The 114,659-nt window shown below is 55.7% G+C and carries 106 protein-coding genes (1 of these 106 running past the window's edge); 45 read left to right on the top strand and 61 right to left on the bottom strand.

Annotated features, from left to right (window positions below):
* From egtD to EAW52_RS13095, 3 genes are all read right to left on the bottom strand, one after another.
* Positions 1-162, bottom strand: the 5' portion of a protein-coding gene (gene egtD / locus EAW52_RS13105; protein WP_122042728.1) for an L-histidine N(alpha)-methyltransferase. 798 nt of this gene lie to the left of the window's left edge; the window shows 162 of its 960 coding nt (coding positions 1-162); the start codon lies at positions 160-162; the stop codon falls past the left edge of the window.
* A 2-nt stretch (positions 163-164) separates the two neighbouring features.
* Positions 165-1,448: an ergothioneine biosynthesis protein EgtB gene (gene egtB / locus EAW52_RS13100; protein ID WP_372238920.1), complete on the bottom strand. Its 1,284-nt coding sequence runs from the start codon at positions 1,446-1,448 to the stop codon at positions 165-167.
* A 198-nt stretch (positions 1,449-1,646) separates the two neighbouring features.
* Positions 1,647-2,864, bottom strand: coding sequence for a carbohydrate porin (locus EAW52_RS13095; protein WP_026003839.1), 1,218 nt, complete (start codon positions 2,862-2,864; stop codon positions 1,647-1,649).
* Positions 2,865-3,065: 201 nt separating this feature from the next.
* On the opposite strand from EAW52_RS13095, the gene EAW52_RS13090 reads away from it, so the two are divergent.
* The 3 genes from EAW52_RS13090 (at position 3,066) to EAW52_RS13080 (ending at position 10,692) form a co-directional block, all read left to right on the top strand.
* Entirely contained in the window at positions 3,066-4,559 is a 1,494-nt protein-coding gene (locus EAW52_RS13090) for an MFS transporter (RefSeq protein ID WP_232235371.1), read from the top strand.
* Positions 4,560-4,675: 116 nt separating this feature from the next.
* Entirely contained in the window at positions 4,676-9,046 is a 4,371-nt protein-coding gene (locus EAW52_RS13085) for a DNA glycosylase AlkZ-like family protein (protein ID WP_122042726.1), read from the top strand.
* A gap of 137 nt (positions 9,047-9,183) precedes the next feature.
* Positions 9,184-10,692: a methyl-accepting chemotaxis protein gene (locus EAW52_RS13080; RefSeq protein ID WP_122042725.1), complete on the top strand. Its 1,509-nt coding sequence runs from the start codon at positions 9,184-9,186 to the stop codon at positions 10,690-10,692.
* Between the two features lie 37 nt (positions 10,693-10,729).
* Here EAW52_RS13080 and EAW52_RS13075 read toward each other — a convergent pair whose 3' ends face one another.
* Together EAW52_RS13075 and EAW52_RS13070 are read right to left on the bottom strand one after the other, a co-directional pair.
* Entirely contained in the window at positions 10,730-11,458 is a 729-nt protein-coding gene (locus EAW52_RS13075) for a TorF family putative porin (RefSeq protein ID WP_074825426.1), read from the bottom strand.
* Positions 11,459-11,787: 329 nt separating this feature from the next.
* Entirely contained in the window at positions 11,788-12,711 is a 924-nt protein-coding gene (locus EAW52_RS13070; protein WP_122042724.1) for a DUF6279 family lipoprotein, read from the bottom strand.
* A gap of 210 nt (positions 12,712-12,921) precedes the next feature.
* On the opposite strand from EAW52_RS13070, the gene EAW52_RS25960 reads away from it, so the two are divergent.
* Together EAW52_RS25960 and EAW52_RS13065 are read left to right on the top strand one after the other, a co-directional pair.
* Entirely contained in the window at positions 12,922-13,068 is a 147-nt protein-coding gene (locus EAW52_RS25960) for a PA1414 family protein (RefSeq protein WP_010798068.1), read from the top strand.
* A 310-nt stretch (positions 13,069-13,378) separates the two neighbouring features.
* On the top strand, positions 13,379-14,518 hold the full coding sequence (locus tag EAW52_RS13065; protein ID WP_122042723.1) for a PQQ-dependent sugar dehydrogenase: 1,140 nt from the start codon (positions 13,379-13,381) through the stop codon (positions 14,516-14,518).
* Positions 14,519-14,542: 24 nt separating this feature from the next.
* Here EAW52_RS13065 and EAW52_RS25955 read toward each other — a convergent pair whose 3' ends face one another.
* The 3 genes from EAW52_RS25955 to EAW52_RS13055 all read right to left on the bottom strand — a co-directional run bounded on the left by EAW52_RS25955 (position 14,543) and on the right by EAW52_RS13055 (position 15,674).
* Complete coding sequence (locus EAW52_RS25955) at positions 14,543-14,692, bottom strand: hypothetical protein (protein ID WP_010798070.1); 150 nt, start codon at positions 14,690-14,692, stop codon at positions 14,543-14,545.
* Positions 14,693-14,777: 85 nt separating this feature from the next.
* Positions 14,778-15,386, bottom strand: coding sequence for a hypothetical protein (locus tag EAW52_RS13060; RefSeq protein ID WP_122042722.1), 609 nt, complete (start codon positions 15,384-15,386; stop codon positions 14,778-14,780).
* A gap of 78 nt (positions 15,387-15,464) precedes the next feature.
* The gene (locus EAW52_RS13055; protein ID WP_010798072.1) at positions 15,465-15,674 is read right to left on the bottom strand and encodes a cold-shock protein; all 210 of its coding nucleotides are present in this window, start codon (positions 15,672-15,674) and stop codon (positions 15,465-15,467) included.
* 243 nt (positions 15,675-15,917) lie between these two features.
* Between EAW52_RS13055 and EAW52_RS13050 the strand changes: the two genes are divergently transcribed.
* Positions 15,918-16,766, top strand: coding sequence for a S1 RNA-binding domain-containing protein (locus EAW52_RS13050; protein ID WP_074825433.1), 849 nt, complete (start codon positions 15,918-15,920; stop codon positions 16,764-16,766).
* 34 nt (positions 16,767-16,800) lie between these two features.
* Positions 16,801-17,340 (top strand): peptide deformylase, encoded by a 540-nt coding sequence (gene def / locus EAW52_RS13045; protein WP_122042721.1) that lies wholly within the window; start codon positions 16,801-16,803, stop codon positions 17,338-17,340.
* A 5-nt stretch (positions 17,341-17,345) separates the two neighbouring features.
* On the opposite strand, the gene EAW52_RS13040 is transcribed toward def, so the two are convergent.
* Positions 17,346-17,975 (bottom strand): DsbA family protein, encoded by a 630-nt coding sequence (locus EAW52_RS13040; RefSeq protein ID WP_122042720.1) that lies wholly within the window; start codon positions 17,973-17,975, stop codon positions 17,346-17,348.
* A 46-nt stretch (positions 17,976-18,021) separates the two neighbouring features.
* Positions 18,022-18,456, bottom strand: coding sequence for an NUDIX domain-containing protein (locus tag EAW52_RS13035; protein ID WP_122042719.1), 435 nt, complete (start codon positions 18,454-18,456; stop codon positions 18,022-18,024).
* Between the two features lie 366 nt (positions 18,457-18,822).
* On the opposite strand from EAW52_RS13035, the gene EAW52_RS13030 reads away from it, so the two are divergent.
* From EAW52_RS13030 to EAW52_RS13015, 4 genes are all read left to right on the top strand, one after another.
* The gene (locus tag EAW52_RS13030) at positions 18,823-19,689 is read left to right on the top strand and encodes a hypothetical protein (protein ID WP_122042718.1); all 867 of its coding nucleotides are present in this window, start codon (positions 18,823-18,825) and stop codon (positions 19,687-19,689) included.
* Between the two features lie 2 nt (positions 19,690-19,691).
* Positions 19,692-20,129 carry a phage holin family protein gene (locus tag EAW52_RS13025; RefSeq protein ID WP_010798078.1) on the top strand — a complete coding sequence of 146 codons (438 nt, stop codon included), beginning with the start codon at positions 19,692-19,694 and terminating at the stop codon, positions 20,127-20,129.
* Positions 20,126-21,004: a DUF3618 domain-containing protein gene (locus tag EAW52_RS13020; RefSeq protein ID WP_122042717.1), complete on the top strand. Its 879-nt coding sequence runs from the start codon at positions 20,126-20,128 to the stop codon at positions 21,002-21,004. Before EAW52_RS13025 ends, EAW52_RS13020 begins: the two co-directional genes overlap by 4 nt.
* A 358-nt stretch (positions 21,005-21,362) precedes the next feature.
* Positions 21,363-21,698 carry a hypothetical protein gene (locus EAW52_RS13015; protein WP_122042716.1) on the top strand — a complete coding sequence of 112 codons (336 nt, stop codon included), beginning with the start codon at positions 21,363-21,365 and terminating at the stop codon, positions 21,696-21,698.
* Here the strand turns inward: EAW52_RS13015 and EAW52_RS13010 are convergent.
* A complete protein-coding gene (locus EAW52_RS13010) occupies positions 21,692-22,213 on the bottom strand; it encodes a hypothetical protein (protein ID WP_100217730.1) in 522 nt (173 codons plus the stop codon). The genes EAW52_RS13015 and EAW52_RS13010 overlap by 7 nt on opposite strands.
* A 275-nt stretch (positions 22,214-22,488) precedes the next feature.
* Between EAW52_RS13010 and galU the strand changes: the two genes are divergently transcribed.
* Positions 22,489-23,319 (top strand): UTP--glucose-1-phosphate uridylyltransferase GalU, encoded by an 831-nt coding sequence (gene galU / locus EAW52_RS13005; RefSeq protein ID WP_010798082.1) that lies wholly within the window; start codon positions 22,489-22,491, stop codon positions 23,317-23,319.
* A 130-nt stretch (positions 23,320-23,449) separates the two neighbouring features.
* The gene (gene gorA / locus EAW52_RS13000) at positions 23,450-24,811 is read left to right on the top strand and encodes a glutathione-disulfide reductase (protein ID WP_010798083.1); all 1,362 of its coding nucleotides are present in this window, start codon (positions 23,450-23,452) and stop codon (positions 24,809-24,811) included.
* Positions 24,812-24,874: 63 nt separating this feature from the next.
* Here the strand turns inward: gorA and EAW52_RS12995 are convergent, their stop codons facing one another.
* Positions 24,875-25,888 carry a bile acid:sodium symporter family protein gene (locus tag EAW52_RS12995; RefSeq protein WP_122042714.1) on the bottom strand — a complete coding sequence of 338 codons (1,014 nt, stop codon included), beginning with the start codon at positions 25,886-25,888 and terminating at the stop codon, positions 24,875-24,877.
* Between the two features lie 83 nt (positions 25,889-25,971).
* On the opposite strand from EAW52_RS12995, the gene EAW52_RS12990 reads away from it, so the two are divergent.
* Positions 25,972-26,763: a helix-turn-helix transcriptional regulator gene (locus tag EAW52_RS12990; RefSeq protein WP_019365026.1), complete on the top strand. Its 792-nt coding sequence runs from the start codon at positions 25,972-25,974 to the stop codon at positions 26,761-26,763.
* 11 nt (positions 26,764-26,774) lie between these two features.
* Positions 26,775-27,401, top strand: a complete 627-nt coding sequence (locus EAW52_RS12985; protein ID WP_122042713.1) for a trimeric intracellular cation channel family protein — start codon at positions 26,775-26,777, stop codon at positions 27,399-27,401.
* A 3-nt stretch (positions 27,402-27,404) separates the two neighbouring features.
* Here EAW52_RS12985 and EAW52_RS12980 read toward each other — a convergent pair whose 3' ends face one another.
* The 3 genes from EAW52_RS12980 to EAW52_RS12970 form a co-directional block, all read right to left on the bottom strand.
* Complete coding sequence (locus EAW52_RS12980; RefSeq protein ID WP_218567929.1) at positions 27,405-28,145, bottom strand: PIG-L deacetylase family protein; 741 nt, start codon at positions 28,143-28,145, stop codon at positions 27,405-27,407.
* A gap of 91 nt (positions 28,146-28,236) precedes the next feature.
* Positions 28,237-30,804 carry a DNA ligase D gene (gene ligD / locus EAW52_RS12975; protein ID WP_122042712.1) on the bottom strand — a complete coding sequence of 856 codons (2,568 nt, stop codon included), beginning with the start codon at positions 30,802-30,804 and terminating at the stop codon, positions 28,237-28,239.
* A gap of 11 nt (positions 30,805-30,815) precedes the next feature.
* Positions 30,816-31,721, bottom strand: coding sequence for a Ku protein (locus EAW52_RS12970; RefSeq protein WP_122042711.1), 906 nt, complete (start codon positions 31,719-31,721; stop codon positions 30,816-30,818).
* A 185-nt stretch (positions 31,722-31,906) separates the two neighbouring features.
* Here EAW52_RS12970 and EAW52_RS12965 point away from each other — a divergent pair, with 185 nt between their 5' ends.
* The 4 genes from EAW52_RS12965 (at position 31,907) to nadE (ending at position 34,986) form a co-directional block, all read left to right on the top strand.
* A complete protein-coding gene (locus EAW52_RS12965) occupies positions 31,907-32,896 on the top strand; it encodes an XdhC family protein (protein WP_122042710.1) in 990 nt (329 codons plus the stop codon).
* Between the two features lies 1 nt (position 32,897).
* Complete coding sequence (locus EAW52_RS26195; RefSeq protein ID WP_177411909.1) at positions 32,898-33,560, top strand: NTP transferase domain-containing protein; 663 nt, start codon at positions 32,898-32,900, stop codon at positions 33,558-33,560.
* An 84-nt stretch (positions 33,561-33,644) separates the two neighbouring features.
* Positions 33,645-34,148: a CinA family protein gene (locus EAW52_RS26190; protein WP_033352115.1), complete on the top strand. Its 504-nt coding sequence runs from the start codon at positions 33,645-33,647 to the stop codon at positions 34,146-34,148.
* Positions 34,149-34,152: 4 nt separating this feature from the next.
* The gene (gene nadE / locus EAW52_RS12955; protein WP_122042709.1) at positions 34,153-34,986 is read left to right on the top strand and encodes an ammonia-dependent NAD(+) synthetase; all 834 of its coding nucleotides are present in this window, start codon (positions 34,153-34,155) and stop codon (positions 34,984-34,986) included.
* A 52-nt stretch (positions 34,987-35,038) separates the two neighbouring features.
* Here the strand turns inward: nadE and EAW52_RS12950 are convergent, their stop codons facing one another.
* Both EAW52_RS12950 and EAW52_RS12945 read right to left on the bottom strand, forming a co-directional pair.
* Entirely contained in the window at positions 35,039-35,776 is a 738-nt protein-coding gene (locus EAW52_RS12950; RefSeq protein WP_122042708.1) for a ferritin-like domain-containing protein, read from the bottom strand.
* 9 nt (positions 35,777-35,785) lie between these two features.
* The gene (locus tag EAW52_RS12945) at positions 35,786-36,952 is read right to left on the bottom strand and encodes a hypothetical protein (RefSeq protein WP_122042707.1); all 1,167 of its coding nucleotides are present in this window, start codon (positions 36,950-36,952) and stop codon (positions 35,786-35,788) included.
* A 557-nt stretch (positions 36,953-37,509) separates the two neighbouring features.
* On the opposite strand from EAW52_RS12945, the gene EAW52_RS12940 reads away from it, so the two are divergent.
* Positions 37,510-38,016, top strand: coding sequence for a ferritin-like domain-containing protein (locus tag EAW52_RS12940; protein WP_010798096.1), 507 nt, complete (start codon positions 37,510-37,512; stop codon positions 38,014-38,016).
* A 53-nt stretch (positions 38,017-38,069) separates the two neighbouring features.
* Here EAW52_RS12940 and EAW52_RS12935 read toward each other — a convergent pair whose 3' ends face one another.
* From EAW52_RS12935 to EAW52_RS12925, 3 genes are all read right to left on the bottom strand, one after another.
* Entirely contained in the window at positions 38,070-39,053 is a 984-nt protein-coding gene (locus EAW52_RS12935) for an NAD(P)/FAD-dependent oxidoreductase (RefSeq protein ID WP_256680799.1), read from the bottom strand.
* A gap of 127 nt (positions 39,054-39,180) precedes the next feature.
* Positions 39,181-39,915, bottom strand: a complete 735-nt coding sequence (locus tag EAW52_RS12930) for a DUF421 domain-containing protein (protein ID WP_122042706.1) — start codon at positions 39,913-39,915, stop codon at positions 39,181-39,183.
* Positions 39,916-40,614 (bottom strand): DUF421 domain-containing protein, encoded by a 699-nt coding sequence (locus EAW52_RS12925; RefSeq protein ID WP_010798099.1) that lies wholly within the window; start codon positions 40,612-40,614, stop codon positions 39,916-39,918.
* Between the two features lie 165 nt (positions 40,615-40,779).
* Here EAW52_RS12925 and EAW52_RS12920 point away from each other — a divergent pair, with 165 nt between their 5' ends.
* On the top strand, positions 40,780-42,633 hold the full coding sequence (locus tag EAW52_RS12920) for a PAS domain S-box protein (RefSeq protein ID WP_162997637.1): 1,854 nt from the start codon (positions 40,780-40,782) through the stop codon (positions 42,631-42,633).
* A complete protein-coding gene (locus tag EAW52_RS12915) occupies positions 42,630-42,986 on the top strand; it encodes a response regulator (protein WP_122042703.1) in 357 nt (118 codons plus the stop codon). Before EAW52_RS12920 ends, EAW52_RS12915 begins: the two co-directional genes overlap by 4 nt.
* A gap of 31 nt (positions 42,987-43,017) precedes the next feature.
* Here the strand turns inward: EAW52_RS12915 and EAW52_RS12910 are convergent, their stop codons facing one another.
* The 4 genes from EAW52_RS12910 to EAW52_RS12895 form a co-directional block, all read right to left on the bottom strand.
* Positions 43,018-43,692, bottom strand: coding sequence for a sulfite oxidase-like oxidoreductase (locus EAW52_RS12910; RefSeq protein WP_122042702.1), 675 nt, complete (start codon positions 43,690-43,692; stop codon positions 43,018-43,020).
* Positions 43,693-43,705: 13 nt separating this feature from the next.
* Positions 43,706-44,875 carry a zinc-dependent alcohol dehydrogenase gene (locus EAW52_RS12905; protein WP_010798103.1) on the bottom strand — a complete coding sequence of 390 codons (1,170 nt, stop codon included), beginning with the start codon at positions 44,873-44,875 and terminating at the stop codon, positions 43,706-43,708.
* Positions 44,875-45,735, bottom strand: a complete 861-nt coding sequence (locus EAW52_RS12900; RefSeq protein ID WP_122042701.1) for an SRPBCC family protein — start codon at positions 45,733-45,735, stop codon at positions 44,875-44,877. Before EAW52_RS12900 ends, EAW52_RS12905 begins: the two co-directional genes overlap by 1 nt.
* A 135-nt stretch (positions 45,736-45,870) precedes the next feature.
* Positions 45,871-47,220 (bottom strand): MFS transporter, encoded by a 1,350-nt coding sequence (locus tag EAW52_RS12895; RefSeq protein ID WP_122042700.1) that lies wholly within the window; start codon positions 47,218-47,220, stop codon positions 45,871-45,873.
* Positions 47,221-47,570: 350 nt separating this feature from the next.
* Here EAW52_RS12895 and EAW52_RS12890 point away from each other — a divergent pair, with 350 nt between their 5' ends.
* Complete coding sequence (locus tag EAW52_RS12890) at positions 47,571-49,742, top strand: ATP-binding protein (protein WP_122042699.1); 2,172 nt, start codon at positions 47,571-47,573, stop codon at positions 49,740-49,742.
* Positions 49,743-49,904: 162 nt separating this feature from the next.
* On the opposite strand, the gene EAW52_RS12885 is transcribed toward EAW52_RS12890, so the two are convergent.
* From EAW52_RS12885 to EAW52_RS12860, 6 genes are all read right to left on the bottom strand, one after another.
* Positions 49,905-50,318 carry a response regulator gene (locus EAW52_RS12885; protein ID WP_122042698.1) on the bottom strand — a complete coding sequence of 138 codons (414 nt, stop codon included), beginning with the start codon at positions 50,316-50,318 and terminating at the stop codon, positions 49,905-49,907.
* 273 nt (positions 50,319-50,591) lie between these two features.
* Positions 50,592-52,412 carry an IucA/IucC family siderophore biosynthesis protein gene (locus EAW52_RS12880; protein WP_122042697.1) on the bottom strand — a complete coding sequence of 607 codons (1,821 nt, stop codon included), beginning with the start codon at positions 52,410-52,412 and terminating at the stop codon, positions 50,592-50,594.
* Positions 52,409-53,014 carry a GNAT family N-acetyltransferase gene (locus EAW52_RS12875; RefSeq protein ID WP_122042696.1) on the bottom strand — a complete coding sequence of 202 codons (606 nt, stop codon included), beginning with the start codon at positions 53,012-53,014 and terminating at the stop codon, positions 52,409-52,411. The genes EAW52_RS12880 and EAW52_RS12875 overlap by 4 nt, the downstream gene beginning before the upstream one ends.
* A gap of 1 nt (position 53,015) precedes the next feature.
* Entirely contained in the window at positions 53,016-54,179 is a 1,164-nt protein-coding gene (locus EAW52_RS12870) for an MFS transporter (protein WP_122042695.1), read from the bottom strand.
* Positions 54,176-55,501: a lysine N(6)-hydroxylase/L-ornithine N(5)-oxygenase family protein gene (locus EAW52_RS12865; protein WP_122042694.1), complete on the bottom strand. Its 1,326-nt coding sequence runs from the start codon at positions 55,499-55,501 to the stop codon at positions 54,176-54,178. The genes EAW52_RS12870 and EAW52_RS12865 overlap by 4 nt, the downstream gene beginning before the upstream one ends.
* A 14-nt stretch (positions 55,502-55,515) precedes the next feature.
* Entirely contained in the window at positions 55,516-57,072 is a 1,557-nt protein-coding gene (locus EAW52_RS12860; protein ID WP_122042693.1) for an aspartate aminotransferase family protein, read from the bottom strand.
* Between the two features lie 638 nt (positions 57,073-57,710).
* Between EAW52_RS12860 and EAW52_RS12855 the strand changes: the two genes are divergently transcribed.
* Positions 57,711-57,893: a hypothetical protein gene (locus tag EAW52_RS12855; protein WP_122042692.1), complete on the top strand. Its 183-nt coding sequence runs from the start codon at positions 57,711-57,713 to the stop codon at positions 57,891-57,893.
* Positions 57,894-57,979: 86 nt separating this feature from the next.
* On the opposite strand, the gene EAW52_RS12850 is transcribed toward EAW52_RS12855, so the two are convergent.
* The 8 genes from EAW52_RS12850 to EAW52_RS12815 form a co-directional block, all read right to left on the bottom strand.
* Positions 57,980-59,575 carry a gamma-glutamyltransferase family protein gene (locus EAW52_RS12850; protein ID WP_122042691.1) on the bottom strand — a complete coding sequence of 532 codons (1,596 nt, stop codon included), beginning with the start codon at positions 59,573-59,575 and terminating at the stop codon, positions 57,980-57,982.
* A gap of 26 nt (positions 59,576-59,601) precedes the next feature.
* On the bottom strand, positions 59,602-60,474 hold the full coding sequence (locus EAW52_RS12845; protein ID WP_122042690.1) for an ABC transporter permease: 873 nt from the start codon (positions 60,472-60,474) through the stop codon (positions 59,602-59,604).
* Complete coding sequence (locus EAW52_RS12840) at positions 60,471-61,418, bottom strand: ABC transporter permease (RefSeq protein ID WP_019367205.1); 948 nt, start codon at positions 61,416-61,418, stop codon at positions 60,471-60,473. The genes EAW52_RS12845 and EAW52_RS12840 overlap by 4 nt, the downstream gene beginning before the upstream one ends.
* A gap of 55 nt (positions 61,419-61,473) precedes the next feature.
* A complete protein-coding gene (locus EAW52_RS12835; RefSeq protein ID WP_122042689.1) occupies positions 61,474-62,976 on the bottom strand; it encodes an ABC transporter substrate-binding protein in 1,503 nt (500 codons plus the stop codon).
* Complete coding sequence (locus EAW52_RS12830) at positions 62,973-64,064, bottom strand: ABC transporter ATP-binding protein (protein WP_122042688.1); 1,092 nt, start codon at positions 64,062-64,064, stop codon at positions 62,973-62,975. Before EAW52_RS12830 ends, EAW52_RS12835 begins: the two co-directional genes overlap by 4 nt.
* The gene (locus tag EAW52_RS12825; protein WP_122042687.1) at positions 64,061-65,056 is read right to left on the bottom strand and encodes an ABC transporter ATP-binding protein; all 996 of its coding nucleotides are present in this window, start codon (positions 65,054-65,056) and stop codon (positions 64,061-64,063) included. The genes EAW52_RS12830 and EAW52_RS12825 overlap by 4 nt, the downstream gene beginning before the upstream one ends.
* A complete protein-coding gene (locus tag EAW52_RS12820) occupies positions 65,053-65,790 on the bottom strand; it encodes a FadR/GntR family transcriptional regulator (RefSeq protein ID WP_037030203.1) in 738 nt (245 codons plus the stop codon). The genes EAW52_RS12825 and EAW52_RS12820 overlap by 4 nt, the downstream gene beginning before the upstream one ends.
* 352 nt (positions 65,791-66,142) lie before the next feature.
* Positions 66,143-67,183, bottom strand: coding sequence for a purine nucleoside permease (locus tag EAW52_RS12815; protein WP_019367200.1), 1,041 nt, complete (start codon positions 67,181-67,183; stop codon positions 66,143-66,145).
* Between the two features lie 300 nt (positions 67,184-67,483).
* Here EAW52_RS12815 and EAW52_RS12810 point away from each other — a divergent pair, with 300 nt between their 5' ends.
* The gene (locus tag EAW52_RS12810; RefSeq protein ID WP_122042686.1) at positions 67,484-69,901 is read left to right on the top strand and encodes an ELM1/GtrOC1 family putative glycosyltransferase; all 2,418 of its coding nucleotides are present in this window, start codon (positions 67,484-67,486) and stop codon (positions 69,899-69,901) included.
* 56 nt (positions 69,902-69,957) lie between these two features.
* Positions 69,958-70,725 (top strand): aspartyl/asparaginyl beta-hydroxylase domain-containing protein, encoded by a 768-nt coding sequence (locus tag EAW52_RS12805; protein ID WP_122042685.1) that lies wholly within the window; start codon positions 69,958-69,960, stop codon positions 70,723-70,725.
* A gap of 53 nt (positions 70,726-70,778) precedes the next feature.
* On the opposite strand, the gene EAW52_RS12800 is transcribed toward EAW52_RS12805, so the two are convergent.
* The 6 genes from EAW52_RS12800 to lptF all read right to left on the bottom strand — a co-directional run bounded on the left by EAW52_RS12800 (position 70,779) and on the right by lptF (position 76,991).
* Positions 70,779-71,549 carry an aspartyl/asparaginyl beta-hydroxylase domain-containing protein gene (locus tag EAW52_RS12800; protein ID WP_010798123.1) on the bottom strand — a complete coding sequence of 257 codons (771 nt, stop codon included), beginning with the start codon at positions 71,547-71,549 and terminating at the stop codon, positions 70,779-70,781.
* Between the two features lie 67 nt (positions 71,550-71,616).
* Positions 71,617-72,585 (bottom strand): hypothetical protein, encoded by a 969-nt coding sequence (locus EAW52_RS12795; protein WP_122042684.1) that lies wholly within the window; start codon positions 72,583-72,585, stop codon positions 71,617-71,619.
* An 8-nt stretch (positions 72,586-72,593) separates the two neighbouring features.
* On the bottom strand, positions 72,594-73,520 hold the full coding sequence (locus tag EAW52_RS12790; protein WP_256680797.1) for a diacylglycerol kinase family protein: 927 nt from the start codon (positions 73,518-73,520) through the stop codon (positions 72,594-72,596).
* A gap of 37 nt (positions 73,521-73,557) precedes the next feature.
* Positions 73,558-74,742 (bottom strand): CDP-alcohol phosphatidyltransferase family protein, encoded by a 1,185-nt coding sequence (locus tag EAW52_RS12785; RefSeq protein WP_122042682.1) that lies wholly within the window; start codon positions 74,740-74,742, stop codon positions 73,558-73,560.
* A 105-nt stretch (positions 74,743-74,847) separates the two neighbouring features.
* On the bottom strand, positions 74,848-75,921 hold the full coding sequence (gene lptG / locus EAW52_RS12780) for an LPS export ABC transporter permease LptG (RefSeq protein ID WP_122042681.1): 1,074 nt from the start codon (positions 75,919-75,921) through the stop codon (positions 74,848-74,850).
* A complete protein-coding gene (lptF, locus tag EAW52_RS12775) occupies positions 75,918-76,991 on the bottom strand; it encodes an LPS export ABC transporter permease LptF (RefSeq protein ID WP_122042680.1) in 1,074 nt (357 codons plus the stop codon). Before lptF ends, lptG begins: the two co-directional genes overlap by 4 nt.
* Before the next feature lie 148 nt (positions 76,992-77,139).
* On the opposite strand from lptF, the gene EAW52_RS12770 reads away from it, so the two are divergent.
* Entirely contained in the window at positions 77,140-77,922 is a 783-nt protein-coding gene (locus tag EAW52_RS12770; protein WP_256680796.1) for an NTP transferase domain-containing protein, read from the top strand.
* Here the strand turns inward: EAW52_RS12770 and EAW52_RS12765 are convergent.
* Entirely contained in the window at positions 77,913-78,743 is an 831-nt protein-coding gene (locus EAW52_RS12765; RefSeq protein ID WP_122042679.1) for a nucleotidyltransferase family protein, read from the bottom strand. The two genes, EAW52_RS12770 and EAW52_RS12765, sit on opposite strands and share 10 nt — an antisense overlap.
* Positions 78,727-79,881, bottom strand: coding sequence for an N-acetyltransferase (locus EAW52_RS12760; RefSeq protein ID WP_256680795.1), 1,155 nt, complete (start codon positions 79,879-79,881; stop codon positions 78,727-78,729). The genes EAW52_RS12765 and EAW52_RS12760 overlap by 17 nt, the downstream gene beginning before the upstream one ends.
* A 226-nt stretch (positions 79,882-80,107) precedes the next feature.
* Between EAW52_RS12760 and EAW52_RS12755 the strand changes: the two genes are divergently transcribed.
* The 6 genes from EAW52_RS12755 to EAW52_RS12730 all read left to right on the top strand — a co-directional run bounded on the left by EAW52_RS12755 (position 80,108) and on the right by EAW52_RS12730 (position 86,632).
* Positions 80,108-80,557, top strand: a complete 450-nt coding sequence (locus tag EAW52_RS12755) for an HIT family protein (protein ID WP_122042678.1) — start codon at positions 80,108-80,110, stop codon at positions 80,555-80,557.
* A gap of 42 nt (positions 80,558-80,599) precedes the next feature.
* Positions 80,600-82,348, top strand: coding sequence for a fatty acyl-AMP ligase (locus EAW52_RS12750; protein ID WP_122042677.1), 1,749 nt, complete (start codon positions 80,600-80,602; stop codon positions 82,346-82,348).
* Positions 82,349-82,352: 4 nt separating this feature from the next.
* Complete coding sequence (locus EAW52_RS12745; protein WP_122044800.1) at positions 82,353-83,267, top strand: NAD(P)-dependent oxidoreductase; 915 nt, start codon at positions 82,353-82,355, stop codon at positions 83,265-83,267.
* A 37-nt stretch (positions 83,268-83,304) separates the two neighbouring features.
* Complete coding sequence (locus tag EAW52_RS12740; RefSeq protein ID WP_010798135.1) at positions 83,305-83,568, top strand: acyl carrier protein; 264 nt, start codon at positions 83,305-83,307, stop codon at positions 83,566-83,568.
* Positions 83,552-84,754, top strand: a complete 1,203-nt coding sequence (locus EAW52_RS12735) for an aminotransferase class I/II-fold pyridoxal phosphate-dependent enzyme (RefSeq protein ID WP_177411908.1) — start codon at positions 83,552-83,554, stop codon at positions 84,752-84,754. The genes EAW52_RS12740 and EAW52_RS12735 overlap by 17 nt, the downstream gene beginning before the upstream one ends.
* A gap of 168 nt (positions 84,755-84,922) precedes the next feature.
* Positions 84,923-86,632: an ABC transporter ATP-binding protein gene (locus tag EAW52_RS12730; protein ID WP_122042676.1), complete on the top strand. Its 1,710-nt coding sequence runs from the start codon at positions 84,923-84,925 to the stop codon at positions 86,630-86,632.
* A 44-nt stretch (positions 86,633-86,676) separates the two neighbouring features.
* Here the strand turns inward: EAW52_RS12730 and EAW52_RS12725 are convergent, their stop codons facing one another.
* Together EAW52_RS12725 and EAW52_RS12720 are read right to left on the bottom strand one after the other, a co-directional pair.
* Positions 86,677-87,228, bottom strand: coding sequence for a GNAT family N-acetyltransferase (locus EAW52_RS12725; protein ID WP_162997636.1), 552 nt, complete (start codon positions 87,226-87,228; stop codon positions 86,677-86,679).
* Positions 87,229-87,296: 68 nt separating this feature from the next.
* Complete coding sequence (locus tag EAW52_RS12720; RefSeq protein ID WP_122042674.1) at positions 87,297-88,082, bottom strand: exodeoxyribonuclease III; 786 nt, start codon at positions 88,080-88,082, stop codon at positions 87,297-87,299.
* A gap of 210 nt (positions 88,083-88,292) precedes the next feature.
* Here EAW52_RS12720 and EAW52_RS12715 point away from each other — a divergent pair, with 210 nt between their 5' ends.
* Complete coding sequence (locus EAW52_RS12715) at positions 88,293-88,988, top strand: TerC family protein (protein ID WP_218567928.1); 696 nt, start codon at positions 88,293-88,295, stop codon at positions 88,986-88,988.
* Positions 88,989-89,389: 401 nt separating this feature from the next.
* Here the strand turns inward: EAW52_RS12715 and EAW52_RS12710 are convergent, their stop codons facing one another.
* From EAW52_RS12710 to EAW52_RS12700, 3 genes are all read right to left on the bottom strand, one after another.
* A complete protein-coding gene (locus EAW52_RS12710) occupies positions 89,390-89,710 on the bottom strand; it encodes an Arc family DNA-binding protein (RefSeq protein ID WP_010798142.1) in 321 nt (106 codons plus the stop codon).
* Positions 89,711-89,890: 180 nt separating this feature from the next.
* Positions 89,891-90,472, bottom strand: a complete 582-nt coding sequence (locus tag EAW52_RS12705; protein ID WP_122042672.1) for an acyl-homoserine-lactone synthase — start codon at positions 90,470-90,472, stop codon at positions 89,891-89,893.
* Between the two features lie 80 nt (positions 90,473-90,552).
* Positions 90,553-90,969 carry a DUF4902 domain-containing protein gene (locus EAW52_RS12700; protein ID WP_083397884.1) on the bottom strand — a complete coding sequence of 139 codons (417 nt, stop codon included), beginning with the start codon at positions 90,967-90,969 and terminating at the stop codon, positions 90,553-90,555.
* A gap of 120 nt (positions 90,970-91,089) precedes the next feature.
* On the opposite strand from EAW52_RS12700, the gene EAW52_RS12695 reads away from it, so the two are divergent.
* The gene (locus EAW52_RS12695; protein ID WP_074825515.1) at positions 91,090-91,803 is read left to right on the top strand and encodes a LuxR family transcriptional regulator; all 714 of its coding nucleotides are present in this window, start codon (positions 91,090-91,092) and stop codon (positions 91,801-91,803) included.
* Between the two features lie 66 nt (positions 91,804-91,869).
* Here the strand turns inward: EAW52_RS12695 and EAW52_RS12690 are convergent, their stop codons facing one another.
* Positions 91,870-92,535, bottom strand: a complete 666-nt coding sequence (locus EAW52_RS12690) for a nucleoside/nucleotide kinase family protein (RefSeq protein WP_122042671.1) — start codon at positions 92,533-92,535, stop codon at positions 91,870-91,872.
* A gap of 231 nt (positions 92,536-92,766) precedes the next feature.
* Here EAW52_RS12690 and EAW52_RS12685 point away from each other — a divergent pair, with 231 nt between their 5' ends.
* Together EAW52_RS12685 and EAW52_RS12680 are read left to right on the top strand one after the other, a co-directional pair.
* Entirely contained in the window at positions 92,767-93,741 is a 975-nt protein-coding gene (locus tag EAW52_RS12685; RefSeq protein WP_122042670.1) for a Gfo/Idh/MocA family protein, read from the top strand.
* Between the two features lie 136 nt (positions 93,742-93,877).
* Complete coding sequence (locus tag EAW52_RS12680) at positions 93,878-95,839, top strand: glycoside hydrolase family 3 protein (protein ID WP_122042669.1); 1,962 nt, start codon at positions 93,878-93,880, stop codon at positions 95,837-95,839.
* Positions 95,840-95,972: 133 nt separating this feature from the next.
* Here the strand turns inward: EAW52_RS12680 and pip are convergent, their stop codons facing one another.
* The 8 genes from pip to EAW52_RS12640 all read right to left on the bottom strand — a co-directional run bounded on the left by pip (position 95,973) and on the right by EAW52_RS12640 (position 105,449).
* Entirely contained in the window at positions 95,973-96,959 is a 987-nt protein-coding gene (gene pip / locus EAW52_RS12675; protein ID WP_122042668.1) for a prolyl aminopeptidase, read from the bottom strand.
* A 245-nt stretch (positions 96,960-97,204) separates the two neighbouring features.
* The gene (locus tag EAW52_RS12670; RefSeq protein WP_122042667.1) at positions 97,205-99,169 is read right to left on the bottom strand and encodes a PAS domain-containing sensor histidine kinase; all 1,965 of its coding nucleotides are present in this window, start codon (positions 99,167-99,169) and stop codon (positions 97,205-97,207) included.
* 220 nt (positions 99,170-99,389) lie between these two features.
* The gene (locus tag EAW52_RS12665) at positions 99,390-100,673 is read right to left on the bottom strand and encodes a TRAP transporter large permease (protein ID WP_010798151.1); all 1,284 of its coding nucleotides are present in this window, start codon (positions 100,671-100,673) and stop codon (positions 99,390-99,392) included.
* 1 nt (position 100,674) lies between these two features.
* On the bottom strand, positions 100,675-101,205 hold the full coding sequence (locus tag EAW52_RS12660; RefSeq protein WP_074825528.1) for a TRAP transporter small permease: 531 nt from the start codon (positions 101,203-101,205) through the stop codon (positions 100,675-100,677).
* A gap of 89 nt (positions 101,206-101,294) precedes the next feature.
* On the bottom strand, positions 101,295-102,278 hold the full coding sequence (locus EAW52_RS12655) for a TRAP transporter substrate-binding protein (protein WP_122042666.1): 984 nt from the start codon (positions 102,276-102,278) through the stop codon (positions 101,295-101,297).
* A 65-nt stretch (positions 102,279-102,343) separates the two neighbouring features.
* Complete coding sequence (locus EAW52_RS12650) at positions 102,344-103,246, bottom strand: SMP-30/gluconolactonase/LRE family protein (RefSeq protein WP_122044798.1); 903 nt, start codon at positions 103,244-103,246, stop codon at positions 102,344-102,346.
* 58 nt (positions 103,247-103,304) lie between these two features.
* Positions 103,305-104,126 (bottom strand): NAD(P)-dependent oxidoreductase, encoded by an 822-nt coding sequence (locus EAW52_RS12645; RefSeq protein ID WP_010798155.1) that lies wholly within the window; start codon positions 104,124-104,126, stop codon positions 103,305-103,307.
* A 399-nt stretch (positions 104,127-104,525) separates the two neighbouring features.
* Positions 104,526-105,449, bottom strand: coding sequence for an AraC family transcriptional regulator (locus EAW52_RS12640; RefSeq protein WP_122042665.1), 924 nt, complete (start codon positions 105,447-105,449; stop codon positions 104,526-104,528).
* A gap of 363 nt (positions 105,450-105,812) precedes the next feature.
* Between EAW52_RS12640 and EAW52_RS12635 the strand changes: the two genes are divergently transcribed.
* Both EAW52_RS12635 and EAW52_RS12630 read left to right on the top strand, forming a co-directional pair.
* On the top strand, positions 105,813-106,550 hold the full coding sequence (locus tag EAW52_RS12635; protein ID WP_122042664.1) for an SDR family oxidoreductase: 738 nt from the start codon (positions 105,813-105,815) through the stop codon (positions 106,548-106,550).
* Positions 106,551-106,596: 46 nt separating this feature from the next.
* Entirely contained in the window at positions 106,597-106,959 is a 363-nt protein-coding gene (locus EAW52_RS12630) for a putative quinol monooxygenase (RefSeq protein WP_162997635.1), read from the top strand.
* A gap of 45 nt (positions 106,960-107,004) precedes the next feature.
* Here the strand turns inward: EAW52_RS12630 and EAW52_RS12625 are convergent, their stop codons facing one another.
* Positions 107,005-108,312 (bottom strand): alpha/beta fold hydrolase, encoded by a 1,308-nt coding sequence (locus EAW52_RS12625; protein WP_122042662.1) that lies wholly within the window; start codon positions 108,310-108,312, stop codon positions 107,005-107,007.
* 710 nt (positions 108,313-109,022) lie between these two features.
* On the opposite strand from EAW52_RS12625, the gene EAW52_RS12620 reads away from it, so the two are divergent.
* From EAW52_RS12620 to sctV, 6 genes are all read left to right on the top strand, one after another.
* Positions 109,023-109,991, top strand: a complete 969-nt coding sequence (locus EAW52_RS12620) for a DNA replication terminus site-binding protein (protein ID WP_122042661.1) — start codon at positions 109,023-109,025, stop codon at positions 109,989-109,991.
* Positions 109,992-110,572: 581 nt separating this feature from the next.
* Complete coding sequence (locus EAW52_RS25950; RefSeq protein WP_010798161.1) at positions 110,573-110,734, top strand: hypothetical protein; 162 nt, start codon at positions 110,573-110,575, stop codon at positions 110,732-110,734.
* A 111-nt stretch (positions 110,735-110,845) separates the two neighbouring features.
* Positions 110,846-111,760: an FHA domain-containing protein gene (locus tag EAW52_RS12615; RefSeq protein ID WP_162997634.1), complete on the top strand. Its 915-nt coding sequence runs from the start codon at positions 110,846-110,848 to the stop codon at positions 111,758-111,760.
* Positions 111,761-111,803: 43 nt separating this feature from the next.
* Complete coding sequence (locus EAW52_RS12610) at positions 111,804-112,178, top strand: hypothetical protein (RefSeq protein WP_010798163.1); 375 nt, start codon at positions 111,804-111,806, stop codon at positions 112,176-112,178.
* Positions 112,175-112,522, top strand: a complete 348-nt coding sequence (locus EAW52_RS12605) for a lipopolysaccharide assembly protein LapB (RefSeq protein WP_122042659.1) — start codon at positions 112,175-112,177, stop codon at positions 112,520-112,522. The genes EAW52_RS12610 and EAW52_RS12605 overlap by 4 nt, the downstream gene beginning before the upstream one ends.
* Positions 112,523-112,536: 14 nt before the next feature.
* The gene (gene sctV, locus EAW52_RS12600; protein ID WP_122044797.1) at positions 112,537-114,636 is read left to right on the top strand and encodes a type III secretion system export apparatus subunit SctV; all 2,100 of its coding nucleotides are present in this window, start codon (positions 112,537-112,539) and stop codon (positions 114,634-114,636) included.
* The last annotated feature ends 23 nt before the right edge of the window (positions 114,637-114,659 follow it).

The raw sequence follows: 114,659 nt of genomic DNA, 5'->3' as shown, positions 1-114,659 counted from the left end.
TGTACCGGTAATGGCTTCGAACAGTTCGGAGCCGCGCTGATCATAGAAGTACTTGGGCGGAATGGCCTTGGGTTCGGCTGCCAAACCATTCAGGACATCTTCACGTAGGGAGTCGCTGGCGACGTCCGGTTGTTGATCGTAGAAGCGAACCGCTAGAGCCATGATCAGATCTCCTTGGCAAGGCGAAGGCCGGCGAATTGCCAACGCATGGCTGGGTAGAAGAAGTTACGGTAGGTCGCGCGAATATGATCGGTAGGGGTAGCGCAACAGCCGCCCCGCAAGACCATCTGCCCGGACATGAATTTGCCGTTGTACTCGCCCAGACTGCCATCCAGCGGCTTGAAGCCGGGGTAGGGGCGATAGGCACTGCCGGTCCATTCCCAAACGTCCCCAAATAGCTGGCAGGGTTGATCGGGTGTGTGAGTCCTACAGGCCACAGGCGAGAGATGGTCCTGCTCGACAAAGTTGCCTGTACGCGAAAGACCGGCGGCGGCCACTTCCCATTCGGCTTCGGTTGGCAGGCGGGCGCCGGCCCAACTGGCGTATGCATCCGCCTCGTAAAAGCTCAGGTGACAGACGGGTGCCTGTTCATCGATAGGTTGTAGGCCGCCCAAGCCTATGGCGTACCAGCGGCCGTCTACGTTCTCCCAGTAGAGGGGTGCTTGCCAGCCAGCCTGCCGCACCTGGCTGAAGCCATCGGACAGCCAGAGATCACTGCAGCTATAGCCCTGATCTTCGATAAAGGCCATGTACTCACCATTGGTGACCAGGCGACTCGCCAGCTGAAACTCATCGACAAAGACGCGGTGGCGTGGTGTCTCGCAATCAAAGGCAAAACCGTCGCCGCTATGGCCTATGTGGCGTACGCCAGCCGGGTATGAATGCCATGTCAGCGGAGTGGGATCAGCGTGTGTGGCTGGCTTGAGGTCGTGCCGATACACCGGATGGAGAGGGTTCTGGGCCAGGATATGCTTGATGTCCATGAGCAGCAGCTCCTGATGTTGCTGCTCATGGTGGAGCCCGAGTTCTGTGCGACGGGCGATTTCTTCAGCATGCTGTTCCGGCAAGTGGTTCAGCAGTTCGAGCATGGCCTGATCGACCCATTGGCGAAAGCCATAGATCTCTGCAACGGTTGGACGGGAGATCAGTCCGCGCTTGGCTCGTGGGAATGGAGTGCCATGGGTTTCGTAATAGGAGTTGAACAGGTAGTCGTAGGCGGGATCCAGTGTCTTGTAGCCCGGCAGGAAGGGCTTGAGAATGAACGCTTCGAAAAACCAGGTCACGTGGGCCAGATGCCATTTGGGCGGACTGACGTCTGGCATGCTTTGTATCAGGTAGTCTTCGGTCTGAAGGGGAGCACAAAGCTTTTCAGTAGCGGATCGAACCCGTTTAAAGCGTTCGATGAGGCAGCCAGGGGTGTCGAGAGCGAAGGCATCCACAGTGTTCATCTCGCGGGCGAGATGGCTCATGGCATTATCTCCAGGTCGTTCCGACAGATGCCGGAGGTGGGCTTCGTAGAACGGACCCGGAGAGAAACTTAAAGTTCTTTCTAGAATATGGGCGGCTAAGATCGATTGTTTCTGGATGGTAGAAGGCTTATAGCCGTATCGGGGCTAATGCCAGGATACGGCTATAACGCTACCGCTTTACCACCAGGTTTCCAGCTGCACGCCGAAGTTTGAGCCGTGACGCTGAGAGCCGAATGCCCCTGAATCAGACAGCGCGGTGTCTTGCGCTGCGCTTAGCTGAGCGGCGCGGTTCCACTGCGCATAAGTCCAATAGAATCGGATTTCGGGACGATCCATCAGGCCCATCCCGCCTAACGCAAGGGTGGGAGCCACGGTGAACTTGGTCAATTTGCGTGTGCCGCCTTCTTCAGGGTCGATCTGATCATGGCCTGCTTCTACCAACAGCTTGAAATGCTCGCTGAATGCATAGGACGGACGGACACCAAAGGAATACCAGGTCTGGCCAGCGTTGTTAGGCGCGCGGTCACGCTGTACCAATGCCAGCAGCATTCCGCCAAAACGCGGGGTAATCTGCCAGCGGGGCGATTCAAGGACCCTTATGCTCTTTACATCCTTGTCGGCTTGTACGTTACCGGTCTGGCCAAGCCCGATGCCGGGACCTTCGCCATATTGAACCGTAAACCGGTTTTCGCCGCCAAAGAAATTCACCTGCTTATGTTCGGCCGAGATGGACCAACCGCTGTGCGAGTCTTCAACATGTCCGGCTTTCTGAATGTAGCTCAGGCCAATTTCAATCTCGGCGTCCTTGTTGGCCTTGATGCCGCCCAGGTTGATGTCGTGTCGGTTGGCCTTGTGCTTCTGTTCGATATTGTCTTCTCGGGAGAAGGCATAGCTCAGGCGTAGTCCTGTGTCACCCAGGCCATAGTCCTCGATACCCGCGCCTGTGCCGCTTGGGTTCCAGTAATAGAAGTCATTGATGTGAATATCGTGACGCTTGTAGTAGCGGCGACCGAACCAGAGGCCACCGCCGTTCAGTTCGGGCAACGCCAGACTGGTCCAGATTTGCGGCAAGCGGACATTGCCATTGTCGCCGCTAAACGTGGGCGACTGGTCATAGACATTGTAAAGGCTTGCCATGCCGTGCAGTTTCCAGAGCGTCCCGTCAGCGCCCTTGTACAGTTCCTGGTGACCCTCTAGCTCCCAATAGGTCTCGCACTCGTTACCCAAGCGGTATTTGGCAGGTGCCCCCGGAAGCTGAAAGCAGGACTGCTTACCGCCTGCATCAGCACCCCCTATACCAACACGTCCGTACCCATCAAATTCGAATGCCTGCCCTGTGAGCGGAAAGATGCAGGCTAAAAAAGCCGCAGAGGTGCCGCGAATCATTGTTTTCATTAGTTATTTTCTCTATCCCGATAGCGCAATAGTTCTTTTTTTAAAAAAGCTTTTCTCGGACTCGCTGTTTCTCGACGAGTTGCGTAGCGCCTCGCTGAACTACTTTTGTATGACCTAGCTCTCAATTTGTAGACGAGCTGTACAAAAGTGCCAGTCGCATCGCTGTGCGGCCCCTTTATAAAAATAGTGAGGACAAGAAATATGGCGGCCTCAGATGTTTCCGCTGTCCAAGAGACGGATTCCCCTTCTGGCAAAAAACTGCACGAGCACATTTACGAAACCAATCTTCCGGCCCGGCTCGACCGGCTGCCCTGGGGGCGCTTTCATACCTTGTTGGTCATGGCCTTGGGTATTACCTGGATTCTCGATGGTCTTGAAGTAACATTGGCGGGTTCGGTAGCGGGCGCCTTGAAGGCGAGTCCCGCGCTTCAGTTGACCAATGCTGATGTTGGATTGGCAGGTGGCGTTTACATCGCCGGTGCAGTTTTGGGTGCGTTATTTTTTGGCTGGCTGACGGACCGGCTAGGGCGTCGCAAGCTCTTTTTCATCACACTGTTTCTCTATGTAGGTGCAACGTTTCTGACGGCGTTTTCCTGGAACCTGTGGAGCTTTCTGCTGTTCCGCTTCCTGACAGGCGCAGGCATTGGAGGCGAGTACACGGCCATCAATTCCACCATTCAGGAATTTACGCCAGCGCGTTATCGCGGCTGGGTTGACCTGACGATCAATGGCTCGTTCTGGGTGGGTGCAGCCCTGGGTGCCATGGGCTCCATTGTATTTCTAGACCCCGAACTGCTTCCAGGCGACCTGGGGTGGAGAATGTGCTTTGGCATTGGGGCGGCGCTCGGGTTGATCATTCTATTCATGCGCATGTGGATACCCGAAAGCCCGCGCTGGCTCATGATTCATAATGAGCCGGAAGAGGCCAAGCGCATTGTCGATAACATCGAAAAACGCTTCGAAGCCGAAGGCTACAAGCTTGAGCCGGTCGATCCCAAATTCCATTTGCGCATGCGCGGTCGGGACCATACGCCACTCAAGGAGGTCTTCCAGAGCTTGTTTGTCGTGCATCGCCAACGCGCATTGGTAGGCATGACCCTACTGACAGCTCAGGCCTTTTTCTACAACGCAATCTTCTTTACCTATGCGTTGGTACTGACAGATTTCTACGATGTACCCTCAGAGAATGTCGGCTGGTATGTACTGCCATTTGCGCTCGGTAATTTCTGTGGTCCACTGCTCCTGGGGCGACTGTTCGACGTGGTTGGCCGCCGGATTATGATCAGCTCTACCTACGCTATTTCGGGTGTCCTGCTCATCATCACGGGCTATATGTTCCAGCAGGGTATGCTGGATGCAACGACTCAGACAATTGCCTGGATGGTAATCTTCTTCTTTGCCTCAGCCGCAGCCAGCTCGGCTTATCTGACCGTTGCCGAAACGTTCCCGCTGGAAATCCGCGCCTTGGCGATTGCAGTGTTCTACGCCTTTGGTACAGGGCTGGGTGGAATTATTGGCCCAACCCTGTTTGGTCAGCTGATTGAGAGTGGTAGCCGAGTCAACGTCTTCTATGGCTACGCCATTGGCGCCAGCCTCATGATTGCGGCAGGGATAGTGCAGTCGATCTGGGGCGCGGCAGCTGAACGCAAGTCACTCGAGTCAGTCGCGCGACCACTGTCGATGGTAGACAGTTGAGTTAGTAAGCGTGATGCAATCGTCTGCCACGAAGCCGGGCGAGGTGGAGAAATCCACTCGTCCGGCTTCGTTTATACCGTCTTGTCTGTCATCGAAGTCGCTCCCATAGTGGAGTCATGACTTATCCTTTACGTCCCGCTTCCACCCAAGAGGCTCTGGCAGGTTTTCATCCTGCCGTGCAGTCCTGGTTCTCACGTACCTTCGCTTATCCAACCGAAGTCCAGCAGCATGCCTGGCCTGCCATTAGGGCAGGACAGTCGACGCTGGTCGCAGCCCCTACCGGCTCTGGCAAGACCCTGACAGCCTTCATGGCGGCAATCGATGAACTGGTACGCCTGGGTGTTGAATACAACGGTGCCTTGCCGGATGAGACCTGGGTTGTTTACGTTTCACCGCTCAAGGCGTTATCGAACGATATTCGAATCAATCTGGAAAAGCCGCTCGCAGATATCACGGCTGAGCTTGAACGGTGTGGTTTGCCGCCTGTAGCGATCCGAACAGCCGTCAGAACAGGCGATACACCGCAGCGCGAGCGTAATGCCATGCGTAAACGGCCGCCACACATCCTAGTGACGACGCCAGAGTCGCTTTATGTACTGCTGGGCTCAGATTCTGGACGCGTACTGCTACGGACGGTGCGCAGCGTCATTGTGGATGAGATCCATGCCATCGCCGACGGAAAGCGGGGTAGTCATTTGAGTCTTTCTCTCGCGCGCCTGGAGGCCTTATGCGAGCGGCCATTGGTGCGTATTGGATTGTCTGCTACACAAAAGCCCATCGGCGCCGTCGCGCGCTTTCTGGTGGGGTGCGATAGAGTAGGGCAGGAAAGACCTTGTGCGGTCGTTGATATCGGCCATGATCGTGTTCGGGATCTTGCTCTTGAAGTACCGCCCGCTCCGCTGCAGCCTGTGATGTCCAATGAAGCGTGGGAAGGGCTTTATGATCGTCTGGCTGAGCAGGCTGAGGCCCATCGAACGACGCTGATTTTCGTCAATACGCGCCGTATGGCCGAGCGCATGGCTAGGCATCTGACGGACCGGCTCGGCAGTCGGGCAGTGGCCGCCCACCATGGCAGTCTGGCCAAGGAGCAGCGCCTCGACGCCGAACAGCGCCTCAAGCGTGGCGAACTCAAGGTGCTTGTAGCCACCGCATCGCTGGAATTGGGCATCGATATTGGTGAGGTTGATCTGGTCTGCCAGATCGGGTCACCTCGCTCCATTGCCGCTTTTCTTCAGCGTGTAGGCCGCTCGGGTCACCATGTCGAAGGGATTCCGAAAGGGCGACTGTTCCCAACGTCTCGGGATGATCTGATCGAATGTGCAGCGCTGCTTGATTGCATCCGACGTGGCGAAATGGATACGTTGGTTATTCCTAGGCAGCCGCTGGATGTGCTGGCACAACAGGTCGTAGCGGAAACCGCATGCCATGAATGGGACGAGGACGCCTTGTTTACGCTGGTCCGATGTGCCGAGCCCTATGCGGCACTGTCACGAACTGACTTCAATGCGGTAGTGACGATGCTGTGTGAAGGCTATAGCCATCGGCGAGGTGTTCGGACCGCCTATGTGCACCGCGACGCCGTGAACGGGCTCTTGCGCGGTCGTCGTGGTGGCAAGATGACTGCGGTCATGAGCGGTGGAACCATTCCTGAAACCGGCGATTATTCTGTCGTGCTGGAGCCGCAGGGGCATGGGATCGGGACGGTCAATGAGGACTTCGCGGTCGAGAGCCTGGTTGGCGATATCTTTCAGCTGGGCAATACGTCCTATCGAATTCTCAAGATCGAAAGTGGACGTGTCCGCGTTGAGGACGCACAGGGTCAGCCGCCCAATATTCCATTTTGGCACGGCGAAGCACCTGGGAGAACAGATGAGCTCTCACACGGTGTTTCGCGCTTGCGTCATGAGCTGGAGCTACGCTTATCCGATACGGCGTCGGTCATCGAATGGCTGAAAGTGGAAAAAGAGCTTCCAGCGGCGGCGGCTGAGCAGATCGTCGACTATCTGGGACGTGCTCGACAGATGCTGGGTGCGTTACCGACCCGGCAGACGTTGGTAATGGAACGGTTTTTCGATGAGGCAGGCGGCATGCAGCTTGTCATCCATTCGATTTATGGAAGCCGTGTGAACCGAGCCTGGGGACTGGCGCTGCGCAAGCGATTCTGCCGCCGTTTCAATGTGGAGCTGCAAGCGGCGGTGACAGAGGATGCTCTCATCCTTTCGCTCTCTACGAGCCATAGTTTTCCGCTGGAAGAGGTGTGGCGGTACCTGCACTCAGCAAGTGCGGAGCACATTCTTATACAGGCGCTGCTTGAGGCACCGCTTTTTGGCATTCGCTGGCGCTGGAATGCCACCACCGCATTGGCCTTGCCGCGGTTCACGGCAGGTCAGAAGGTCGCGACTCAGGTCCAGCGGATGCGCAGCGATGATCTGCTGGCAACCGTCTTTCCCGATCAGGTGGCTTGTCTGGAAAACATTGTTGGCGAGCGTGAGGTTCCCGAGCATCCGCTGGTCAAGCAGACCCTGCATGACTGCCTACAGATATCCATGGATAGCCGCGCCTGGCTGGAGCTGCTCGGGAATATCGAAGCGGGTACGGTCGCGACAAAGGTCTGCGATCTGCCTGCACCGTCACCCCTTGCAGCGGAAATTCTTACCGCACGTCCCTATGCCTTTCTGGACGATGCTCCTTTAGAGGAGCGCAGAACGCTGGCTGTGATGAATCGGCGTTGGTTGGATTCCGCGACTGGCGATGACCTGGGTGCGCTCGATGCCGAGGCGATTGACTCAGTACGGGAGCAGGCCTGGCCGCAGGCACGTGATGCCGATGAGCTGCACGAAGCGCTCACAGGACTGGGGTGCATGACTGAAAAAGAGATGTCTGCGCAAAACAGCTGGAAACCGTTTCTGGCCAAGTTACTCAAGGCAGGTCGGGTATGCCGTGTCGTTACCCCACATCAGGTCTTTTGGGCCCCGGTTGAGCGTGTACGCCTTTTGGAACTGGTTTATCCGGGAATGATACGTGATCCTGATGGCTCACTGCCTGTCGAACTTGATGAGATATGCACTCGGGAAGAGGCGCTGGTAGAGCTCATACGTGCCCGGCTGACAGGCTTTGGTCCGCTGACGTTAACAACGCTGAGCCAGCACATGGGACTTTCAGCCTCAGAGCTCATGGTGGCACTCGCTGCACTGGAGCGGGAAGGTTATGTCTTGCGGGGGCGTTTCACGCCTGTCGCTGCTGAAGAGGAATGGTGTGAGCGTCATCTGCTGGCTCGCATTCACCGCTATACCGTCAACCGGTTACGTCGTGAGATCGAGCCGGTGAGTTGTACGGATTTCATGCAGTTCCTGTTTGACTGGCAGCACGTCACACCTGAGACCCAGGCCAGAGGGATCGAAGCCTTGTTAGCGGTACTGACCCAGCTGGAAGGGTATCAAGTGGCTGCTGCAGGCTGGGAAAGTGAGATATTACCTGCGCGCCTGCCGGATTATGGCTTTCATTGGCTGGATGATCTGTGTCGTAGCGGGCGTATGGTGTGGATGCGTCTGGATCTCGTGAGCAAGGCTGCTGGCGGACCTGTACGGGCTTCTCCTGTTGTGCTACTGCCCAGACGCGACTTGGCTGTCTGGAATGCGCTGTCTGCTCATTCGGCCGAGCCGGAGCTTTCACCTAAGGCACAAAAGGTCATGGATGTCCTGTCCCGTCGCGGCGCGCTGTTTTTTGACGAACTGATGAGCGAAGCCCGTTTGTTGCGGACAGAGCTGGAAAATGCCTTGGGCGAGTTGGTCAATACAGGGATGGTCAATGCAGACAGCTTTGCCGGACTAAGGGCGTTATTACTGCCAGCCGCCAAGCGAGGCAGCCGTACCACGAGTCGTCGGGGCAGGGTGCCTCTGTATGGCGGGATGGACGATGCAGGCCGCTGGGCATTGATTCGGCGGCCTACAGCAGAAGCCGTGCAGCAGGTATCCAAACCCCCACGCTGGAGTGATGACGTCATGGAGCACATTGCCTGGGTGTTGCTGAGGCGATATGGCGTCATCAGCTGGCACCTGCTGGCACGGGAGACAGACGCCTTGCCGCCCTGGCGCGAACTGCTGCGCATCTATCACCGTCTCGAAGCGCGTGGAGATATACGCGGTGGGCGTTTCATAGCGGGTCTTTCCGGTGAGCAGTTCGCCTTGCCGGAAGCTGTTGCGCTACTACGCGCCGTGCGAACACGTGCCGCAACTGAACGCTATGTGCGTATTGCCGCCGTGGACCCGCTCAATCTTGCCGGTACACTGCTACCTGGAGCCAAGGTTCCTGCGGTTATGGGGAATCGGCTGCTGTTCAGAAATGGCGTACCGATTGCGGCCTGGGTGGCCGGTAAGTTCAAGGCGTTGATCGCCTTAGGGCCAGAGGAAGAACAAAAGGCCCGGCTACTGCTGATTCGAGGTGACGCCTACCTGGCACAGACAGGCGTAAGCAGCGTTTATGAATAGTGTGCTCATTACTTTGCCATTTGTCGTGATTAGATAAGTTTAATCAGGCGCTTACTCAATAAATTCAGGCAGCAGGTCGATACCTCCTACGACACGACTCTGTCGACCTATTAAACAATTATTTCTTGGTAGAGGGCATGCCTGTGTCCGAATCCGTTTATTCCCTAACTACCTACTACCGCAAGGCCGATAAGTTGATGTTGGCTGTGGTTTGGGTCATGTTCGTCTATTCGCTCTGCCTGACCTACTGGGAAGGAAGTCTTACGCAGGCCCTGCTTGTCGGTGGAGCATTGGCTGCTTTGCCTACAGTGCTTTATAGCGTTGCACCCGGCTCACGCCTGATGCGTTGTACCATAGCCGTTGTATTCATGGGTTTTGCTGCCTTGCAGATCCATCTCTTGCAAGGCATGGAAGAAATGCACTTCGGCGTCTTTGTACTGTTGGCGTTTCTGGTGTATTACCGTGACTGGTTACCTATTCTCATAGCGGCAGGCGTTATCGCTGTTCATCATGTTGGATTTTATGCAATCCAAGCGTCAGGATGGGATCTGCATGTCATCCATCGTAGCGAAACATGGGGCGTTATTTTCCTGCATGCGTTTTATGTAGTGTTGGAAAGCGCCATTCTTATCTATCTGTCGCTTCATACTCGTAAGCAGGCGGTTGTCAGTGAATCCTTGTTATTGGCAGTAAACTATCTGACACGCCATGGCCAGGCGGTCGATCTGAGCTATCGCATTTCACTGAAAAATGAACTGACAGACCGGTTCAATGGATTTCTTGACTCGCTCGACCACACTGTTGGAAGTGTCGTTTCTAACAGCCAAGGGCTCTCTGTTGCAGGTGAGGGTATGGCTAAAGCCACTTCTCACATGCGTGAGGGCTCACGCATACAGTATGAGCAAATTACTAAGGTTTCATCTGCTATTGATCAGATGGGCGCTACAATTAGTGAGGCTGCCGATCAGGCGCAACAGGCTGCTCAAGTAGCCGGTCAGGCGACTAAGCGTGCCTATAAAGGCAGTATCGATCTGAATGCTATGCAAAAGGAGTTCAGCCTTCTGGCTGAGCATCTTGAGGGAACTGATGAGGAAATGCGCGCTTTGGCCGCTCACTCTCAACAGATCGGAAAAGTGCTGGAAGTCATCAAAGCGATTGCCGAGCAAACTAACCTTCTGGCGCTTAACGCAGCCATCGAGGCGGCCCGGGCTGGAGATCAGGGTCGAGGGTTTGCGGTGGTGGCAGATGAGGTGAGGGCATTGGCGCAGAAGACAGCGGCCTCGACCTCAGAGATCGAAAACATCATTGGCTCATTGCAGATGGGAAGCAAAAGTGCAGTAGAAGCCATGCAGGAAAGCCGAGCGCGCGCAGTTCGCTGCGCTAGCGATGTGCACAAGAGCGCTCAGTCCTTGCAATTGATCTCCGATGACATCCGTGCCATTAACGATATCAATGCGCAAGTAGCAGCTACCTCCTGTCATCAGGTTGAAGTCACTGGCGAGGTAAGTAAGCACCTCTACTCTGTACGGACAGTTACCGAAAAGAATGCTTTAGAAGCGGAAGGGCTTGAGCGTGAAAGCCAGCGTTTGAAAAGCCTCTCAGAGCAGTTCCATCAATTGAGTAGTGTTTTCAAAACCAGTCTTTAACCTATTGCATCCAGCGGTCCTATGACCGCTGGATGACTTAAAACAGAGGGTGCGACGCCTTCAGCAATAAAGCGGTATCGCAGTAGGCGTTGTGTCCTGAATAGGATGAGCAATCCTGTCCCTGAAGACTGGTTCCGGTATAAGAGAAGTTGAACTGGGTGTCAGCCCATTTGCGGGTCAGATTTACCGACCAATCATTATACGAGCGAACCATGTCGCCACTTGCCAGCGTCACCGGCGAGTTCAACATGTAATTTCCATAACGCATGGAAAGGCCCATTCCGAGAATCGGAGTAGTACCCAGGTCCGCGTAAAGAGATGTGTTGCTACGGTCGGGATCATTGGCGAACGCCGCGCCAAAGCGGCTGCCGAAGATGCTAATACCGGAGTAGATTTCCCGGCTGGGTTCTACGTCCTGCGTGACGTGATCGTAATTGATCAGGCCGAATTCATAACCGTATCCGCTGCTGGCAAAGCGATGCTTGTAGCCCGCATAAGTATCCATTTCAATGGACAGGTTATCCGCGGAGGATCCGCTGTTCGCCGTCCACTGGCCAAAATACAAGCCAGTGTCATGGGTGAAATCCAGACCGCCATTTACTGCGCCGTTAGAAGGCTTGACGAGCCCCTGGGCCATAGTGCGCGTCTGGGTCGTTCCCAGGGTCATATCGAAGCCGCCCAGGTCACGCTGCAAGAGCGTCTGGGCTGTAGCAGTACCGGAGGCAAGAGCCGCCACAATAAAAACAAGCCATGAAGGGTTTGGCATGGGTTTCACTCCCCTAGGTTTAACAGGAGCGGCGATTGCTCAGCAGCCTGCACTAGCAGGCAAACAGCCAGAGGCCAAAGCAATGCCTGACGTCAACATTCATCCGTGGTTGAGCAGGTAGTTAATATTCAAAAAAGTCCGCCACGTGGAACACGCTACGTTCTTGTTATGACAGGAGGAGCCAGGCACTCAGGCACGTAAAACAGGCTCAGGGGAATAATATCGATCTAGCCGAATTGGAAAAGGTCATTCGTCGGTTAAATTTTGACCAATATTACAAACTTAGGAATAAGACCTCAGGTAATTACTCAACAGTTCCGCTGATCGTGCTAATTTTTCGTTCTATCGCACCGTTGAGGTTCAAGGTCTTTCTGTATATCCGTTAATCGACTGACGATCTGATTACGCTGTGTTTCATCCGTGGTTTTGTACACGTCGTCAATAAGCGAAATCGCTGCCTCTTGGGTTTTCGAAAAGCTTTCCCGGTAAGCAGGCGTCCACAGGCTTTCCCGATCCTGCAGCAGCTGTTTGACGCGCTGTGGGAAATCTGACTCGCCGCGATGCTGCAAGGCCTCGAGCAGTTCTCGCTGCCACTGAATCCGATTGCCGACCCAGGCCTGATTTTGATCACCAAGTTGCACCGACCATTGCATGATTCGGTCTTTCTGAGCCGGATTGAGCGAGCCTGTCCAGAAGCTGATGCGTTCCTCCATACGAGCGGCCCGATCTCGAATCTGTTCGCCGCGAGAAGGGGCGAGGTACTTTTTACGACGGTCCTTGATGTCACGGTCCAGCTCTTCCTTCAGCTCTGCGACCTGCTGATCGGTCAGCTGTTTTAACAGATCGGTACTGGTCGGTGTGATTTCAACCGCCAGGGTATCGACGGCCTGTCTGAGTTCATCCATGCGGGCCCTGATCGTTACTGGGGATACCTGCTGGTTACGCACCATAGTCTTGATGCCATCCATCCACTCTAGATAGCGAGGCAGCTCGTGGCTACAGTGCCAACGCAGATGGTTCGCCAACCGTTCGTCAAACCAACGACGCTGCTCGGAGTTCATGTCGAGGTAATCGTTCATCGACCACGGTATAAGCGTATTGAGGTGCTTATAGGCAAATCCGACACGGGTACAGGCCCCGACGCTTAGGGCAATGGCAAAGATGACCAGCCAGGGTGAAAGCGGAACACGCATGAATACTGCCTCTTCCAGAGCACTACTGTTTAGTCCTTCAAAAACTGGTTCTGGTTGCATACTTGTCTGTTTGCAACGTAGCGCACAGGCCGTTTGGGTTGAGCGAAATATAGTGTTACGGCTGGGGCAATAGTTCTGGAATTGAATAAGGCAAAATTGACTCAATATTAAGGTGAGCCTGCCGATAATCCATTGAAAGCGTTGCTCAGGCAATTTTCCGGCAGACATGCAGTCTCTGTATTACAGGTAGTAGATCTCAGGAGATCGGTGATGAAAGAACGTATTCAAGAACTGGCGTCCAAATTGATTGAGGCGCTGGGCCTGGCTGATCAGCCGCGTCTTCAGCCTATTCCTGTGCGCAGCCGCGAGCGGGAGCGTTTGGCAGAAGAGCAGCGTCGTCGCGCACGTCGTCGCTAACCCCTACTTAAATTCTATGCATTGAACGCTTGTCTTTGCCGTAGCCCGTATAGTCAAGTCGGTAACGGCAACGTCCAATGCAGGAGTCGATGCTGATTACGGCTCCTCTTCCCTGATTAACTCCTGCACCTGAATCGCTAACACTGCTTTCACAGCACTGATCTGCTATAAGGTAATACCACCCCTGTTCAAAGGTGCCGAAACGGACTACGTCTGTAAGCGCTCGCTTATTGTAACTGTCTATGTGAGTGGGCCTTTTTAGCCGAAGTAAAGCGCTACAGTCAGTTCTCCGGTTAAAAGGGGGAACACTATGTTTAAGTGGGCGTTGGCAGCGGGCGTGTTACTGATAAGTAATGTAGTCATTGCTCAGGGACAGGTCGCTACCTATCCCAGTGAGAAAGGCAAGGTTAGCGTTACGGTCATTAAGAAAGGCTTGGACCATCCGTGGGGGCTGGCTTTTTTGCCTGATCAAAAGGGAATGCTGGTAACCGAGCGGCCCGGGCGCCTACGTGTACTCAAGAGCGACGGCTCTGTATCTAACCCTATTGCAGGCTTGCCGGATGTCTACAATCGCAGCCAGGGCGGCTTGATGGACGTGGCTTTGTCTCCTTCTTTTGCTGAGGATCGTCTTATTTATCTCAGTTACTCCGAAGGGGGAGGCGAGGATGATAAGGCTGGTACGGCGGTTGGGCGAGGCACGCTCTCTGCTGACATGACCCGTGTGGAAGGCTTTACCGTGATTTTCAGGCAAGAGCCCAAACTTTCTACCGGTGCGCATTTTGGCTCGCGGCTGGTGTTTGATCAGCAGGGCTATCTATTCATTGCGCTGGGTGAGAATAACCAGCGTATCACGGCGCAGGCGCTCGATAAGCTCCAGGGCAAGCTTGTTCGCATCAAGGCCGATGGCACCGTTCCGAACAATAACCCGTTTGTAGGCCAATCAGATGCTCGCCCGGAGATCTGGTCCTATGGGCATCGCAACCAGCAGGGCGCGGCCCTGAATCCCTGGACCGGACAGGTCTGGACCAACGAGCATGGACCTCGTGGAGGAGATGAAGTCAACATTCCGCTGGCAGGCAAAAACTATGGTTGGCCTGTGGCTACCCACGGGATCAACTATTCCTATACACCCATTCCGGAAGCAAAGGGCAAGGACGTACCAGGGACAGAGCAGCCATTGTATGTATGGGAGAAGTCGCCGGGCGTCAGCGGCATGGCCTTTTACTCAGCCGATCAGTTTCCCGCCTGGAAAAACAGCCTCTTCATTGGCGCTCTTGCTCAAGAGAGTCTGATCCGGCTGCAGCTGGAGGGCGACAAGGTTGTTCATGAGGAGCGGTTGCTGGAAGAAAAAGGGGCACGTATCCGGGACGTTCGCCAGGGGCCTGATGGTTATCTGTATGTATTAACGGATTCGTCAGAAGGGGAAGTGCTGAAAATAGGGCTTGAATGAAGAAGGGCGCATACGCGCCCTTTCTCAGTTATAACCCGTGCCGTCTTTCATGCGATCAGGGCTGTTGGGAGAGGGCGGGTTACGCTCCGAATCCACCTGGGCATGTTCTGTGCGGCGTGGCTTTTCTGCTTGATCTCTTTTTTCGTTTTCGGCATTTCGCGTTTGTTCAGTCATGGCTCACCTCGCATTGCGTGGTTATGAATGGCTCATAAGGTGTGACTGAACTTATACAGACCCGTTCAATGTTTTCGGCCAACGGTCATTGCAGTGTCTGAAACGTCAGCTGCTCGGCTATCAATGTCTTTAGCAGCTCGTTGACCTGCCGGGTAAAGGTATCGGTAATCGCTTCGCCGGTTGTATGTCCCATGAAGGGAAGAAACCAGATACCCATCCAGGTCTTGATGGAATCATCGTTACGGTGCCGGGCAACTGGGTGCAGACTAGGGTCGAATAATTCGCCTGTCAGGGTAAAGTTGTCCTTGGCCACGCCGGGGACAATAAATAGCGTTGCGCCGGTAAGCATGCCGCTGGCAACAGAAGCTGCCATGGCGCTGTGGTTGTATAGCTTCAACTTGAGCACGTAATCACCAGGCTCGGCACGATCAGGCGCCAGGCTGTAATGACTGAAGAGCTCCGAGGCCTGCAATGCCTGGATGAGGGCCGGTTCCAGGCCTTCACGCGCTACTGGAATGGATCGGGCATCCCCATCGCCGGGTTCGCCACGGTAGAAATTGAATTCCACGTGTAGTCCAGGACGGGCGAAAGACGGCGAAGCGATGGGCGCTGGTGTAGGGGCGACCTGATCGCCTGGAAATACCGCACACCCTGATAGGGTCAGAAGCAGAACGAGTCCCAGTTTACGAAGCATATATCATCCTGTTGTCTGTCGTGCAGGCATAAAAAAAGCCCAGCTTTGCAGCGGGGCTTTTTCGAGAAGTCGGAGTAGTTAAACTACCTGAACCTCATCAGCCTGCAGGCCCTTCTGGCCTTGCACGACCAGGAAGGAAACGGCTTGACCTTCCTTCAGGCTCTTGAAGCCAGTGCTCTGAATGGCACGGTAGTGTACGAAAACGTCCGGGCCGCTCTGCGGAGTGATGAAGCCGAAGCCTTTTTCATCGTTGAACCACTTGACGGTACCGGTTTGGCGAGTAGACATGGATTGCTCCCTGAACAAAGATTTTTGACAGCGCTGGAACTGCCCAGGCTGCGACTGAGTGCAAAGAGTCACCACTGCTAAGCGTGGCCATGGCCTCGCCGATAAACGGTACACGTGCAACACAGTGCAGGCACTGTAACGCTTTCGAAGATTTTGTCTAGCCCTTTTGCCAGGGCATTTCATGGTTTATCGGTTGAGCAGAATATGTCAGGTATGATAGTGGCTTCTCAATGAGGTACTAGCATGGCTTTAATCGGGCGTTTTAATAGTCTGCAAATTATCAAGCGGACGGACTTTGGCTTATATCTGGATGCCGAGCAGGACGGTGAAATCCTGTTGCCGAACCGCTATATCCCGAAGGATCAGCCCACCGAGGCGGGTGATTGGATCAATGTATTCGTTTATCTCGACAGTGAAGACCGGATCATTGCGACGACTCAAAAGCCCAAGGTTCAGGTAGGGCAGTTCGCCAGTCTAAAAGTGGTCGAGGTCAACCGTATCGGAATTTTTCTGGATTGGGGCCTACCCAAGGACCTGTTGCTCCCGCACTCCGAAGAAAAGCGCCCGTTGCAGGTTGGGGATTACTGCGTGGTCTATGTCTATATTGATCAGCGCACCCACCGAATTACCGCAACGGCGCGCCTGGATCGATACCTGGATACCGTACCGGCGTCTTACACAAGCGGTCAGGCAGTCGATCTGCTGGTGGCCGAACAAACGCCCATGGGCTTCAAGGCCATCATCGAAGGGAAGCATTGGGGGCTCATTCATCAAAATGAGGTCTTCAAGTTTCTGCGCAGCGGTATGCAGGAAAAGGGCTTTATCAAGGAAGTGCGCCCCGATGGAAAGATCAGTCTTTCCCTGCAACCGTTGGGACGTCAGGCTGTCGATGCGCTGGGTCAGCAGATACTTGGGCTGGCAAAAGCCCGCAATGGCGTTCTCGAAGTCAGCGACAAAAGCTCGCCAGAACTGATCAGCAAGCTGTTCGGCGTCAGCAAGGGGACGTTCAAGAAGGCCATTGGCGGTTTGTACAAGCAGGGGCTGATCGTTATATACGACGACAGGATCGAATTACCTGAGACGGACGATTGATAGCCGCCTCACCTGAACATTGACGGAGGCAGAAATGATTCGTGAACTGGTGAGAATGGGTGATGAGCGCTTGTTGCGCATCGCCAAGCCTGTGCCGGCATCCATGATTGGCAGCCAGGAGTTGGATGCGCTGGTGGCGGATATGTTTGAGACTATGGAACAAGCTGGTGGTGTGGGTTTGGCTGCTCCGCAGATTGGCGTGGATCTGCAGTTGTTCGTAATGGGCTTCGACAGCAGCGAACGCTACCCGGATGCACCGGCAGTGCCCCAAACCGTTGTTATCAATCCTGTGATAACGCCGTTGTCACAAGAGATGGAGGAGGGGTGGGAAGGCTGCCTTTCCATCCCCGGCCTGCGCGGTGTCGTTGATCGGTATGCCCGTATCCGTTACGAGGCAGTGGACGCGAGAGGCGAAACGATTGATCGGATCGCTGAAGGTTTTCATGCGCGCGTGGTTCAGCACGAGTACGATCATTTGATCGGGCGGCTCTACCCGTCGCGAATTACTGACTTTTCCCGGTTCGGATTCACGGATGTCCTCTTTCCGGAAACCTCACCGGCAGCTCAACGCTAGCAGGCTCAGCGTTGAGTCGTGAGCGTCTCGATTGCCCGTGTGAGACGCTCATAGTCCACCGCGCCGCTAAGCTGGGTTGCCTCTTCGTAGGCTTGGCCTTCCAGACGGATTAGTAAGGTGGGTACCGCTGTAATACCCAGTGTCTGGGCCAGCGCTTCATCGTCGAGCACGCTCTGGGTATGGCGATTTTCTTCAAGCGCCACACCTAATTCGAATGTATCGATGCCCTGCAGGTTCGCAATATCCAGCAGAATGTCGTCACGACCGATGTCGCGGCCTTGTTCAAAAAAGGCCTTGAATATCCCTCGATGCATGGCATCGAACTGTCCAGATTGCCGGGCATGTTCAGCCACTTCCAGTGCTCGTCGGCTACGGGGTTGCACGGGAGGCAGGCGCAATGTCAATCCCCGTTCTTCCGCCATGGGATATACCGCTCGCGCCCATGTGCTGCGTAAGTAATGGCTATCCGGGATAAGGGTTGGGATGGGGTCTGGTCTCAATTCGAAGGCATGCCATGTAACAGTCAGCCTGTCGCCATAATGCGCCTTCAGTTGATCGAGCAGCGGCAATTCCAGATAACAGAATGGGCAAACGTAATCGCTCCAGACGTCGATGTGGATAGGCAGTGTGCTCATAGGACTCTCCTTTGCAGGAACGACAGGCGTAGACTCTTGACTCTCGTTATGCCTGTCGGTTCGTAGGAGAAAAACCCGTATTCCGCTGCAATAGCGGTAGAACGTGTTCAGACAGCAGAGGCGCCAGAGCAACCTCATAAGGTGGTGTCAGCGGTATCCAGGCCAGCGCCTCAAGCTCCGCCGCTACAGCCAGCGAGGGTGTATCTACATAAGCCATGAAAAGCTCTGCCTCAATCATGGTGTCTGGCTCGTTGGCAGCGGGCGCCTGAAAGAGGCCGAGCGGCTGGCAGGTCTCGGTATCCAGCAGCAGATTCAATTCTTCCTGAATCTCTCGTGCAAGTGCTTCGAGACCGCTTTCGCCTGCTTCCAGTTTGCCGCCAGGCAACATGAAGAATCGGGTATGTCGTTTACGTACCACGAGTAATTCGTTTGCCGGGTTGAGCAGGCAAGCGGCGGCAATTTTTAGGCGAGTAATAGGCATAGCACATCCTTGTCTTGGAATAAGGCCACTATTGTCCGCACCTTGGTCAGTATTGACCAGCCCTATGCGCAGCTGGGGTATGACGCATTGATGCGAAAACCATAGGTAATCGGTTTTTCCAACATTTCACAGAAAACCTTTAAAGGCGGCGTATACCGATGCCGGTTATCGTGAATAGCGCTACTTGACAAAATCGAAACGAACTCCTCCGTGCCGCTGAAGTCACCTTATTAACGCGCAGTTTTATGTCTTTTGAGTCACCGCTGCGCTTACCAGCCGCTATTGTGCGGAAAAACGTAAAAATGGTGGGACCAAGCTATGACATCACCCTACGAGAGTAATACTCGAGAAAGCCAGCAGCAGAGTATGCCGTCTGCCCAAGAACAGGCCGAAGCCATGAAAGATAAGGCCCGGAGTGTGGCGGACAATGCAATGGTGCAAGGTAAAGGTCAGATTGATCGTTACAGCGACAAAGCCGCCAATGAAATCGAAACCGTCGCTAACAGTTTCAAAGCGGCAGCGTCGGAGCTGAGCGACCAGGATCGTGCCGGTCTTTCAGGCTATGTCTCCGATATCGCCCAAAGCATGGCCGGGTTAGCTGATACGCTACGTGGCAAAAGCGCTGACGAGTTGATTCAGGAAGCAGGCCGACTGGCCCGTGAAAACCCGGCACTCTTTTTGACCAGCAGCATCGCTATTGGCTTTGGACTGTCTCGCTTCGCCAAGGCCAGCAGCCGCAAAGCCAATACCTCCGGCACGGAGATGTCGTCTTCGAACACCAGCGGCTCCGGACTAGGTTCCGATTTATCCTCCGGCTCGTCCTACACCGCTCGGGCAGGTGCAACGGGTGAAACCACGACCACGCCGCCAACGCTGGGCGAGAGCGACAAGGAAACATCCTGTCGTGTGATGGGCTCCAGTGCGGCCATGGGAACCACGTCTTCGGTTAACCATGCCGGTATGGGGGGCTTTGAGCATTCAGATGGCACGCGGACTATAGATCCGGCATCCCAGACCAGCACACCTGTTATCGCCGAACAGGAAAGCACCTATCAAAACAGTACCTCCCAGTCGCCTAAAGGCGATACCACGGCCACTACCTCAATTGTCCGTCCAGTGCCTACATCCGACTTGGGCGATACCCCACCTTATGGTTCCCCCGCGCTTGATCCTGATCGTGCATCAACCACAGCGCTAGGCAATACCAAGAAGGACACTAACGGAGGTCTGTAATCATGAAAGAACAACCGAACCTACGTGATGCTACCTATCAAGAAGAGACTGGCATCGATTCAAATTCAACCTCTATTGCAGGTCTGGTGCGTCAGCTGACACGCGAAGTGCCTTCTCTGTTTACCAAGGAATTAGCACTAGCCAAGGCTGAGATTACCGAAGCCTTGAATACTACCAAGGCTGCCACAATCAGCATGGCATCAGGCGGTATTGTTTTGATGGCCGGTTTTATCATGCTGCTGCTTTCAGCCGTTCTTGGGCTGAGCCAGGTCATGGCGCCCTGGTTGGCCGCCCTGATCGTGGGCGGTGTGGTGTGCATAGTGGGTCTGGTAATGGTATCTGCGGGCAAGAAGAAACTTGACCCTGCGGCGTTCAAGCCAGAGCGAACCATTAATAGCATGCAGAAAGATAAAGAAGCCGTGAAGGGGAAAGTAGCATGAGCACCGATACCCATAGCCGACTAGACGCTGAATCGCAAAAAGATCCTGCGACTCTTGAGCGTGAAATCGATCAGCAGCGTGACAGTATCAACGATATCGTGAATGCGCTGGAAAGCCGCCTTTCTCCCGGCGAGTTGCTTGACAAGGCAATGACCTATGCCAAGGGCAATGGAGGCGAATTTATCAATAATCTGGGCTCGACCATCAAGGCGAACCCGGTGCCGACACTGCTTACCTCGGTTGGGCTCATGTGGATGATGATGGGTCAGAATCGCAGTCAGCCCTATACCAATGCGGGCATGTCCTCTACAGGCACGTCCTCCACTGGTATCGTCGATTCGCTAAGGGACAAAGCTTCAGGCCTGAGCGACACATTACACGACAAGGCCAACAGTATGTCCGGCGCGGTACATGACAAGACAGACAGTATGAGAACGCAAACTCAGGGCTTTAAGGACAAGGCTGCGGACATGCGCAGCAGCACGTCTGACTCCATGAGTTCAGCCCGTCAGACTGTAAGCGAAAAAGCTCAGACTGCATCCGAGACCATGCGTAACCAGACGGCCAAGGCAAAAAGTGGTTTCCAGTATATGCTGGAAGAGCAGCCGTTGGCGCTGGGTGCCATTGGGATTGCGGTAGGTGCGCTACTTGGAGCGACCTTACCTGCAACCGAGCGTGAAAATCGCTTGATGGGCAAGACCAGTGATCGGATCACTGACAAAGTGAAGATGAAAGCCGAGCAGGGTTATGCCAAGGCAGCTGAAGTAGGGCAGGATCTGGCTGATCAGGCGACAAATCGTGTTAAGGAAGAAGCCGATCACATGTCTTCCAAGCATCAGGAACAAGAGCCACAGCGCGCATCACGCTCCATGTGATATGTGCTTTCCCACTAGCGGCCTGCGCTCGGTAGGCCGCTAGAATTTCTCTACCTTTTGATTGGATACTCCTGAATCGTATCGGCTATAGTGGCGTCTAACGAAGGCACGAACGTGCAATCGATATCTCACGATCCACTCCTTCCCGTATCCCTTTCTTTTTTCGTCTGTAGAAAGCCTTTGTTGGGACTTTATTGAGTCCTGCCAGAATACTCTGCCTACGAACGCCGTCCTAAATTCTTTACAGGTCCTACCTGACATCGCCGAAAACTAAAAAGGTATGCGGTGGTGGGACCAATGGTTTGGAAACAGGCCCTTTCGTAGAGGTCTTAATGTGAAGGAAGAGCGGGAGATCGAAATGAGCGTATTTAAAATAGCAACGTGTGGGCTTGGACTGGCATTGGTGTTGGCCGCCAATACAGGTATTGCAGACGAGTTTGATAGACGTGCGATACCCCGAACCTATATAAGCCCCGGAGCGTCCGGGAGCATCGAGACGCAGCAGCGTAGCCAGCACTATAATCTATACGGTGGCCAGGCTGTCCCGCGTGGAACGGTTCGGGAGTACCGCTCTCATTCCAGCGGACAGTATGAACAGCGAGGCTCCATTCGCCAGAGCACGGAATACCCTGGCGGAATCGAAATTGAACGGACGCCGGGCTCTACAACCAACCGGCTTGAACGTGGTCAGTGAGTCATGGCCGCTGTTTCGGAAGGCTTGTCACTGCTCAGACGCTCCACCAATACCAATGCCTTCTCGAAAGAAGGATAGCCGCTCTTGGCAACGTCAAGATCGCTGTAGCTGTCCTTGTAGGTTTCCGCTCGAATAGGGTCTGCTTCAGTTACCAGGTAAGGCTTGGAATAGACCTGATAGAGCATTGCATAGGCCAGCGGATACTCTTTCTTGGCTGAGGTTTCCAGCAGGGACAGCACGTCATCTGCTTGCGGGCCTTGCTTGATCATTACCAGCGCCTTGTAGAACTCGATCTCACCGGTGCCTTCTTCAGCTTTGTCGGTTTGCATCGAGGCGCGGTTGAGCAAGGCGTCAGCCAGTTTGAGTTCATCTTCCCCTCCGGATACTACAAGCATCTTTGCCTGGAGGAGGTCATTCTGGGTGAGCAGATGCAGTTCTTCCTGAGTAAGTTGAGGGGATTTACTGGCGCAGCCTACCAGCAATGCGGTAGCGAAAAGAGGAATCCATTTTTTCATAATAGATCGTTTGATCCCTTGTCTAGCCATCTGAAGCAGCTTGTCTTCGACGGTGGTGGTGCCAACGAGTTCACTACTCATCATATCTCGTCTGCGGAAAAGCGCTTTATAATCGAACCGCTGGGCGCTTTCGTGGTCGGATCTCCCAACGCTCGGGTCGAGCGCTTTTAGACGTCCATTTAATCGGTCACTGAGAGCCTCATGCTGAGCATTGTAACCCGATGAACGGCTGTTTAGACTGCCATAGTATTGCTCCCACAGATCAAAGGACGCCCATGATCACCAAATGTCTGTTCCCGGCCGCCGGCTACGGCACTCGCTTTCTTCCAGCAACCAAAGCGATGCCGAAGGAAATGCTGCCCATCGTGAACAAGCCCCTGGTCCAGTACGCCGTTGAAGAGGCACTCGACGCTGGGCTCAAGCAAATTGCTATGGTCACCGGGCGTGGCAAGCGCTCTCTGGAAGACCATTTCGATATCAGCTACGAGCTGGAAAGCCAGATCAAGAACACCGCGAAGGAAAAGTACCTGACCGGGATTCGCCGCCTGATCGACGAATGCTCCTTCTCTTATACCCGTCAGATCGAAATGAAAGGTCTGGGTCATGCCATCTTGACTGGCCGTCCTCTAATCGGTGACGAGCCGTTCGCCGTTGTGCTGGCGGACGACCTGTGCCTGAACCTCGAAGGCGATGGCGTTCTGAAGCAGATGGTCAAGCTGTACAACCAGTTCCGCTGCTCCATCGTGGCTATCCAGGAAGTACCTGCGAACGAAACACACAAGTACGGTGTGATCTCGGGCGAAATGATCCGTGATGATATCTACCGTGTGAACAACATGGTTGAGAAGCCTAAGCCGGAAGATGCACCTTCCAACCTGGCGATCATTGGCCGTTATATCCTGACGCCTGATATTTTTGACCTGATCGAGCAGACCGAGCCGGGCAAGGGCGGTGAAATTCAGATTACTGATGCCCTGATGAAGCAGGCTCAGGACGGTTGTGTTCTGGCTTACAAGTTCAAGGGTCAGCGTTTCGACTGCGGTAGTGCGGAAGGCTTCGTTGAAGCAACCAACTTCTGCTTCGAGAACGTCTACAAGGAGCTCTGATCTCCTTGTTAGCCTGTGTTTGACAGAAGCCACCTTAGGGTGGCTTCTGTCGTTTAAGGCAACAGTATTTTCGTCAGCAGCGATGCAGGTGCGTTAAGCTGGTGAGCAGTTAAGCCGATCAGGATTCGTCATGACATACGATTTTGACCTTTTTATCATCGGTGCGGGGTCGGGCGGTGTTCGTGCAGCGCGTTTTTCCGCCGATTTTGGTGCTCGCGTGGCCGTAGCGGAAAGCCGCTACCTGGGCGGCACCTGCGTAAACGTCGGCTGTATGCCGAAAAAGTATTTCGTCTACGGGGCTTCGTTCCATGACGAGTTCAGGCAGTCGCGCAGTTATGGCTGGAAGGTCGAGGAGCAGGGGTTCGATTGGCAGAATCTGCTAGCCAACAAAGACCATGAGATTCGTCGACTGAACGGCATCTATCGTGCACTGCTCATCAACAGCGGGGTGACACTGCTGGAAGACCATGCGCGAATCATTGATGCGCATACTGTCGAAGTGACGGGCAAGCGCTACACCACCGAGCGAATCCTCATCGCTACAGGCGGTTGGCCCTCAGTGCCCGAGTTGCCTGGTCGTGAACACATCATTACGTCCAATGAAGCCTTTTATCTGGATAAGCTGCCGGAGCGAATGATCATCGTGGGTGGCGGTTATATCGCGATCGAATTTGCATCGATCTTTCACGGCTTGGGCGTGAAGGCGACTCTCATGTACCGCAAGGAGTTATTCCTGCGCGGGTTTGATGACTGCGTACGGGTGCATCTGCGGGATGAGTTGCTCAAGCGAGGCCACGATCTGCAATTCAATGCGGAAATTGCCCGTATCGACAAGCAGAGCGATGGCAGTTTGAAGGTTACGCTCAAGGATGGCCGTGTTCAGGAAACTGACTGCGTGTTCTATGCGACAGGCCGTCGCCCCATGCTGGATAACCTGGGCCTGGAAAACGTTGGCGTCGAGCTCGATGAACGTGGCTTTGTGAAGGTGGATGAAACCTTCCAGACCACGGAGCCCTCAGTGTATGCGATTGGGGATATCATTGGCCGTGTGCAGCTGACGCCTGTTGCCCTGGCAGAGGCCATGACGCTGGCTCGCAGCCTGTACAAGCCTGAAAGTTACAAACCACTTGATTACAACCTCATCGCTAGCGCGGTTTACAGCCTGCCTAACGTCGGAACGGTAGGACTGAGTGAAGAGCAAGCCCGTGAAAAGGGCTACAAGCTTAGGATTTTCCAGACGACCTTCAAGCCTACCAAGCTCAGCCTAACCAATGAGACGGAGCGTACGCTCATGAAGCTGGTCGTGGACGCCGAGACTGATAAGGTGCTGGGTTGCCATATGGTCGGGCCCGATGCTCCCGAGCAGATCCAGTGTCTGGCAGTGGCTCTCAAGGCCGGTGCAACCAAAAGCTGCTTTGATGACACCATCGGTATTCACCCGACAGCAGCGGAAGAATGGGTGACCATGCGTTCCCCAGTGAGGGAAGACTGATTTACGTAATACATAAAAAAGGCCGGCAGTGACCGGCCTTTTTTATAGGTGAAGCAAAAGAATTCAGTGCGCCTTGGCTACCTTGGTTTCACTGGCGGTTGTCTCTTCACGCCGCCCGTAGCGCTGTGCCAATACCGCACACACCATCAGCTGGATCTGATGGAACAGCATAATGGGTAGCAGAATGGCACCCATGCTACTGCCAGCGAACAACACCTTGGCCATCGGCACGCCAGTCGCCAGACTCTTCTTGGAGCCGCAGAATACCACTGCGATCTCGTCTTCTTTGTTAAAGCCCAACAGGCGCGACGTATAGCGGGTAATCAGCAGCGCCAGGGTGAGGATTACCGAGCAGACTGCAGCAAGACCCAGCAAAGCGGTCAGTGGAATGGATGACCAGAGGCCTTCAAGAATGGCAGCGCTGAACGCAGTATAGACAACAAGCAGAATGGAGCCCTGATCGACAAACTTGAGGCTGGACTTGTGTTTGTCGACCCATCCGCCAATCCAGCGGCGCAGGATTTGACCCGCGATAAAGGGAACCAGAAGCTGAAGGAAAATCTTGGTAATGGCATCTAGGGTTGACATGCCATTGGTGTCTCCACTGCTTTGCGTGTCCAGCAGCAGGCTTACCAGTAGCGGCGTCAGGAACACACCAATCAGGCTGGACGCCGAGGCACTGCACACGGCGGCAGGCACGTTGCCACGGCCCATTGAAACAAAGGCGATGGAAGACTGTACGGTTGCCGGTAGGGCACACATATACAGTACGCCCATGTAAAGCTCAGGCGTGACGAGGGGCGAAAGCAGCGGCTTGAGCGCCCAGCCCAGCAGCGGGAATAACAGGAAGGTGCAGCAGAAGATCAGGAGATGAAGGCGCCAGTGGGTAACGCCCGCTACAATGGCCTCGCGTGACAGCTTGGCGCCATGCAGGAAAAACAACAGGCCAATGGCGATGTTGGTGATCACATTGAGTACCCCGGCAGCGGTTCCGCTACAGGGAAAGATGCTAGCCAACGTGACGGTTGCTATCAGGTACAACGTAAAGTTGTCGGGTAAAAAGCGTGGACGAGCCATTCACATCTCTCGAACAGTTGTTGAGTCTGACTTCGCAGTCTACTGTGGTGTGATTATTCCGACTAACGTCAAAAAGGCTTTCAATGTCGCCTAACGGACAATCCGCTGAATTACGCCGGCAGATTCCTTCTCTCAAAGCGCTGCCTCGCCCGGTTTATGCTCGGGCCGAGTCGCTGGCACGTGGCTCCTGGACGCCTTGGCATAGTCATCCGTGGGCGCAGCTCTCCTACGCCATCAAGGGGGTGCTTTCGGTGCACACTCGCGCGGGTAGTTTTGTCGCACCTCCTCAGCGGGCCGTGTGGATTCCGGCGGGGCTGGAGCATGAGGTGCGCTCTTCAGCCGAGGCTGAAATGCGCAGCCTCTACCTAGGACCGCAGCTATTGCCGAACCGGGGGGCCGAGTGTCGGGTACTGAGCGTCAGTTTGCTGTTGCGCGAACTGATACGAACGTTCACAACCTTTCCCGTCGAGTACGATGAAGAGGGTAGTGAAGGACGCCTGGTCGAGGTGCTGATCGATCAACTGGCAATCGCGCCTCATATGGCGTTATCGCTGCCATTACCAGCAGATGCTCGACTGCGCCGATTGTGTGAACACTTGCAGCAAGCGCCGGATGATCAGCGTACCCTGGCGGAGTGGGCATTACTGCTAGGGGCTTCCGAAAAAACCCTGAGTAGACATTTTCAGCGGGAAACCGGTCTTACCTTCAGAGCCTGGCGGCAGAAGCTGCGTCTGCTAAGCGCACTGACCCTGCTTGAGCGGGGCGACAGTGTCACGGCGGTAGCCTTGAGTTGCGGCTATGATTCGCCGTCAGCTTTTATCGCTGCGTTTCGAGCGCAGTTCGGAACAACGCCGGGTGACTTCTTTACTCTCTGATGGAGCCCTCGATGGTTTCGCTGTTTTATCTGTGCGATCTATTTGGCGTTGCCGTTTTCGCTATTACCGGCGCCCTGATGGCCGGGCGCAAAGCAATGGATCTGTTTGGTGTCCTGGTAGTGGCCCTGGTAACCGCACTGGGTGGCGGAACCCTACGGGACGTGATTCTGGGGTTGCATCCGGTAAGCTGGATACGGGACGACACCTACATTGCAGTGGTTGTCTTTGCTACTTTAGGTACGGTGCTGTGGGTACGTCTAACGCGACCGATACCGGAAAAAGCGCTTCTGATCGCCGATGCATTTGGTCTGGCAGTGTTTACCGTGATCGGAACGGAAGTTGCCCTGCGTCAGCAGGTGCCTTTGAGCACAGCCGTCATCATGGGCGTCATGACCGGCGTGGCCGGGGGTGTCATCCGAGACATTATCTGCAATGACATTCCACTGATCTTTCATAAGGAGATCTACGCCACACCCTGTATTCTCGGCTCGCTGGTATACATCGGGCTGAGCCGCCTGGCGCTGCCGGCAGAGCTGGTCACAGGCGTTGCGATGCTGGTAGTGCTTCTCATCCGGCTTGCCGCGATCCGTTGGCATTTCGCCTTGCCTCGCATGCAGTTGCTTGACCGTAACCGGTAGTGCTCAAACCAGAAAGATCTCCCAGGGCCGAAACAGGCGCGACAATACATGGGATGGCAGGATAGGCTCCGGCGCCGGGCCGTTGGCTGTGTTGAACGCCTCGACAGCATAGCGCTTCGCGGCAAGACTGGACTCATCCAACGGCAGCCGTCGGGCTCGCTCCCAGGGAAAGCGGTCATCACCCGGACGGAGCCATTGCCATGCCCAAAGCGGGACTTCAATACAGCGAGCCCCTGTGACTACACAGGCAAAGCTGGCGGCACGGCCTGTCGCTTCGTGATCGGCATGACCATCCTCTCGCCAGGCGGTGAACACTGTATCGGTCGACTTGATGAGTGCCGCCAGTTGTTCGCTAAGCCGTTGTTCTTCATTGCTGGCGATGCCGTCGGAAAAGTCCAGCCGGCAGATGTCGACGGACTCCAGGCACAGCCGTCGGCTGGCTTCACGACTTTCCGGCAGGGTAGGTACATGGAAAACCGGTTGGCTGCCCATCCCTTGCTTGTATTCACCCCGCGTTACGCTGACTAAAAGAACTTTGCGCCCCAGCTCGGCAAGCTGGGCCAACAAGCCGCCACAGCCCAGAATTTCGTCGTCCGAATGGGGCGCGATAATTACGGCCCGTCGACCTGGCGGGACCAAATGATTGGCATCGACTTCCGGAATTCCGGCAAATCGGGGCCAGGCGGCCCACTCCTGCGCAGAGGCGCTTTTTTCCTCCAGGGTGCGGGTATTGAGCGTCGTCATATCGCTGTTCCTCGTGCGAGGCCACTACCTCGCATAATGCCGAACTGATATTGGGCGCTTTTAAGGCACATCAACAGTACAGGCGAATCATTTACTCCATACCTAACGTTTTTCGCTGCGCAGCGGTAATCCTCTGGCGCACGGTTGCGTAATCTGCCCAAGGATCATCTTGCCGATGATCCAAATGGTCGAACAGCGTTTCCAGTGTCCACTGGTCGCCTCGTTCAAGTGTTTTCAGCTCCTCACGGCCTATAGGGACCGATACGCCCAGACCCGGGCGTGCCCGTAGCGAATAGGCCGATACCGTGGTGGCACCTTCGCGATTGCGCAGGTAATCGATAAAGATCTTGCCGACTCTGTTCTGCGCGCCCATCTTGGCGGAGAAGCGCTCTGGAATAACCGCCGCCATATGCTGAGTAATGGCCTGTGCAAAGTCTTTCACGCTATCCCAGTCATCTCTGCGTTCCAGAGGAACAACAATGTGCAGGCCCTTGCCGCCACTGGTCTTGATAAAGGCTTTGAAGCCCAGCTCATCCAGTAGGGTCAGCAACAGCTCCGTTGCCTCCAGCATCTGTTTCCAGGGCAGTTTGGGATCAGGATCAAGATCGAAGATCATGCGATCCGGTTTACCGATCTGGTCAGCCCTGGCGTTCCACGTGTGCAGTTCTACCGTGCCCATTTGCGCAGCGCCCAGCAGTGCCTCAAGGCTATCAATCACCATAAGCGGTGCATGGCCTGGATCCAGAGCCGGGTCCAATTCGCGGATATGCGGGATTGCCAGGGTTTGCTTGTGCTTCTGGAATATCTGTTCGCCTTTGATGCCTTCAGGAGTCCGTACCAAGGCAACCGGCCGGTTTTTTAGGTGCGGCAACATCCATGGCGCAATACGCTCATAGTACTCTGCGACGCCTAGCTTGGTGGTTTTTGAAGACGGATCGATAACGCGCTCTGGGTGGCTGATGCGCACGCCTGCGACTTCAGCACCCTCTTTTTTCGTTGAGGCTAACGCTTTCTTTGGCGCAAGGGACGAAGCCTTACGCGGGACGACCTGCGCCTGTTCAAGCCCAATATCCTGAGCCGGCTTGTCTTGCCGCAACCCATGGAAAACACCCTGGCGTACAATTCCGTCGTTGGTGATGGCGGCAAACGCTACTTCACACAGTAATTCCGGCTTGAGCCACGTAACGCCGCGGGCTTGAGCACCCCGAGGCGGGTTCTTAAAGGGGGAGGTGTCAGTTGTGTAGGGCTGCATATGCTCATGGAGTGCAGCCAGGCTTTCCCGGGTAAATCCCGTTCCGATCTTTCCTGCAAAGCGTAGTGAGCCGTCCTTGTCATGCAGGCCGATCAGCAGCGCGCCAAAATGACTTCTTGCTCCCTGGGGTTGGGTATAGCCGCCAATGACGAACTCCTGCCGGCGCTTGCACTTAAGCTTGATCCAGTCGTTGCTGCGCCTGGAGGTATACAGGCTGCCGGCACGTTTTCCAATGACACCTTCCAGGCCAATGGCGCAGGCACTTTCCAGTTTCTTGTCGGCGGGTACGTCGAAGGCTTCCGAATAACGTATGACATTCGAATGGGTGTTATCTAGTACGGCTTTGAGAGCACGACGACGTTCTTCGAGTGGATAACTGCGCAGGTCCGTACCGTTACAGAACGGCATATCGAACAGGTAGTAGAGGATGGTGGTGTTTCGGCCGGTATCGAAAGCGTTTTGCAGGGCCTGGAAGTCAGAGACGCCATTGTCGTCGAGTACGATAATTTCGCCATCAAGCCAACCATTATCCAGGCCAAGTGCTGAGAGAGCCTTTGCCTGTTCTGGCAGACGATGGGTCCAGTCTTTGCCGTTGCGTGTGATAAAGCTGACCTTGCCATCATCAATACGGGTCAACAGGCGATACCCGTCAAACTTGATCTCATAGAGCCAATCGCCTGCCGGGGGAGCGTCGACCAGCGTGGCCAGTTGGGCTTCGACCATTTCAGGCAGTGCTGAAGGCGCAGCGGAAGATGTTGCCTTTGCCGCCGTAGTACGGGCCCGCCTGGGTTTTGCTGGCTCTGCTGCCTTGGCAACAGGTGCCGCTGTTTTACCCAGTCGCGGTAAAGTCTTCTCGCTCAGTACGCTGTCAGGTAGAGCCTCGGTTACGTCATATTCGCTATGAGGTTTAGCGTCATCGTCTTTTTCCTTGATCAGCAGCCACTGCTCTTTTTTGCCGTTGCCATGCAGGCGCGTACGCACCAGCGTCCAGTTGCCCTTGAGCTTTTCGCCTTGCAGCTCGAACTTGAGCTTGCCCGCCGCATAATCGGTAGCTGCATCGCCATGGGGTATCCAAATGCCACGATCCCAGACGATGACGTCTCCGCCACCGTACTCGCCTTCTGGAATGTTGCCCTCAAAGGTGCCGTATTCGATCGGATGATCCTCAACGTGAACAGCCAGGCGCTTTTCCTTAGGGTCATAGCTGGGACCTTTGGGAATGGCCCAACTCTTCAAGGTGCCGTCCAGCTCCAAACGAAAGTCATAATGCAGCCGGCGTGCATCATGTTTCTGAATCACGAACTGTAGCGCTTCGGGCGAGGTGCGCGCGTGGGCCGCATTGCCTTCAGGCTCTGCAGTCACCTTGAAGTTTCGCTTACGGGAGTACTCGCTCAGCGGGTTCGCCATGGCCGGGTTCCTTATTTGGCTGCTTTACGGCCTTTGGGTGAGGCGGTACCTGACGAACGTCGGGTGGTGCTGGTGCGCTTTGGCTTTGCCTTGGAGGGTTGGGCTTTTTCGTCGTCGTTCTCGGGCGGCGTGCGTGTGCCTCTCAGGCTACGTTTGAGCAGCTCGGTAAGGTCAATGACATCGGCCGTACGTTTGGGTACTTCCTGTTCAGGCGCTTCAAGCGTTTCGAGCTTGCCCTCACGTACCTTGCGCTCAACCAGCTTCATGACGTTGTCTTCGAAGGTGTCATGGTATTGCTCTGGATCCCACGACTCGGTCATGTCTTCAACCAGGCGCTCGGCCATGTCGATCTCGCGTTTGGACACCTTGGCGTCCAGGTCTTCAAGACCCACGTCCTCGGCTGAGCGAACCTCGTTGGCCCAGCGCAAGGTGTTGAGCACGAGCGTATCGCCCAAGGGCATAATCACAGCAAGGTGCTGCTTGGTGTGCATTACGACGTTGGCTACGCCAACCTTGCCGGTGCGTTTGAGCGTCTCTCGCAAAAGGATGTATACCTTCTCGCTGTGTTTCTCAGGAGATAGAAAATAGGGCTTTTCGAAGTGCAGGATGGAAATCTCGCTGGCCTCGACAAATGCCAGAATATCGATCGTCTGGGTGGCTTCCGGCAGGGCGTTGTGAATCTCCTCGTCGCTAAGCACGACATACTCGCCTTGTTCGTGCTCGATACCTTTGACGATGTTTTCCCGGGAGACCTCTTTGCCCGTATTCTTGTTGACGCGCTTGTAGCCCACCGGGTCCATGCTGCGCTTGTCCAGCCAGTCGAAATCGATTCCATGGCTGGAGGTGGCGGATACCAGGGAAACCGGAATATTGACCAGTCCAAAACTGACGGCGCCTTTCCAAATCGAACGTGGCATACCGGTTACCTCCAGGTGTGTGCTTTCCACTTTTGAGTTGGCCGCTGCGTCCGAGGTTCCAAAGCGCCATGACGGACGGGGAACCAGATACGTTTCAAAGGCTCTACCCGTGACTGTCGAGGCAAAGCGCGCCTGCTATACACTGGCAGCGCATGGCCTCCTGGCTTACCGATTGAGTGAATTGAATGGATAGTGTGGATTCGAGCGTGTTGCGCAGCGCCTTGGCGTGGCGTCGGGAAGGGCATCGCGTTGTGTTGTTTACGGTGGTTCAGACCTGGGGAAGCGCCCCGCGTCCACCGGGTGCCATGTTGGCTCTGCGGGACGATGGTCGTGCTGCCGGCTCGGTTTCTGGCGGCTGCATCGAAGATGATCTAATTGAACGCATGCATGATGGCCGGATTCCCGAAACTGGAATAGAACTCATCACCTACGGTGTGACGCAGGAGGAGGCCGCTCGGTTCGGGCTTCCCTGTGGCGGAACGCTGCGTTTGGTGCAGGAGCCTTTAGGTGATCCGCAGTGGATTGCCGATCTACTGAGCCGCTGTGACAATCACGAGCTGGTGGCCCGGCAGCTTGAACTTGGCACCGGAGCCGTTCAGTTATTTCCGGCGCAGGCGGACGACGCCTTGCATTTGGATGGACAGACCTTGCGTGTCGTTTATGGCCCGCGTTGGCGATTGCTGTTGATTGGCGCAGGTCAGCTGTCCCGCTACGTTTCCGAAATGGCTCACATGCTGGATTTCGACGTGTTGATCTGCGATCCGCGGCAGGAATTCAACCACGGCTGGGAGACTTCAAAGGCGCGTTTCGTCCCAGGTATGCCAGACGATGCGGTGCTTTCCATTGTTCCTGATGAGCGGACGGCGATCGTGGCGCTGACTCACGATCCGCGTCTGGATGATATGGCGCTTCTGACTGCGCTCAAGTCCTCTGCCTTCTATGTCGGCGCGCTGGGCTCGTTGGGTAACAGCCGCAAGCGGCGGGAACGCTTGGCCTTGTTTGATTTGAGCGAGGAAGAAATCGATCGCTTGCATGGCCCTATCGGCCTGCATATCGGTAGCCATACACCGGCCGAGATTGCTGTTTCACTGCTGGCCGAAGTGGTCGCTGTAAAAAATGGTGTTGCGCTGACGCAAAAGAAACAGCCCAAGGCTGTTGTCGACCAAGTGGCCTGACGTGGCTGATTCGCTATGCGTGATCGTGATGGCGGCCGGGCAGGGCAGTCGCTTTCGCGCCCAGGGCGGGACTGACAAGCTGCTGGCCAGGTATGAAACTGGGGTAGGCGAGTCGACCCGCGTGCTTCAGCAAACCTTGCGCAATCTCAAGGGTATCGGGCAGCGGCGGGTGGTCGTGACCCGACCGGATAATGGAGAGGTGGCGGCACTCGCCAGACGCGAAGGTTTTGACATACTGGCCGTACAAACCCAGGGGATGGGCGAAACACTGGCGCAGGCGATTGCGGCCGAGCCAAATCATCGGGGCTGGTTGATCGCCTTGGGCGACATGCCGTTTGTACAGCCGGAGACGTTCCGCCAGATAGCCAAGGCGGTGTCAGAGGACGTGATTGCCGTGCCGTTCTGCCCTCTAAAGAACAGCGTTTCACAAGCATCCAGTAATTCTCCAGACGGCACTCCTGTGGCTGGTAACCTGGTGGCCGGCACTCCGGTGGCCGGCAATCCGGTGGCGTTTGGCCGTCGTTACTTCAAGGCGTTGTGTGCGCTCACGGGCGACCGTGGCGGGCGAGGGCTGTTTGGGCAAGGTGAGCTACGCTGGGTAGAGTGCAGTGATCCCGGCATCTATCGTGACGTGGATGTGCCTGACGATTTGAAGCGCACCTGACGGTACGTAAGCTTCTTCCAATCGAACTTGCGCGGCGGCTGCCTTTCATAACGGAAATGCGCACTTCGTTTCGTGGGAGCATCCATGAGGTCAGATATCCAACCGGTTCTCGATTATTTGAAAGAGTACGACATGCTGCTGGTGACAGCCGAGTCCTGCACGGCAGGGCGGGTCATTCACCTGCTGTCTGAAATTCCAGGCAGTGGATCCTGTCTTGATGCCGGTTATGTCGTTTATTCTCCTGCTGCCAAGCAGCGTTTGCTGGGCGTTCACCCGTACACGATCGATACGTTCAACCTGACGAGTGAAGAGGTGGCGCGGGAAATGGCCATCGGTGCCCTGCATGACAGTGATGCAGCGGTCGCCATCTCTAACACGGGGCTTGCAGGCCCGGATGGAGTAGATGGAATACCCCCTGGCACCGTATGCTTTGGCTGGGGCTTTCGTTATCAGGGCGAGCTGGCTGTCTTCTCCCGAACCGAACGGTTCTTTGGTGGCCGAGAGGACGTGCAATTGGCAGCAGCCGTCTACAGTTTGACGAATATTCCATTATTCCATGCACGACTATTACGCGGAGAGAGAGGCTAAACGCATGTCAGACGATTACGAATCCATTCAGCGTGACATTATCAAGGCACTCGAAATACCCACCGAATTCGATGCCCAGCGTGAGGCCGAGCTGCGTATCAAGTTTCTCAAGGATTACCTGATCAAGACGGGCATGGAGGCCTATGTGCTGGGCATTAGCGGAGGGGTAGACTCCTCGACTGCTGGCCGTCTCGCCCAGTTGGCCGTCGAGCAGGCTCGTAGTGAAGGTCACAACGCCCGCTTCATTGCCATGCGGCTGCCCTATGGTGTGCAGAAGGATGAAGAGGATGCCCAGCGCGCATTGGGCTTCATTCAGGCGGACGAAGTGCTGACCGTGAATATCAAGCCGGCTACCGACGGGATGCTGCAGGGCTTGCAGGACAGCAAACTGGCCTTTCGTGATGAAGGGCAGCAGGATTTCGTCATGGGCAATGTCAAGGCGCGTCAGCGTATGATTGCCCAGTATGCGGTGGCGGGGGCCCGCAAGGGGCTGGTCATCGGGACTGACCATGGTGCTGAAGCACTGATGGGGTTCTACACGAAGTTTGGCGACGGTGCCTGCGACCTGACTCCGCTACATGGGTTGAACAAGCGCCGTGTACGCATGATTTGCGAATACCTGGGTGCGCCTGACAATCTTGTGCACAAGGTGCCCACGGCGGATCTGGAATCACTGTCGCCCGGTAAGCCGGACGAAGAGGCGTTTGGCATTAGCTACGCCGAAATCGATGATTTCCTTGAAGGCAAGAAGGTCAGTGACCATGCCTATCAGGTTATTTTCAAATACTACAGCGGTTCGCATCACAAGCGAGCCCTACCTGTCACGCCGTATTCCTGAGACCAAACAAAAGGCCCGCATCATGCGGGCCTTCTGCCAAGGCAATACTCAATCAGCTGAGCTGGGCCTTGAGTTCGTCACGCAACATCGTCTTGATCTTGATGAGGTGCTCTTCCTCATGGCGCATGGGCACTTCGAAGCTGGAAGCAATATTGGGATGGTTCGCCTGGCGAGCCAGCTCGATCAGCAACTCCCATGCAGCATTGTCTGTCAGCTCGATGGTCAGCATGGCATTGAGGCATTGCGCCATGTTGGTTCTAGGGTCTGTCAGTACCTGGATAATTCCTTGAGCCATGGTGCCAGAGACATGGGCGCAAGGCGTCATGGCAGTAGGGTCCGCACCTAGTGTTTCGATGGACTCACGTAGCAGCTGCATGTGCTCGGCTTCCTGCTGCTGGATAGTCCTGAGCGTTTCCAGCAGTTCCGGACGAGCATCCGGTGCTGCGGCGACCTTGGCAATGAAGGCTTCATACAGACGAACCCCGGTGCGCTCATAGGCCAGGCGCTCGCCCAGCTTGTCGAGGAGCAATTCGGGGTTTTTACCCATCATCTTGTCCAAGCCTGTTTTCAGTACGCCTTTCATCGAGCCGGGCGGAGGAACGGAGCCGACCTGCTCATCAATAGCTTCATGCTCACGAATGAACTTGACGCGCTCTTCAGTAATGCGCGAGGCATCGCCTGGGGGGATATCCTGGCGGAACTGCTCAGTAGCCTCAATTTGTCTTTTGGTGTCCTCGGGGGACATCTGTGTGCCGGTGCGATTCAACCCCATGGGTGCAGAAGTAGTCATGGCGAGTCCTCAAGGTTTACGGAAGAGTTCGGTACCGGGTGTCCAGATATAACCTGCCGAGGCCATATCCGAAGGGATACCTTCTGAGTTCAGGTGGTTGCGGTAATCCTGAGAAGCCCTGTCTTCCTGTTCTTTTGGTACGTAATGGATGCCGTGGGCGCGCAGGTCGATTTCTTTCGAAAGGGTCTCGCGTACAAAGTCGCGGTTGCGCTTCAAGGGGCGCATTTTGGGCAGCTCGCCAACCAGCACTTCAGCCGGGTCACGACGCTCGTATTTCTTGAACAGGTCACAGGCAAATTCCAGGTGGCCCAGTTCGTAATCCAGGAAGCGCTCCCACAAGGCCTTGATGCGCGGGTTCTCTTCCTGTTCGGCACAGCTTGCGTAGGCATAGACTTCCATTGCCTCATGTACCAGCCATTTTTCCATAAAGGTTTCGCTGGCATCCATGAGGGACTCGTATTGGGTCACATGCTGCTCTTCAACCGAAGCGATTTCGGCATACAGCGCACGTGCAACCGGATCGGCAAATGTGTTGCCGACGTTCATGTAATAGTCGTGAGTCTGGTATTCCGAACTGGTAATCATCGCCGCATGAATCTTGGTGATCAGCTGCGCGGTGGTTTTGTCATAGCTGTCACGTACATCGTCACTGGGATTCCGGTGATGCTGGCTGGTCGGACGACCCGGAATGATGTCCGTGTACCCTTGCAGAATATTGTTCGGATCCTTCCCCTCCAGTCGGTCATACATGGCCGAGTAGCGATACAGGTGATCGAAGTCTTCCAGAAGTCCGAAGCGGTATGACTGTGCCTGGTAGGGATCAGGCTCGTTCTGGGCAACCGCCGCCGTGACTTCAATAGCCACCTGCTCGTAGGCAATGGTCGTTTCCAGCGGGGAGTGGTCACCCGAGATCAGCCAGTTGATGGCGGTAGCCTGATGCTGCTCTACGCGGCGGATATGGGCCAGATGAGGTTGCAGCTCCTTGTGGAATCGCGCGCCGATATGCTTGAGCCGAAGGGCCTCGGTTTCGATGCCGTTCATGAGAATGATGCGGATGCGAGTCGTCGCATCGTCATCCAACTTGCTGATCGGCCGAGTGGCCATTTCACGCCAGGTAAACCGCTGCTTATCCAGCGGCGTGCCTTTCATATCCAGAAGTCCAGCAAATGTATCCATCTTGTCCCCCAGGTTTAATCGCTTCGGGAGAGGGTTAATTCCCTTTATCGCCTCGTCAGTAATAGTCACGGTTGCACACAATAGTGGCACCTGAGGATGGACTCTTGAGGCGTCATAGCATTCCTCTCGTCACAAAATAACTGACCAGTGGAATGTACTTTGAGGAAACTTTATTTTTAGATTTGATTAGTCCATTTATGACTAAAGAGTCTACTAGATCTGTTGTATAAATCTTGTATAAATTCAAGTCGTCTCGCTATAGACATATGGCGCTTCATTACTGACGGAACGCTCTAGAAAGGGATTTGAGGGTATTATGTCTGTGGGTATGAATTTTTCAGCTGGTCATAATGCGATGGTTGGCGAGAACTTTATGAGAAGGGCAGTTGACTAAACAGAAGTGGATAGCGAAGAAACTGAGGCGTTGTGCCTTACTTAATACAAGAGTTGTAAAAGTTTAAGTAATAAAAACCGCTTATGTATTTCGGGTTTTGCCGCTTAATTGGAAAGCTCGCTTCGCTTAACTAACTTCTACCCTGACCAAAAGGTGAAGAGACATGACTACTCGTCAAGAACATCTGATCGACTGGCTCAAAGATGCCCACGGCATGGAACAGCAGGCAGACAAAATGCTAAAGGGCCAGCTGGAGCGTCTTGAGAATTATCCTAAGCTCTCCGCCCGTATTCAGCAGCACATTGAAGAAACCCAGTCCCAGCTTCAGCTGATCGAAGGCTGCCTGACCCGTCTGGGTACCAGCCCCTCCACCATGAAGGACTTTACTGGTAAGTTCATGGCCATGGGGCAGGCGATGGGTGGCATGTTCATGACTGACGAAGTGGTCAAGGGGTCCATGGCCAGTTATGTCTTTGAGAACGTCGAGATCGCCATGTACACCGTGCTGATCTCTGCCGCCGAAGCGGCTGGCGATCTTGAAACCAAGCGAGTGTGCGAGCAAATCCTGCCGCAGGAAATTGCCATGGCCGAGTGGGTGAGAGAGCATCTTCCGGAAGTCACCATGGCGTTCATGGCGCGCTCCGAAGCCGGTGAAACTGCCAAGAAATAAGCATTCTGTTGTATCCAGGGCCAACCATACGGTTGGCCCTTTTTGTTGCCTGCTCACTGTGTCGGGGCCGCGTTCCGCGCTGTCCAGGGATTGGTCTCAAGACTGTTGTGAATGGCCGTCGAGCAGAGTGCGGCGTGGCCGGTCGCTACGCTGATCTGCTTGAGTGATTTGACGACATCGCCTGCGGCATACAGGCCTGGAATGGAAGTGCGCAGGTGTTCATCAACAATTAATGCTCCCGTATCGTCTGCTTCGGCGCCCAGGCGTATGGCCAGCTCGGAACGGACTCTAGAACCCAAAGACGGGTAAACGATGTCGAACCGATGGATCTCGCCCTTGCAGGTCCTGAGTTCTACCTGCTGGTCTTCCAGCAGGCGGATGCCTTCTACACGGTCGCTGATCAAACGAATGTCATAGTGCTCGGCCAGAGCAAACGCTTCTTCACAGGCCTTCGGCTCTCCATGTATGACGACAGTCACCCGGTTCGTAAACGTGCGCAGGAATACGGCGTGTGAGATGGCGCATTCCGCCTCGCCATACACTGCCACGTTGTCACCGTTGATTTCGTAACCATCACAGATCGAGCACAAGCGTACAGAGGATGCTGCGATGGCTTCGTACACGCTAGGCATATCGGGCAATTCATCCTGTATACCGGTGGCCAGCAATACGCGACGCGTCAACACGCTTTGGCCGTTGAAGAATACTTCAAAACCTTCCGGGCGCTGCTGGATGTCGTCAACTCGAGCATTTTCGAAACGGGCACCATAGGTCGTTGCCTGCTCCCGCAAACGCTCCAGCAGACCTTTGCCCGAAATGCCGGGTGGAAAGCCAGGATAGTTATGAGAGAGGGGAATCAAGGCGGCACGACTGGCACCGTCGTCGACGATCAGCGTCTTGCGGTGAAAGCGTGCCAGGTAGATGGCAGCTGTAAGGCCCGCTGGCCCTGCGCCCACGATAACGCAATCCAGCTCATCGGCTGCACTGGCACCCGTAATGGACTCAGGTTGGTCAAATATCTGCTCATAATCTTTCATGATGGGGAGGCCCTGTTGCGTATGGTTAAGATCACACCCAGTAGGGCTGTCGACCACCTATGAGAAATAGAAGGCTGCGCACGTTTGAAAGTTCTCCACAATTATCATTGTCTGGCGTGCGGTAGGGTTACTCCGACGCTTTCTGATCGTCTTCTTTCTCTTGCATCTTTACCCCTAGACGCCTCACAGCAGGTAGCCATTCCTTGTTGCCGCAGCAGTCGCATTCCTGATCTTCAGGCGCAGGGTTGCACTCCGTTACGTGACCGCATCGTGAGCAGGCATAGTGGCTGTTGACCTGGATACGCTCACTCATTTCATCGTCTGGCGTTGGCAGCAGCCAGAGTCCATAGTGCGGCGTACGGTATTTAATCAGGCTGAAGTGGCCGGATGACTCCAGGTAGACACGGCGAACCTCCCCCAGATGCTGGATATTCTGCGCGCGCAGCTCCGAGTGAATACGTTCGGGCGAGAGGCGGGCCTTGACCATGTTGTCGATGACCAGACGGCCATCCTTGACGAGAATGGTTGAGTCCCCCTGGGTCGCCACTTCTACCGAGCGTCTCTTGAATGACAGAAACGACAGGCCTCGCTGAAAAATCAGAGCCGTCAGCAAGAGGACCGCAGCAGGCAGGATGCCTTTTTCCGGTGTCTGCAGGGGCACACCAATCGCCGCACCCAGCGTAATCATGACGGCCAGTTCCGAGATGCTGAGCTGAGCGGCGACACGGCGGCCCATCATACGCATCATCATGAGCAGAAGCAGGTAGATCACACCGGTACGCAGCACCACCTCAATCATGAACGGCCACTGTGTGTCACCCAGCAAAATACGGTGCCAATCCCAGGATGTAACGTTCAGCATTCAGTCCTCCAGCTCTACAGCGGCTGGCATCCAGCGCTCAGCCTTGCAGTATTCGCAGGCACATTGCGGTTCTTGCTGAGTCTTGAGTGTGTACCCGCAGCTCGTACAGGAGAAATGGTCCCGGCTTGCTACTGCTTCCCGCAGCTCGGTGTCGATTTCCGGAATAATAGAAAGCCCAGGGCAGGGCTGGTCAGTCAGTACGATGGAAATGGAGCCGGAAGGCTCGATATAGACACGGCTGAGCTGGCCCAGGTGCTGAATGTTGCGCATGCGCAGTAGTGCAAAGATTTTTTCCCGAGACAGGACAGTCTTTCGCAAGACATCCAGTTCCAATCGCCCATTGGTGATGGCAGTCATCACACTGCCCGAGACGGCATGGTTTACCTTGGGATGGCGCATGGTCAGGCGCGCAGTCACTCGTTGGAAGATAATGACGCCTGCCATGATGATCAGAGGCGGTAACATTCCGCGTTCTTGAGACTGTAGTGGTACACCAATCGCACCGGCCAGGGTAACGACCACGGAAAGTTCGAAGAGGGTATATTGCGAGGCCACGCGTCGCCCGAGGAGTCGCATGGCCATCATGATCAGAACATAAGTCAGCCCAGCCCGAATGACTACTTCTATCAGAAACGTCCAAGGTGTTTCGCCGAAAAGTATGCGGTGCCAGTCTGCCAGGGAAAATTGCTTAGCTTGCATAACGGCCTCAACATCAATACGCCATGTTTGAAGCAGAAAATGGCAAATCGGTTCGCTTGCTCCGACGAGGCGACAACCCTTTGATCGATTAATGACCGTTTATCGAGACGGGTATGACGCGCTCAGGGCACAAAACTGTAAAATATGGGCTTTATGGCCGGCTTGTTGAGCACCTCCTGGATTATGAACTGCACGCTGGAAGCCTCTTCCCCTGATCCTGCTTCAATGCCACCGCTATCGTCAGATATCCTGAACGACATGGTCTTCGAGCTTCTGCCTGCCGCTGCGTTTGTGTGTGACGCGACGGGAGCCATTGTTCGCTACAACCGCAAGGCGGCAGAATTGTGGGGACGGGAACTCGTTCCTGGTGAAACCTACTACATTGGAATCGACCGGGTTTTCCATGCCGACGGGCGCGTGATGCGACCGGAAGAGTCGCCTATGGCCAGTGTGCTGCGCTCTGGTGCTCCGGTGCGCGACCATGAGTTGCAGGTTCAGAACCTGCTGGGGCATAAGCGTTGGGTGCTGGTTAACATCTCGCCGATTTTCAATGAGGTCGGGCAGATCCAGGGGGCCATCAATTGCTTTCAGGACATCACCGAGCGCAAGGAAAGCGAGCGGAGACTGCAGGAAAGTCAGGCTTTTTTGCAGGCTATCGTTGACGCAACGCCCGAGTGCATCAAGATCGTGACCGAAGACGGCTCGCTGATGCAGATGAACGGGGCCGGCCTTGCCATGATTGAGGCCGACTGTCTTGAAGCGGTACAGGGGGCTTGCGTATTCGATCTCATCGTGCCCGAGCATCGAGACACATGGATCGTCAACCATTTGCGCGTGTGTAATGGTGAGCAGCTCAGCTGGACCTACGACATCATTGGCTTGGCTGGCTCTCGAGTAAACATGGAAACCCATGCGGTTCCGCTGCGCTTGCCGGATGGTCGTAGAGTTCACTTGGCCGTGACCCATAACATCACCCAGCGGATAAAAGACGAGCAAGCCGTGCGCGAAAGCGAGCGGCATTTGAGTGAGCTGCTCGATGGGCTTGCCGTTGCTGTCTATACTACCGACGCGAAAGGTTACCTGACCTTTTATAACGAAGCCGCAGTGGCACTTTGGGGCTATCGTCCCCGCTTGGGCGAGGCCCAGTGGTGTGGCTCGTGGAAAATGCAGTGGCCGGATGGCCGTGAGCTGCGCCATGATGAATGCTTCATGGCCTCAGTGCTTAACAACGGTGAGGCCATACAGGGCGGAGAGGGATTTATTCTGCGGCAGGATGGCTCGCGTGTTCCATTCGCGGCGTACCCGTCCCCCTTGCGTAACGCGCAAGGTGAAATCACTGGCGCCGTCAATATGTGTGTGGATATCAGCCGGCACAAGAAGGCGGAGGCTCAGCAGCGCGAGCTTATCAATGAGTTGAACCATCGGGTGAAAAACACGCTGATGACGGTGCAGTCCATTGCAACCTATAGCCTGCGTAGCGCAAATGCCGAGTCTCGATTCCGCGAAACATTCGATGCCCGTTTGCTGGCTTTGAGCAAGGCCCACGACCTGCTGACCCATGAGCAATGGCAAGGGGCTCAACTCCGAGCGGTAATCGAGCAGGAGATTGCGCCTTATACTGGGCAGGAAAAGTCTGACCGCATTGCGCTTTTTGGCAGTGATTATGCGCTTGAGCCCCGAGAAGCACTGGCCTTGGCCATGGTCTTTCATGAACTTATCACCAATGCCGCAAAATACGGTGCACTCTCCGTCCCGGAAGGGCGCTTGCAGCTGGAGTGGTATGTCGGTAAAGATGAGCATACGGGGCATGATTGCCTGGAACTCAGCTGGCTGGAGCGCGACGGTCCCACTGTCGAGACTCCCCAGACCAAAGGCTTTGGCTCTCGCCTGATCGATCGCAGCATTACGCGTGAACTGAAAGGGCGCGTCGTAACCACATTCGTACCGCAAGGCCTCGAATGTCACTTATCCATCCCGCTGTTGTGCCTGCAGGTCAGGCCCAAAGGAAGCTTCGTTTGACCACTATCCGTAAACGTGTCCTGCTTGTCGAAGACGAAACACTGATCGCCATGCTGCTTGAAGATATCCTGGATGAGCTTGGCTACGACGTGGCAGGTAGCGCGGCTGATTTTGATGAAGGCATGCGGCTGGCCAGCTCAGAAACCTTCGATCTGGCCATTCTGGATGTGAATGTAGGTGGGCGTGAAATTTTTCCGATTGCCGAGCAGCTGGCCGCGCGCGACATCCCCTTTATGTTCTCTACTGGTTATGGGGCCTACGGGTTGCCGGAAGAGTGGAAAAATCGGCCGGTTCTGGCCAAGCCGTTCAAGCCTGACGATTTGGAAAGGGCATTACAGGCCAACTTCCCTTGATGAAAACAAGAGTGAGTGATGCCTGAAGGCATCACTCATCGTCGGAATAACGTTCTTCCTGCCAGGGATCACCACGATTGTGATACCCGCGCTCTTCCCAATAGCCGGGCACATCGCTGACCCGAAACTGGATTCGCCTGATCCACTTGGCACTTTTCCAGAAGTACAGGTGGGGTATGATCAGGCGTACCGGCCCGCCGTGCTCGGTTGAGAGGGGATTGCCTTCCCAGGAGTGGGCAAGCAGGGCACCCTGAACTGCGAAATCCTCCAGCGTCAGGTTGGTGGTATACCCATCGTTGGAGTAGAGCAGTACAAAACGCGCGTCCGGGTACGGCTGTACAAGATCCAGCAGGTCCTGCGTGGTTACACCCTGCCATTGATTGTCGTAGCGAGACCAGGTGGTTACGCAGTGAATATCGCTGACTAATCGAGATTGAGGTTGCGCCATGAAGGCATCCCAGTTCCAATTCTGCGGGTTTTTCACTGCGCCGATTACGTTTAGCTGCCAACGCTCCCGAGTAACGGTTGGCCTGACGCCCAGATCCAGTATGGGCCAGTTCTTGACCAGATGCTGACCGGGCGGTAAACGCTCCTCTTCGGGCCGTGAAATACGGCCTGTCAAATAGCGCCCCTCACTGACCCAGCGCTCTTTGGACTGGGTCAGCTTGGTGGGTTCTGGAGGCGGGTGATCCTTCTCGTCGTCCATGCACAACTCCCATTTACGGCATGAATACCGCGCGCATGCAGTCCTCGGTCTTTTCCTTGAACATGGCATAACCGCGCGGTGAATCTTCCAGACTCATCGGGTGCGTCAGCAGGTAGGACGGATCCAGCTCGCCTTTCTGAATGTGCTCGAACAGCTTATTGGCATACCGCTGACCTGGCTGCTGGCCGGAGCGAACCGTAAGGGCTTTGTTGACGATGGCGCCCATAGGGAATTTGTCCAGGAGGCCGCCGTAAACGCCCACCACGGATACCGTACCGCCTTTGCGACAGGCCCGAATGGCCTGACGAAGCACAGTGCCGCGTTCAGTGTGCAGGTGCATCAGTTGTTTAGTCTTGTCGTATACATAATCCAGCTCGGTGCCGTGTGCTTCCATGCCAACGCAGTCGATGCAGCGGTCCGGCCCGCGCCCACCGGTCAACTCCAGCAAGGCTTCGTGGACATTCGTGGTTTCGTAATTAATGGTAATCGCCCCGGCCTTCTTCTCGGCCAGTTCAAGGCGAGAGGCGAAGCGGTCGATAGCAATAACCCGTTCGGCACCCATTAGGTAGGCGATGCGAATGGCCATCTGGCCAACACCGCCACAGCCCCAGACGGCGACAGTATCGCCCCGCTGGATATCGGCATTATCGGCAGCAAAATAGCCAGTCGGCGCAGCGTCCGACACAAAGACTGCCTGCTCATTGGTAACGCCGTCGGGCACCTTGAACAGATTGACGTCGGCAAAGGGCACGCGGATATACGTCGCATGGCTTCCCGCATATCCGCCAAAGGCATGGCTGTAACCAATAATGCCGCAGCACGGTTGACCGTAGGCCAGATCTGTCGTTTCCGGATTCGGGTTGGAGTTGTCGCAGCAGGAAAAATCGCTACGCTGACAGTGTTCGCAGTTGCCGCACCCTATAATGGATATGGTAACAACGCGATCACCCTTCTTGAATTGGCTAATGCCGGAGCCAACTTCAACTACCTCACCCATGAATTCATGGCCGATGATGTCTCCCGGCTTCATGGCCGGCACGTAACCGCCCAGCAGGTGAAGGTCGGAGCCGCATACCGATGACATGGTGACGCGAAGAATGACATCGCGTGGATTAACGATTTCCGGGTCCGGTACGGTTTCTACCTGAAGAACGTTAGGGGCTTGCCAAGTTAGTGCGCGCATCAGTAAGCCCCTCCCTGACGAGTCTCATCGGTATGTGACGCGATGGTGCGCGGCTCGCTGATCACTTCGCCTTCCAACGGTACGGTTGCTGACACTTCATCCACCGGGACCCGTCCGACAGCACCTGTTCTCATGAGGCTGTTGGTAATCTCGCCGGTCTCCAGGAGCTGCTTCAGGCGACGCAAATCAAGATTAAGCTCACGTCCCGAGAATTGGCTGATCAGACTGGCTGCGGCATAACCCACCCGGCCGGCTGGCGGTTCGCACGCCAGAACAACCTGCAACTCCGTTCCCATGCCGTTAGGGGCATCTCTGAAGGTAAGGGTAGCTTTATGCTGGAGGTATGCCGTGGATTCGGTACTCCAGACGATACGTTCCTGCGGAATCTCTTCTTCCAGGAACGCATTCCACTCTACTGTCCGATTCTGTGGGCCTACCGCAACCCAGCGATAGTGAGTGGCGTCCATCTGCTGGACGCGTTCGAGGCGACGCAGGAAGAGGGGGAGATTTTCAATGCTGCGTACGAAGTCGTAGACCTCGGCACGCGGTTTGCCAATGGTAATCGTGCGGGAAATTGCTTCGGCATTGGTCCAGCCGTACTCTTCCTGCAGAAGCGATTCGTATGGCGTAGGCGTAAGCGCTGCCTTGGCCTTGCAACGACCAGTGACGCCCCGGGCTGTTACCAGTGCGCCCAAGGCCATTTGTGCCAGCCCCAGAAGACCGCCACGGCGCAGGCCGCCTGCCAGGAGTAAGCCACCACCTACAAGGGAAAGGGTGCGCTCGGTTCCCTGTACATTAGGCTCATTGAGTGACTGCTGGGACTTGCGTGTGGCCATTAGTGGTTCATGCAGGGCTTTCATCGTGTGTTATCTCCATATAGAACCAATCGGTATCTAAAGGGGACTCCACTGCGAGACGTCCTGTTCCCTGGTCGTTACAAAGGCTGACAAACGTTCAGGCGATGGACAGGTTTGCCGCCTGACGCTGAAAGCGTCTCAGGTGGTTATGCTGGTCAAGGAAGCCGTCTCCGCAGCGGGCACACGCCCGGTTACCTCGCTCAGCTCAACCTTTGACGTCTCGGGTAGCAGCAGACCTCCGATCAACGCCATTACGGATATCGCGATGAGATAGAACGCTGGTGCCAGGTTGCTACCGCTCTGTGCAATCAAATAGGTTGCCATGAGAGGCGCAGTACCGCCGAAAACGGTATAAGCCATGTTGTAGGTAATGGCTGAGGCGGTGTAACGCGTCCGGGTGGGGAAGACTTCAGACAGCAGTGCAGCGGTGACGACACCGGACAGTACCGCTCCGACGGCCAATAGCAGTACGCCCAGAACCGACAGCAGCAGGTTGCCTGAGCTGGCCATCCAGAACGACGGATAGACCACAACGATCAGTAAGGTACAGGTTGTAAATACTGTAGCCTTGCGCCCGACCCTGTCTGAAAAGAGACCTGCTAATGGGCATAGCATGGCTGCAAAAACCAGGGCAATGACGGTAACCAGAAGGGCGGAGGCGCGATCAAGCCCACCGGCTACCTGCAGGTAAGTCGCAAAGTAGGTTGTAAACATGTAGAAGGACAGGGCCGTTACGGAAATAAACGCGCCCAGCCGACAGATAGCTCCGCCATTGGACTTGAGCGTTTCACGCAGTGGCGCATGTGCTACTGCGTGTTGAGCCTCGACAGACTGGAACGCCGGGGTCTCGCCTAGCCGCAACCTCAAATATAGGCCTACGAGGCCCAGAGGCGCTGCAATAAGAAAGGGTATACGCCAGCCCCAGCTGGCCATGGCGTCTTTGGTAAGCGTAGCATCCAGACCGTAGGCCAATACGGCTGCACAGGCAAAGGCCGAAAACGTCGATACGGGTACGAAACTTCCGTACGTGGCGCGTTTTTCCCGTGGTGCATGCTCCATGACATAGGCGCAGGCACCCGCGTATTCGCCTCCGGCCGAGAATCCCTGGACGCATCGGATAACGGTTAGCAGTAGCGGAGCGGCCATGCCTATGGCGGCATAGGTAGGTAACAGGCCTATCAGCGTCGTGGCACCGGCCATCATCAGAATCGTCAGGGCCAGTATCTTCTTGCGGCCGATCCGATCACCCAGCATGCCGAAAACGATGCCGCCCAATGGCCGGAAGGCAAAGGCGACGGCGAATACGGCAAAGGTCTTGAGCAAAGCGGCTTTCGCGTCGCCGCTGGGAAAGAATTGCTCGGCAATGATCGTTGCAAGAAAGCCATAGATGGCAAAGTCGAACCACTCGACGAAATTACCGATCGAGGCGGCGGCAATGACTTTACGCAACGTATGGGTGTCGACTGAACCGGGTGCTGCCTGGGTCATGATCACGCTCCAGAGGAAAGGGATTCGCAACGGGCAGGAAAGAGCAGGCGCACGGATTATTAGGATAGTGAGGATAGGTGGCCTGGTGGTATCAAACGCTACCGTTCTGAACTGTAAAGGCGGTTTCCCAGGCACAGTGGTCTGCCGACGACCCCTATCGTTGAGCAGACGACATGTGGTTGGCAGAACCTTTTACGCTGCCAGCTAAATCGGAAGCGCTACAGAGCGCTCTGCGCTTTAGCCTGACGTGCATATCCAAAATCGGAGCTGGTGTTTCGTCTGGCTGAACGAACGTCGGTATTGGGTAAGGGGTCTGAGTCTTATTCAGCCTATCGAGGGAGCCAAGTCTTTTGTCTGCTACCAATCGCGAAGCTGATTTACTGAAACGGCAAGCTATCCTTGCCCAGTTTGGTGAGTTGGCGCTTCAGTCAGAAAGCCTGGACGAGATACTTCACGAGGCTTGTCGCCTCGTAGGGCAGGCGCTTGGTACAGATCTGGCCAAGGTGATGGAGCTTCAGCCTGATGGCCATACCCTGCTTGTAAAGGCAGGTGTGGGCTGGCGGCCGGGCATCGTAGGTCAAGAAACCATCAAGGCTGACAAGCGTTCTTCTGAAGGTCATGCGCTGCAGACCGGCTCGCCCGTGATTTCGAATGACATAAATACCGAAAAACGCTTCGTTTATGCGGATTTCATCAAGGATCACGGCGTAAAGGCGCTAATCAACGTCATTATTATCGGCTCCCGAGATCAGAAGCCCTACGGCATTCTTGAGGTCGACAGCCGGAGTGCACGGCGTTTCAACGATAGCGACATTCAGTTCCTGCGAAGCTATGCGAACCTGATCGCTGCTTCGGTCAATCGGCTGACCACGTTGGAGAAGGCCAAGCAGACAGCTGCAGCCTTACGGCTCAGTGAAGAGCAGTACCGGATTTCCTCGCAGTTGAATCCGCAGATTCCCTGGACGGCTACGCCGGATGGAAGGATGTCCGGGTTTGACGAACGTTGGCTGGAATTGACAGGACTTTCTCATGAACAGGCCTTGCGTGATACCTGGAAGCAGGTTGTTCATCCAGACGACATAGAAGCCACCGATAGCGCCTGGTTCAGGTCCCTGACCAGCGGTTCGCCCTATGATTCTCAGGTTCGGATCAGAGCAGCGTCCGGACAGTTTGCCTGGCATCGGATTCGCGCGTTCCCCTGGAAAAATGCCCAGGGCGAAATCCTCCGCTGGCATGGTACGGTCGAGAATATTGTCGAAAGCAAGCAGCTGGAAGAAGCGTTGCGAGACTGGAACGATATTCTGGAGGAGCGGGTATCCGAGAGCACGCTTGCACTGAGTGAGTCCGAGCGTGAGCGTGAGCTGGTGGAAAAGAAACTGCGTCAAAGCCAGAAGATGGATGCCATAGGGCAACTTACAGGAGGCATCGCCCACGACTTCAACAATATGCTCGCTGGGATTATCGCTGCTCTTGAATTGCTGCAGAAACGGGTCGAGCAAGGCCGATCAGGCGCGCTGTCACGCTACATTGGCGCAGCCATGAGTTCGGCCAACAAGGCCTCGGCCCTGACTCATCGCCTGTTGGCATTCTCACGCCAGCAACCTTTGGAATCCAGGCTGGTACGACCAGATCGACTGGTGGTGGAGCTGGAGGAGCTGATCAAGCGCACCGTAGGACCGCAGATATCGGTCGAAGCCAGATTCGCGCCTGACACGGGCGCTGTGCTCTGTGATCCCAGCCAGCTTGAAAATGCCTTGCTCAATCTTTGTATCAATTCCCGTGATGCGATGCTCAATGGAGGCACTATCCAGATTCAGACCTCACACGTAGAGGTCGATAAGGCGCAGGCCGCTATCCAGGGCTTGGCTCCAGGTACTTACGTGTTGTGTACAGTGACAGACGACGGCATTGGTATGTCAGCCGAGGTGGTCGAGCGGGCATTTGATCCGTTCTTTACAACCAAAGGACTTGGCGAGGGAACCGGCCTGGGACTGTCCATGGTGTATGGGTTCGCCCGGCAATCCGGTGGGCAAACCTTTATTCAGAGCAGTCCGGACAAAGGTACTGTTGTCTCGCTGTATTTGCCCAGCCATGAGGTAACCTCTGAGGAAATCATTGCCCTTGAGCAAAATACCATTCCTGAGGCCAAGTCAGGCGAGACGATTCTACTGGTCGAAGATGATTCAATCATTCGAATGATGCTGACCGAGCTGCTGGAAGAGCTGGGATATACCGTTCTTGAAAGTATCGATAGTAAATCTTCTCTCAAACAGCTGGAAAGGCATGAGCGAATCGATCTGTTGATTACCGATATCGGGCTGCCTGGAGACATGGGTGGTTCTGAGCTTGCCAAGCTGATGCACGATCAGCGAGCAGAGATGAAAGTCCTGTTCATTACTGGCTTCGCCAAGGATATCGCCACGCTACAAGCGCAGCTCAAAGAGGGCATGCATCTGATTACCAAACCTTTCTCCCTTGAAGAATTCGGAAGGCAAGTGCGTATGATCCTGGACGAAACCTAAAGGCATCCCGACCATTTGATCCGCGTTATCCCGACAGCATAGGTATGGATCGAATCGCTTTGCTATCCATGTGGCAGGTTAAGCTGAGGAAAATCCGTCTTCTCGTGGATAGCTTTTTAAAGGATGGAATGGTGGCGCAGTCTGAATGGATTCACGCCTTTGCTAGAGGCTGACAGATGTTTTCTTTAGCATCTGGATAATGGCTTTTTTCATCTGTACCAAATCCCACGGCTTCTGTAGATAAAGCATGCCGTCTGGTAGCTCAGGAATGGTCTCCAGATCACGTCCGGTGGTTACAATGACTGAAAGACCTGGCCAGCGTGCGCCAATCATGGTTGCCAGCTCGGCGCCCTTGATCTGCCCAGGCACCAGATGATCGGTGACGACCAGAGAGGGCTTTTCACCTGCACTGAGCATATAAACCAACGCATCATCAGCCGTCTCGAAGCTGCTGACACGACCGCCCAGTTCTTCCACGAAGCCCGATAAGATACTTTGCAGAAGTGGATCATCTTCAATCAAGACAAGCCAGTGGCCTTCAAGCAAAGCTTTAGGCTCTTCGATAACACCATTCATAGCTTTGCCAGCCCAGCTCAGACGCGCTTCATGCGCAATCCCTTATTTTCTCAAATTTCAGGACGCTTCGCTTTATGGGTGGACGAACGTACACCTGTAAGTTACTTGATCCAATTAACACAACGCGACATCAGTAGTGATGCAGAAGGTGTTACATCCTACGCGCACCGCGTGAAGATGCCATTAACAGGTGCAACGTCTGGCTATTTCTACGGTTTCCCATTCTGTCCGCTCCGGCTGTCTATGCAGGCAGCCGGAGCGGATTTATTTACGTTAACGCTTAAATGGTGCGATCGGATTGATCAAGGTTCCGGCAAGCTTCAGGTTTCCAGCCGGATCTGCCAGATTGACCATCTGTTGGTTGTTGCCCAATTGAAGACGGTTCAGGCAGGAGCGGATGAACTCGGGCGCAAACAGGTCGTATCGGGCAAATTTTTCGGCATATTGAGGATGGCTCTGCTGATAGGTGCTGACGCACTCGGCTACCAGCGACCAGAAACGGTCTTCAGCGTAGTCGGCTTTTTCCACCAGAATGGCGCTCATGTAGCGGAAGAAACAGTCGAACACGTCGGTGAAGAGCGACAGGATTTTCAGCTCTTCGGGTACAGAGACCGCCAGTCGCTTGATCTTTTCCGGCAGCTTGGCATCAGGGTTCAGCACGGCGATCTCTTCCGCAATGTCTTTCATGATTGCCCGCGACGGAACGTTGTTATCCAGCACCAGAATCAGGTTCTCCCCGTGAGGCATATACACCAGATCGTGAGCATAGAAACAGTGCAGCAGGGGCGTCAGGTAGGCGTTGAGATAGCGGCGCAACCAGGTGTCCGTATCCACGCCGGAGGAGGCGATCAGCGCCGTGAGGAGCGAGTCGCCCTGGGCGTCCAGATGCAGCAGCGAGGCCATAGTCATCAGGCGTTGGCCGGGCTTTAGTTGTGGAACCGGACTTTCGCGCCACAGGGCGGAGAGCATCTTCTTGTAGGGGGTATCGTTGACCAGTGCCGTCTCGTAGTAGTGGTTGCGATAGCCCACCGAGGCTACTTCACGCAAGATACTGAAGCCGTTTTCGGTCAAAAACGGATCGCTTTCAATCAATGCTTTCAGCCACTCGTTGATAGCAGGCGTCGCCAGCATGTAGTAAGGCGACAGACCGCGCATGAAGCCCATGTTCAGAATGGACAGTGCCGTTTTCACATAACGCTTTTCAGGGTGGCTTGCGTTGAAGAAGGTGCGGATCGACTGCTGCGCCAGGTACTGATCCTCCCCAAAGCCCAGACAGACGATATTGCGGTTGGCAACATCGGCCGAGAAGGCCATGGAAAGCTTGTTGAACCACTGCCACGGGTGAGCCGGCATGAAGAGGTAATCGTTCGGATTCAAGCCTTGTTCGGTCAGCTGAGCAGTGAAATCAGCAACCGTCTGGCTGCCTAGTTCCTCCTCGAGCAGGCGTTCATAGCTCAGGTCCGATAACGATGAGAACGTTGCCTTGGTCTTGCGTACAGCCAGCCAGACCAACTGGATCGGGGAGGCGGCTTCAGGTGCATAGGCGCGGTAATCGTTCGCGTCGAAGCCCATGCGGCCATTGTTCGCGACGAACCCCGGGTGGCCTTCCATCATACCGGTTTCTACGGACTGGAAGTCAGCGCGGGTGAGTTCCTCGGCGGTCAATCCTGGTTTGGCATGTTTGTAGGCGCTGCCATACAGCGTGCTGCTGATCTCGTCCAGATAGACCGGCATCATGCTTTCCTGAATACCCAGTTGATCCTTGAACTCGATGATGAACTCCAGCGCATCCAGCGGCGCAGCGTTGCCGTCCTGCGTCTTTTCGATCGAGGCGGTGTCGATCAACCAATGATCGAGCGCCAGCTTGCGAGCTCGGAAGCGGTACTCCAGTGCCGGATTGCCATTGTCCAGACGGTAATGCTCCCAACCGTTTTCAGACGCGATCAAGGCCGGCTCGATAAGCTTTTCATGGGCAAATTCCGCCAGGGCTTTGCGCACGAGCAGGCGATTGACCTTGCTCCAACGTTCGGGGGTCAGGTGCAATGCGGCTTGACCGGGCGTGGCGGCGGGCAGAGTAGTGATCATCTGGTTCATGGGCGGTTCTCCATTACAAGGCTGGCGGCATAGTGTTCGCGAGTGCAGAAGGCAAGGTGGGCAGTTTTTTCGCCCAGTTGAATGACACGGTCGTACTCGAAACCGACACGCTGATTGAGCACGTGGATCTTGTCGTTACGGATATCGGGCTCGACGACGACGCGGCGGGCAAAGGGATCGCTGAAAATGAATTCCATGATGGTTCGCATCACGGCCAGGGTGAAGCCTGAAACAGGTTTCTCGCAGGGCGCGACGAGAAAATGCATGCCCCGGTCACCTGGCTTCACGTCGTAGTGCTGGCCTACCGGGTCATGAAGCGGCATATAGCATTCGACCAGGAAAGCCGGTGCGCCATCATGTAAACCCAGGTAGGCGTTGGCATGAGGAGAGGCCATGAGGTCGCGGTAGAATGTTTCCACCTCTGCCTGGGTCGCATTCTGCATCCCCCAGAAGCGTGCATAGTCACGAGTCAGCCAATCATGTAGTCGCGCCGTGTCCTCTGGCAGGCTGAGTGGACGCAGGCTGAAGTGGCCGAGTCCATGCTGTGGCTTGCTGAAGCACGGGCGGGTATCGATGGGTGTTTGCAAGGCAATGGCAGTCATATCAGACCCCCTTGTCGATAACAGGTGTTGTCGTGGGCTGGGCCGTGCGGACCAGCAGCGGATAGGCAAGGGCGGTCAGGGCAAAGCCCGCCGCGCCGATCAGAAAGGGCACAGTCAGGCCAAACGTGCTGACCAGGGACCCCGCCGCAAAGGACGAGCCCACTACGCCGAGTTGTTGAAAGAAATTGATCTTGCTGAAGTCAGCGGCATACGCATCGGGCGTGCTCAGCTCGAAGAGCAGGGCATCCAGCCGTACCGTGACCTGGAACATGGCCCAGCCATACAAGCAGCGGCCAGTCAGGATCAGGGCGGTCTGTTCACCGGCCTGAAGCAGCAGGCCGCACACACCCAGCAGCAGCGCACCGCTCAGGGCCTGTTGTCGGCTGCCGGTACGCCGGTTCAGCCAGAGTCCGAGCAGGGCCATGCCACCAGGAATGGCGTACACCAGTCCGGTCAGGGCGGCGTGGTCCAGCTGAGCGACCTGCTCCCAGTACACCGTAAAGAACGGCTTTACCAGGTAGCCGCTGAAATAGAACAGCAGCATCAGCAGGCAGAGCCGGTAGATAGGCCATGCCTTGCCGGTACGGTGCGTAATGGCTTGTTCCGGCTTGGCATGGGGTGGTTCCCGCCGTAGCAGGCGCAGGCAGATCGCCATTTGCAGAAAATCCCCCAAGGCCATCGCCACAAAGACATCCCGTGGCTCCAGTACCTGAAGGACCAGGCCGCCCACCACGGCGCCGAGGATGGCGCCGAAGTGAACGACAACCGACAGCATGCCGATGGTATGGGTATGGTTCCTGGAGTCCTCCAGGCTCATCACGTAGGGGTACATGAGCAGGTAGCTGCCCTTGAACACGATCATCCCCAGCGAGACAAGCCAGAACTCCAGGAGCGCCGATGCCCAATAGCAGTACAGGCACAGCAACCCGGCGGCGAGCTGCGTCCAGATCAGCAGCCGGATCGGGTGTACCCGCCGCGCCACGCGTGCCCAGAGGGGCAGCGCGAGCATGACCGTAAAGCAGATGGCGGCCAGATAGGCCCCCACATGCTCCGGCCGCGTTTCACCGAAACGGCTGGCAAAGTACTGCGGATAGAACGGAATCAGCATGGTGTCGCTGATGACGGCAAGGGCCGTCATGGCGATCAACGCGGTACGCAGCGTCATGTCTTGGCCGGCTCCGGCTGGAGCAGTGTCGTAGAGGGCGCCGTGAACTGCTGGAAGGCGATCTTGCGTTCGACGGGGTAATGTTCGCGGCCGAGCATCTCGCGAATGATATAGGCGTTGCGGTAGCACGCCATGCCCAGGTCGGGCGTTACCAGGCCATGCGTATGAAGCTCGGCGTTCTGGACGAAGATCTCCTGGCCGGCGGTATCAATCGTATAGTTTCGATTGACGGCGAAGCGGCCATGCTCATCGAAGCGCAGGCGTGAGCGTAACCCTTGAAGGAAAGGAGGGGTCCTGTAGCAATACCCGGTAGATAATACCAGCCCACTAGTCTGAAGCATATAGCGGCTCTCCTGTTCCTCCTGAAACAAGGTAAGCGTAAAGGTGCCGGTACGCTCATCGTAGCGGCAGTCCTGCAGTTCCGTGTTGGTAAGCAGGTTGGTCCTGACCGGACCGCATAGGCTCTTGTTGTACAGCAGGTCGTAGATGTCATTGATCAGGGCGCTGTTGATCCCCTTGTAGAGCCCCTTCTGACTGCGCATCAAGGCGTCACGCTTGTGGGTAGGCAACTGATGGAAGTAGTCGATGTACTCGGGCGATGTCATCTCCAGGGTCAGCTTGCTGTATTCCAGCGGGAAGAAGCGAGGCGAGCGGGTGATCCAGTTCAGGGTGTACTCGCGCGTGTCGATTTCCTGCAAGAGGTCATAGTAGATCTCCGCCGCGCTCTGACCGCTGCCGATCAGCGTAATGGTGCTTTTTGCCTGTAGAGCTTGTTTGTCGGTCAGGTAGGTCGACGTGTGGGACAAGTGGCTGCTGGCGTCCTGGCAGCAGTCAGGGATGTAGGGTGACGTGCCAGTTCCCAGGACCAGACGGCGCGCCTGATAAACCAGGCGTTCTCCTGTTTTGGTGCAGGTACAGTTCACCGTATAGAGGCCGGTTGCCGGATCATGGTCGATACGTTCGACATATCGGTTGAACTCGATATTGGGCAGCCGATCGATGACCCATTGGCAGTACTGGTTGTACTCGCGGCGCATCAGGAAGAAATCTTCCTTGATGTAGAACGCATAGATGCGGCCTGTGGATTTAAGATAATTCAGGAAGCTGAATGGGCTGGTCGGGTCCGCCAGGGTGACCAGATCGGCCAGGAAGGGCGTCTGCAGGGTTGCAGATTCCAGCATCATGCCGGGATGCCAATCGAAGCACTCGTTCTTGTCGAGAAACAACCCATTGAGCTCGTCGATGGGAGCAGTCAGGCACGCCAGACCCAGGTTGAAGGGGCCAACACCAATCGCGATGAAATCGTAGGTTGAAGCCGTCATGGTGGTTCTCCAGATCAGCACGTGGCCAGGGCAGATTGTTGGTTAACGTAACGGGCACCTTCATGCTTGATGGCGTCGAGAATGCCTCGCAGGTCGTCCAGGGTGGTCATGGGGTTGAGCAGGGTGAACTTGAGGTACTGTTGGCCGCCTACCTTGGTGCCCGCGACGATGGCGCGTCCGCTACGAGACAGCGCTTTGCGAATGGCTGCATTGGTCGCATCGATCTGCTCGGCACTCAGCGGCTCCTCGGGGATATAGCGGAAGACCAGGGTGCTCAGTTCAGGAACATGAGCAATGTCGAAGCGTGGGTCACGCTCGATAAGCGGATAGGTTGCGCGAGTCAAGTCGATTACGTGATCGAACAAGCTACCCAAGGCATTCGCACCCATGGTGCGCAACGTCATCCAGAGCTTGAGCGCATCAAAGCGGCGTGTAGTCTGAATGCTCTTGTTAACGAGGTTGGGTGTGCCTTCCTGGGTCTGGCTCTTGGGGTTCAGATAATCGGCATGGCAGGTGACATGGCCCAGCTCTCGACGATCCCGTACCAGGAACGCACTGCAACTGACCGGCTGGAAGAATGATTTGTGGTAATCGATGGTGACCGAGTCGGCATGTTCGATACCGGTCAGACGGTTACGGTATTTAGGCGAAATCAGCAGTCCGCCACCGTAGGCGGCATCGACATGCATCCAGATTTTTTTTTCGCGACAGATTGCCGCGATGTCTTCCAATGGATCGATGCTGCCGAAATCCGTAGTACCGGCAGTAGCCACTACCGCCATCGGAATCAGCCCTTCGGCTTCGCATTCTTCCAGCACGCGGCGCAGATCGCTCAAGTCCATTTTCTTGCGCGCATCGCTGCGTACCGGTATCACGGCGTCATAGCCCAGGCCCAGGATGGCCGCGGATTTCTGTACGCTGAAATGACTGACCTCGGATGACAGGATGCGCAGGCGTTTGAAGTCGGTCGGCAAGCCTTGCGTCTTGTTGCTGGCGTGACCGGGCTGACGGTTGCACACATGATCACGGGCCAGCAGCATAGCCATCAGGTTGGACTGAGTACCACCACTGGTGAACACCCCATCGGCTTCGCTGCCCAGGCCGATGCGCTCAGCCGTCCAGTCAATCAATTTTTGTTCGATATACGTGCCGCCGGCACTTTGATCCCATGTATCCAGTGAGGAATTGATAGAAGAAAGTACCAGTTCGGCAAGAATAGCCGGAATAACAATAGGACAATTAAGATGAGCAACATAGTGAGGATGATGGAAGTAAACAGCATCTTTCAGGTACAACGCTTTTAATTCTTCCAGTGCCTCGTTGAAGTTACCCAGTTTTTCATCCAGATTCACTTCGTCGAACTGCCGCTTTAGTTCATGCGGCAATATGCCGGTATAAGGCTTATCGATACCGAGCAATGTTTCCTTTATACATTCAGCCCCTTGAACCATAAGGCTTTCATAGGCCTGCGCATTCTTTTCGTTGAAAAGATGCGAAGTCGCCTGATCGTCCTGTAGGCGAGCGGAAGGGTATGCAGTAATGGCCGCATACGAATGCAATGGATTATTCACGAATGGAACCTCGGCAATTGATTAAACAATTCTGCAATAACCCAACATGTTGTCGGGATATATGCCTCGCCGGGCTCTCACGGTAGTTTGATATTAATAGTTAGCTATATGCCATTATCAAACGGCTTAGCCTTTATAATTTAAAAGCTGTTATAACGCATTAAAAGTAAGTGTTCATTACTATCGCAAAGCCCATTCAGAGTAGACCTTGTATTGAATGAAAATCAATATCATTTAACACAATACGGGTGATGAAGTGTGATGCACTTCGCTTAATGGTGCGCTCCTTTGGTGCTGTGGCACGGTGATATTAGAAAAACTGATCGGTGACGGAGCGAAACAAACACAGCAGCGCTAACTTGGCCAGTCGTCTTCAGTTTACTCACATGGGCCAGCAGCCAGATTCGGGCGGAGCTGCCGAGACCAGTGATTAGTAGGAAAGTCCTCCAGCGACGGTTAAGGCACGACGGTTGCCTGTACCAGATTGAGCATAAACCTGTTGTATGAACAAAAAGGTCGTTGCCGTGACTGAAGCGAATTGCCAAGGAATATTTGGGTCCCATTAGAATGGCGCCCAATTGCATGTACTAAGGGCGTGACGATAACGAATTCACCGTCCTGAGAAAGGGAGCGCACTCATGCAAGAGAAAGTCGTCAGCAGTTCCAATGGTTACTATGTGTTCGAATGCGCAGATACGACTGGCGGCAGCTGTTATGAAATCAGAATGGGCACACGCTGCGTCAAGCGCGTCGGCAGCCTCGACGAGGCCAAGCGATTCATCCAGTTCGCCTATGCAGAAGAAGAAAACTATCAGGACTAGCACCTTCGTGAAGACCTGGAATGAGATAAGGCTCGATCAGGTGTAAGGGATGGGAGGAAGGCCAGGGCGGCCTCCCTCCGGCAAGGTCAGAACGCGACGGCCTGGCCGTCCTTGCGTGGATCAGAGCCACCGACATAACCATCGGCCGTTTTCTGAATGATCTGAGCCCCGCCGAATGCAAACACGCCGCTTGGCGCCTCAACCTGGATATCATGTCCTTTGGCGCGTAGGGCAGCTACGGTCTGTGAGTCGAACTGTCGCTCAACGGCAACCTTCCGACCTGACTCGATCCGCCAGCGGGGTGCGTCGGCCGCCGCCTGCGGGTTCTGCTTGTAGCGCAGGATACGCAACATCATCTGCAAGTGTCCCTGCGCCTGCATGGGACCGCCCATAAGGCCGAACGACATCAACGGCGTGCCGTCGGCATTCATGGCAAAACCGGGGATGATGGTGTGGAAGGGGCGCTTACCGGGAGCGACGGTGTTGACGTGTTCTGGGTCCAGAGAAAAGCCCGCCCCGCGGTTTTGCAGGCTGATTCCCGTGCCTGGAACCACTACGCCGGAGCCAAAACCCATGTAGTTGGATTGAATGAACGACACCATCATGCCGCTTTCATCTGCCGCTGACAGGTACACCGTACCGCCGGGCTTGGGCGAGCCATGGCCTGGGTCAGCAGCAGTCTCGCCGATCAGCCTGGCGCGCTCCTTTAGATAGGCCGGGTCAAGCAGATGGTGAGCCAGAACGCGCATATGGTCCCGATCTGTAATGTGATGATTGAGGTCCGCCAGGGCCAGCTTCATCGCTTCCAATACCACATGCAGGGTTTCGGGGTTGTCGACAGGATGATCGCCAATACCGATGGCCTCCAGAATCCCCAGGCCGCTGAGCGTAGCGATGCCCTGGCCGTTAGGGGGCAACTCATGGACTATGGCGCCTGCAAAGGGCGTGGATAGGGTATCGATCCAGTCAATTGAGTGATTGCCCAGGTCATCCAGGCTCATAACGCTGTTGTTGGCTCTGGCATGAGCAACCATGGCTTCGGCCAGGGCGCCTCGATAGAACACTTCGCCGCGGGTTTCGGCGATCAGCTCCAGCGTTTTGGCATGGTCCCTGAGTTGAATCTTCTGCCCGGCTTTGGGGGCTCGGCCATCGGGCAGAAAACACTCGGCAAAGCCGGGCTGATCTTTCAGGAGCTGACCGCCTCGCTGCCAGAGTTCAGCAATGATAGGCGTTACCTGGTAACCCTCTCGCGCATAGCGTATGGCAGGTTCAGCCACCGTGGTGAAAGGCAGCTTGCCGTAACGCTCGGAAAGCCCGACCCAGGCGGAAACCGCACCGGGCACGGTCACTGCATTCCAGCCGCGCTCCGGCATGTGTTTGTGCCCTGCAAAATACTGGGGCGACCACGCTGCCGGTGCGCGTCCAGAGGCATTCAGGCCCTGTAATGTCTTGCCATCCCAGACGATGGCAAAGGCATCACTGCCGATACCACACCCTGTTGGCTCTACTACCGTAAGCACCATGGCAGCAGCAATTGCCGCATCTACCGCATTACCGCCACGGCGCAGCATGTCCAGGCCTGCCTGGGCGGCCAGTGGTTGGGAGGCCGCTACCATGTTCCGTCCCATGACAGGGGAGCGGGCAGAGGCGTAAGGCTGGCTATAATCCAGATGATCGAACATGGGATCACTCTCTTCTTGTCTGACGGTTAGTCTTTGGGATCCAGCGCATCGCGCAAGCCGTCGCCCAGCAGGTTGAAGCACAGCACCGTGATATAGATGGCCACGCCTGGAGCAATAGACATCCAGGGCGCCTGTTCCATGAAATTCTTGGCTGTGTTGAGCATGGAGCCCCAGGAGGGCGCTGGCGGTTGCTGGCCAAGGCCCAGGAACGACAGACTCGCTTCTGCGAGAATGGCTGAGGCAATGGTCAGGGTTGCCTGGACTACCAGCGGCGAAAGGACATTCGGTAACACATAGCGCAGAATGATCCAGCGATCCGGCAGGCCAATGGCGCGGGCACCTTCCAGGTAGTCCTCATGTTTAACCGAAAGGACCTGTCCGCGCGTCAGGCGCGCAAAGATAGGCATGGCAGACAGGCCAATGGCGATCATGGCATTAGTCAGGCTAGGGCCAAGAAATGCCCCCAGCGCGATAGCCAGCACCAGAAACGGACAAGACAGCAGTGCTTCCATGATCCGGGAAATAAGGGCATCCAGCGCGCCCCCAAAATAGCCGGCTATAAGACCTAGCGGAACACCGATGGCCATGGCGATGGCGACCGATACTCCACCCGCCAGCAACGAGCTGCGCGCACCCCAGAGCAGGCGTGAGAACAGGTCGCGGCCCAGCTCATCCGTGCCTAGCCAATACAGGGCCGAAGGTGCCTTGCGAACGGCCAGAAAGTTCGCCTTGAGTGGATCATGGGGCGCAATCCAGGGTGCCAGAACAGCTGCCAGGACAAATAACAAGAGGATAGCTGCACCGATGACAGCACCCTTGTTCTTCAAAAACTTTGCTAGGAAACGAGACTTTAGACGAGGCTGTATGACAGGGAGAAGAGGGGTGGCAATGGCATTCATGCGGCAGTCCTCAGGCGCGGGTTGATCAGGCGATAGAGCACATCGGCCAGCAGATTCATCAACACGAATCCAATGGCTACGCACAGCACTACACCTTGCACCACGGCATAGTCCCGGTTGAAAACGGCATCGACGATCATCTTGCCGAAGCCGGGAATACTGAACACCTGCTCAGTCAGGACTGCGCCCCCAAGCAGTTCGCCGAACAGCAGTGTAGTCAGCGTCACGATGGGCATCAGCGCGTTACGAAAGGCGTGCTTGAGAATGACTGTTCTGGGAAGCAGCCCTTTCGCGCGCGCTGTCCGCACATAGTCTGAGCGCAGCACTTCAAGCATGGCGCTGCGGGTATGACGCATCAGGGTTCCGGAAAGACCTGCACCCAACACGAAGGCCGGCAACAACAAGGTTTTAAGGTTTTGCAGCGGGTTTTCACTGAACGGTACGAAACCGGAGGCAGGCAGCCAGCGCAGCTTTACCGCAAACACCATGATGAGCAGTATCCCCAGCCAGAAGTGCGGAATGGAGATGCCAGAAAGGGCAACGATGTTCGCACTGTAATCTACCGCGCTCCCTTTACGCACCGCCGAGAGAATACCGGTGGGGATACCTATCAACAGCGCAATCAGCAAGGCGAAAACTGACAATTCCAGGGTGACCGGCAGTTTCGAGACGATAAGCGCGGTCACCGGTTGCTCGGTGCGCAAGGAAGTGCCGAAATCACCTTTCAAGACATTGCCCACCCAGTTCAGGTATTGAACCGGTACGGGATCGTTAAGACGATACTTGTCTCTTAAGTATTCGATGACAGCAGGGTCGCGCTCCTCCCCAGCCATGGCCAGCACCGGATCGCCGGGCAGCAGTTTTTGCAGCGTGAAGACAAAGAGCGAGACCAGAATCAGTGTTGGGATGGCACTGAACAGGCGGCGAAGGATGAACGTCAGCATGCATAACCCTCGTGGATTACCGGCCCGTGCGGTTTACTGCAGCGGGCCGTATCGATCATTGCGCGAATGACACGTTGGCCAGGCGGATCAGTCCGTCCGGGTTGGAGACATACCCTGTCACCTTGCGATTCGCCACAATCAGTCGAGGCTCGAAGTAGAGGTAAATGTTCGGCGCTTCGTCCGCCACGATGGTCATCGCCTGGCGATACAGATCCTGACGCTGGGCCTGGTCATTGACAGTACGTGCCTTATTAAGCAGCTCATCCAGCTTTGGATTGCAGTAATGGCCATCGTTCTGGTTTCCCTTGCATGTCACGAACTGATGGAGGTTGCCATCTGGATCAGGACGACCGGACCAGGCGCTCATACCTACCTGGAAGTTTCCGGATTGCTGCTCGTTAAGAAGCGTCGCGTACTCGGTGGCGACCAGATTGACGTTGAAGCCCGCTTCGGACGTCATCGCCTGGATAATTTGCCCTACCTGCTGAGAGACAGGTGTATTGCCAACCTTGAGCTCAACGTTTACCGGGAGCTTCACGCCTGCTTCCGCCAGCAGCGCCTGGCTCCTGGCAATGTCTCGCGAGGGGAGTGGTAGCTCCTTATCGAAATAGGGGCTACTTTGTGGAAAGGGTTGATTGCCCGGCGCGTAGAGCCCTTCGAATACCACCTGGTTGATAGCGTCCCGGTCCATTGCCAGCTCGAAGGCCTTGCGGACACGCTTGTCACGTCCCAACGGATTTTTGGCTTTGTCACCATTGGCGACATTGACCATCAGTTGCATATACCCCAGGCCGGGCGTGTTGTAGACCGTAAGACTCCGGTCATCCTTGACCGCCTTGATGTCCGTAGGAGCAACACGTTCGACGATGTCCAGGTCTCCAGAGCGCAAGTTTGCGAGACGAACCGACGTGTCAGGTATGGGCAGGAAAATCACTTTATCAAAGTGATAGGCCTGCTTGTTCCAGTAATGATCGAAGCGCTCCAGCACGATGCGATCCTGCTGTACGCGCTGCACGAATTTATAGGGTCCGGAGCAGACAGGTTTGGACCCGACATCGCCTTGTGAGGCGTTGGGGGCAAGCATCATGCCGGCCCGGTCGGAAAGCTGGGCAATTAGGGTAGCGTCCGGTTGCTTCACCTTGATCGCTACGGTCTTGGAATCGATTACATCCACGTGTTCGATAGAGGCCAGTTCGCTCTTGCGCAGTGAATCGGGCAAGGTACGAGCTCGGTCCAGATTAAATTTGACCGCGGCGGCATCAAAGGCTTCGCCATCATGAAAGGTCACACCTTCACGTAACGTCATGGTCAGGGTTAGGTTGTCGTCGCTCCAGCTCCAGCCTGTGGCCAGTTGCGGTACAAAGGTTAGGTCCGGCGCAACATCCACCAGTTTGTCGCACAGGGCGGTGTATACCAGACGTCCCGAATAGGTTCGTGAACGGTGCGGATCCAGAACATCCGGGTCGTCCTGGATGCCGATGCGCAGGATGGTTTCGGCAAATGCCGTAGTACCGATCGTCAATAACAAGGCTCCAGTCAACAGGCGTACAGGATTCAAGGCTGGCTCTCCAGGGCAAGGGGCTGATGGCTTTTGAATAGATGAAGGCGTTGGGAGAAGGCGGGGCTGGGAGCTGGCACAATCAAATTGCCTGCTCCGGCATTCGCAACTTCGCGCCAGAAATGGCAGGCAACCTGACGCGCCCCTTCGACAGATTCAAAGGCAGGTTTTGCCTCTCTGCAGAGGGGGCGGGCATGGGGACAGCGCGTGTGAAAACGGCAACCGGGCGGTGGATTGGCCGGGCTTGGCATATCCCCACCCAATACGGGGCGAGCCCGTCGCAGACCGGGGTGGCTGACAGGCACAGCGGCCATAAGCGCTTGTGTATACGGGTGAAGTGGCGTTTCGAACAGCGTGTCGACCTCGGCCAGCTCCACGATCTCCCCGAGATACATCACGGCGACTCTGTCGCTCATATGGCGGATCACGGCCAGTCCATGGGCCACGATAAGCAGCGTCAGCCCAAACTGATGCTTGAGGTCTTCCAGCAAATTGACGACCTGCGCCTGGACCGACACATCCAATGCCGAAACCGGTTCATCCCCCAGGATCAAGCGTGGATTGGAGGCCAAGGCGCGAGCAATGCCGATACGCTGGCGTTGCCCACCGGAAAACTCATGGGGATAACGGTTGGCATGTTCAGGGGCCAGGCCCACGGTATGCAAGAGCTCTGCTACTCGTGCTGCGCGATCTGCACGGTGGCTATCGGTATGCAGCCAGATGGGTTCGCCAATGATAGAGGCCACTGTCATCCGGGGGTTGAGTGAGGCAAAGGGATCCTGAAAGATGATCTGCAATTCCCGCCTTGCCTGCCGGAGCTTATCCGAAGGCAGGTTTCCCAGGTTTCTGCCTTCGTAGATGACATCGCCAGCGGTAGGCGCCAGCAGGTTGAGCAGCAATCGCCCCAGGGTTGACTTGCCGGAGCCCGACTCGCCTACCAAGGCTAATGTCTCGCCTCGTCTGATCGACAGGGAAACATCCGTGACGGCTTGAACAGGAGCCTTCTTGCGTTGCAGAAAGCCTGTAGGTGACGTGAAGTGTTTGGTCAGATGAAGGCCTTCAAGAATAGGGCGTTCGGGCGTTTTCATGCGCTAACTCCCAAGTGCTGCTCCAGCGGTGTACGAATGCATGCTGCCAGATGCCCTGGTGTGATCTCGCGTAGCGGGGGACGATCTGCGCGGCACGCCTGAATCACAAAAGGGCAGCGGCTGGCAAAGCGGCAGCCACTGGGCATTTCTGCAGGCGTGGGAACACGGCCGGCAATGGTGGCCAAGCGATCTTCACGCGGGCCCATCGAGGGCATCGAGCCCATCAGGCCAATGGTGTAGGGGTGCTGAGGGTCATCGAACAGCGCAGTAACGGGACCGCTTTCGACAACCTGGCCCGCATACATGACCGCTACATCGTCAGCTACTTCTGCAACGACGCCCAAATCATGGGTAATCAGCATCATGGCTGTTCCGGTTTCGGCTTGCAGGTTTGCGATCAGGGAAAGAATCTGCGCCTGAATGGTTACATCCAGTGCAGTGGTTGGTTCATCGGCAATGATGAGGGCTGGGTCGTTGGCAAGCGCCATGGCAATCATGGCCCGCTGGCGCATACCCCCTGACAATTCGTGGGGAAAAGCCTCCAGCCGTTGAGCCGCTGCGGGTATACGGACTTTTTCCAGCATCTCCAATGCCCGGCGGCGGGCTTGTTGGGGCGACAGGTTTTGGTGACGCGCGACGCTCTCGGTGATCTGATCACCTATGGTGAATGCCGGATTGAGTGACGTCATGGGTTCCTGAAAGATCATTGCCAGGCGGTTACCGCGTACATCCAGGCGACGCTGCTCAGTCATTGCCAGCAAAGGTTCGCCAAGGAAGGTCGAGGTATCGGCATGCACTTGGGCGCTATCCGGTAGAAGCCCCATCAGCGCCATGGATGTCACGCTCTTGCCGCAGCCGGACTCACCAACAATGGCCAGGGTTCGACCCGGCGCAATGTCGAATGACAAGCCATCTACTACATTGGCCGCTGCACCTTTGAAGCGAACGGTCAGGTTACGGATACTCAAGACAGAGCATGGGGATTCGCTCATAAACTGTTCACCAGATCGTGATGGATAACGGTGTCGAGCGCCTGTTGCAACGCACGCAAATGGCCACGCATGGCCATCGCCGCCTTGCCGGGGTCACGCTGTTCGATCGCGGACACAATGTCGTCGTGATCATGGCTATAGGCATGCATGCGGTCAGTGTTGCGAGCACGCTGGCGCAGGTCGCGCCAGACAGAGTCCAGGCGAATGGCATCGAACATTTCGAAGATATCCAGCATCAGTCGGTTGCCAGCGGCTTCCGCAATGCCTCTATGAAAGGCGCTGTCCCAGAGTTCCAGTGCTTCTGCATCGGGCGTCTGGGCATTGAGTTGTTGGCCGGTACGTTCAGCGAGCCTCCGCAGCATTGCCATCTGCTCGCCGCTGGCGCGAATGGCAGCCAGTGAGGCAAGAGCAGGTTCCAGGTAAAGGCGGGCCTCCATGATTTCGATGAAGTTGGTTCGGCTGGACAGCCTGGTAAAGCTCAGGGACGCACTGGGTGGGGTTGGGCCTACAAAGGTGCCTTTGCCCTGGCGGCGCCACACCTGTCCTTCTGCTTCAAGCACTGAAAGGGCGCGGCGAACCGAGCGACGGCTAACGCCAAAGCCAGCAGCCAGATCACGCTCCGGAGGCAGAGGTCGTTCCGGAAATGCCGAATGCTGTGCCACCAGCTGGCGAAGGGCATCGAGTGCCATCCGGGCTGATTGATCGATAGGAGTTTCCGTTTCGCACGTTTGCATCATGCTCTCTCAGGCCAACATGAATGTCTGTCTGTGCGCCTCGTATATGCTTGATAGTAGGGCGCAACAGTTACAGGCAGTTTTGCAAGCGAGATGCCAATAGCGATTGGTTCATACTGGCGAAACGGTTATGACCGGGCGCTTAGGCTATGACTACAGGCGTGTCAGGCTTTTGGTACAAAGGTGTTGAGGCAGGGAGTAGGGGATGATCTGGCATTGGTTCAGTCTCTACGCGAACCAATTTCTGGAATGGTTACGGGAATGGTCCGTTTACGGGCGACACTGCACGTTAACGGTGCGGCTAGGGTGACTGACAGGACCGAACATCTATGCCCGGTCCTGCTTTCATTAATCAGGAGGAGGGAACGCCCTTTTCCCAGGCACTCCAGTTCTTAACGATGTCCTGTACCAGAGGATTGCCTGTACGGAACAGGTTTTCCAGGGCGGGTTCGAAGCCGCCTTGCTTGGCGTAGTCGATCAGGTTCTCAACATCTGAATACCCCTCATAAGGGCGGTCGAAGTCAGAGCCGCCACGCACTACGGCTAGGCGCTGGATATCGACACGGCCCGTACGGCTGGCCCGTAGCAGCGCCTCATAAGTAGCGTTGTCTTCCTGCTGCGTAGTGCAGTAACGGCCTTTTCCATCCGTCAGCGTACGCGTCCATTCTTCGGCGCGCTGAGAGAGCAGCGTACCGGAGAACCAGGTGTCGCCGGCGACAGTGTCACAGCGGGTAACCACGGGAGGCTGGTTGGCAGGCGCATAGCTATACTTTTTGCGCCACGCAGTAGACTCGGGGCTTTCGATGAGCTTGACGTCCTTGGAAAGGGCATAAGCCTTTTCCATCAGCTTCTGGTTAACCTCGAACACCTCGGTCTTGTAGTCCAGAGGAGGCTTTTGAGTGGGATGACGCGTATTGATACCCAGATAGCCACCTTTCCAGTCAGCCGGAGCTTCTCGAGCGTCCAGCTCCCATTGGATGCCGAAATCCACGAGATAGTGCGCCCATGCCGTAGTGCCAATGGTACCCTCGTGCGGGTTGATTCCTGCAATACCAGCGACCAGGAAATAGGTCTTGCGCAGATCGAACTTGGGCGAGAAGGCTAATGCCATAGTCGAGGCCGCGGCATTGGTGTGCCCCATTGCGGTCGTCATCAGACACACCTGCGCTTCATTACAGAGCACATCCGGATACTCGGCAGACAGCCCTTCGACCGGCACCTTTCTATCGAGCTTGAGTTGCTCGATCCAGGTCTTGGCTTCCGGGCCAAACATGGCGATCAGCATGACTTTGGGCGCAATGGGTTTCTCCGCTGCGGATACCTGGGGCGCCGCGGTAAGCCCGCCCAGCAGACCTGCCAGTCCTAGCGCACTTGCGAGGGATTTTTTCAGCATGGGATGGAATAGCCTCTTATAGAGTGAGCGTGAAAAACCTGACCGGATGTTCAAGGTACATGCCAGCGCTACGCGCAAACGCGCAAAAGCGGTTGTCTGCAACACGAATCGCTGATAGAACGCGGGTTGGCTTCACGGGCTGGCAGTATAGAAAAAGCAGTGACAACAAAGGGCCAGCCATGAGTTTTTTAATGTATGCAGAAACCTGTTCAACCCGAACAGGGGAACTATAGTTCTTCCGTTAGCAACCAAGGCAGGTTGTACAGCTGTTCTGCCTCAGATCGAAGCATAAGAGGACGCATGACTTTCTTCGCTTGGAAAGCGCCGCGCGCTATACGTAAGTGGAAACTGCCCCGTTCGGAAAAAAAACGAGTGTCTCCCTCCACCGCTTCGGCCGGAACATCCGGTAGTCAGGCAGCCCATGCGCCCATGGCGGTTCCGCATATTGTGCCGATTGTGCTGGAAGCAAGGGCAGGGGCACCCGAACAGCCAGCTGTACGCATTTTCCTGGGAACCGAGCCTGCACAATACCGCGCCGAGCGGATCTTCGTGTATTCGTTGGAACAGGTGCGCAATCCTGATCGGCGTTACGAGGTCTACCGCATGACCCGTCTGCCGGGCTTCGATGAAAGCCGCTGGCGTACCGGGTTTACGAATTATCGATTTGCCATTCCGGATCTGGCCGGACGTCACGGGCGCGCCATTTATAACGATGTGGATCAGATCTATACGGCTGATCCGGCGGACCTCTTTGATCAACCTATGGGTGAGCATGGTTATCTGGCGTTAACCCCAAACGACACGGCCGTCGCCTTGATCGATTGCGAGCGCATGATCGAGGTCTGGAATTTTGAAAAGGCACGTTGTGAAAGCAAGAAGGCTTTGCACGCCCAGGCTGCCGAGAAGCCCGGCCTATGGGGACAGCTCGACCCCGTCTGGCATGCGCGTGACCTTGAGTATGAGCATGGCCGTTCCAGATTGCTGCACTACACCACACTGCACTTGCAGCCCTGGCGGCCAACACCTGAGCAATACTCCTATCAGATCAACCCGTATGCCGAGTATTTCCTGAGCCTTGAGCAGGCGGCCAATGCTAAAGGTTACGAGCCTTACACCATGGCGAGTCCGAGCTCGGGCTTCAACGCAGCCTGTCAGACGCTGGCGTCGCCTCCTGCGTCTCTGCCATCGGATGTCTTGTCCTTTGCAAGCGCACTGAGCGGCAACGATATCGCCTTCGTAGGGCACTGGACCGATGTTCATAAGGACTCACTGGCTACGACTCACTACCGCTTCGAGCAATTGCGCCAACCAGACCTGCCCAGCCATGACCTTTTGGCGGTCAGTGGTCTTGAGCATCTGCCACCGGAAGATGTGCCCTGGCTCGTGGACCGGCTGTTCAGACTTAGTCGTAGTTTTGTCTACATCCGGGCAGGAATGGGGACGGATGAGTCACTCATCAGCTCAATCAAGGGATGGCGGGCACTGCTGCGCCGTGTGTCCCAGCGCTATCCAGATCGTTGCTGGCAGCTTGACTGCGAAGACGGTAACGGCACTTTGCAGCGTTATCTGGCGGACTTCCCGTTACGTTCCCGACGGGCAGAGGCGCTGCCCAGAGTGTGGGTACTGCTGGGCCAACATGCGGGCGATAATGCACAGCTGGTTGCCATTGCCGAGTCGCTTGGCTGGCCATATGAATGCAAGGAAACGCGGTTCAAGCCGGCCAAGTATGTACCGGGTGCCTTGTTGCAGGGCAAGATGGCTCAGTCCGCGCCGGGTCTTGCCGCGCCCTGGCCGGATCTTGTCTTGAGTTCGGGCCGGCGTACAGCCCCGGTGGCGCACTGGATCCAGCGCCGTTCCGAGGGGCGGAGTCGTCTGGTAGTCGTTGGGCGCCCACGTGCACCGTTATCCAGCTTTGATCTGGTCCTGACCACACCTCAATACAGCCTGCCACTGCGGGACAACGTAGTGGATTTACCCGTGCCCTTTATCCAAAATCAGGCACCGTCTGACCAAGAGCTGACGGTCTGGAAAGAGCGTTTTGCGCATCTGCCACGGCCCTGGGTCGCCATGTTGGTAGGGGGAAGCAGTACTCCTTACGAACTGGACAAGGCAGCGGGGCGAACACTGGGTGCCCAGGCCAGCGCTGCTGTCGGGGCCAAGGGGGGATCGCTTCTGATTTCTACAAGCCCCCGTACGGCGGAACCGGTCATTCAGTCGATTCTGGGGGCCATCGAGACGTCCCACTGGTGCTACCGTTTCGATAAGGGCAGCGACAACCCTTACCGGGCATTGCTGGCGTTGGCCGATGCCTTCATCGTGACCGGTGAAAGTGTCTCCATGCTGACGGAGGCTGCCTTGACCGGCAAACCGGTTGCAGTTTTCCCATTACCGGTACGGCGCCATTTCAAGGCGCGTGTGCATCATGCGCTTGAACGCAAGCTGGGCGTGATTGACCGGGTGGCAGGTAGCCGTGGCACGCCCCGGCAGCAGAACAAGACCGGACGACTTTACGACAGTCTTGTAGAGGAAGGGCTCATCAAGCGTGAGCGAAGAATCGAGGAAGTTCATGTAGCGCTGGGGCTTTTGCCTTTGCCGCAGGGACTTGATCAAGTGCCAGGTCTTTCGCCAGCGCTTATGGCTACCTCACGCCAGCGTGCTATCGAGGCTGTACGGGCCGTGATTACAGGCGAGCGGGCCTTGTCGGCAAATCGCATCTAGGCATACATGCAGGCGGTCCGCTGGGCCGCATCGAATACCGTCAGGATACACGTACAATGACCAACGCCGCACCTCCTGTTGCCGCTAAAACAAAAGTCAAACGCAGCGCCCTCTACCGGACCGGTAAAAAGCTGCGGCCCGCGCTTAACAGCTATCTGGCTAAAAATTCTCTGGTCGGCGATCCGCCTGTATTCGATAAGCAGCTGTTTCCCTGGACGGCCTCGTTGGAACAGCATTGGGAGGAGATACGGCAGGAGGTGCAACAGCTCTTGCAGGGTATGGATTCAATTCCTGCGCTTCGCGATATTTCGCCTGATCACCGCAGGATCGCCGAGGGTAATAGCTGGCGCTCCTATTTTCTGTGGGGGTATGGCTACAAGATCGAAGAGAACTGCCAGCGTTGTCCAAAGACCACCGAGGCCTTGTCTGTAGTGCCTGGTCTGAACAGTGCTTTCTTTTCCATCCTGACGCCGGGTGCGCACATTCCACGGCATACCGGAGTGACCAAGCGCATCATGACGTGTCACCTGGGACTGCTGACGCCCACTCCACGTGAAAACTGCCGCATTCAGGTAGGGGATGAAATGGTCTATTGGGACGATGGCAAATGTATCGTGTTCGATGACACCTATCCCCATGAGGTCTGGAATGAAACCGATCAGACCCGGGTCGTGCTACTGATCCAGTTCAAACGGCCACTGCGCCTCCCAGGACGGCTCTTGGGTGACCTGTTTTTAGGCGCAGTAAAACGGAGCCCATTCGTTCAGGAAGCACGTCGCAATCTTGCTGCGTGGGACGATGCTCAGAAATTGCTGGATGAATAGCCGCGGTTGAGTGGCGGCTCGACGCCAGGAAACGCCGAGCCGTTATTCTATCGTTACGGCTCCAAACCACGTTCCCAGGCGCGATGGTTGCGCCGCGCATCCTGAATGAAGGGTGACCAGCGAATCAATCGTAGGATGATCCGGTTAAGCAGCGAGCCTGGCCAAGCCAGGGGTCGTTGAATGTCCAGGAACAGCACTACGCGAACGCCATCGGTCTCGTTCCAGACCTGATGCCGGTAGGTGTCGTCAAAGATCATGCACTTACCGGTTTCCCAGTGCCGGGTCTCGCCGCCCACCTCAATACGGCACTTTTCTTTCGGCTCGGGGACGACTAGCCCCAGGTGAGCCCGGAGCAGTCCGTTGTAGGGACCGCGGTGCAGTGGGATGTGCTTTCCAGGCTCCAGAATGGAAAAGAACGCCGTGAACATGCCTGGGATGGACTCGATGATGCGAGTTGTCTCCGGGCAGCGCAGGCAGTTGCCATCCATCTTGTAGCCGTATCCGTACAGGAAGAAGGTTTTCCAGCGATCATCCTGAGTGATGTTTTTCTGGTCTTTGGAGATGTCCTGAAAATTGGGAATCTTGTGCTTGTTTTGCAGGACTTCATTCAGCTCGGCACGAATCGTTTCCCAGTGGGTTTCCAATTCAGGCACCCAGGCAAACTGGCCGGCATCGATAAAGGGTGTCGTTTCTACCTTGGAGTAGTGCTTGATCGCTTTTTCCAGGCGCTTGATGATCCAGAGACCGATCGCCACACTGGGGCGGTGCTTTTTGCGTTTACGTTTCTGAGTAGACAGCGTGGCGTTGTCCTGGGTCTTTTCCACTCTTCACCTCGTAGGCAGTGCCGCATGGTTCCTGATGCAAGCGAAGAGCGCTCCGCTTGCGTTCGATTTAGCGTAAACGACGTTCCCTCAATAACCGCCACAGCAACGGCCAGCCGAAGATCAGCGGGTAGCGGCGCAGCCGAGGCGTTACCTCAATTGGCCGGCCCATATGCCGTTCTAGCTTCCAAGCGATGTAGTCCACTCCATTCTCGAATGTGAAAACGGACTTCATGAGCCGAAGAATATTCAGCATTCGTCCCTGGCGCCGCCGGGTGCTCCACAGCTGTCGGCTTTGGAGCAAGCGCTCACGGGAAGGCATATGCGAATAAAGATTCTCTTCAGACGCTATTCGATGCATGCCGGAAAAGTCACTGGCAACGGCTGCCGTTAACTGACGGTAGTAGGTTTTATCATAATGAACCAGCTCGGCAGGCCGACTTGCAGCTTCTGGACGCAGTTCAGTGCCGTAGCTCAAGGCAAGGCCCGTTTGCCATAACTGTTCACTGCTAAAGCGTTCCGGCATCGAGGGCAGTGTCTGTTCCACCAACCTCAAAACGGCGTAGCCCAGTGCCTGATAAATATGCTGTCGCGTCGTGTCATCCCTGCAGTACACCAGGCGAGACGGTTGTGCAAACCGGCCCCACAGATAGCTCTGAAACCAGTGAGCCGTGCCGCGCTCCAGATCCTTCAGCGAAAGCACCGCGCATTTGGTTTGCAGTACGTCTCCCTCAGACGTGCGGACCTGTAACATGAAAACGTTAGGCGGCAGCCACATATTGGCGACTTTGAGCAGTGCATTGGCATGTGCCCCCGCATAACTGTCGACGATAGCGTACAGGTCAACGATGCCTTCGGCCGGATTGCCACTTCGCAGGCAGGAGCCATAAAACAGCACGCCCACGACGGACTCGCCAAACCGTGCCTGGACCGCTTCACACAGGCAATCGAGTTCTTGGCGTACCGGTTGCCCGCTTTGCCTGGCGATCACCTCAAGCAATGCCGGTGAAGGACGGGGGAGCGGGGCAAGATCAGGCATGGCCGGCCTCAGTAGGTTAGAAAGCGCAGGGGAGCGGTGGTTGAAAGACGAATCGGGCAAGTAGCCTCGAACTGTTCGCCGTCCAGAAGAAAATGTGAGCTGCCCTCAAGACTGAGCGTACTGAGGTTACGACTGATATAGCCGTCCCGCTCATGCGCAACCGATTTGCCGCGACCGCACAGCAGGAACGGTAGCACGCGTATCAGCCGTCGCGGCTGATGCTCGACGGCTGTGAAATGCATGGGGGCCGCTTCGGTGCCCCAATACGGGCGGCAGCCGATCAACAGATTATCGAGCGTTGACGCGAGTACTAGAAGCCAGCTGCTGCTCCAGTCATGCGTATCGGTTCTCAGTGACGCGGGTGTGGCTGGGAGAAGTGGATGGGGTTTGCTGCGCAGCAGCGACAGCAGCATACGGATAAAGGCCAGGGCAGGGCCTAGCGCACCGCGTACACCCGTGGGGCGAACATGCTGATGAAAATACCGGACACCGCTAAGAATCGCTCCCGTGCCGAAAAACATTCCGTACTGTGGCCCGTTCGTCTCGTCGCCCACGACTTTTAGCGCGGCGCGCTCCACCTGGCGCGGCGCCGCTCCCTGGCCCTTCAGCCAGGCGTGCAAGGCCTTCAGTACGGTCTCAGGTTTCGCCCGTGTGCCCAGATCGGCGGCACTCATGTTTGTGGTGCCACCGGCAATCACCAACAAAGCAGGTAAGGGCGTGAAGGACGTTTGCAGCAGAGCCGTCAGGACGGCTTGTAACGTGCCGTCGCCGCCGATTACAACCACAAGTTCTGGTGAGTTTCCCTGCCATTGAAGCAGCGCGCGGGTAATATCCGCTGGCTCTGAAGCCTCATGCAACATGACACCGGGCAGGGTGGCAATCGATGCACGTAAAGGCTGCAGACATCGACGAACACGACCGCTCAATGGATTCATGAGTATCCCGATCCGTTTCGGTACGGGAAGTTCGTATTCAGGCATCGGCCAGCCCGGAGCGGGGAGCAAATAGCCGAACCACCGGACGATGCCCTTCAGCCTTGAGGTCGATCTGGCTCAACCACGGCTGCAATTCAGCACCGCGTCGCCGCAACGTAATGGCCCATATGACGCGCCACGCCAGAACAAGCGTCGAGATGACTGTCCAGGCTGCCACCAGTAGCAGTCCCAGATCATTGGCCCCAGCAGCCCATGCCAACGTGAGCAGCAAGAGATTGGGATTGCGGCGGGCCGTAACCAGTCGGTTCAGCGAGTCGAAGGGTTTCCAGAGGAACATCGAAAAAGGGGCGGCAAACTTGAACGAGCCTTCGCACAGGCGTCCTGCTACATAGCCAATAAAGATAGCCCAGAACACGAGAGAAAGCGGCAGGCTGTAGCTCCAGGTTGCAGCAAGGCCCATACCCCAGGCGATGTACCAGAGCGGGGGGTGCACGATGTCGAGGGCGTGGTCGAAAATATTGCCAAAGCGGGTCGAGGTTACCGTTACGCGGGCAAGTTTGCCGTCCACGGTGTCGAGAAAGGTCATGATCCAGCCGGCGATCAGGCCCAGGCCGAACTGCCCGTTCCAAAACCACCAGCCGGCCAGGATGGCCAGCACATAACTGGCGGTCGTGACGTGGTTGGGACTCAGGCCCAGACGAACACACAGGTGGGTCACCCAGCGTGCCGGCACAGGCCAGACGCCGCGGGTGATAAAGTCCGTTACACCCTTGTACGCACCATTGAACAAGGACTTTTCCAGGTGCTGGCGGTTGCTTTGGGTGATTCTTGCTACCCAAGGCTGATCGAACTTGCGCAGCTGGGTCTGTAGGCCGGAGGCTACGGTGTCAGGTTGCGCAGGACGTAGCTGAGCGACAGCAGGTGCATTCAGGTCGGCCACGCCAGACAAGCGCGAGGCGGAGAGTCGGGCCGCGACAACCGCGCCATCCCGAGGGTCCTGCAAGGCAACGTCTTGGGTATCCAGCAATCCTCTTAATACCCGGTCATCGTAAAGGTAATCCTCGCGCAGCAGCAGAACATCACCTTCAGCAGGAAGCGCTTCGCCGGGGCTGGCCAGATGCGCCTTGGGAAATTTCTTCAGGATTCTTCGCAGCCGCTCCCGTGAGGTCAGGCCCCACAAGATCACCTCGCAACGGCCTACCAGATGGACCTGTATCGTCATAAGTTCTGCCTTAGTCCACGCAATGGATGTGTTATTTAAATTATTAAGCCTTGCGAGCCCTGTCTGACGAGGGCCGCCGCCTGTTTGGCAGCCTTTCGTACCGCCTTATCGTTTTCTGTCGAACCGAAAAATCAGGCTCATCGAGAATACCAGCATTAACAGCGCCGGAACGGTTCCCACCAGAACAGGAACAAGTCCGAACAGAATGCCCAGGTTTACAATAATCTGATTGGTCAAATAAACCAGCAGTCCCGTCACTGCGCCAAGGGCCAGCTTGCTGCCCAGCCCGGTGGAGCGTACCTGGCTAAATGAAAAAGGCACTGCCAGCAGTATCATGGCCAGGGTCAGCAGAGGTGTTCCAAGCTTTTCCCATAAGGCCACTTCATACTGGGCCGCTGGTTGCGCGGTACCCTTCAGGAATTCGATGTAGTGGTAAAGCTGCCGAGAGGAAAGACTCTCCGCCGGAAGCGCAACCTCCTGCAGGCGCGTTTCAGGCAGCACTGATTGCCAAATCATCTGATCCATGTGCTCGACCGTCTCGTCACCATCGACCCAGCGCTTTACCGTCACATCATGCAGCTGCCATATCCCCTTGGGCTGAATGTCGGCATAGTTGGCAAACAGATACTCCTTGAGTACCTCGTCGCCGTCAAAGCTGAACACTTCGATATGGGTAGGAATCCGTCCCAGGCGCAGCCCGCCTACACGAACGAACTGCTGGTCCTTACGCCCCCAGATGCTGCCATCCTTGCCATTCCCTTCGACTGAGGCAATGGCATGTGCACGTAGCTGAATAGCGCTTTGCTGAAGAGGCGAGGCAGCAAACTCATCGACTGCCGCCAGTGCTACCGCAAGCAGCGCGCCGGCTAACACGGTACTCAGTCCGATACGAGCAGCAGAGATGCCAGCAGCACGCAGCGTGTTGAGCTCTTGCGTCAGAGCCAGCTGCCCCAGTGCAGCGATACCGCCCAGCAAGGCAATGAAGGGGCCGAGTTCTACCATGCGTCGAGGCAGCGTCATGGTGACTACCTCAATGGCCTGGACAAGCCGGTAATCTCCGCCGATGTCATCAAGCTCCCCGACAAGGTCCAGGGTACTGAACAGTGGCAGTAACAATGCGGCAGCAGCTATGAAGCCCATGAAGAGGGACTGCAACAGGTACTTGTCGATGATCTTCATGCCGTGCGGATCCGCTTCTTGCCTACGTCCCGCCGAATGGCGACAAGCAGCGCCAGCATCATGAGAATAGGGATCAGCCACATGCCGGGAAAGAGGGGCAACGAGCCATTGCCAACCATGCTCCGGCAAATGTCGCTGGCATAGAAAACCAGAGCAAATGCTGCCGTGACCGGTAACATTCTCGCAAAACGGCCCTTGCGGGGAGCGGTATAGCTAAGTGGTATGGCAAAAAGTGCCAGCAGTAGGGTGGTGATGCCTCGGGTCTGGCGCCATTGCAGCTCTGCCTGATCAGATAAGGCTGACGAAGCTGCCAGTGCACTGCTAGGTGCGGCCTTGCGGCGATACTCGGCTGTTTGTGCAACCGGCGCCAGGTGCAGGGTCATATCCTTGAAAAGCATGGTCTGGTCCCGGCTGCCCTGGCGCTCCAGCGAGTAGGCAGTACCCTGTTCCAAGGACAGAACAGGGTTTTCCGGGTTAGGGTCCGTAATCAATGCTTGGCGGGCCCTGAACAGGTGGGCTCTTTCTGCGCCGCTGTCGTAGATCAGCACATCCTTTAACGCGCCTGAGTCAGGCTCGATGTGTTTTGCCAGGATCATCCGACCATTGTCTTCATTGACGTTGAAGCGTTCGGCCTGCAAATGATTGACGTCCAGATCCGTTTTGGACTGCTGTTCGAGTCGATAAGCGTTGTCATATGCCCAGGGTCGGCCATAGAGGGAAAGGCAGGCAACCGCGATCGCAACGGGCAGCGCAATCAACAGGATGGCTTTATACAGGCGCAGCGGGCTGACACCTGATGCAGCAATAGCCGTCATTTCCGTATCGTGGTACAAACGTCCCAGGCTCAGGACGACCGCGACATAAAGCGCTACAGGGACAAGCACTTCGAGCGCAATAAGTACCTTGTAATAGACGATATCCAGAACGACACTCAGTGCCAACGTGCCATTCGCAGCTTCAGCCAGATAGCGTTCCGAGGAGTAGCTGGCAAAAATGAAGGTGAGAATTCCCACCATGGCCAGTAAAGGACGGCATACCTCGGAGATAACATAACGCTCAATTAGACGCATGAACTCTGGAGCCTTCTGTGGTTCCAAAACACCCGCCGGTTACTATACCGTTTATTCATACGTAACTGGCTGAATAACCATCCTTAAATGTTTGGCCGGGGTTTGGCTGCTTCGAGGTGGTTAAGTTCCTTCCTGTTAGGAGACGGCATTGAATCATCTTGAACGGAATGAGCCCCGTCGGGCGATCATTTTAAGTGCGGGGCAAGGACGTCGGCTTCTTCCTTATACCGAAAACAAGCCCAAGTGCCTTATCGAGCTTGAGGGGCGTACGGTCATCGAGTGGCAGATCGATGGTCTGATGGCCGCTGGAATAGAAGACATTACGGTTGTTGTAGGCTATGAGGCGGGTCAGGTAGAGCGCGTATTGAGCGACCGTTATGGTGCAGGTGTCATCCACACGCTGTTCAATCCCTTTTATGAGGTTGCGGATAACCTGGCCAGTTGCTGGATGGCGCGTGAAGCCATGCGTGATGATTTTCTGCTACTCAATGGCGATACGCTGTTTGATCTACCGGTACTCAAGCGTCTTTTGGGTGCGTCGCCACGGCCTATCACACTGGCCATCGACCGCAAGCCCTCCTATGACAGCGATGATATGAAGGTCTGTCTCGAAGGCGATCAGCTGATGCGTGTGGGCAAGACGTTGCCGTTGCCAACGGTCAATGGCGAATCAATCGGCATGATGTACTTCCAGCCGGAGGGGGGCGTTCTGTTTCGCAAGGCGCTTGAAGACAACATGCGCAAGCCTGAAGCCCTGCAACGCTGGTATCTGAGCATTATCGATGAAATCGCTCAGCAGACCGGCCAGGTTTACGTACAGTCCATCGAAGGACTGAGCTGGGGCGAGCTGGATTTCCCCCAGGATCTCGAAGCTGCCAAGCACAAGGTGCATACCTGGCAGATGGCGATATCAGCGGCGGCTCAATACTGAGCCGCTTCACGCCCGACTCTTTCCGCCAGGATCGTCTCTACCAGTTGACGGTCCGCTGGCGTATCCACATCAACTGCGGCTTCGGCGAAGGGTAGCACCACCGCGCCAATTCGCATGTTCAGTTTGCGTGACAACCGCTCCAGCGCCTGCTCCAAGGTCAACGTTCCCGCCAGGTAGCGAAGCACTGTCGTCCAGCCCAAAGCACCCGTGATGACTCGCCATGGTCGCTTGCGCTCCTGCTCGATCCGTCTCCAGAAGGGAGCCAGCTGATGACCACGCTCCGTCATAAACGCAAACAGGTTGCAGCCACAGAAAGGGCCGTCCTTGAGCTTGATCGCCGTACGGCGATTTCCGGGAAAGCGCGCCTTGACTGTTTCCAGGCGAGCAACGCCCACCACAAAGTCACATCCGCTGCGCCGGGCCTCGGTCAGGAAGTAATCGACTATGTCCGGCGTCAACAGTGCATGGTCGGCAGTCGTCAATAACACCGGTTGCGTTGGATCTTCCGCCTCAAGACCGAGAGCGGCGCTGGCGCTGGGAGAGTTAGCATGGCTCAGCCAGTTGATTTCACCGGCTTGCAGCCATGCTTCTACCTGAGGTTCCTGGCGCAACAGGGCGCGGGTAGGACCTATGAGCGTAATGCGCTCCACCAGAGGGCTTGAGCGCAGGGTGCTAGTCACACGGCGAACCATTGGAATGCCGCCTACGGTTGCCAATGCCTTGCAGTCCACACCGGCCGCCGTTGCCACTGCGTCCCCGTCATGTCGATCAGCAGCCAGAACCAGCGCCGAAAAGGGTTTGGATTCAGAGCTGCTTTTCATAAACGCGGTATCGCTTGTACTGGTGGGTGCCAATCTGCTCGAGAATAGTGCGCATGCCGGTATTGCTTTCCAAAATCCAGGACATCTCCAGTGCTTCGAGGCCGTGCCTGACGAAGGGTGGTTTGAGCGCTTCGATCAGGAGCAGCGCCAGCGTAGGACCGAGGCGGCTGAATTGATGTTCCTGACGTACCCCCATCAACGGTACACGAGCCGTGGTTGGCTTGCGAATCTTCAGTCGCCACAGCAGACGCAGCCAGCCAAAGGGCAGGAGCTTGCCGTTGAGTGGCCTGATCACTTCATTCAGGTTGGGCAGGGCAATGATGAATGCGCTGGGCTTGCCATCTACTTCGGCGATGTACAGCAGGTCATTGGGCACCAGCAGCTTGAGGTTATTACCCATCTCCCGGAACTCGGCTTCGGTAAAGGGAACGAAGCCCCAGTTGTTGGCCCAGGCATCGTTGAAGATATCGCGCAGCGTCTGCATTTCTTCGGCGAAACGGCTACGGTCCAGCGTTCGGATGCGAACCCGCCCACGGTAGCGATCCATCATCCGGCGCATGGTCGGCGTGAAGTTGAGCTCGTCCGTACGCATCCAGTATGCCAGAAGATCGGCAGCGGGCCGGTAGCCATTGTTCTCCAGCTGCTGGCTGTAGTAAGGGTGGCCATGGCTCATCATGAACATTGGCGGTGTATCGAAGCCTTCGACGAGAAGGCCACTCTCCTCATTGATGGTCAGGCTGAAAGGGCCTGTAATACGACGAGCGCCTTGCTCGAGCAGCCAAGCTTCAGCCGTATCAATCAGTGCCTGAAAGACGGACGGATTATCAATGGCTTCGAGCATGCCGAAGTGACCGGTGTCCTGACCATGACGCTCTCGATGGAGCGTGTCCACCTGCGCCGTGATACGTCCTACCGGCTCGTGGCCTGACCAGGCGATCCAGGCCCGCCATTTCAAATGTTCGAATACGGGATTTTTTCGGGAGAGGTGCTCGTGGCGCTCGAAATGCAAAGGTTCGACCCAGTTCGGGTCGCTCTTGTAGAGGCGGCCCGGGAAACCGATAAAGGTCGCCATATCCGTCTTGCTGACAACCGGTTTGACTTCGATTGTTCCTTTGATCCCGGAAGTAAGTTGGTCCACATGAAGGCCTTTGGCTTGGTTAGCTGAACAATGCTTCGCGTTGCACTAGAAACATGCTTCCTTACATACACGCATTACTTCTTCCCACGGCACGATTATGCGCTTATGGTTTACGGATGTTTCAAAAAATAACAAGCATTAGTGATTCGAATAGGCTTTCAAAGCAGCGCATAAACATTTAACTTCCGTAGCCGAACCTAATCATACGATGATCAATGGGGCCTGGATGGAATCGACTGATGCGTTGAGCGCCACCATGAAGAAGTTTGGCGCTCCTGATACCGTGATTCGCGATTACCGTTATTGGGCGGTGCTGTTGCGCGCCCAGCAGGTAACGTTGGGCTCTCTAGTATTGATTGCCAAGGAGCAGGTGACGGCCTTTGCCGAGTTGAGTCCGGCAGCATTTGCAGAGCTCAAGGCCGTTACTGTCGATATTGAAAGTACTTTAAAAACTATCTTCAACTACGACAAACTGAACTATCTAATGCTGATGATGGTCGATCCAGACGTCCATTTTCATGTAATACCTCGTTACAACAGTCCCCGTACTTGGGCTGACCGGGAGTTCAGTGATAGTGCCTGGCCAGGACCCCCTCAGTTGAATTCATCAATTGAGCTTCAGGAGGTCGACAGCGTTAATTTACGTGATGAACTGATGCGCCGCTGGCCTTGCTGATCGGCCCGCTGCATGCGATGTGCTGAAAGCAGGACCAAAGGGATGGCCGAACTGTACATGTCTGCAACACTAACTCAACACGGTTTACCTCAGCGCCTGGCTGACTTCTCGACGTTGTCGGAAGCGCTTGATTATGCAGCTGAAGGAGAAACAGGGCTGAACTTCTATGATGGCCGTTGCCGCCTGACGGCTGTTGTACAGTACGGTGCCCTTAGAAGAGAGGCTCTCAAAGTCGCTAAAAGGCTTCATGGTTTGGGCCTTGAGCGGGGAGATCGGGTTGCCCTGATCGCCGACACCGACCTGTCGTTCATGGAGGTTTTCTACGGCTGTCAGTACGGTGGCTTTGTACCCGTTCCGCTGCCGATTCCCTCGGGGCTAGGCAGTCACGATATCTACGTCAAGAAACTCAAGGGACTCCTCAAGAGTTGCGAAGCCTCTGCCGTATTCGCACCGGCCGAGTTGGTCAAGTTTGCCGAGGAGGCCGCTGAGCAGCCGATGCGATTCATCGGTACGGCCAAGGAGCTCTCCCTGCGCCCGCTTCTAGCAGTCGAGCTGGCGCCTTCCCGTGCCGATGAGGTCGCGTACCTGCAGTACACTTCTGGCAGTACCCGTTTCCCCCGTGGTGTCGTTGTAACGCAGCGGGCTGTTATGGCGAATCTGCAAGGCATTACGCGAGATGGCCTGGGCGTTCAGCCGGGTGATCGCTGCGTCTCGTGGTTACCGTTCTATCATGACATGGGGTTGGTCGGATTTGTCCTTGGCCCGATGGCGTCCCAACTGTCCGTTGACTATCTGCGGACTCAGGACTTTGCCATGCGTCCCAGGCAGTGGCTGAGTCTGATCAGCCAGAACCGCGGTACGATTTCGTTTGCACCTCCTTTTGGTTACGACATTTGCACGCGCCGTGTTCGCGAAAGCGATATGGAGCGTTTTGATTTGTCCAGCTGGCGCATCGCAGGTATTGGCGCTGAGCCTATCAGAGCAGAGGTGTTGAACCGTTTCGCCATACAGTTCGAACGGACGGGCTTTGATCGCAAGGCGTTTTTGCCCTGTTATGGACTGGCGGAGAGCACCCTGGGCGTCAGCTTCGCGCGTCGTGATACCGGTATCCAGACGGACCGTATCAATCGCTGGGAGCTTGAGCACCATTCCCAGGCCATTCCTTTCGACGGGCCGGACAGCAACGCCAGCAGCTTTGTCAATTGTGGTGCGGCCCTGCCCGGACATACGCTTGAAATCCGTGATGACAACGGACATGCCTTGCCTGAGCGTGCAATCGGTCGTATTACCCTGAAAGGGCCGAGCCTGATGTCGGGTTATTTCTGCGACGAAGAGTCTACCCAGGCAGTCATGAGCCCTGAAGGTGATTGGCTGGATACGGGAGATCTGGGCTATCTCTCCAAGGGTGAGCTTTATATTACCGGCCGCCGCAAGGACCTGATCATTGTGCGCGGACGTAATATCTGGCCTCAAGACATCGAGTACCTGGCCGAATGTCAGCCGGATATTCGCCCCGGCGATGTCATTGCCTTTCTTATTCCAGGGGAAGAGGAGCCTCAGGTCGTCGTCCAGGTTCAGTGCCGTATCATGGATCCGGAACAGCGTGAGCATTTTGCTCAATCGCTGACCAAGCTCATCAATAGCGAGTTTGGCCTTACCTGCCGGGTGGAGCTGGTGCCGCCTCATTCATTACCGCGTACGTCATCCGGCAAGCCCTCGCGAGCCGAGGCACGCAAGCGGTTTATCCAGCAGATCGAGGCTGATTGCGGCCTCTCTCTTGCTGCTGGATAAGCCTTTGACCGCTCAGGTGGTCGCCCTCACGGGGGCGACAGGCTTCATCGGAACCATCTTGCGCAAGCGTCTGGTTGAAGCGAATCTCACGGTACGCGCTCTAAACCGACGCGAAGACGGCCCCTGCGACGGCGTCACCTGGATTAAGGGTTCGCTTGAGGAGCCTGACTCACTTGAGCGTCTGGTAGACGGGGCGGGTATTGTTATCCACCTTGCCGGTGCCGTTAGAGGCAGCACTCCCGATCAGTTCAACCGGATCAACGTCGACGGTAGCGCCCATCTGATGGAGGCTGTACGGCGGATTGGCGCAGGCCGGCGGTTTCTTTTGATGTCTTCTTTAGCGGCTCGGCATCCAGAGTTGTCCTGGTATGCAGCCTCCAAACGTGAGGCAGAGCAGGCTATCCAGCAACGGGCCGGCGACCTTCCGGTTACGGTATTCAGACCTACCGCGGTCTATGGGCCTGGCGACAAGGAGATGCGGCCGCTATTCCAGTGGTTGCTGCGTGGCTGGCTATTGACGCTGGGTGAGCAATCCGCACGCTTGTCATTCATCCATGTGGAAGATCTCGTTCGCGCTGTGGTGGCCTGGGTCGGTGCCTCACAGGTACACTCGGCTACCTATGAACTCAGTGATGGTCATCCTGGCGGCTATGACTGGCAGAGCATTGCCGAGATTGCTAAAAGAGTTCGCCAAGGGCCGGTGCGTAAGGTTACTGTGCCTGCCGCAGTGCTTGAGGGAATGGCACAAGTCAATCTGTCCCTTTCCCGCCTGACACGACGTGCACCCATGCTGACACCTGCCAAGGTAGGTGAGTTGAGACATCCTGACTGGTCATGCAGTAATGCAGCCGTTGAGCAGGCACTGGGATGGCATCCAAATATCCTGCTGGAGAAGGCTTTGCAAGAGCGTAGTTTCTGAAAGGCCTAGGGCATTCATTCCGTTTAGGGACTTAGTCATGACATCCCAAGAAAAAATACTAGAAAAGATCTTTGCTTACCTTAATCGCCTTGCGCCTCCCGGTACGCCTATTCATCCCGATATCGATTTGATTCAGGAACTTGGTCTGGACTCCATCAAGGTCATGGACCTTCTGATGGAAATGGAGGACGAGTTCGATATTTCCATCCCGCTCAATGTCCTGACCGACGTCCGAACCCCCGCGCAACTGGCACATGCTGTCATCGCCTTGCTGGAGCCTGCAGATGGCACTGTTCGATAAGTTCAACAAGCTGGCACAGGAACGTACCGCCCTGATCCAGGCGGAGCCCAGTCCCTTTGGTACGCGCATCGACGAAATATATACGCCTACTGAAGGACGTATTGGGCAGTGGCGTGTAGTGCTTGCGGGAACCAACAATTACCTGGGGTTGACCTTCGATGCTGAATGCATCAAGGCTGCCCAGCAGGCGTTGGAACATGAAGGCACTGGTACGACCGGCTCGCGCATGGCCAATGGCAGCTACGGCAGCCACATGGCACTTGAAGAGGAATTAGGTGATTTCTTTCAGCGCCGCTCGGTCATTGTATTCTCGACAGGCTATCTGGCCAACCTGGGCATTATCGGCACCCTGGCGGGGCCGGACGACATCGTCCTGCTGGATGCCGATTGCCATGCCAGTATCTATGATGCCTGCCGCATGGGTGGGGCACAGGTTATTCGCTTCCGGCATAACGATGCCGTCGACCTGGAAAAGCGCATGCTTCGCCTGGGCGAAAAGGCCCGTGATGCGATCATCATAGTAGAAGGCATCTACAGCATGATGGGTGATCAGGCGCCACTCAAGGAAATCGTCGAGATCAAGCGTCGTCTGGGTGGGTATCTGCTGGTTGATGAAGCGCATTCTGTTGGGGTGCTGGGCGCCAACGGCCGCGGTCTGGCCGAGGAGCTGGGCGTCGAGGACGAGGTAGATGTCATCCTGGGCACGTTCAGCAAGAGTCTGGGTGCGATTGGCGGCTTTGCAGCAAGCCAGCACGCTGAGTTCGATCTGCTTCGTTATGCAAGTCGCCCTTATATCTTTACAGCGTCACCTTCGCCTTCAGTGATTGCTTCCGTGCGTACGGCGTTACGTAGCCTGCGTACCCGTCCCGAGCTTAGAACGCAGCTTTGGGACAATGCACGACAGCTGCACAAGGGATTGTCGGCGTTAGGCTATCGGGTAAGTTCAAGGCCGAGTCCTGTCATTCCGGTCATGCTGGGTTCGCCCAAGGAGGGCGTGGCCTTCTGGGAAGCGCTGATCGAGCAGGGCGTTTATGTGAATCTGGTGCTGCCTCCGGCCAGCCCCAACGGGGATGCGCTGGTTCGCTGCAGTGTTAGCGCCGCTCATACGCCAGAACAGATCGACCAGATCATTGCTGCCTTTGCAACGCTACGTGATGTGTTTTCGACCGTGGCGCAAGTCGGCTGACGTGTCTGCCTTACGCCGCTTTCACAGGAGTAAGGCAGATCGAGAGTTTATGAACCAAGCTATAGGCTCACAGGGATACGGAGCTGGATTACCCCTTTGTAGTCTGGCGATAGGTTGAGCCGTGCGCTCCCTATCCAGTTAACCGAGCCCATCGCTAACGGATATACCATGCGGATTCTTTTTGCCTACGGCCGGGCTTACCCGGTGCGTACGTTTCTGATGTTGATAAGCCTGCTGCTGGCAGGTATCGCGGAAGGGGTCGGCTTGACGACCTTACTGCCGCTACTCTCCATTGCCCTGGGTGATCAGGCGCATTCTGACTTGGCCAACAAGGTCATTCATGTCCTTGGGCTGGTGGGTCTTGAGCCTACGCTGGTAACGATGCTGGTCGTGATCGTTGTTGGGCTGACGCTGAGCAGTACATTGGTACTCTTGGGCAACCGTCAGGTCGGTTATGCCGTAGCCCATGTGGCCACTGACCTTCGAATCGATCTGATTCGTGCGTTGCTGGGGAGTCGCTGGGAATACTACCTGCGTCAGCCTGCCGGTGCGCTGGCCAATGCTGTAGCGACCGAAGCCTATCGTGCCTCGACAGGGTATGAGCATGCGGCCAACATGTTGGCGCTGGTAATCCAGGCGGTTGTGTATGCCGTCATTGCGTTCATCGTTTCGTGGAAGGCAACGCTGGTTTCGCTCATCCTTGGAGGCTTTCTCCTGATGGCCCTGCAGCGCCTGGTAAAGACTTCCCGGCGCGCCGGCAAGAGTCAGACCAGTCTCATGCGCGAGCTGCTGGCTCATCTGACCGATACGCTGGGGTCGGTCAAGCCGCTCAAAGCCATGGCGCGTTATGACATTGCCGATTCGCTGCTTCGGCATCAGGCAGCCGAGCTCAACAAGGCGATGGAACGTGAGGTCATGAGCCGTGAAGCGTTGCGTGCGCTTCAGGAGCCCATGCTTGCCATCCTGGCAGCCGCTGGGCTGTATGCGGCGCTGGTGGTCTGGAAGCTGCCTCTGTCGTCTGTCATGGTGCTCATCTTTCTGGTGGTGCGGGTACTGGGTCTGCTTCACAAGGCACAGCAGCGCTATCATCGGATGGCCGCACAGGAGAGCGCCTATTGGGCGTTACAGGATTCCATCAACGCGGCGCTGGCGGATGCTGAGCCCAATGGCGGCACCCGCACACCGTCTCTAAAAAGCGCTATCGTGTTCGAGCAGGTGTCCTTTCATTACGGAAGCAAACCGATCCTGAGCGAGGTGGACCTTACTATTCCGGTCGGAACATTCACCAGCCTTATAGGGCCGTCTGGCTCGGGAAAGACCACTATTCTGGATCTGATATGTGCGCTGCTGGCTGCGCAGTCTGGACGTGTCCTGATCGACAGTGTTCCGATTGAGGAGCTCGACAAGCGCCAATGGCGTCGCCTGATTGGCTATGTGCCGCAGGAAACCTTACTGTTGCATGACACTGTTCTGGCTAACGTTACGCTGGGTGATCCCGAACTTACGGCTGCTGATGCCGAGCGGGCGCTGAAGCAGGCCGGAGCATGGGAGTTCGTAGAAAAACTCACGGGCGGTATGAATGCTGTCGTAGGGGAGCGGGGCGGACGTCTTTCGGGTGGGCAGCGTCAGCGTATCGTTATTGCCCGTGCCCTGGCGCATAACCCTCGTTTGTTGATTCTGGATGAGGCCACCAGTGCGCTAGACCCTGAGTCCGAAGCCGCTATCAGCCATACCCTGAAAGCGCTGACCCCTGGTATTACCATAATTGCCGTATCGCACCGGCCTGCACTGATTGATGTGGCCGATCAGGTGTATCGCCTGTTCGAAGGGCGGCTGACGCAGATCAAAAGCAATGAGCTCGACGAGGTGGCGCATTGACCTCTAACACGGATGCCGTCCGGTCTGGGCCGGAGGGCATCCGTTTAGACGCTGATTGCCTCACCTTGTGGGCTACAGGTGAGACGATAGAACATCATCATTTCATCTTCCGTTTTCAAACCTAGTAAAGCGGGTTTAGAAAACAAATACTCGAAGCCGCTCTTGACCAAAACCCTGCCTGAGGCAGGGTTGCGCGCAAGGTGATTGCCGCGCACCTCGGTCAGGTCCAGCGTTTGAAAACCAAAGTCTGTAATAGCCTTGCAGGCTTCGGAGCCGTATCCCTGATTCCAGTAATCCACGCCGATCCAATAGGCAACGATAGCGCGTCGGTCACGGATGTGATTCAGCGAAATGACGCCAATCAGCTGCTCTGTCTGTTTCAATCGAATGCCAAAGGCAGCCAGCTCGCCGGCTTGCCAGCGAGCGGGGTGAGTAGCGATCCAGGATTCGGCCAATCCGTCGGGATACGGATGGGGAATGTGCGCCGTTACATCGGCAATCAGGGGAGAATTGGCTAGCAACTGAATGCGTGGCGCATCACTTGGCAGGAGCGGGCTTAATAGCAAGCGGTCCGATAGGAGGGTAGGCTGAGTCACGGTCTGTTTTGCGGCGATGGACAGATCCTGAATGTAGCATGGTGTCCATGACCGAATCGTGTCTTCGTCTATGGGGCCTTGAGCGTAATCCAGGTAGGAGCGTGATCACTGGCATGGGACTGGTCACGTACCCAGCGGTCTACACCGGCATCCAGCAGGCGTGGCGCAAGTGATGCACTGAGCAGGAGATGATCGATACGCATGCCCGAGTTTTTCTGCCAATGCTGGCGGAAATAGTCCCAGAATGTATAGATGTGCTCGTTAGGGTGGCAGGTGCGCAGGGCATCGGTCCAGCCTTGTTCCAGAAGCTGCTCGAAGCAGGCTCGGCTTTCCGGTTGCAATAACGCATCTTTCTGCCAGGAGCGCGTGCTATAGATATCTTCATCTGTAGGAATGACATTGTAGTCGCCTGCAAGAACGACCGGATGACCACTTGCCTGCAGCTGGACAGCATGAGCATTCAGCTTTCTAAACCAATCCAGCTTGTAGTCAAATTTAGGACCTGGTTGTGGGTTGCCATTGGGAAGATACAGGCAACCCACGACGACTCCATGAGCAACCGCTTCCAGATAACGGCTCTGGGGGTCGTTTTCATTACCCGGAAGGCCGCGTCGACTTTCCAGGGGCGTTTCGCCCTTTGCCAGGATAGCCACTCCATTCCAGGACTTCTGGCCCTGCCATAACGCACCGTAGCCGGCATGCTGGATCTCATCGACAGGAAAACTGGCATCAGCCATTTTCAATTCCTGCAAACACACAATGTCAGGGGATTCACGGTGTAGCCATTCGAGCAGATGAGCACGTCGTGCCTGCAGGCCATTCACATTGAATGTGGCGATTTTCAGCGGTTCCACAAGAGCTCCTTGTAGCGGTAATGTCATCCACGATGCGTTGTAGGGATAGGCGTATGACCTCGGCTGCAGGCGTTCTTTCCGGTCGTCTGCACTTCTTCATGAAACCTTTGGATACATTGAGGCTCCACAAGGGGTGTAAATCCTCACCGGCAGACTTCGCGTGTTCTAACTCGGCACGTTGTGGCTGTCTCGGTTTCAAGGGAGATGGTGTTGACTGATTTGATGAATAATCCTGATCTTTGGCTTGCTGTTGGACAGATCATCCTGATCGATATCCTCTTGGGTGGCGACAATGCCGTGGTAATTGCACTGGCCTGTCGAAAACTGCCCGAGGCGCAGCGAAATAAAGCCATTCTGGGTGGCGCGCTCGGTGCCATCCTGCTCAGGATCGTATTGATCTTTTTCGCTCTTGAATTGCTGACGTTGCCTTATCTCAAGCTAGTTGGTGCGCTGCTGCTCGCCTGGATCGGTGTAAAACTGATGCTGCCCGAGGGTGAGGACGAACATGCTGAATTGAAGGCAAGCCCGAAACTGCTGGGTGCAATCTGGACCATTATCGTGGCAGATGCGCTTATGAGCCTGGATAACGTTGTGGCGGTGGCAGGGGCGTCCCATGGCCAGCTCGAACTGGTCATTTTTGGAATCGTGGTCAGCATCCCGATCATTATTTGGGGGAGCAAGCTGGTATTGCGCCTGATGGAGCGTTTTCCAATCATCATCAAATTGGGCGCGGCGCTGTTGGGCTGGATTGCGGGTGGAATGGCGGTGGCCGATACCGGCCTGCCTGCCTTGCCTTCATGGACGCATTACGCAGCGGGTGTAACAGGCGCGTTGATCGTTGTCGCGATAGGTACGTTGCTGGGGCGCTATCAGCAACATCGTGCGCTACGGTCAGGTGGTGCTTGAGGTGAGGTTAGCCTGGCGCCTGGTAAAACCCAGGCGCCAGAAGTATTCACGAGAACGTGATAAGGCCGGGGATATCAGGGAGGGATAGCCAGAGAAATGCAAGACCAGTGGTAAGAATCAAGAGAAAGTAAAAGAAGCGCATGGCGAAAGCCTCTGAACATACAGGCATGCAAGGGCGAAGAAGCAAGCAAACATTGCAGCCTGTTAAAGATGACAAAGAGGAGAGCAAAGGCAGAATCCAATTATAGATAATGCGGCTCTGTTGTCATCTGCGGTTCGCTTGTTTTTAGAGGGGATGAACCAGGGACGGGGGCACTGGGAAGGTAGGGGTAAGCCTTGGGCTGTACCTGAAAAGATCCGGACCCGCCTTTAGTGCAGAAGGCAGGCCCGGATAAGAGTGCCTATTCGCGTGCTGCTGTCGCTGCGTTATCGGCGATCAATGAAATCAAGGCGTTCTGCTGACGTCCTGACAAGCCCCTGAAGCGCTGCAGCAGTTCGCGTTCATGGGCGCTCAGCTCAGGGCTATCCAGCCGCATTCTGGCGCTACCGTCCATTTCACCATTCTGGATCAAGCTCTGCTCAAGGCGAGCGATAATTTCGGAGTTCATGCTCCGGTGATGGTGACGGGCTACATCCGCAATATGATCGCGCATTCCTTCAGGAAGACGGACGACAAATTTGTCTGCTGTACGGCTGGAATAAGATCTGATTGCCTGAGTCATGAGTTTAAGTCATCTAAATGATTGGGAAGCGTATATTCAAGGTCAAGCTGGCTTTCAGGTGTTGAAAGGCAGGGATCACCTGATGTGTTTTTAAAGCCAAACTAGGGCCTTTTTATCAACGTCCTTTTATTGATTGGTCTATCCATTTTTTTATTAAGCACGCATGGCAATCAGGTCGTTTTATTGAAGACCTAATGCATTTCTTGTCTGGTTGTCGATTTCTATCCAGAAAGCGACGACCGGTTTGTTATCAATAAGATGTGGTTTGGAAATACGGTGAATATTCAGGCCGGCACGTTTGAGCAGTCTTTCGTTGCCCACGCCGGAAAAAGCGATCAAGCGGCGCGCTCCCCGAGCACTTGCAGCATCAACTACTTTTGACATCAAGGCGATATTGTTTTGCCATGATTGCGCAGCGGTTAATACTTTATTTTTGGGGGTGCTCAAGGCAAAGCGAGACAGTTCCCAAATATCGGAAGAGTGCGGTAAGGCCGCGCCTTCCATTAGTTCGGGGAAAACTTCACCCAGCAGATACGGTTTATGGGTGGGCAGTAAGCGGGCGCAGCCACAGACTTCGTTGTTGCTGTCATGTGCCACTACATAAAGGGTGTCTTCACGGTCGAACTCATCTTGTTCATTACCTTCCTGACACTCGAGAGGCCAACCCATCTTTTCAACAAAAATGTTGTATCGATATACCGAAAGGGCCTGTGCCATGGCCGGTTTTAAATCTTTAACCGTCCCTGTTACCATATTAAGCATATCGCATCTCCGTAAGTGTCTTTACTCCATTACAAGAGAGCGACGTTTTTTTGGACAGCTGCCCATCTGGACAGGTCTGCTTATAAGGTGACTGGAATTCCGGACTGCCAGTTTTGTCGAGAGAGCCAGGATATTAGTAGTTCTTCTGTTGCTCGTGGCCCCAGATCGTAACCGGTTGCACATCGCAGCATCAGATTGGTGCTGATTCCACCGGGAGCAAGGTAGGGACTTCCAATTGAACTTTGTCTAAACCAGGTCCAGCCAATGCTGATGGAGGGTGAATGTGTCGTGCTGGCCCATTCGCAAAATCCGGCAGAAGCGGCGTCTATTCCAAGGCTGTGCAGCTCTTCGACGAGATCCATGTCCATCCAGGCCATGTATTGGTAAAAGGTGACGTCGCTGAACTCCTTGTAAGACATGCGGATGAAATGATCTGGTGCTAATAAAGACATGGCAGCGCCCTTGGGATGCGACGAAAGAATACCTAAATCGACCAAGATTCATCACCTTACAAGTTGTTTCGCAATAATTAAGTCATCACCAATAGATGATGGTACGGAGCCTGTTAGAAACAAACCACTGCCCATTTGGGCATCTTTTACAAAGGTTGAAGTAATGTGAAAGACTGGCGTGAGGATTATCTCTCTTTATGCTCCGCGGCTAAATCCGAACATCAATTGTTCAGTGAGCTTGGAAAGATCATTTCAGGTCTGGGGTTTCAATTCTGTTCTTATGGCCTTCAGGCGCCACTTCCTGTTTCTAGCCCAAAAATAGAACTTCTTACAACATTTCCTGATGCCTGGAAAAGTAAGTATGTAGCTAATAATTATTACTGTATCGACCCAACCGTACGGCACGGTATCCGGGAACAGTCCCCTCTGATCTGGTCAGCGGAGCAACCAGCGGTGGAGCATGATTTCTGGGAAGAGGCGATGCAGCATGACATTCGGCATGGCTGGTGCCTGTCGTCGCGAGGGCAGTTTGGGACGATGGGGCTGTTGTCGCTGGTTCGTTCTTCGGAAAAACTTACCGTTACAGAACTCGATGAAAAAGAAGCCAAGCTTATATGGCTGACTACGCTTGTTCATTCTTCAATGGTGCGTTTTCTGGCTCCGAAAACCATGCCTGAATGTACGAGTGAACTAACTTGCCGTGAGCGGGAAGTTCTCAAATGGACAGCCGTAGGCAAGACGTATATCGAAGTTGGACTGATTCTTAATATCGACGAGCGTACCGTTAAATTTCACTTGGTAAATGCCATGCGGAAACTTCATGCATCCAATAAGGCGGAGGCGGCGGTCAAAGCGTCTTTGTTGGGGATGTTATTCTAGTGACTACTGCCTCACGAACCTGTCTGAAACGCATCAGCCAGGTCCTTGATTCATTACGCAGCTCACTTACCGGGCCGGTCCATCAGACCAGGGAATCTGAAGATGGGCTCGATCCTTGTACTGGTCGATACGCAGAGCGTTGGGCTCATCGGTCTGCTCAACCCAGGCCTGAGCAGCTTCGCGGCTTCGCCCAAAATGCATATGGCGCTCTATCAGCCGGGTACGGCGTTCATCAGGGTCGACAGCAACGTACCAGCACTCGTCGAACAGTTCGGCCACGGGTTGCCAGGGGCCCTCATCAAGTAGCAGATAGTTTCCCTCACTGATGATCAGCGACACTTCGGATGAGACTGGAATCGATCCGGCAATGGCTTCCTCGATGTCACGATGAAACGAGGGCGCGTAGACCGTTTCGTCTGCCTGCTGGTGCCTGAGACGCTCCAGCAGGGCCCGGTATCCATACACATCGAACGTATCCGGTGCCCCTTTGCGTTCCGCGCGGCCAAGGCGAGCCAACTCCCGATTGGCCAGATGAAAGCCGTCCATGGGTACGACCAATGCTCGCGTGCCCAGCTCAGCCGCCAGCAGATCCGCCACGGTCGACTTGCCAGCACCCGGTGGGCCAGCGATTCCCAGCAGGCGACGACCACCTTGCTGTAAAAGGGCTTCGGCCCGCTCGATAATGGGTTTAGGTAGGGAGAGGCCCGCTACCGGGCGTTGGCTGCTGGTCATCGTGGCTCGCTTCTTGTTGCGGATGGATTGTCTATGCCGAACGGGCTGTATGCCTGGGCAGACGGTTTGTCACCGCGCCGTTACCAACTAACAGTTCGCAGCATAGGATGCAGTGACTACTATTCCGACACACCTGTTTTATACGGTAGTCCTGAGTCTGCGTGGTCGTATCGCACGAAGACAAGAGAAAAAGGTGCCGAACCTATTGATTCCTTGAACGGGAGAGAATTCATGGATGTTGTGCGCTGGGGAATGATTGGCTGTGGGGATGTGACGGAGCGGAAAAGCGGGCCAGCCTTTTACAAGGCGCCTGGCTCTGCGCTGGTAGCGGTGATGGGCCGCCGTGCCGAGGCAGTCACCGATTATGCGGCGCGTCATGGCATTGCGCGGGTATACACCGATGCGCAGGTCTTGATCGATGATCCAGACGTGGACGCTGTTTATATCGCAACGCCTCCCGATAGCCATCATGCCTACAGCATGCAGGTGGCCGCTGCAGGCAAACATTGCTGTGTCGAAAAGCCGATGGCGCTCAGCAGTACGCAGAGCGAGGATATGCAGCAGGCATTCGACAAGGCTGGTCGCCATCTTTTCGTATCGTATTACCGTCGGTCACTGCCCCGGTTTCAGCGGATACGCGAATGGCTGACGCAGGGCCATATTGGCGAGGTCAGGCAGCTGACCTGGAGCTTGATAAAGCCGCCTTCGCAAAAAGATCTGGAGCAGCAGGCCAACTGGCGAACCGACCCGGCTGTCGCAGGGGGTGGATACTTTGCCGATCTGGCCAGTCATGGCCTTGACCTGTTCCAATACCTGTTGGGCGATATCGTGGCTGTAAGCGGTTTCACTGCAAGACAGGCAGGGCTCTATGCGGCGGAAGATGCAGTAGTTGCAAGCTGGCGTTTCTCATCCGGCGCGCTCGGCATGGGGTGCTGGAATTTTGTGGCTGACCGCCATGAAGATCGAGTCGAAATCATTGGCAGTCGGGGGCGTATTCTCTTTTCAGTATTTGGTGATGAGCCGGTCCGGCTGGACGCTGAAGAAACCGTTAGCGAGTACATCCAGCACCCTGAGCATATCCAGTGGTATCACGTGCTGGGTATGAATGCGCATATTCGAGGTGAGCGTGACTACGCTGCGCTGGCGCGGGAAGCCGTTAAGACAGACAGGGTAATGGACCAGATTCTGGGGCGCGCCAAGACATAGATAAGCTTGTTGAAATACCTGCGCCAGACAAATCGGTGCGGTTAGCAAGCGGATTCGTAAAACCTGCTCTATAGTTCCAGTGCCCTAGATCATTAGTGCGCTACGTTAACCAATAATAAGGAAAAGAGAGGGTTCGATGAAAAAGGCCGCTGCTTTAATCAGCTTAGCCACACTGGCGACAGGAGTCTCGGCGCAAGGTATTTCTTCGCATGGTGTAACGCTTGAGCAGAAAGACCTGCCTGTACTAACGGTGGGCGGCTTGCAGTTCAAGGACATGAACCGTAACGGTCGGCTGGATCGTTACGAGGATTGGCGACTGCCTGCCGAGGACCGTGCCCGCAATCTGGTCACCTGGATGACGCTTGAGGAAAAGGCAGGCGCCATGATGCATGGCACCTTTCCGACCGTAGCGGATGCCGGTGGGCTGGGTGGCGGTGCAGTCTATGATCAGGACGCGATTGCCAAGACGATCGAAACCAAGAAGGTAAACACCTATATCACGCGCCTGGATACAGACCCCGAGAATTTCGCCAAACAGAATAATGCGCTGCAAGTCTTGGCTGAACAATCGCGGCTGGCGATTCCCCTGAGCATCAGCACCGACCCCCGCAACTCTTTCCTCTACACACCAGGCGCCAGCAACCAGTCCGGTTCGTTCTCCAAATGGCCAGAAGCCTTGGGGTTGGGCGCCATTGGGGACGCTAAGGTCGTCAAGACCTTTGCCGAGGTCGTACGCGATGAGTATCGCGCGGTAGGCATCAACGTGGCGCTATCTCCGCAGGCGGATCTCTATACCGAGCCGCGTTGGCCCCGTGGCAGTGGTACCTTCGGACAGGATGCCCAGTTGGCCAAGCGTCTGGTTCGCGCCTATGTTCAAGGCATGCAGAATGGTAATTTCCTAAACCCTGGCAGTGTGGTGACTGTGGTCAAGCACTGGGTAGGCTATGGAGAGGCGAAGGATGGCTGGGACAGCCACAATGCTTATGGCAAATACGCGGACTTCTACGGCAAGGACATTCGCCAGCACATTGTTCCGTTCATAGGGGCATTCGAGGCGAATGTAGGCTCCGTCATGCCGACCTATTCGATTCTGCAGAACGCCTCTCACCAAGGACGGCCGATCGAAGAGCAGGTGGGGGCGGGATTCAACCGCTTCCTGCTACAGGATCTCCTGCGGGACCGCTATGGCTTCAAGGGCGTCGTGGTGAGCGACTGGCTGATTACCAAAGACTGTAACGAAGCTTGCCAGAACGGCAGCAAGCCGGGTGAGCCGTTCTCGCTGGGAATGCCCTGGGGGGTCGAGTCGCTGACAGAGCTTGAGCGTACCGCCAAGGCCATCAACGCCGGGGTCGACCAGCTTGGCGGAGTGGATGACAGCAGTCTTGTAGTAAGTGCGGTCAAGCAGGGGCTCGTGTCCGAGCGTCGTGTGGACGAGGCGGTCATCCGCATCATGAAGCAGAAGTTCGAGCAGGGACTCTTCGAGAGTCCGTATGTGGATGAATCCAAGGCCGCCGAGGTTGTAGGCAGTGCAGAGCATCAGCAATTGGCAGATGACGCACAAAAGAATTCGCTGGTACTGCTCAAGAACCGCAAGTTGCTGCCTATTGGCCAGGGCCGAAACGTTTATCTTTATAACGTTGATGCCACTGCGGCGCAAAAGGCCGGCCTGAATGTCGTGGATTCGCTGGACAAGGCGGACGTTGCCATCATGCGTTCCACTGCGCCGTACGAGCTGTTACATCCGAATTATCTGTTCGGAAGCATGCAGCATGAGGGTTCGTTGGACTACCCGGAGGACAATCCAGACCTTATCCAGATCAAGGCTGCCAGCGCAAAGGGTGTGCCGACCGTTGTAAGTGTGTATCTGGATCGTCCGGCGGTACTGACCAAGCTTCAAGGACAGGTAGGCGCCTTGATCGGCAACTTTGGTGTATCCGACGAGATCCTTCTGGACGCGGTAGTCAATCCGACCCGCTTCAAAGGCAAGCTACCGTTTGATCTGCCGCTTTCCATGGAGCAGGTAATCAACCGTCACTCAACCAGCCAGGAAGGCAACCGCAAACCTCTGTACCCGATGGGGTATGGATTGATGTTCTAACTGCTCTCTGGAAAGGTTTGCCATGTGGTTGCCAGTGCGGCAAACCCTGCCAGCAGCCTCGACCACGCCACAGGTCTTGTGTGGCGTGGTCTATTGCAAGCGCTCCAGCGGTATCTGTGTCGTGACAGAGCTATCAAGGCTGGTGGAAGTCGCCGGTCTTCTTGAAGACTTCAAACGCCTGGATCAGCCCACTCAGCGTTCCGGGTTCCATTGGTGAGTGGCCTGCATCAGGCACCATGTTCAGCACGGAGCCAGGCCAGGATTTGTGCAGCCGATAGGCAGCATGAGGCGTTGCGATCATATCGTGCCCACCTTGCACAATGGCGCACGGCAGGTGGTTGATACGGTCAATGTTGCGAAGCAACTGGTCGTCTTCCAGAAACATGCTGTGCTTGAAGTAATACGGATCCAGGATACCCATGCCCATCATGGTCGTATCGTCAGCGGCTTGCTCTTCAACGCCTTCAGGATCATGGCGCAGCAGCGCACAGCTGCCGGAATATTTTACCCAGTAACGGGCGGCCTCCTTCCGGACATCTTTGTCTTCCGAGATCACTCGCTTGCAATAGGCTTCCAACAGGTCGCCTTGTTCCTCCTCCGGTAGCCACTTGACGAAGTCTTCATGGGCCTTTGGGAAAAACAGGCGCATACCGTAAACGAACCAGTTGATCTCGTCGGTTGTGCCCAGAAAGATGCCACGCAGGACAAAACCCAGACAACGCTCAGGATGGGCTTCGCCATAAGCAAGTGCCAGGGTGGTTCCCCATGAGCCGCCACAGACAAGCCATTTGTCAATGCCGAGCATCTCCCTCAGGGTCTCGATGTCATCGATCAGATGCGGGGTCGTGTTGTTTTTAATCTCGGCCAGAGGAGTGGAGCGTAACGCGCCACGCTGATCGAAGAGGATGATGCGGTAATAGTCCGGGTCCCAGAATTGGCGCTTGGAGGGCGGGGCCCCTTCGCCAGGTCCGCCGTGCAGATAGACGACGGGTAACCCCTCAGGATTGCCGGACTCCTCCCAATAGAGTTGATGGGTGTCGTCAACCTGAAGCATCCCGCTTCGGTTGGGGTTCTCGATGGGAGGGAAAATTGAATAACAAACTTCACACTGAGCATCCATAGATAACTCCGCAAGACAGATTTACTGCTCTATTCGACTGTGCGGCTTCCTGCTGAATGTGAGGCGATACTTGCCATGTCAGGTTAAGGCGAATGAGGTATGAGCTGAGAAGAGGGTGGTAATCCAGATCAGGTTATTGATTCGGATACGTTTTATAGGAGCTGTTTCGCTGGTGTGGAGTTTCTATTGAAAGGTATCGAGCCGATGGAAGGCCGGGTGTGCGATGGCCACCCGGCGTGAGAGCATCAAGCCGAGGCTATGGCGTCCGGACGCATGGCCTGATCAATGGCCTTGGCCAGTTCTTCCAGGCGGAAGGGCTTGGCCAGCTTGTGCAGATCAACCGAAAGCGTTGCTGGCAATTCGGCATAGCCTGATGCGAGCACTATGGGAAGCTCCGCCCAATGAGCCCGTATGGCCTCTGCCAATTGAGTGCCGCTCATGTAAGGCATGGCTTGGTCGGTAATGACCAAGTCCACAAGAGGGTATGCCTTCCTCAATATATCGAGCGCCTGGGCGCCACTGGAGGCCTTGTAAACGGTGTTTCCCAGGTCTTCCAGCATGGCAGCGGTACTGGTCAGAACAAGTGGGTCATCGTCTACCACCAGGATATGAAAGGTATTTTCGGGTTTGTCTGTTGAGGGCGCGGGTAGGGGGGCGTCAGTGGTCTGCATGCCGGCAGCAGATACGTGCGCGGCGGGTAACCAGATTTCGGCTGTAGTGCCTTCGCCCAGCCTGCTTTTGAGGATGAGCCTGCCACCGGATTGTTCGGTAAGGCCGTGCACCATGGACAGTCCAAGCCCCGTTCCCTTGCCGATACCCTTGGTGGTAAAGAAAGGCTCCATGGCGCGGGACAATGTGTCTTCATCCATTCCCTGGCCGGTGTCCTGTACCGATAGGCAGACGTAGGCCCCGGGTTTCAAGTGGCTGGGATGGCCTTGGGAGATCAGTTCATCACGGGCCGAGATGATGATGGAGCCGCCCTCTGGCATGGCGTCTCGTGCATTCATGGCCAGGTTGAGCAGGGCCAGCTCCAATTGATTAGTGTCGGCGTGGGCGGGTCTGAGAATCAGCGGAAAGCGGGTTTCGATCTTGATCGACGGGCCCAGGGAGCGCTGAAGCAGTTCGGCCATACCGCGGACCAGAGTAGGCAGTTCAATGGTCTCCGGATTCAGTTCCTGACGGCGTGCGAAGGCCAGCATGCGCTGGGTCAGAGAAACGCCTCGCTGTGCTCCCTGGATGGCATTGTCAAGCAGCGGTGTAACCTTGGGATCATCCGGCAGACGCTTGCGAACCAGTTCAAGGCAGCCAATGAACACCATGAGCAGGTTGTTGAAGTCGTGGGCAATCCCACCGGTCAGCTGACCCAGGGCTTCCATCTTCTGTGACTGGAAAAGGGCCTCTCGGGCTTGCTCCAGAGCCAGTTGGGTTTCCCGTTTCTCGGTGATGTCACGGGTGACCTTGGCGTAGCCGAGGAGGGTGCCGTTGTCGTCCCTTATTGCATCGATGACAACATTGGCCCAAAAGCGTGTACCGTCCTTGCGGATTCGCCAGCCTTCCTTTTCAAAACGACCCTCACGTTGAGCCGTTTCCAGCCCCTGTTGCGGCAGGCCTGCTTCCCGATCTTCAGGGGTGTAAAAGCGTGAGAAATGCTGACCGATGATTTCCTGTGGGGTGTAGCCCTTGATTTTCTCGGCACCGGCATTCCAGCTGGTCACCTGACCGGTCGGATCCAGCATGTAAAGGGCATAATCGGAGACGCCTTGAACCAGCAGGCGGAACTGCTCTTCACTTTTTCTCAAGGCGTCTTCCGCCGCCTTTCGCTCGGTAAGGTCCCGCGTCACCTTGGCAAAGCCCAACAGCGTGCCTTGTGCGTTACGGATAGGGTCGATTACGACATGCGCCCAGAAGCGTGTGCCATCCTTGCGTACACGCCAGCCTTCCTGCTCGAACCGGCCTTCACAGCGGGCCTGCTCAAGTGCCCGACCGGGCAGGCCGGTCAGCAAGTCCTCAGCGGTATAGAAACACGAAAAGTGATGACCGAGGATTTCTGCTGTCTCGTACCCTTTGAAGCGGCGAGCGCCGGGATTCCAGCTTGCTACGAAACCGTCCGGATCCAGCATGAAAATCGCGTAGTCAGAAACGGCTTCCACGAGCAGACGATACTGCCCCTCATCGATGAGAGCGGCAGGCAGCCGTTCGGCATGTTGCATCAAGGCATCCTCCAGGTGGGGCTTTATCGTTCTTATAGGTTCAACAGGCTCAGGCCATTAATGCAGGCAGTAACATACTGAAAGGCTATCAATAATGGCACGTTCACTATAGGAAAAATTGCGGGGAAACGAAGCGAATTGCAGGGATGATCCGATGAGCTGCCAGTCGGCAGTAGAGAGGGACTGCTGGTCTCGATGAGACCAGCAGTCATGCGATGGATCAGTTACCCATCAGGCTGGGCAGGAAGAGAGAGATTGCGGGGATATAGGTTACGGCCATCAGGGCAGCAAACAGGGCTACATAGAATGGCAACAGTGCCTTTACGGTTTGCTCGATAGTCACCTTGCCTACAGCTGCGCCCACGAACAGCACGCCGCCTACAGGTGGAGTGATAAGACCAATACCCAGGTTGACCAGCATGATCATGCCGAAATGCACGGGATCTACGCCAATGGAGATCATGACCGGTAACAGGATAGGCGTCAGGATCAGGATCAGCGGAGCCATGTCCATTACCGTACCCAGGATCAGCAGCATGATGTTTACGCACATCAGGATTACATAACGGTTTTCCGAAATGGTCATGAGGGCGCCGGTGATCTGTGCCGGAATCTGCATGAGCGTCATGATGTAGCCAAAGCTTGAGGCAAAGGCAATCAGGATCATCACCACAGAGACCGTACGTACGGTTCGATGCATGAGCTTGGGCAGTTCATTCCACTTGTAATCGCGGTAGATGAACATTGTCACGAAGAATGCCCACAGCACGGCAACCGCAGCAGATTCCGTTGCTGTAAAGATGCCGGAGATAATGCCACCGAGAATGATCACCATGGTCATCATGCCCCAGAGCGCTTCGACGCAGATCTTCAGCGCCTGCTTCATGGGAATGACTTCACCTTTGGGATAATTGCGCTTCTTGGCGAAGAACAGGCACATCAGCATCATGATGGCGCTGAGCAGAAGCCCCGGTCCAATGCCGGCGATGAACAGCGAGCCGATGGAAACCGTACCACCGGCGGCCAGCGAGTACAGGACGGAGTTGTGGCTGGGTGGAGTCAGCAGCGCCTGAACCGAGCCGCTGACCGTAACGGCAGTGGCATAGTCACGGGGATAGCCCTTCTTTTCCATTTCCGGAATCAGCACCGAACCTACCGAGGCGGTATCCGCCAGGGAGGAGCCGGAAATTGCGCCAAAGAAGGTCGAGGCCAGGATGTTGACCAGCGACAGCCCACCGCGAATGAAGCCTACCAGTACGTTGGCACACTCCACCAGCCGCCGCGACATACCTCCTTCGGCCATGATGGCCCCCGCCAGTACGAAGAAGGGAATGGCCAGCAGGGAAAACTTGTTGATACCCCCAGCCACCTGAATCATCAGCGCATCGAACGGAATATCAATCCACCAGGCACCGACGAGCGCCGCTAGGCCCAGTGCGTAGGCAACCGGCATGCCCAGCAGAATCAGCAGTATGAAACTGCCTAATAATACGAACGCGTCCATATCAGGCAGCTCCTTCAGCGGCTTCTTCTACCGTGTCGTATTGCACGACGCGGCGATGGCTTTGATCACCAAAGATGATTCTCTCGAGTACGAACCAGAGCGTCAGCGCGCCACCGATTGGGATAGGCGAATAGGCGATCCCTACCCGGAGCCAGGCCAGGTCACTGGTGAATTGGTACCAGGTCGCCATGCACAGCTTGATACCCCAGATCGTCATGAAGAGGCTGATGGCAGTCATCAGCAGATTGACCAGAACGGCATCGTATTTCTTGAGCAGTGGCGGAAGACGATCGGTAAACATTGCCACAGCCATGTGCGCACCGGCACGGTAGCTGGGCGCTGCGCCAATGAACGTGAAAATGGACATGAGCAGAATGGCGATAGGCTCCGGCCAGGATGAACCGGTTCCCATTACGTAACGGGTAAAAATACCCCACGGAATGATGAGCGAGATGACAAGAATTGACAGGCCCGCTATCCAGACACAGAGGGTATAGATGACATCGTTGACACGCAGAAGAGCATGTTTCATGAAAAGCTCCGAGCGGCCGCATGCTCGCTGCGAGAAGACCTCGGAGCGAGCAGGGCATGTCAGGTTGTTGTTGTAATGGCCGTCAGGCCTTATTGCACCGCTTCAACACGCTTGACCAGCTCGGCGAATTTGGGTCCGTACTGCTGGCTATATTTTTCACGTACCGGCGCGGTGGCGTCATAGAAAGGCTTACGTTCTACTTCGATAAACTCAACGTTGGCAGCTTTCAACTTGGCTACACTTTCCGCGTTGTACTTGTCCCACAGCTCACGCTCTTCCATCTGCGCTTCGCGTGCAGTTTTCTTGACCAGCGCCTGTTGATCCGGCGTCAGCTTGTTCCAGGTGGCCTTGGACATGACCAGCATTTCCGGCAGGATCAGATGGCCTGTCTGGGTGTAATACTTGGCTACCTGGAAATGGTTCTGCGTAACCATGGTAGGCGGGTTGTTTTCCGCGCCATCGATCACGCCGGTCTGCAAGGCGCTATAGATCTCACCAGTTGCCATCGCAATACCGCTGCCGCCCATGGCGTTCAGGGTGTCAATGAAGATCGGGTTGCCGATTACACGAATCTTCATGCCGCCAAGGTCTTCTATCTTGCGCACCGGCTTTTTGGTGTACAGATGGCGGGTACCGCCATCCATCCAACCCAATGCGACGAGATTGAAGTTGGAGTTGGTTACGGTATCCAGCAACTCCTGGCCTACTTCACCATCAATCACTTTGCGCATATGCGCTTCGTCGCGGAAGACGAAGGGCAGGTTGAACACGTTGACTTCCGGTACCACCGGGCCTACCGAGCCGATGGAAATGCGGGCCATCTGAATCGCGCCCAGCTGAACCTGCTCGACTACTTCCTTTTCGCTACCCAGGACGCCGCCGGGGAACATGCGAATGCTGAGTTCGCCGTCGGTCTCCTTCTTGAGTTTCTTGCCCATGTTGTCGACGGCAACGACCGTCGGGTAGCCCGCCGGGTGAACGTCCGAAGACTTCAGGGTGATATCAGCCAGTGCGATCGCGGGAGTCAGAAGCGCACAGCATGCAGCGGCCAACAGGTTACGTTTGAAATTCATGAGATAACTCCTTAGTACATCTTGTCTTTGTTATGAGGAGTACAGCGGTAGTAGAAGGCGTTGTTCTATCCTCTGAACGTCGGCTCTTCCAGGCCTTTCACGCCAGGCCTCAAGGCAAACACACCGCCCGCCAGAGGTTGATCAGATAGATCACCGCCAGGTCGGATGGAGGTGACGAACAGCGTATCCAGGCCCGGTCCGCCAAAGGCGCACATGGCCGGTTTTTTTACCGGTACGGTCAGCGAACGATCCAGCTTCCCATCCGGGGTAAAGCGATGGATCTGGCCAGCATCATTACCGCAGATCCAATAGCAACCGTCCTCATCCACTGCGGCGCCATCAGGGCGACCAGGATAATTGTTCATATCAACGAACAGGCGGCGATTGTGAGGGGTGCCGGTATCCGTGTCGTAGTCGAATGCCCAGATCAGCTGTGCATTGGGATGCGAGTCGGACAGGTACATGGTCCGGCCGTCCGGGCTGAAGCCCAGGCCATTAGGCACGATAAGATCTTCCAGAATCGGGGTCAGGCCATCGGCTGCGGTCGAGTGTTGCTCAGGGAAGCGGTATAGCTTTCCCGCCGGTGTTGCAGCTGCCATGTCCATGACCATGGTTCCCGCCCAGAAGCGACCCTGGCGGTCACAGCGTCCATCATTGAAACGCATGTTTCCGGTTGGGTGCGTCACGTTGGCCAGGGCTGTGGCTTGCAAGGTGTCTCCGTCGGTGATCTCTACCTTGAACAGACCGCTCTCAAGGCCTGCCAACCATGCAGTGTCACTGCCGTCATAGCGTGCCACGCAGGCGATCATTTCCGGAGCCAGCCATGCGCGGGTGTTGCCATCGGCAGCACTCCAGCGGTTGAGGGTACGAGCAGGGATATCGACCCAGTAGAGCGCCTGTTCCCGTGGGTTCCAGACCGGGCTTTCTCCCGTACCGTTGCGGGCATCCAGAATCAGTTCAGCTTGCATCATTCTTATCTCTCTTGTTCAGTCTGATCGTCCTGATCCATCGCAAGCAACGGCGTACTTATTCAAACGGACCCGAGGCGACGAAAGCGCCGCCCTGATACACCATGGACGGATCATCCGCAGCCGGAGCCGGCTCTGCTTCGACTTTCTCGCGGAACTGCTCGGAGGAGTCCTGTGGCTCCCAGCCCAAGTGAGCGGCCAGGCGGTTATCCCACCACACGTCACGGTTCTTGGAAGCGCCAAACACGACGGTGTGGCCAACATTGGGCGTGAACAGGGAGCGGGCGATCAGATTGGTCAGATCGTTGTAGCTCAGCCAGGTAGCCAGCATGCGGCGGTTCTGCGGCTCGGGGAAGGAGGAGCCGATACGGATGCTGACGGTTTCGATGCCATAGCGATCAAAGTAGAAGCTGGCGACGTCTTCACCATAGGATTTGGACAGCCCGTAGTAGCTGTCTGGGCGGCGCGGCGAGCTGGCATCGATACGTTCGGTCTGCTTGTAAAAGCCGATGACGTGGTTCGAGCTGGCGAAGATGACACGCTTGACGCCATGGCGGCGTGCCGCTTCGTAAATGTGGAAGACGCCTTTGATGTTGGCTTCCAGGATTTCCTCGAAAGGACGCTCAACCGAAACCCCGCCAAAATGCAGAATCGCATCTACACCTTTGACGAGCTCATCGACGGCGGCTTTGTCAGAAAGGTCGCACGGAACGACTTCTTCATGGGGGCCTTCGGCGGGTGCCATGTTGGCGATATCGGAAAGTCGAATCACTTCAGCGTAAGGGCGGAGGGCTTCGCGGAGTACCTTCCCGAGACCGCCTGCGGCGCCGGTGAGAAGGATACGGTTCAAACGCTGATTCTCTACAGAACTGGTCGCCATGTCAGTTTCCTGGTTATTAGTATTATTTTGAGTCGTAAGACATCATACGACTAGATGGCGAAATTTTTAACAGTGCTTACCTGCGATGTCAACGACGCCTTTTTCTTGGAGGCGGTAAGTTGTCGTATCTTACGAGTTTCGCCAAGACTCCTGTAAGGAAACCCTTCACTGGAAACATTCTCTTACAAGCTTTTAAGGGTGTCGATTAAGCTCAAACCCAGGGTACAAGCGCCCTATAGTGGCGGAATGACCTGATTGATAAGAGCGGAGCAGAGAAATGCTGGGTTTGACCGATAGGTCATTGCTGTTGGTTAGACAAAGGTCTAATCCCGCCGGGGTGGTCTGCCGTGCTAGGTGCGCGCAAGGTTCTAAGTGCGGGCGGTAGGACGTCAGGTGTTACTACGCGCTCGCTCTTAAACGGGCCATATCCTTCATGGGCGGCGCGCCAAACAACCGGCTGTATTCGCGGCTGAATTGAGAGGGGCTTTCATAACCCACCCGGTGCGCTGCCGACGAGCAATCGATGCCCTCATGGAGCATTAGGCGCTTGGCTTCCTGAAGGCGTAGCTGCTTTTGATATTGCAGTGGACTCATTGCAGTCACCGCCTTGAAGCGATGATGCAGCGTTGAAGGGCTCAGATTGACGCGCCGGGCCAGCTCATCGATCTTCAACGGCTCGATGTAGTTCTGATTCAACCAGTTGATGGCGCGATTCACGCGGTGGGTTTGACTGTTCGTTATTGCCATTTCGTACAGTCGATATCCCTGGGGGCTACGCAGTAACCGATAATAGATCTCTCGTAGCACCAGAGGGGCCAGCATCGCCGCGTCACGCGGGGTGTGCAAGAGGCGAACCAGTCGAGTCACGGCATCGAGCATGGCATTATCCACGCGCTCGACGTACAGGCCCCGGTGAGCTGGTACAACGGGGACACCTGTCGGGCCGGCGTCGGCTATCAGGCGGGTAATTTCTGCCGGGTCCAGATTGATCCGAATACAGAGATAGGGGCGCTCGGGGGTAGCCTCGATAATCTGGCCAGTCACAGGAAGCGAGACGGAGCCCACCAGGTAATACAGCGGGTCATAGGTAAAGCATTCATCGCCAAGCGTAACCTGCTTGCGACCTTGTGCGATGACACAAAAGCTGGGGTTGCTGATCCCATGCACAGGGTCTGAGGGCTGGCTTGCACGCATCAAGCAGAGACCGTCAATCCGGGTGGTGTGAGCGCCATCCGTCAACGTAAGCTGATCGATCAGCGCTGCCAGTTCCTGCTGCTGAAGCGTGTCTCGACTATGAGTGGATTCATGCGTTACACAGTCCATGCTGATCCCCTGAAGCTAGCGGTTCCCATTGTATCGGCGTGCACAGGCGTACCGATCAAGTCAGGCGTCACGATAACCAAAAGTGGCAATGCAGGGTTATATCAATTCTGCTGACTTCTTGCCTGATCCTGTCATGGTACGCCCGCGGTCCGCAGGATTGTGAAAGCCAGCGTAGTCCAACCTTGCCTGCAGAGCGCGAATAATCGTGTTGGACAGGCGCTCCCTGGCCCATTGCATTCTTCTCCGTGCAGGATCAGGCAAGAAGCGAGCAGGATCCGTCTAACGTCTGAATGCCTTTCGGCTCTAGCCTTGTCACTAACGCGGCAACACCGGCCGCCCTCACTGACAGGCAAGGAGATTCGTATGAAAGGTCTAGAAGGCAAGGTCATCGCAATTACCGGCGCAAGCAGTGGCATTGGCGAAGCAACCGCACGGTATCTGGCGGCACAGGGCGGCTTCGTCATTCTAGGGGCGCGTCGTACAGAGCGGCTTGAGACCCTGGTAGCTGAAATCAGGGAGCAGGGCGGCAAGGCTGACTACCGCCGGCTCGACGTTACCGCATTGGAAGATATGGAGTCGTTTGTGCAGTTTGCTCAGCAGCAGGGCGGACGTCTGGATGTGCTGGTCAACAATGCGGGTGTGATGCCGCTTTCCAAGCTTGAAGCGCTCAAGGTTGACGAATGGAATCGCATGATCGATGTAAACATTCGGGGCGTGCTCCACGGGATTGCGGCGGGCTTGCCGGTCATGCAACAGCAGCGTAGCGGACAGTTCATCAATCTGTCTTCGATTGGCGGGCATGCTGTCAGTCCTACTGCCGCGGTTTACTGTGCAACCAAGTTTGCCGTCAGGGCCATTTCCGAAGGGTTGCGTCAGGAGGTAGGAGCCGATATCCGCGTCACTGTGATCTCGCCCGGGGTAACGGAGTCTGAGCTGGCTGACACCATCACCGATCCAACCGCTCAGGCAGCCATGGACGCGTTTCGCCGAGGGGCTATTTCACCGGAGTCCATCGCGCGCGCCATTGCGTTTGCAATTGAACAGCCTGCTGAAGTGGACGTAAGCGAGATTATCGTCAGGCCGACCGCGAGCCCTTATTAAGGGCTTCCGGTTTCAACCCGTGGCACTTCATCTCGGAGGAGGACTCATGTCCGCATCGCCTTGTACATCGTTGCTCTTGATCCATGCCCGCACCGGGCGCTCCGCAGCCCTCAGGGCATGTCTCAGGGGGTTGCCTTATCCAGGGCAGAAGTGTCTCACCTTTACCGTCATGCCATCGCCGGAAGAGGAAAACTGCTGGTTGGTGTATGGCCAATGGCAGTCGCAGTCGGATATGGACAGCTACTTCAACACGCTTCCAGCCGAGCTGTGGATGCGCCTGGTAAATGGCTCCCTTGCGGCCCGTATGGAGTTCATGACGTTCGAAGGTAACGAGTTGCCCAACGCCTATCGTTGGGCAACTCCATGGTTCAGCTCGCCTGGTTGCGCCTCCTATGCCTGTTGTGGCTAGGCGCAGGCGCCATGTCTCCCTGTAAGTTGTGAGCTGCGTTTTACGTCATTGGGAGTAGGTGTTCTCATCGGCGGTAGCCGGGTGGTAGTCCGTAGGAGCGCAGAGGCTCAGGTTTTGCACCGGCACCAGGCGAGCCGGCCCCATTGGAACTCGTGTCGCCGCCACAGCCAGCAGATTGAACGTACCTTGAGCCGCAACGGCCCAGCGTCCGGTTACGGGCTCGCCGCGAAGCAAGGTAGCGGCGGCTAGAAGAAGCTTCAATCCGCTGCAGGTATCGATATTGAGATGAACCGTCATGGGCAGCTTGCGCACCAGACCATACTCGTAGTTGGTCAGAAGGCTGTAGGTTGCGGTTGAAAGTCCTGCAACGGCAAACAGTTGGCGGGTGCGCGGTCCCCACTCATTGACACCTGCCAACGCTAGACAGAGGCCTGCAGAGGCATAGTCCAGAAGGCCGTGCATGCGAGGTGATAATAACTTGGCTGGCGCCAGCCGATCACGACCCTGATCCATGCCAGAGACGACAATTTCATTACTCATGTCGGTTGCCCGGGTATCGAAACGACCGGTGATGAACCGATGGACCAGCTGCGACATGAGCGGCGCGGCGGTGTAGTGCGCGTTGTGCGCCGCGCCTTCTACAACCACCAGTTTGCCGTTGGGAAGTAGACTGGTGAATTCCTCTGCCCACTGCTGGGTAAGGGTCTTGTCGTATTGGCCACGGATTACAAGGGCAGGAACATGCACGTGGGACAGACGGTTTTCTATGGGGTCGTCCACCGTTCTGCGAAGCTGCTGAACCATGCGCGGTAGGCCATTGGAAAGATACTCCATGTGCATCAGCGGGTTGATCGAGGGTGCCTCGAACGGCATGTTCAAGACGAGGCGGGCGTACTGCCGCGCCGGTGTCCGATAGGCCGGGTCTGGCGTAGGTGCGATCAGGATCAGGCGCTCGACTCTATCCGGAAAGCGTGCCGCAATTTCAACGGCGATTTGTACGCCTACGGAGTTGCCGCACAGCACCGCCTTGTGGATTCCGTTGGCATCCATCCAGGCCAGCAGGTGATTCGACTGCTCTCTGACATCCGGGCCTGCCGGCCACTTGGACATCCGCGGCGCAGGCGAACGCCCGAAACCGGGCAAATCGGGTGCCATGACGTCATGACCCATCGATGCGAGACGTCTCCCCAGCGGGACCATATAGCGGCTTGAAAGCGCCAAGCCATGAATCAGGATGATTGGAACCTGATGTGGATCGTCTTCATGGGCTAGCCAGGTGCGGGCGTGCATGCGAATGCCGAGCGAAGGAATAGTCGTCCAGGTTTTGTAAGGGGCGTAAGCGAGTTTGAACATAAGGGACAGCTCCCATGTATATCGAGCCTTGCCCAGGTCGCAGCGTGCCTGAAAGCATCATGAGCCAATCATGCGGCATGCGCGGGCTCCTGGGCGTGAGCATTGTAAATGTCGTCTGAACATGTAGAAAAAAGAAGGCCCGCAGAGCGGGCCAAAACGAGCTTTGAACAGCTCGCTGCCGCGAAAGGGCCCGTTCCATCAAGGGCCCAGAGGGGAAGTTCTTGCCGGGAAGCAATCAATGATGATGAGCAGGTTCCGCAGTGAATAGCGGCTGAAATAAATGGGGCTGCACATCTCAAGACTCCTCATGTCACGGCGTATCACCATCGGCCTGAGCATAAGCTCGTACCGATTCGAATGTGAAAAGGGTAAGGTCAACAAATGTATGCCTTGCTTAATGACCGATAGTTTGGAAAAGAAAAAGTGCCTTGGAAGCGACGAACGTGAGTACCTTTTATCCCTTGCAAAACGATGACGGAGCCGATCGAACGATACGTTGAAGCTGACTAGAGAGGTAGACGGAGCACTGTTTTGTAATACCAGCCTAATAATAAGTAAGCGAGCCGAATTTCCAGCCTGTTGCAGCTTAGTGCAGGTTAATAGGCGCATCGACAATGGCTTTATCTGATTGTGAATATGTTTAATCGGTCAGATTGGGATGAGACGGCTATAATAACCGTTGGTATTATTTATTGAGGAAAGAGGTGCTTATGATCACTGACGTGCGCGAAGCGTGGCAGGAAATGGTAGAGGCTCAGCGAGCCTTCAACGCAACGTGGCCTTCGGCGGTGGTTCATGCACAAGTCTGGTTGCTTCCCATCAACAAGGAGCCCAAAGGCCAGACTAAAATCACTCCGATGGAGCTCGTGGGTGAGCCTGCCATCGAGGCTGCGAAAAAGGCCATCCTGCAATTCGAGCAGGAGGAGGGGCAGCACCCTAGTACCGTTATGCGGCTTCCAGGGTGGATCGGCGTTTCGCAGTCAGTGCTGGAGTACGCCCGCGAGGCCAATGCCGCACGTGATCGTTTTCTTGAGGTTCTGGCTCAGGAAACGGCCTCCATGAACCTGAAATCTCTATCCAAGGGAAAGCATCTTCGAAGCATTCTTAAGCTGCCGATCGTCATCAAGCAGATCGAGCGCCATATCCAGGTGTTTGAAGGGGTGCCACGGCGTATCCTGTTCACCTGGGCGGGTAAAACGGCGGCCCCGGAAAGCATCCCTGTCAAGGATGTGATCGAAAAGATCGAAACGCAGCTGGCTGATGCCGTGGCCAAGGCTGATATGGACAAGGAACGCAATCTGAGGCTTGAGCTCAAGGCGTTGGGGTTTCTGGATGCGAAGGCCGAACTGCATCGCTACCGTCCTATTGCGCCCCATCCGCGCGTGATGCTGTATTTCTCCAAAAGCCCTCGTTATGACGCCATGCCTCACGCCAATCTGCCGATTTTTGTTTCACTGGATGAGAAGCAGCCGTGGCCGCGGGTCGATGCGCTCGAAGAGTTTGATGCAGAAAACGCTCAGGCTGAGCGCTCGGACAAGGTACCCCGCCAGGAAATCATTCCGCGCCTGGGGCTGTACCTTAAAACCGCGCCCGACCGTAAGCGCAGCCCCAGGACGGCCCGTGGGGACTCGACCGCCGTGGCGCGAGCGTTAGTCTCGTCTACTTATCAAAAGCGTTGAGTGGTAAACGGTCACTCCCAATATGTACGCATACGGTGGATTAAATAAGGGTTAACAGACTAACGCATTGGTTGAATGGAATATGTTCCGTTTCGATGACTGAAAGGCTCTATTTTCAATTCATATGCGGGGCATTGCCAAATCTTATTCATATGCTGTTTGCTAAGCGAGTAATGCTTTATACAAAGCAATACTCGCTCAGTTCATATATAAGCATCTGCTAGTTAGCGTTTATTTACAAATATTTACTCAATTAACTGTTTGAATATGCTGTTTGGTGAATCTGTTCGCATAGTTAGTGCGTTGCAATCTTGGCCGATAAAGTGACAAAGAATTCTTAATTGCTTGGAAATCATGGCGTTAAGACATTAAAGCTCATTATATGAAGGGTCGGTTTGCAGCTGTTTATAACTCTTAATATTCGTGTAATTAAATGTTCATGCCTTGCGGGGCAACATTCACTCGTCTGGCAGCGATTGGGGTTCGAAAGAATCAGGACGTTGCTGGAAATATGCTCTTCTCTGCAGCCGTGTAGTAGCAGTTGGCGCATGTCTAATTTCTTTCAATAAGGAGATATTGATATGAGTAATGTTACTCCGACCAGCACCAGTTCTTCCGACGCTGCTATCGACAAAATGACTGCCGCTTTCGATGCCGCCATCGAAAAATCCGCGAAGATCACTGAGATCACCACCGAGAAGAAAACTGAGCTTGACGCGACCAAACAGCGTCCTCAGAACTAAGGTGTGGACGGGCGGCGCCTTATGGCGCCGTCTGTTTGTTCAGACAGCTTTCCAGATTGGACCTGCATGCAGGCTGGCCTTGCCATGCGTGCCGGGTCAGGCAAAACAATTATGTCCGCAATGTCTTCTCTTCCCGGCTCAAAACCTGCAGTGCCTACTCTTGAGGTCATTGCGGGACTGCATACCGGCGTATCGGTATCGCTGGATGAACCTGCCTATTGCCTGGGTGCCTCCGACGAGGTGGATCTGGCGCTCAGGGATGCAGGCGTTGCGCCTCGCCATGCCGTGTTGCGTCTGGAGAAAAATACAGTCGCCGTTGAGGCAATTGGAAGCGATGTATTCACGGCTGAAAAACGAATTCCTTTGGGCAAGGGGCTGCGCCTGCCATTACCGGTCGAGTTATCCGTTGGAGAGGCTCGAATCCGCTTATCTGCTCCGCTGACAAAGTTGGTTGCGCCTCCCAGGCGATGGCCTATTACCCACGCCGGTATGATGGCACTTTTTGGCGCGGCGGTATTGCTAGGCCTGTATACGCTGATCGGCACCAGCGAAGCCGAAGATCGCGTATTGCCTGTTGCGGACGCGCCGACTAGCCCGGCACTCGACAGCGGCGCTGATCAGGAGCCCGTAGTGCGGGACGATCAGGTTACCCGACAATTGCTGTCCCGACTTGAATCCGCTGGACTTTCTTCGGTGCATGTCGAATCGCAAGGCCGTCATCTGATGCTCTTCGGTGAAATCGATGCTGCTCAGCAGCCAGCCTGGGTCGATATCCAGAGGTGGTTCGACGGTGAGTATGGCAGCAGCCATGTACTGGTCAGCTCGGTCACGCTACGCAAGGCGCCGGTTTCTCCCCGTGTCAGGTTCCAGGCGGTATGGCTGGGACAGGATCCTTATGTGGTTAGTGAGTCCGGTACACGTCTTTACCCCGGCGCATCGCTGGACGACGGCTGGGTGCTCAAGGGGATAGAGCCGCAGCGGATTGTCCTGAGTCGCAACGGCCACGAGTTTGCCCTGACCCTATGACGCTGCCATTGCTTACACAACCCCTGGGTGGGAGGCCTTTTCGATGAGAATCGATACCAGCCGACCGCTGGACCTGCAGCGGCCTGAAGAGGCGTCCAGCGAATCCCTGCGTCGGACCGGCTCGGTTGCCAGGGCCAGGCAGAGTGAGGTGTTCGAGTCGCTGCTGCGGCTGCGCAGCCGGACTCCGTTCAAATCCCTGCGTAACGAGCTGGCGGAGCTGATCGGCCCTCCCGTTAACGACCCTGGCATCTTCAGCCCTGGCCATTCGCTTCAGGTGCTGGAGCACATCATTGATACGGTGTTGCCTCGGCTGGACGCCGAGCCGGAGATCAAAGCACTTGCTGCCAGCCTGCTTGAGCAGGAAATCCAGCAACGTCGGGAGCTTGGGATGCGGTTGAGCGAGATCGACGATCTATGAACGTACAGGATCGCGAGGCAGTACAGCTGCTTCACTCGCTTGGTGCTCTGTATCTACGCAGCGGACAACAGCGACGAGCGCTGATCTATCTGCTTCTGGCTATTCAGATCGACCCGGCAGATACCGCTTTGCTGCGTACGCTCACCAATGGCTTTATTGCCACTGGTGATGGGGAGCGGGCACTGGCTGCTATCGGAAGGCTGGAGCAGCTTGAAGGGCCAAGCATGCCGCTCAAGTTTCTGCGTAGCCGCGCATTATGGGCGTTGGGTGCCAAAGACGAGGCACGACGCTGTTTTCGTGAATATCTGGATAGTCGGAGGGCCGTAACGTGCTCGCCAGATTGAACCGCCTGGCTGTAATGGCTTCACAGCGTACCGATATCGTCATTGCACTGTTCATGATGCTGGCCATCGTGATGATGATCATCCCGCTACCCACAGTAATGGTCGATGTGCTTATCGGCACCAATATCGCGTTCAGTCTGCTGGTTCTGGTCGTTGCGTTCTACGTGTCGCATTCAGTGGATTTCTCTGCACTCCCGCCGGTGATTCTGCTCAGTACGCTGTTTCGCCTGTCGCTTTCCATTACCACTACCCGGTTGATCCTGCTCAACGGAGAGGCGGGGGATATTGTCGAGGCATTTGGCAATTTCGTGATTGCCGGTGAGGTGGTCATTGGCTTGGTGGTTTTTCTGATCATTACCGTGGCGCAGTTCATCGTTATCACCAAGGGCGCCGAGCGAGTGGCCGAGGTGGCGGCTCGCTTTACTCTTGATGCGATGCCAGGCAAGCAGATGAGCATCGACAATGATCTGCGTAATGGTGATATCGATCAGGCCGAAGCCCGTCGGCGTCGCTCACGCCTGGAGCGGGAAAGCCAGCTCTATGGCGCCATGGACGGTGCCATGAAATTTGTGAAAGGAGATGCGATTGCCGGATTAGTCATTCTATGCGTGAACCTGCTGGGTGGCTTGCTGATCGGTATGATCAAGCGGGGCATGCCCTTTGGCGAGGCGGTGCATACCTATTCGCTATTAACCGTAGGCGATGGGTTGATCGCCCAGATTCCTGCCCTGTTGATTGCGGTTGCCGCAGGCACGGTAGTCACGCGCGTCACAACCGATGCAGAGACGGATCTCGGCACGGAAATTATTAGTCAACTAGGCGCCAACCAGCGGGCTCTGGCACTGACGTCTGCCATTCTGCTGGGCGTTGCGTTTATTCCGGGATTCCCGGCGCCTGTATTCATCGCCATTTCGCTGGTCCTGGGCGGAACGGCCTTCTACATGCATCGGCGTAAACAGATCGCGGAACAAGTTCCGGCTGCTCAGGAAGAGCCGGAACCACGTGAGGTTACAGCTGAGCCAGTACAAGACGTGGAGGACACGGGTCATTTCCGCATTACGCTATGGATCAGTGAAGCCCATGTGGCACAGGTTTCGCTCAATACGCTCAGGCAGCGATTGGACAGTACTCGTTACGAGATCAGTGAGGACTTGGGCGTCGAGCTTCCCCGTATCGGCTTGCGCATTGACCGCAACGCCGTGGCGGAGCGGTTCAGGATTGATCTGGAGGGCGTGCCCGTCATGGAGGGAGCTATCCGCCCTGATGCGGTGCTGCTGCAGGACGATGAAGTTCATCTCGAACTGCTGGCGATCAAGCATACAGCCTCGGCTCCGTTGTTACGCCGTAAGCCTGCCCTGTGGGTGGATGCACAACAGGCCGCCACGCTGGTAGAGGCTGGGGTAGGGCATCTGGATCTGGCGCAGACGTTTGATGCCTGCATGGATCAGACCTTACGCCGTTATGCGGCTGAATTCCTGGGTATCCAGGAGGCCCGTCAGATCCTGACCGAGATGGAAGAGCAGTATCCCGAGCTCGTTAAGGAGGCCCTCCGTGTGCTGCCCTTGCAGCGAATCGCGGATGTGCTGAGGCGGCTGGTCAGTGAGCATATTTCCATCCGCAACCGCCGCGCTATTCTTGAGGCGATTGTGGAGTGGGCACCGCGTAATCTGGATACGCCCATTCTGACCGAGCACGTCCGTGCTGCGCTAGCCCGGCAGATTTGCTATGCGTACGCCGACAGTCATCGCGTCATTTCGGCCTATGTCTTTTCCCGGGACCTGGAGGAGGCATTACGGGCGCCACTGCGCCGTAGTGATAAAGGCCGCCCTACGGTGCTGCCGCCCGACTTGACCCGCACCATTACGATCCAGCTTCAGCACGCGTATGACGCTGCCAGTCATGATCTGAATCCGGTGGTCATGGTGACGGCGGACATCCGTCGCCCGCTCCGGCAGTTGCTGACCCGGCATGATCTGGATGTTCCCGTGCTGTGCTACCAGGACCTGACCCGTGAATTCACCGTGCAGTCGCTGACGACGCTCACGCTACCGGAGGCCAATGCGGCCTTGCCACACACCGTAACGGAATCGTTGACGGTTCCACAACCGTTGTAAGGGAACAGAAAGGATGGTGAGGG

This window comes from Pseudomonas sp. LTJR-52 (genome assembly GCF_003691465.1).
Lineage (GTDB): Bacteria > Pseudomonadota > Gammaproteobacteria > Pseudomonadales > Pseudomonadaceae > Chryseomonas > Chryseomonas luteola.
Note: the sequence above shows the minus strand (reverse complement) of the source record. Positions and strands in the feature narration are given on the sequence as shown.

Coding starts and splice junctions, on each gene's coding strand:
- EAW52_RS12925 (WP_010798099.1), bottom strand. CDS start 40,614: ATGCAAGCTAAGCAATTTTCCCTGGCAGACTGGCACCGCATACTTTTC.
- EAW52_RS13050 (WP_074825433.1), top strand. CDS start 15,918: ATGGCTTTAATCGGGCGTTTTAATAGTCTGCAAATTATCAAGCGGACG.
- EAW52_RS12935 (WP_256680799.1), bottom strand. CDS start 39,053: ATGAAAGATTATGAGCAGATATTTGACCAACCTGAGTCCATTACGGGT.
- EAW52_RS12945 (WP_122042707.1), bottom strand. CDS start 36,952: ATGGATACATTTGCTGGACTTCTGGATATGAAAGGCACGCCGCTGGAT.
- EAW52_RS12900 (WP_122042701.1), bottom strand. CDS start 45,735: ATGAAAGCCCTGCATGAACCACTAATGGCCACACGCAAGTCCCAGCAG.
- EAW52_RS12985 (WP_122042713.1), top strand. CDS start 26,775: ATGGTTTCGCTGTTTTATCTGTGCGATCTATTTGGCGTTGCCGTTTTC.
- EAW52_RS12610 (WP_010798163.1), top strand. CDS start 111,804: ATGAGAATCGATACCAGCCGACCGCTGGACCTGCAGCGGCCTGAAGAG.
- EAW52_RS12625 (WP_122042662.1), bottom strand. CDS start 108,312: ATGTTCAAACTCGCTTACGCCCCTTACAAAACCTGGACGACTATTCCT.
- EAW52_RS12830 (WP_122042688.1), bottom strand. CDS start 64,064: ATGAAAACGCCCGAACGCCCTATTCTTGAAGGCCTTCATCTGACCAAA.
- egtB (WP_372238920.1), bottom strand. CDS start 1,448: ATGAACACTGTGGATGCCTTCGCTCTCGACACCCCTGGCTGCCTCATC.
- galU (WP_010798082.1), top strand. CDS start 22,489: ATGATCACCAAATGTCTGTTCCCGGCCGCCGGCTACGGCACTCGCTTT.
- EAW52_RS12810 (WP_122042686.1), top strand. CDS start 67,484: ATGACTTTCTTCGCTTGGAAAGCGCCGCGCGCTATACGTAAGTGGAAA.
- EAW52_RS13090 (WP_232235371.1), top strand. CDS start 3,066: ATGGCGGCCTCAGATGTTTCCGCTGTCCAAGAGACGGATTCCCCTTCT.
- EAW52_RS12615 (WP_162997634.1), top strand. CDS start 110,846: ATGTCCGCAATGTCTTCTCTTCCCGGCTCAAAACCTGCAGTGCCTACT.
- EAW52_RS13015 (WP_122042716.1), top strand. CDS start 21,363: ATGAGCGTATTTAAAATAGCAACGTGTGGGCTTGGACTGGCATTGGTG.
- pip (WP_122042668.1), bottom strand. CDS start 96,959: ATGGATGCTCAGTGTGAAGTTTGTTATTCAATTTTCCCTCCCATCGAG.
- EAW52_RS12970 (WP_122042711.1), bottom strand. CDS start 31,721: ATGCCACGTTCGATTTGGAAAGGCGCCGTCAGTTTTGGACTGGTCAAT.
- EAW52_RS12930 (WP_122042706.1), bottom strand. CDS start 39,915: ATGCTGAACGTTACATCCTGGGATTGGCACCGTATTTTGCTGGGTGAC.
- EAW52_RS12750 (WP_122042677.1), top strand. CDS start 80,600: ATGGCCGAACTGTACATGTCTGCAACACTAACTCAACACGGTTTACCT.
- EAW52_RS12940 (WP_010798096.1), top strand. CDS start 37,510: ATGACTACTCGTCAAGAACATCTGATCGACTGGCTCAAAGATGCCCAC.
- EAW52_RS12820 (WP_037030203.1), bottom strand. CDS start 65,790: ATGCAAACGTGCGAAACGGAAACTCCTATCGATCAATCAGCCCGGATG.
- EAW52_RS13080 (WP_122042725.1), top strand. CDS start 9,184: ATGCCTGTGTCCGAATCCGTTTATTCCCTAACTACCTACTACCGCAAG.
- EAW52_RS12640 (WP_122042665.1), bottom strand. CDS start 105,449: ATGGACTGTGTAACGCATGAATCCACTCATAGTCGAGACACGCTTCAG.
- EAW52_RS12980 (WP_218567929.1), bottom strand. CDS start 28,145: ATGACGACGCTCAATACCCGCACCCTGGAGGAAAAAAGCGCCTCTGCG.
- EAW52_RS12885 (WP_122042698.1), bottom strand. CDS start 50,318: ATGAATGGTGTTATCGAAGAGCCTAAAGCTTTGCTTGAAGGCCACTGG.
- EAW52_RS12755 (WP_122042678.1), top strand. CDS start 80,108: ATGGAATCGACTGATGCGTTGAGCGCCACCATGAAGAAGTTTGGCGCT.
- EAW52_RS13095 (WP_026003839.1), bottom strand. CDS start 2,864: ATGAAAACAATGATTCGCGGCACCTCTGCGGCTTTTTTAGCCTGCATC.
- EAW52_RS12635 (WP_122042664.1), top strand. CDS start 105,813: ATGAAAGGTCTAGAAGGCAAGGTCATCGCAATTACCGGCGCAAGCAGT.
- EAW52_RS12665 (WP_010798151.1), bottom strand. CDS start 100,673: ATGGACGCGTTCGTATTATTAGGCAGTTTCATACTGCTGATTCTGCTG.
- EAW52_RS12670 (WP_122042667.1), bottom strand. CDS start 99,169: ATGCAACATGCCGAACGGCTGCCTGCCGCTCTCATCGATGAGGGGCAG.
- EAW52_RS26190 (WP_033352115.1), top strand. CDS start 33,645: ATGAGGTCAGATATCCAACCGGTTCTCGATTATTTGAAAGAGTACGAC.
- EAW52_RS25960 (WP_010798068.1), top strand. CDS start 12,922: ATGAAAGAACGTATTCAAGAACTGGCGTCCAAATTGATTGAGGCGCTG.
- EAW52_RS25955 (WP_010798070.1), bottom strand. CDS start 14,692: ATGACTGAACAAACGCGAAATGCCGAAAACGAAAAAAGAGATCAAGCA.
- lptF (WP_122042680.1), bottom strand. CDS start 76,991: ATGCGTCTAATTGAGCGTTATGTTATCTCCGAGGTATGCCGTCCTTTA.
- EAW52_RS12950 (WP_122042708.1), bottom strand. CDS start 35,776: ATGACTACTTCTGCACCCATGGGGTTGAATCGCACCGGCACACAGATG.
- EAW52_RS12765 (WP_122042679.1), bottom strand. CDS start 78,743: ATGAAAAGCAGCTCTGAATCCAAACCCTTTTCGGCGCTGGTTCTGGCT.
- EAW52_RS12880 (WP_122042697.1), bottom strand. CDS start 52,412: ATGAACCAGATGATCACTACTCTGCCCGCCGCCACGCCCGGTCAAGCC.
- EAW52_RS12840 (WP_019367205.1), bottom strand. CDS start 61,418: ATGCTGACGTTCATCCTTCGCCGCCTGTTCAGTGCCATCCCAACACTG.
- EAW52_RS13075 (WP_074825426.1), bottom strand. CDS start 11,458: ATGCCAAACCCTTCATGGCTTGTTTTTATTGTGGCGGCTCTTGCCTCC.
- EAW52_RS12965 (WP_122042710.1), top strand. CDS start 31,907: ATGGATAGTGTGGATTCGAGCGTGTTGCGCAGCGCCTTGGCGTGGCGT.
- EAW52_RS12630 (WP_162997635.1), top strand. CDS start 106,597: ATGTCCGCATCGCCTTGTACATCGTTGCTCTTGATCCATGCCCGCACC.
- EAW52_RS12655 (WP_122042666.1), bottom strand. CDS start 102,278: ATGAATTTCAAACGTAACCTGTTGGCCGCTGCATGCTGTGCGCTTCTG.
- EAW52_RS13020 (WP_122042717.1), top strand. CDS start 20,126: ATGAGCACCGATACCCATAGCCGACTAGACGCTGAATCGCAAAAAGAT.
- EAW52_RS12895 (WP_122042700.1), bottom strand. CDS start 47,220: ATGACCCAGGCAGCACCCGGTTCAGTCGACACCCATACGTTGCGTAAA.
- EAW52_RS12995 (WP_122042714.1), bottom strand. CDS start 25,888: ATGGCTCGTCCACGCTTTTTACCCGACAACTTTACGTTGTACCTGATA.
- gorA (WP_010798083.1), top strand. CDS start 23,450: ATGACATACGATTTTGACCTTTTTATCATCGGTGCGGGGTCGGGCGGT.
- nadE (WP_122042709.1), top strand. CDS start 34,153: ATGTCAGACGATTACGAATCCATTCAGCGTGACATTATCAAGGCACTC.
- EAW52_RS12705 (WP_122042672.1), bottom strand. CDS start 90,472: ATGCTTAATATGGTAACAGGGACGGTTAAAGATTTAAAACCGGCCATG.
- EAW52_RS12910 (WP_122042702.1), bottom strand. CDS start 43,692: ATGGACGACGAGAAGGATCACCCGCCTCCAGAACCCACCAAGCTGACC.
- EAW52_RS12865 (WP_122042694.1), bottom strand. CDS start 55,501: ATGACGGCTTCAACCTACGATTTCATCGCGATTGGTGTTGGCCCCTTC.
- EAW52_RS12795 (WP_122042684.1), bottom strand. CDS start 72,585: ATGCCTGATCTTGCCCCGCTCCCCCGTCCTTCACCGGCATTGCTTGAG.
- EAW52_RS12815 (WP_019367200.1), bottom strand. CDS start 67,183: ATGCTGAAAAAATCCCTCGCAAGTGCGCTAGGACTGGCAGGTCTGCTG.
- EAW52_RS13010 (WP_100217730.1), bottom strand. CDS start 22,213: ATGAAAAAATGGATTCCTCTTTTCGCTACCGCATTGCTGGTAGGCTGC.
- EAW52_RS12805 (WP_122042685.1), top strand. CDS start 69,958: ATGACCAACGCCGCACCTCCTGTTGCCGCTAAAACAAAAGTCAAACGC.
- EAW52_RS13040 (WP_122042720.1), bottom strand. CDS start 17,975: ATGAGCACACTGCCTATCCACATCGACGTCTGGAGCGATTACGTTTGC.
- EAW52_RS12845 (WP_122042690.1), bottom strand. CDS start 60,474: ATGAATGCCATTGCCACCCCTCTTCTCCCTGTCATACAGCCTCGTCTA.
- EAW52_RS13070 (WP_122042724.1), bottom strand. CDS start 12,711: ATGCAACCAGAACCAGTTTTTGAAGGACTAAACAGTAGTGCTCTGGAA.
- EAW52_RS12645 (WP_010798155.1), bottom strand. CDS start 104,126: ATGGCGACCAGTTCTGTAGAGAATCAGCGTTTGAACCGTATCCTTCTC.
- EAW52_RS12825 (WP_122042687.1), bottom strand. CDS start 65,056: ATGAGCGAATCCCCATGCTCTGTCTTGAGTATCCGTAACCTGACCGTT.
- EAW52_RS13025 (WP_010798078.1), top strand. CDS start 19,692: ATGAAAGAACAACCGAACCTACGTGATGCTACCTATCAAGAAGAGACT.
- EAW52_RS12605 (WP_122042659.1), top strand. CDS start 112,175: ATGAACGTACAGGATCGCGAGGCAGTACAGCTGCTTCACTCGCTTGGT.
- EAW52_RS13065 (WP_122042723.1), top strand. CDS start 13,379: ATGTTTAAGTGGGCGTTGGCAGCGGGCGTGTTACTGATAAGTAATGTA.
- EAW52_RS12620 (WP_122042661.1), top strand. CDS start 109,023: ATGATCACTGACGTGCGCGAAGCGTGGCAGGAAATGGTAGAGGCTCAG.
- EAW52_RS13060 (WP_122042722.1), bottom strand. CDS start 15,386: ATGCTTCGTAAACTGGGACTCGTTCTGCTTCTGACCCTATCAGGGTGT.
- EAW52_RS12740 (WP_010798135.1), top strand. CDS start 83,305: ATGACATCCCAAGAAAAAATACTAGAAAAGATCTTTGCTTACCTTAAT.
- EAW52_RS12905 (WP_010798103.1), bottom strand. CDS start 44,875: ATGCGCGCACTAACTTGGCAAGCCCCTAACGTTCTTCAGGTAGAAACC.
- EAW52_RS12790 (WP_256680797.1), bottom strand. CDS start 73,520: ATGAATCCATTGAGCGGTCGTGTTCGTCGATGTCTGCAGCCTTTACGT.
- EAW52_RS13085 (WP_122042726.1), top strand. CDS start 4,676: ATGACTTATCCTTTACGTCCCGCTTCCACCCAAGAGGCTCTGGCAGGT.
- EAW52_RS12785 (WP_122042682.1), bottom strand. CDS start 74,742: ATGACGATACAGGTCCATCTGGTAGGCCGTTGCGAGGTGATCTTGTGG.
- EAW52_RS12690 (WP_122042671.1), bottom strand. CDS start 92,535: ATGACCAGCAGCCAACGCCCGGTAGCGGGCCTCTCCCTACCTAAACCC.
- EAW52_RS12680 (WP_122042669.1), top strand. CDS start 93,878: ATGAAAAAGGCCGCTGCTTTAATCAGCTTAGCCACACTGGCGACAGGA.
- EAW52_RS12710 (WP_010798142.1), bottom strand. CDS start 89,710: ATGACTCAGGCAATCAGATCTTATTCCAGCCGTACAGCAGACAAATTT.
- EAW52_RS13030 (WP_122042718.1), top strand. CDS start 18,823: ATGCCGTCTGCCCAAGAACAGGCCGAAGCCATGAAAGATAAGGCCCGG.
- lptG (WP_122042681.1), bottom strand. CDS start 75,921: ATGAAGATCATCGACAAGTACCTGTTGCAGTCCCTCTTCATGGGCTTC.
- def (WP_122042721.1), top strand. CDS start 16,801: ATGATTCGTGAACTGGTGAGAATGGGTGATGAGCGCTTGTTGCGCATC.
- EAW52_RS12990 (WP_019365026.1), top strand. CDS start 25,972: ATGTCGCCTAACGGACAATCCGCTGAATTACGCCGGCAGATTCCTTCT.
- EAW52_RS12855 (WP_122042692.1), top strand. CDS start 57,711: ATGCAAGAGAAAGTCGTCAGCAGTTCCAATGGTTACTATGTGTTCGAA.
- EAW52_RS12850 (WP_122042691.1), bottom strand. CDS start 59,575: ATGTTCGATCATCTGGATTATAGCCAGCCTTACGCCTCTGCCCGCTCC.
- EAW52_RS12685 (WP_122042670.1), top strand. CDS start 92,767: ATGGATGTTGTGCGCTGGGGAATGATTGGCTGTGGGGATGTGACGGAG.
- sctV (WP_122044797.1), top strand. CDS start 112,537: ATGGCTTCACAGCGTACCGATATCGTCATTGCACTGTTCATGATGCTG.
- EAW52_RS25950 (WP_010798161.1), top strand. CDS start 110,573: ATGAGTAATGTTACTCCGACCAGCACCAGTTCTTCCGACGCTGCTATC.
- ligD (WP_122042712.1), bottom strand. CDS start 30,804: ATGGCGAACCCGCTGAGCGAGTACTCCCGTAAGCGAAACTTCAAGGTG.
- EAW52_RS12735 (WP_177411908.1), top strand. CDS start 83,552: ATGGCACTGTTCGATAAGTTCAACAAGCTGGCACAGGAACGTACCGCC.
- EAW52_RS13055 (WP_010798072.1), bottom strand. CDS start 15,674: ATGTCTACTCGCCAAACCGGTACCGTCAAGTGGTTCAACGATGAAAAA.
- EAW52_RS12650 (WP_122044798.1), bottom strand. CDS start 103,246: ATGCAAGCTGAACTGATTCTGGATGCCCGCAACGGTACGGGAGAAAGC.
- EAW52_RS13035 (WP_122042719.1), bottom strand. CDS start 18,456: ATGCCTATTACTCGCCTAAAAATTGCCGCCGCTTGCCTGCTCAACCCG.
- EAW52_RS12730 (WP_122042676.1), top strand. CDS start 84,923: ATGCGGATTCTTTTTGCCTACGGCCGGGCTTACCCGGTGCGTACGTTT.
- EAW52_RS12870 (WP_122042695.1), bottom strand. CDS start 54,179: ATGACGCTGCGTACCGCGTTGATCGCCATGACGGCCCTTGCCGTCATC.
- EAW52_RS12875 (WP_122042696.1), bottom strand. CDS start 53,014: ATGACTGCCATTGCCTTGCAAACACCCATCGATACCCGCCCGTGCTTC.
- EAW52_RS12660 (WP_074825528.1), bottom strand. CDS start 101,205: ATGAAACATGCTCTTCTGCGTGTCAACGATGTCATCTATACCCTCTGT.